The sequence below is a fragment of the Catelliglobosispora koreensis DSM 44566 genome (assembly GCF_000379685.1).
GTDB classification, from domain to species: Bacteria; Actinomycetota; Actinomycetes; order Mycobacteriales; family Micromonosporaceae; genus Catelliglobosispora; species Catelliglobosispora koreensis.
This window is the reverse complement of the sequence record NZ_KB903290.1, coordinates 277,175-387,111: the sequence shown is the minus strand read 5'-3', so window position 1 is coordinate 387,111 and position 109,937 is coordinate 277,175. Positions and strand designations below refer to the sequence as shown.

Genomic DNA, 109,937 nt, shown 5'->3' with positions numbered 1-109,937 from the left:
CACCAAGCCCGGGCCGTAGCGCTTGACGTTCCACCACAGCAGATCGTGGAAGCCGTCGGAATTCACGTCGCCGACGGCGATAGGCTGCCATTCCTGATGGCAATTCCGGTCACAGCCCACGCTTACGGTCATCGAACTGCTGCTCCACCCCGAGCCGTTGAACAATGAGATGACCGGCTTCCCCTCACCTGCCGGGCTGTACCACAGCACGTCTTGGTGACCGTCCTTATTGAAGTCGCGGATGCCGATGGCGCGGGTTTGGCATTCTGGCCCGCAGCCCGCTGTCCAGTGAAACCAGCCTTGCTGCTTGGCGTTCGTGTGCAGGTACAGGTCACCGGCGCTGTACATGGTCTGGCGGGTGAGCAGATCGTGCCCAGCGTTGCCGTCCATTTCGGCTACCCCGGCGAACTCGTCGAAGACGCTGCACCTGGTTTCATAGGTGCATTTCATCGCCCAGATCGTTTGCCCGGTAACGGTTTCGGTGCCGTTAAGGTTCCACTGCACCAAGGTTCCCTGGTCGCTGCCGGTGCCTCGGTAAAGCCACAGCAGGCCGGTGGCCGGCGCCGGGAAGACTCCGGGGCTCGCGTATGCGGCGTCGGGAATGATGAACGCCATCGTCATCACCACGGCGGCTGCCAACGATCTTCTTAAATGTCGCAACATTCGCTCATGATGGAAGAGCGCCGGAGCCGGGACATCCGCATAACTACTGACTCAAATGCTTAGCTGCGGTCGATGTGATCGCCCGGGCGCGGCAAAACGCCGCCTGACCTGCCGTTACTCGGCGTGTCGTCATCATTTTCGGTTACTGTCTCGGCATGAGAAATTGCCGCGCTTGGGCAGCGCTGGCAACCGGACTACTGATTTTCGCCGGTAGCGCCGCGCTGATGCTCGGCCCGATAACGGCCGCCGCGCAGGAACCGGCCGCGGCAACATCCTTAAGCTCAGCCACTTCATCGCCGCCCGTACATGCCTCACCGTCGGCCACGCCGCCCACGACCGGGATGAGTGTCGGCTGGACCACGTTGCGGACTGGACTTCTGGGCACCATCGCTGGCTTTGCCCTCCTGATGGCGGCCTTGATTTGGCGGACCAGGATACGTGAGCGCCGTACCCGCGCCGCCATGTCGCAGATGATGCTTTCCCCCTTTCACTCAAGCTCTGTGAAGCCATCATTTTCTGTCACTCCGTTGAGACCGGAGACGCCACCCGCAGACTCAACGCTGGGCACACTCCCACCAATCGAGGGTGGCTGGAAGGCGGTGAAGGCTGGCCTGATCAGCGCCGTTGCCGGATATGTTGTCTTCCTTGCCGCCAGGATGTTGAAGTCCCGCATGCGCACACTCCGTTCCCTTGCGTCAAAGCGATATCCACGTCAACAGCGATAGCTGGGCTGACCCAGATTTTCGTTGCGGCTACAGCCATCCGGATTTGCGGAAGACGCGATATAGGCCGATCGAGGCAATGAACATGATCGCAAGCACCGCCGGGTACCCATATTTGGTTTGCAGTTCAGGCATGAAGGCGAAGTTCATGCCGTAAATGCCGGCGATGGCGGTCTGCGTCGCGGCGATCGCTGCCCAGGAAGCGATTTTGCGCATGTCGTTGTTCTGATCGACGGTGATCTGTGCGAGCCGGGCTTGCATGATCGAGCCGATGAGGTCGTCGTAGGCGGCTATGCGCTCGACGACACGGATCAGGTGGTCGTTGACATCGCGTAGGTAGCGGCGGATCTCTTTGGGCACCAAGCCGCGTTCGTCGATCAGCGCGGCCAGCGGCCGTTGCAGCGGCGCGACCGCGCGCTTGAACTCCATCAGTTCCCGTTTGAGCTGATAGATGTGTGCGATACGGCTGCTTCTAGACTGCGGGGCGAACACATGGGCTTCGAGGGCGTCGAGATCGGTTTCGATCGCGTCTGACACGTCGAGGTAGGTGTCGACAAGCCGGTCACAGATGGCGTGAGCGACTGCCCACGGGCCCATCGCGAGCCGGTCTGGCTGGCCTTCCAGATCAGCGCGTATCGGGCCGAGAGCTCCGGGTGCGCCGCGGCGCAGGGTGATGACGAACCGCGGTCCGACGAAAATCATGATGGCGCCGGTTTCGACCACTTCGGAGGTTTCCGTGAGTTCCGGGTGTTCGACGTAGCGGGTGGTACGCAGCGTCAGGAAAGTGCTGTCGGCCGCGCGCTGAATCGTGGGCCTCGAATCGCGGGTTTGCGCGTGCTCGATGGCCAGGTCGTCGAGGCCGAACACGGCAGCGATTTCGGCGAACTCCTTGACGCTCGGCTCGTGTATGCCGAGCCAAACGAAAGCCTCGGCCTCGCTCGCCTTCGCCTGCTCGTAGGCGTCGCGGTAGTTCAGGCGCCCGCCCTTGCGCTTGCCGTCAAGGTAGACCGCGCAGTCGACCACGGCTGACCCCGCTGGTGTCTGAACCGGCTCGATGGCGTTGCCTTTGCCTTCACCTGCCAGGTTGCCGATCACTTTGAGTAGGGGCGCTGACCACGATCTGCGGGCTGGATACCTGCCGTCGCCGGATCCTTGCTGCTCATCTGTCACTGCCTGCTCCTCTTTGGCACAACGCCCAGCTCCGCATGCGGCCTGCCGCTAGTCCATGGGGTTGCCGGTGCCTGCCACCGGGCTAAGGGTGATCCACAAGATGATCGTGATGATCCACGCCGCCGCGAGCAGCGCCAAGAGCAGAGCCAGATGCCGCCGGCCCCACCTCAGCGCCACCCTTAGCGGGCTCGGTCTGTGACTGTCCATGCCGCCATCACACCACACAGGCTTGCTGCCGGGCGCAGCCAATCCCGGTAGGTATTTCTACTGAAGCCTTCGCCCGTGGCTTCTGCCTAATCTGCGTTGCGGACGGTTTCCCGCCGGATCGCCGAAAGCTGGGATGCGTTATGAACAAAATGCTTGGTACCGCGATAGCCGTTTGCCTGTTGCTGGCTGGATGCAGCAGTGGGGGCAAGAAAGACCCCGGATTCACCACACTTCCCGTCAGCGCGGCCGATCAGTCCAAAGTGGACCGGTTGCGGGCCTTGCCCATCACCGAATCCGCGGTAGCGGTGGTTTCCGAGGTGCTGCGTGCCGCTGGCGTCGGCGTGTACGCGGATGACGCACCCGCACCCGCCAAGGAACCGAAGACATCGTCTATCCCAAGGTGCTGCTGACCTTATTCCTCGCAGACGGTATCGGGTACCAGCCAACAGGTTTGAATAAAGCTTCGGCAGTGCGAAGCATGGACGGGCCGTGCACGGCTGTCGCTGACTTCATCTCCGACGGCATCAACGCGGTCGCGAGCGCGCTGAAAGTGGACACGTCCGGTGGCGGGTTTCTCGGCTTCCTGGCACGATCTGGAACGTGGCTGTCGATCTGGCCGCCGGTGTCGTGAAAGGAATTGTCAAGGCGTTCAAGGACTTCGCCTTCGGCCCGGTGATCGACGCGTTCGCCATTCTGGGCACGATCCAGCAAGTGACCGCATATCTGGTGCAGTGGCGGGCCGAACTCGCGCTGCTGCCGGAAGACACCCGGTTCGGGATCGGCAGTGAAGTGATCACCGGGCGGGCCGAGGTGCGGGTTACCGACAATCAGCTGCCGGTGCCCCCGGTGATCCGGGACTGTAGCCAGCATTTCGGCACTGATCTGTCCAAAATCGGTTCCGCCGAGGACGCGCCCGTGAAGTGGAAGGCCGAACCGTTTGGCCGCGCCGATCTGGCGACGCAAACCAAAGCCGACGCCAAGGTGACCAGCCGGCGCACGGCAACGCTGTACTACCGCACCGGCCAGGAGACCGAAGAACAAGTCAAAGGCCCGCAGAAGAACGGTTTCTACAAAGTCAGCGCCGAAGTACAACGCTACGACATCAATGAAGCCAGGCGCCTCATCGAGCGCATCACCGATGGCGCGCTGCCCGCTCCGGCTGCCACCGTGGTCAAAGCGTTGATCGGGGAAATCGTCGGCGCCGCCGAAGAACGGTTCAACGAGATCACGGCCGTGACCGTGCGGCCGAAGAATGTTCGCGTCATCTACCACGGCGATCCGCCAACACCGACCGTTGCCACGCCGGCACCTGGCCGACGGCTTCCAGCGGATCTCCATCCCGGGCGCGGACCACGCCTGGTACAAAGCCGACGATGATGGGCAGACCAAACAGGAAGCTGTCTACGCCGTCATCGGCGACCGGTTTATCGGTGGTGCGGCGGCGTTCGTCTACGAACGCCTAGACCTCGTCGTCAAGCTGGCCGCCGACCTCATCGCCCGCCCGGACCTCGACAACGTCATTGGCTAACTGGCGCGATAACATTCGGCCGCACTTATGCCCGCTGGCGAACACATCTGCCGGCATGAGTGCGGCTCAGCTCCTCGGCCTCCCACAGAACGGCGGGCACAGATACATACGGCTGGCTTAGCCTGTCTGGACAACCACACTGCTGGCTATCTGGTCGGGCCAGCCCCGCTTCCATGGGCCATTGTCGAATAGCGGTGACAGCGCGAACAGCAACCCGCCGACTCCGCATGTGCAGCTGCTGGCGATGGCTTGGATGTAGACCCGCAGTGCAGCACCGCCCCAGCTCAACGGTTGCCCATCGAGGCCAATGACCCGCAGTTTCATCACGCGTTTTGCCGACCGTATGCCCTGTCCTGCCGAGCATCACGAACTCGTACAGCATCGCGCTGAGCCACCAGAGCAGGCTCAAAAAAGTGAAGATGGATTCCCGCTGGCCGGTGACCCCGCACCGCCTGTCTGATCTAGAACGCTGGCGCAGCCGCCGATGACGCATGCGGGGACAAGAATGATTCCAGCGTCGATCAGGCGGGCGACAAGCCGTTTGCCGAGATCCGCCGGCACGGCCACCGCCGGAACATACATGGCTGGAGGGACGGTCATCGATGACGCACCTCAATCAAAGGGAGAGGGATTCTCAGGAAGGCGCGCCGCATTCGATCGATGCACAGCATGACCGCACCCAGTCATCCATGACTACATAATCGGCCGAACGCGGCCCGCTGGCGCCTGGCCGTTCGGTGTGGCCAGAGCCAACTAGCTGTCCGGCAAAGTCCAGGCAGCTGGTTACACCGTCCACTTTGGATGACATCCGCCAAGATAGGGAAAGCAGCCGCGTTCTCGAATGTTGCTAGCCGGATGAAGGCTTGCGGTGCTTGCTCGGCGACCACTTCTACCCGCTGGCGCGCAGTAACGAGCAACACTACGCGCGAGGGTCCTATCGCGCGTTTGGCGTCGTTTCTGCAACCATTGGCCAAGCCGTAGCCTGCGGCAGTGTTGTTGCGGGTCGAGGTAATCGTTAACCGATGACCTAGGATTCCTCAGGTGGGAGAACCGATCACGTTCAGCGAAGAGACCAAACTCTTGCTGCGGGAGGCAGGCTGGTTCCCCGGCCGCATACGCGACATCGCGGACTGGGAGGCCAAGCTCAGCGCAGACGGATTCCCGCCGTTACACCTTGCGGCGCAGCAGTTCCTCTCCGAATTCGGCGGCCTCGCGTTCAGGCACAGCGGCGGCGGAGTAACCCGCGCTCGGGAAGCCGTCAGGTTCTACCCGTTGGACTGCTGCGGCGAGGCAGACCGCTTCGTCGAATGGAGCCAGGAGCTCGGCAAGAGCTTCGCGCCCATCGGGGAACTTGGGACTGGCACCTGCTCATGGTCTTTCGTTGGCATCGACAAACATAGCGAGGTCTACTTGATCGTTGATGGAGTGGCCAGCTTTGGCCGCATGCCATTGGCTCTCGATCATCTCATCTTGGGTTACATGCCCGAAGATGTCGCTTAAGCCGCTGACTCTACGGGGCCGTAGCGTGGCCGGGACAAATTCCGGCGCCTGACTACATCAAGGTTGGCTCGCTGGCTCAACTTATTCAAGCGAACATATGTTTGATGCAGCAGTAATGTTCGAGTCAGTCCTTTACACTCACCGCGACGGCGCGTTAAGAGGAGCAGGTATGGGTTTGCGTACACGGGCCACCCTGGCTGTCGTCGCGGTGGCCGCAAGCCTCGGCGCCTGTGCCAGCAAACCGCAGCAACTGCCGGATATCGCTGCCGAAATGACGGCGAAGCAGCATGACATCCCTACCCACTATGTGGCCGGCAACGCCGAGCCAGGGGTCACGTTCGGCCCGTACGAAGGCAGAAGCATGGAGATGCACTTTGCCTGCCTGGGCGGCGGCAGGATGACTCTGGCGGGCGGCCAGAAGGGGCACGAAGGCCTTATTGCGATCAATTGCACCGGCGAGCGCACGGGCGGCCAATTCAATCTTGCCCGAAGCAAACATAACTTCGTAACGCCGACCTTTGAAGGAGCGGTCACTGCGTGGGTGGTTGTCGTGACGCAACCACCCGAGAAATAGTTAGGCAGCGGCGCCGGGCCGCAAGTGAGCCTGTGCCGAGTGACATCCACCAGCGTCGCTCATGGCAAGACGGTTCGCAGCCCCGGGACAGCAATGTCCTATGTGGACATGGTGAAGACATGACTCTTGCCTTGCGCCAGCGAACCTGAAAGCGCGGAGCTACAAGTGTCCCAGTTCGCTTCTGCCCATTGCCAATCCCCGTCTTTCCGCCCAGCGTTGCGAACCGGCGATGTCGTGGCGGTGGTTCTGGGTAAAGGTGTTTTTCTCGATCAGGGCACTGGCATCGCCATACAGGACGATGCCGTAGCCCAAGCCCGTGCGGCGATTGCCAGCGTTAGCTGAGTCCATCGTCTAAACACTGAAACTCCCTCACCAGATTCCCATGACGAGCCGGCCTCCAGTCAGGTTGAGATCGAACGGACCTGAGTCGTACCAGCCGGTGTTGCCGGTGTAGGACCAGCCGCTAAGCCATACGTGGTACCGGAAATCAGGCCCGTAGTCGTAGGCGGCGATAATGTCGTCGCGGCCGTCGTCGTTGGCGTCACCGACGGCCATTCGGTTGCCCACCATGGCTAGCGTGTAGCCGGAGGTGACTTCCCAGTCGGGGCTGGCGAGGGTGAACTGGCTGCCGCTCGCGCTCCAGCGGAACAGCCGGGCGTGACTGCCGCCGAAGTGGTAGAACATGGCGGGTTCGTCGTCGCCATCGCCGTCGAAGTCGCCGACGACCATGCGGTCCGCGACGTTGTCCAAAACAAAAGCTCCCGATTGGTACCAGCCGGACGGTCCACTGTAGGCAGTCGCGCCTTTCCATACGTGGTAACGGAAATAGCCACCGTAGTCATAGGCGGTGACGATATCGTCGCGGCCGTCACGGTCGACGTCGCCGGCCGCGATGCGTCCCGCGACCTTGGTGAGATCGTAGCCAGTGGGCGTCGTCCAGTCACCTGAGGTCGTCTTAGTGAACGCCTGCCCGTCGGACAGGAAACGGTGTATCCGCGCGCCCGCAGTACCGCCGATTGCTTCCAGTAGAGCGATATCGGCGCATCCGTTGCCATCGAAGTCGCCTGCCACCATGCGCGCCCCGACATCGGGTGTGGCTACAGTTGTTGTGGCCCAGGGTTGCGGGCCCGCGGTTGTGGCCGTGCCGTTCCACACGTCCATGCGTAGCCCAGCCCCGGTGGCGTACCCGGTGGCGAGGTCGTCGACACCATCGCAGGTGAAGTCGCCGGATACGAAACGATCGCCGACGCTTGCCAGGTCATAGTTACTGGCCTGCTCCCAACCCTGGCCGAGGACGAAGGCGGCCTCCGTCGACTCCCATCGGTACATCCGCGCGCTTCCCGTGCTGCCGTAGAGCATCGCCGGTGCTGCTGGCCGGCCGTACCACTGCGACATGATCAGGTGTGATCGGCCGTTCACGGTTTGCGTGGCGAACTTGCGGCCGGTGTTGGCCGCGGCGAAGAAGCCACCGGTCCACCCGGCGGGGGCGGTGTTGGCGAGGCTGACGGGGTTCAGTTTGAGGAACCGGCCGACCGCAGTGCCATACATGTTGCCGTCGAGTGGGTCAAAGGTGAGGTTGACGGCGCGGGGTGAGAAGTTGCGTATGCCTGCCCACGGGTAGGACACCAGTGTGGTGCTGTTGAGCAGTTGCCGGGTCGTGACGTTGTAGCGGAACGCTTTTCCGGCTGTGACGCCGACGATGACGTTGGGGTCGGTGCCGAAGGCGAGCCCGTTGACACCGCGTTCGCCTGCCAGCGGGACGGTCTGCCACAGCTTGGCACCGGTCGTGACGTTGAGGGCGAAAAGTGTTCCGTCGCTTGGTGTCGCCGCGGTGCAACAGTTCATTGAGCCGCCGTAGAGGATGCCATTGCGATAGGCCAGCGCACCGATCTCGCCCGCGCCGGCGATTCCGCTGAAGACTCGGTGTGTCCCGTCTGCCGGATCATACAACGTTACCGCCCCGGCACCGTCTACTTTGGAATTCTTTGGGCTAGTGCCGATCGCGACATAGCGGCCCGCTGAAATCACCGTCCACGGGCGTTCTTGGCCGTGGGTTCGCAGATCGAACAACTTTCGTGGGTTGCCCGAGCCAAACGGCAGCACCGGATCGTATTCATACAGCGCGCCATTGGGATACACACCCAGATACAGCTTCCTGCCGTGCGTCGCCATGCCCTCAACTTGGTGTGGCCACGCGTATTCGTGCCACCGCTCGGCGTCCGGGTCGTATCCAGCGAACCCGCCCGCGAAGTACCCACCTAAATAGGCCCAGCCGTCAGGTCCCATCGCGACAGAGCGTAAAGGAGTCAAAGTAGGCGTCAGCCCGACGGCGTCCCACAGATCATATGAGCCGGTTTGGGTTTCAAGGTCGTACCTAGCGATGGCCCCACTGGCCAAACCGGTGACAATCATCTGGTGCCCGGTCGCCGGGTTAGTGGCCCGAAGGATGCCCTTGGCCGCACCGAGCTGCCCATCAGCAGTGAACCCGGTTCGTGTTACCACACCTGTGACCGGCTGGTAGGCGACCAGCTCACCGGACATGACCATGTAGACGGTCCCATCAGTGTCCTGATCGGACACTGTCGCACCGGCATACCCGGGCAGTTCGCGAACCCATTGCTGGGTAACAAGGTTGTAGAGCCAGGCCTTGGCAGGTGAGGTTCCGCCCGCGAAATACACGTAGAGATAGTCGCCCGCGTCGTCGAGTTGATAGGTGTACATGTCGCTGGCCACACCGGGCGGCAACGGGATCAGCGTGTCGGCGCCGGTCGCTGGGTTATGGCGGTAGAACCGCGTCTGAGGCCCTAGGCCAACGTAGACCTGGCCACGTGCGTACTCAACGGACCGCACATACTCATACGGCAAGCCGTATCCGCCGTGATTGGTCCATCCCCCGTTGGGACGCCAGCTCGCCAGCAGCCCGGGCGTCTTGGCGGCGGCGAAACCTTGGAACGTCCCAATCCACAGGTTGCCCTGATCGTCGGTGTCCCCTTCCCACAGGAAACTGGTGTCGGCCGTTGGCGCACCGAGATCGGTGAAGCTGCGCGGGCTGGTGTACTTGAGCCGGTAGGCGTGGCCCTGCCCATACGTCATCGCATAGACGTAGGCGCCGTCCGGGCTCACGGCCACTCCCCAGCCACCGCCAGCGGTCGGCATCCGGTAGGAGTTGAGCATGCGCCCGTTGAACGGATCCACTTCGGCCAGATAGGCCGGATCGCCCTCGGTTGTGGTGCCGCTGACTACCAGCCACGTCCGGTACGAGCCGTCGGCCATCCTCGCGGTCTCACCGCCGGCGGTGGTCACTCCCTTGACCGGTGGACGGCCCAGGTCGATCGACTTTGGATAAGGACCCGCAGCCTGCGCAGGTTCAGCCGCAGGTGCGATTCCCGCGACCGTAGCAACTGCCAGAAGGAGAATTACGGCCAGCAGCGTGCTCGCCGACGGCCGCCGTAACGTCATGCAAGACATAAACGGCAGGCTATGGGTCCAACATACAGATGACCTACAATTTCCCACTACACCGCCCACACTCACGCAGAAGCCCCAGCCTGCCGTCGCTGAAGCTCACGTGTTGCTTGCGCAAATCACGCCCGCCGCACGGTGGATAGGTGAAGATGCATCCATGAGTAACCTCGCTGGACTGAACGAGATCAACTATCTGGCCGTTATCGTTGCCGCGATAGTGGCATTCGCGCTTGGAGCTGCCTGGTATGCGCCGCCGGTACTTGGCAAACGGTGGATGCAGCTGACCGGGCGAACCCCGGAAAACGCGAAGGGCGAGAACACCACGCTCGCCATGGGTTTGGCTTTCCTCGCGACACTGATTGGCGTCTTCGCGCTCGCCTTGTTTATTGGCAAGGACGCGGGAGTAGGCCATGGTGCACTCGCCGGCCTGGTAGCGGGGCTTGGGATCGCCTCGATGTCGGTGGTTATCAACGGCATCTTCGAGGCCAAATCGCCGCTGCTGATGGCCATCAACAGTGGGTACCAGACGTTACTGTTCACTGCCGCTGGCGCGATCCTGGGTGCCTGGAGTTGAGAACCGTTGCGTGAGCGGCCTGCTGTGCTCCGGTCAACTGGACGGGAAGTGCCGTCTCAGCACAGGACGGCAGCCTGACGGGACGGTGAAAACCAGCGCCCCCGGCGGCCTCAAAGCATGGGAACACGGCCGCACGAGATCAGCCCCGGGAACGCGATGCGTTTCGTCAGGCTACCGATAGGGCATCAACACTGGCGGCATAGATGGCATCACCGAACGAGAGTAGGGATCATGAAACTGGTTTGGGCAGCAGCGGGCTTCGCCGCAGGCTACGTGATGGGAACAAAGGCTGGCCGGCAACGGTATGAACAGCTACGGGAAGCAGCATCAGCCGTACTGAATCAGCCTGTTGTCGCACAGACCCGTGCACGCGTCGCCGAGCTAGCCGAACGTGGCCTGGAAACCGCCGCCGCGAAAGCCGGCATCCGGGTCGAGCACGTCGACAGCGACGACGCCAACGGCACCGTCGTCGCCGGGCCCAAAGCACGTCAAGCCGCCACCTTCTAAGACGCCACCGACAGCACGCCGCCAGGACATGGGGGCCGGGCGACTGATCACCCTGCGAGCCGATCGTGACCAGGAAGGCATCAATGACCGACATTGACATTCTGCGGGCCAACATTGCCCGCAGGCGGGCAGAACTGGCCGTGAGTCTCAGTGCGCTGGCGGCGAGGGCCGACGTTCCGTTGCGCCTGGCAGGCGGCGCGCAGCGCACTGTCGCTCAGGGAACAGATGCCGCTCGCCGTGCCGGCGCCCATTTCAGGCAACATCAAACCCTATGGGTCGCCGGCGCCGTCATCGGCCTGCTGGCCTTGGTGATAATCGCAAGGCGGCGGCGATGATAGCCAAACTCGCCTACAAACCGGTTGGCCTCATCGCGGGCGTGGCGTCGGGCCTGCTCGCCGGTGCGGTGTTCAAACAGGTTTGGCGTATCGCCGCCGGTGAAGCCGATGCTCCTAACGCGACCGACGAACACCGGGGCTGGTCAGAGGTTCTCATCGCGGCGGCGTTACAAGGCGCCATCTTCGCGATCGTGAAGGCCGCCGCCGACCGGGGCGGCGCTGCCGGGATCAAGCGGCTTACCGGCAAATGGCCCACCTGACAACCAGGGTCGTCGCGAGCGACATCGTGACAGTCCGAAAAGGACAATGACAGCGTGCTCCCCAGAAATCGCGGCGCGTGACCGACTGCCACCCACAGCGCTGGGCATGCCCAGCAATGCCGCCGCCCAGGAAATGTTTAGCGCGGCCCGGGTGGGGAACTCGGCAGATTGCACACATCTGGGGAGGCGAAAACATGGTCGCGCAGACCACGGCTGATGCCAACGACGGCGCATCAGGCCGAGTACACGTTGCTGCGTGCACGGTTGAGTGCGCGGCGAAGTGGTGCGGTGATGCGTTTGATGTTGTAGGAGAACAGAAAGTTGGGTTCCTCGGCCACGAACAGGCCTTTGACGTAGATGCGGCCAGGCTTGGCCGTTGTGGGGCGCTAACGAGAGCGTGCAGGGTGATGACGTCGGCATGGGGCGACTGCACGGTCACGGTGATGCCTCTGCGGTCAAAGACGGCTAGGGCATCTTTGAGGCCCATCCCGAATTGGCCGATGACTTCAGGGTGTTTTCGCTTTTCGGCGTTCTCGTTTTCGGTCAGATGCTGGTAGCGCAGACCGCGGCCAAAGTCGCGGATGTGCCACACGCCAGGGCTTACTTTGCCAATCATCGGGGTCCTGTGTGCCGGTCAGGATCTGCTCATCGAGCGCATTGGCGATGATCTCGCGGATCACGAAGGGCACGCTTCAGTGCTCAAGCACCTTGCCGATGTTGAGATCGAACTCGTGCTCGCCAGTCAGGCGCACGGTGCTGCCCATGCCCCGAGCGTGCCACTGTCGAACGCGCGCCGGCCGGGCTTCGTTTATGCCAGGCCTGATCCGGGCATTCCCATCTCGTTGTCATGACTTTGCCGCCAAGATATTGATCAGCACAAGGAGGGTTGTCATGGACGGAATCGTGCTTCTGAAAGAGGACCACAAAGCAGTCAAACGTCTGTTTCGCCAATTCGAGAAGACACACAAAGCTGCGTCACCGAAGCAGAAACGGGCCTTGGTGGACCAGATCCTTAAGGAACTGAACACACACGCCTACATCGAGGAGACGATCTTCTACCCCGCCGCCCGCGAAGGCGTTCCCGAGGCAGAAGACCACGTGCTCGAGTCCGTGGAGGAACACCACGTGGTGGCGTGGCTGTGCTCAGAACTGCAGCACCTGGACCCGGCTGATGAGACCTTCGACGCCAAAGTGACGGTGCTGATCGAAAATGTGGAACACCACGCCGATGAGGAAGAGCACGAGTGGTTCCCGAAGGTGCGTAAAGCCTTGGGCCGTAACCGTCTGGCCGAGCTCGGCGAGCAAATGGCCGCCGCGAAGGCTCACGCTCCGGCTGACCCATTGGCGCTGATGTCAGCAAAGGCCTAAACGTGCCTCGCTGGCTGAAAAACAACGCCCTGTCGATAGTCACGCTGGCGGCGTTCGGCATCTTCGCCGCCCTGCAGGCACTGACCGGATGGCAGGTACGCAACGACGACCTCGCCGCGGCAGGCCTGGCGGCCGATAGCTTCTGGCACTACCTGGGCACCGGTCACTTCACAGAAGCGCTGTTCGAAAACTGGGAATCAGAGTTCCTGCAAATGGGCGCCTACGTTCTCCTGACCGCCTTGCTTGTTCAGCGCGGATCACCAGAATCCAAGCCGCTGGACCAAGGAGACCGTGCCGAAGACGACCCAGCCAACGCTGGGGCCCAATCGCCGGCTTGGTCGCGAACCCACGGCATACAGCAATGGCTATACCGCAACAGCCTTTCGCTGGGGTTGTTCGGGTTCTTCTTGCTCAGCTTCACGGGCCACCTGATCGGGGGAACCGCCGAGTTCAATGAGCAGCAAGCCCTTGAGCAGGGAGCCGATCAGGTGAGCGTGTGGCAATTCCTCGGCACCGCTGACTTTTGGTTCCAGTCGATGCAAAACTGGCAGTCCGAATTCCTCGCGGTTGCCGCCCTTGTGTTGCTGAGCATCGTGTTACGCCAGCACGGCTCCCCACAGTCCAAGCCCGTGACTGCACCGCACGCCCAGACTGGCACCGAATAGCTAGCCCTGGCTGGTATTGCCGGGGCCGTCCAATGTGGCCAGTGCGCCGAAGGCGAGCACTGCCGCTACGGTTCGCACGGCGTGGGCGGTCTGCCAATGGTCTCGCACACTGGCCCAGTCCGCCGGTGGTGACTGCGTGGTCCAGGCGAGCTGGTCGGTGTTGATCGGCAGGTTGACGATGAGGGTGAGCGCGAAGATGAACAGTAGTAAGGCAAGTGCGGCCACGGTTCGCCACCGGGTGTTCGTTCGGAAGGTCCGGTAGGCCAGGAGCGCGGTGGCGATGAGTGCCGGCACAAGCGTGGCGATGGCGAGTTTGTCGAGGGAGTCGAGCTCGACCTGACGGACTTGGGTGTAGACGGTGCCGCCGAATCTTCGCAGCGACAGTTCGAGGATGAGGACGGCGACGAGGAATCCGGCGAACAGTCCTGCGAATAGGACGCTGGCGAAGCGCGCGACCTTGGTCATGACGATGCTCCTTAATGGGGAGAGCGTGGTGCCAGCACGGCGAAAATGCTGGCACCACACATCTCGGGCGTGCTCGGTTAGAAATGCTGGCCGGGTTGGTAGCCACCAGCTGGCATCTGGAGGACGACGTTGAGCCGGTTGAAGGCGTTGATGAGGGCGATCTGAGACACCAGAGCGATCAGCTGCTCATCGTCGTAATGCTTGGCGGCATTGGCCCAGACCTCATCGGAGACTCCGCCCGCGGCATCCGCGATACGGGTGCCCTGCTCGGCCAGCTCCAGTGCGGCGCGCTCGGCGTCGCTGAAAACCGTGGCTTCGCGCCACGCTGCGACGAGGTTGAGGCGCGCTGGGGTCTCGCCAGCGGCGGCCGCGTCCTTCGTGTGCATGTCGACGCAGTAGCCGCATCCGTTGATTTGACTGGCGCGAATCTTTACCAGCTCCTGCGTGGTGGCTGGCAGCGCCGAGTCGGCGGCCACTTTGGACGCCGACAAGATGTGCTTGATCATTTTGGTGGCGATGGGGCTGCCGAAGACGTTGAGACGGGCTTGCATGTTGTGCTCCTCACTTGATTGATAGAACGGGCATGTGCGGCATGCTGAGGGCGGTCCCCGGGACGCTGATGACGTCGTAAGGGGGTGACGGTGACGGGCTCTAAACCGCCGCGGGATACCTCCAGGACGGCGTACCAACAGGAGCCATCTCTTCCGGCGATTCATGACAAGCCTCTCTCCAGTAGACGCACTGCATGGATTCCACGATCGTCGCGGCGGTAGGTGCGAACAACGCAAAAGATCGAATCGCCGTTTAAGCCACCGGTTATCGTCGGACGTTATGCGCGTTCCCCCGCCTCCGACCGTTTTCAGGTAACGGCCGTAAACTTCCGGATTGCACAGAGACTGAAGGAGAGGGCCTGGTGGAGCTACGTGACATCGAGATCTTCGTGACGCTGTCCGAAGAACTCCATTTCGGGCGTACGGCAGAGCGCCTCCGGGTGTCACAGGCACGCGTCAGTCAGTCGATCAAACAGCAGGAGCGCCGCATTGGCGGGGCCCTGTTCGAGCGCACGAGCCGCAGCGTGCGGCTGACCCCGCTCGGGGAACGGCTCCGCGACCGGCTCAAAGCCGGTTATGGCGAGATCATGGCTGGCATTGATGAGGCCACTACGTCTGCTCGTGGGCAGGCTGGGGCGTTGACGATCGGCACCATGGCCACCCACTATCAGCAGATCGCTTCGGTGATCGACCTGTTCCGGCAGCGGCACCCGCAATGTGAGCTGCGCATGCGCGAGGTTTTGCCCACCGACCCCTTCGGTGCGCTACGCGCCGACCGCATCGATATCGCCGTGGTGTGGCTGCCTGTGCGTGAGCCTGATCTCACGGTCGGGCCGCAGCTCTACACCGAACCGCTGACGCTAGCCGTGGCCGCAGACCATCGCCTGGCCAGCCGGGATCACGTCACGATGGAGGATCTCGGCGAATACCTCGTGGTGCGGCCCGATGGCCCCATCCCGGACTATGTATGGGAAGCACACACCCCACTCATGACACCAGCCGGGCGGCCCATCCGGGCGGGAGCCAACGTGGCCACGCTCGAAGAGGCCTTCACCGTCATTGGGACAGGCAACGTCGTATCCCCCGTCGGCGCGCACGCGGCCGCCTCACGGCAGCGCAGTGACATCACCTTCGTCCCCATCACCGACGCACCGCTGTTGCGTTACGCACCGGTGTGGCGCACGGTCAACGAGACCTCACTGTTTCGGGCCTTCATCCAAGCCGCCAAAGACGCGCAAACAACCACCTAGCGCCTCAGGCAGCGGTTTGTGTGGCCGTGGCCTTGCCCCGCACCAGGATCAGCCCGGCCACCCCTATGAGGATGTAGACAATGTTGGCCGGAGCGGCCAGCGCGAGGAACACACTTTGCGATCCTGTCTCGGCGGCGGCGTCGATGCCACCGGTGGCAAGGAACAGGGCCGGGTCGTACAGGCCATGCAGCAGGATCGGCCACAGCAGGTTCCTGGTCGCCCGCAACGTCAGGTACATGCAAATGCCGAACCCGAACGTGAACAGCACCGTGGCGGCGACCGTCGCTACGTCATCCCGGACAGCAGGTTCGTCGTGTGCAGCAACGCGAAGTCGCTTAGTCAGCGGAGAAGGCGATCGCGAAGGCCTCGTCGAGGAGCTCGGCGAGATCCTGCTTGCCGTCGCTGGCCGACCAGGTGTCCAGCGCTGCGTCTAGAGCGGCAAAGGCCATTCCTATGAGGACGACGGGACGCAGATTGTTCTTGCCACCTAAGCGTTTCTGAAGTTGCGCGGCGAGCTTGTTCTTCCATTCGAGTTGCCGCTCAAGGTAACGCGCCGTCAAAGAGGGTGTGGTGAGAATCAGCCTGGTAAGACGAACAGATTTTTCCGGGTACGCCACACAGGCGTCAGTGAACACGGTTAGCGTCTGGCGCAACGCTTGGGTGGGCGTTTCGCTGGCGGGACGAGCGGCGAGAGCGGCTTGCATCTCCTCCCCCACGTGCCCGAGAAACTCGATGATGACGTCCTCTTTGGACTTGTAGTACCGAAAAAAGGTTCGGCGGGACACTCCGGCCGCCGCAGTGATCTCATCGATGGTCGTTTCTTCGAAGCCCCGAAAAGCGAGCAGCTTCAGCGCGGCTTCGGCTAGCTCGTCGCGGACGAGCTGGCGTTTGCGCTGGGCGAGGTTTCCGAAGGTCACGCCGTTCATCATAGCTGATTCGTCACACTGAGCCACTGTTGACACTCAGTGCCACACGCGGCATGCTGTGAAGTATGACTTGGACAGCGCAGAACATCCAGGACCAGGCCGGGCGCACGTTCCTGGTGACCGGCGCCAACAGCGGCCTCGGCTATGTCACCGCACTGGAGCTAGCACGCCACCATGCCAACGTGATCATGGTTGTCCGCAACCCGGAAAAGGGCAGAACAGCGCTCGCCGCGATCGCCGGTCAGGTGCCTGGCGCCAGCCTTCAGCTCAACATCGCCGATCTCACCGACCTCGACACGGTTCGCCAGCTCGCCGAAGAGCTCAAGCAAACCCGCATCGACGTTCTCGTCAACAACGCCGGAGTGATGATGCCGCCGCGCGTGCTGAGCAAGCAAGGACACGAAAGCCAGTTCGCCGGCAACCATCTCGGCCACTTCGCGCTCACGGGACTGTTGCTGCCGCAGATAACCGATCGTGTCGTGACCGTCAGCTCTGACCTGCACCGCCGCGGCCACATCCACTTCGACGATCTAACGGGAGCCAAAAAGTATTCACCGCTTGCCTTTTACGCGCAGTCAAAGTTCGCCAACGTCCTGTTCGGCCTCGAGCTCGCCCGCCGTTTGCGGTCAGCCGGCTCGGGCGTGCGCAGCCTCATCACGCACCCTGGATACGCTGCTACCAACCTGCAAACCACAGGGCCCACAGGCATCTTCAAGCTGCTAGGCCCGCTCAGTAACAAGCTTTTCGCTCAGCCCGTCGAAAAGGGCGTGTTGAGCCAGTTGTACGCGGCCACTGATCCATCGGTCCAAAGTGGACAGTACTTTGGCCCAGGGCGCGGTGGGCATCCCAAAATCGAGCAGCCCATCGCGACAGCGACTTCGCTTGAAACAGCCCGCCGCCTTTGGGAGTTGTCCGAGGACTTCACGGGCGTGACGTACACCTTTGGTGCGGCCATCGCGCGAGAACCCTAGGCAAGAGCTCGCCTAGGGGCGCTGAATAGAGCGCTCCTAGGCGGCACGACGAGAGGCGTTGACGGCACTGGCTATGATCGCCTCCCGTGACTTCCCCTGTTACTCAGAAGAGCCGCTTCGCTCCTTTATTCGGCCTGCTCGCCATCGCTGCCGTGATCGCCGTCATCTTCGGCGTAGCGTTCGTTGGAAGATACGTGCGTACCGCGGTAATCGAGTTCGCCTGTCAAGCAACGGCTTGCACCGCAACGGGAATGACCACCGCTGGATGGCTGATCGTTGCCTTGCCGATAGCCACGATCGCGGCCGGGGTGCTCGCGTTCAAGCGGATGAGCAAGCTGGTCAAGGCGGCATACTTTGTGCTCTCGGTGCCTATCGTGGTCACGTCGTGGACGTTTGTCCCCGGTCGCGGGTCGTCGTTTAGCAAGCTGTTCAAAGGACCTGGCTCCTACCAGATGTCCGACGGTCTCCTGTGGGGCCTGGCTGGGCTCGCCGGCTTTGTCGTGTGTGCGGTGCTGGTGTCGTTCCTGAAGCAGGAAAGCCTGGCCGGGCGCAAAACACACCTGCTGTGCGGGGCGTTCGCGACAACGATGCTGGCCGGTCTGGCTATCGGAATCGCGCAGGCGGCTCCCACGCCATATGGGGCTGCCGAAGCGTTCCCTGAAGAGACCTGGACAGCGTCTGGCGACACACTGCGGCGAGTGTCGGCTAGCGACAAGGCGGGCTGCGCGGGGGTACTTCCCGTGGGCGGGACGGGCTGCGTTCGTACCCTCCATGGGGTATTCACCACCGACGACAGCGATGCGGTCGTTGACTTCACGGCGGTGCTCTACACCACCGACGAGGATGCCCGGGCCGCACGTGATGCGATCGGGTCCGCTGCCGGGCGGGCAAGCGAGGCCGTCGTGGTTTCGGCCCCCAACAACTGGGTAGTGGTGGGCAAGGTGTCCCATGCGGACAACCGTGACATCGTCCAGGCCGAGCGGGGCTACCTGCTGTGGACACTCAAGCAGGTCACCTACCGGTTCCTCAGCGTCCAGCACGGGTTGGGGGTACGCCCCACACCGGCCGACGGCATCGGCCCTAAGACGCCTTAGCTACAACACCAGAGCAACTGGCGACGACGTTTAGGTTTCCTGTGCCGGGCGAGGTGGGTACAGAGATGGAATCGCACGTAGTCCAAGTCCCCATGGAGCTCGAATGTTGATTTTGGGTCTAGTTCTCCTGCTAGCCGGATGGCTGACGGGCATAGGCATCTTGACGACCATTGGCATAATCCTGCTCGTGGTCGGCGCAGTTCTCATGTTGCTCGGGGGTCTCAACCGGCCGGTTCTCGGCCGCCGATACTGGTATTAGCTGAGCGGTAAGCGCACGTGACCGCCCGCTGCTTGCGGGCGGTCACGTGCGTCTTTTCTACCTTCTGGCTTGTTTCGGGTTACGGTTCCACGCCGTGAAGCCAGCGCTTTCCGCCTCGGCTGGTGTGCGGAACCAGATCTCCGCCCGCGTCTCGCGATAAGACGGCGACTCGGTGGTGTGGTACAGCATCGAGTTCATGTTTCCCTTCACCAGGTATTCGCGTGATGGAGGGGAACCATCGGCATTGGGCCGTGCCGAGCCGGGATATGGACCCGGTTCCACGATGCGCATCGTTGAATCGTTCAGCGAGGCCTTCTCCGACGGCGGCGTCATCGAGCGCCCAGTGGCGGCCGCTCCAGCGACTGTGGCCCCCGCGGCCGCGGCTCCTGTTGCCTGCCTTGAGTCGAGATCCATGGCAGAAGTCCGGCCAGTGTCCACACCAGACCGTGGCGGCGCTGACGTATCAGTGGCCATAGGGCTCCTGGTGGGACGCTCGGTGAGGCTTGGTCCCTGAATCCGTTCCTCGGTCACCTCAACCTTTGGCCGTCTCGTCGCCCGCATGATGAGCCAGGTCATCAGTGAGCCGAGCAGGAACGACAGCAGACACCACAACCATACTTGCCTGAAAAGGTATCCCATTTTAGCCTCCCTATTGGACAGTGATCTCGACACGGCGGTTGAGCGCTTGGCCCTCTGCGGTGTTGTTGTCGGCGACCGGATCGCTGTCGCCAAGGCCCTGTGCGCTCAGCTGTCCCACGGGCACTCCGAGGTCCACCAGCTTTTGCATCACGGCCTGTGCTCGCTGTTCACTCAGCTCCTGGCCGGCGACGGGCGAGGAAACCGCGGCCACGTGCCCCTCGATGCGTACCGCCACGCCTGTCGCGGCAGCCAGCATCGGCGCGATTTCTTCTAGGGTCTGGTTTCCTTGCGCGGTAAGGGTCGCCGAGTCAGGCTCAAACGTCACTGGCCGCGCACGCAGTGCCGCGTCGATGTTCTGCTGCAGGGCCGCCTTGTCGACGGTGCCACCCGCTCCGGAGACGGTCAGCTGGTTGTCGACTGTCGCGCTTGGAGCGGCCTGCTTCACCATCTGCTCGGCGTTCGCCTTGTCCTGCTCGGTTGGCACCGTTCCCGTCAGTGTCACTGTCGAGCCGTTCCACTGGAGCTGGTGCTCGCCGGGCACGGCAGCCAGGATTCCGGCGACGGTGCCCATTTCCGCTGCGGTAGCAGGCAACTGGACACCTGACTGCACTGTCAGGTTGTCAACCACAGCACGGCCACCGGCTGTCGCGGTGGCGGCCTGCACGAGTTGTGCCTTTGCCGCTTCATCGGGCACGATTCCGTTGAGTACCAACGCGTTGTCACGCACCTCGGCGGCTAGCGAACCTGCCGTGGTGGGATTCGTCCCGCCACCGACCGGACCGCATGACGTGTCTCCAGCCGCCGCGACACGTACGTTGTTGATGCCGGAGACCGATTTGACCGCGGCCCGTGCCGCTTCCTCTTGTCCTGCTGCGATTCCGCACACAGTGGCGTCGGCACCGTTGAACGCGAGCCCGGCACCGCCAAACCCTGCGGCCGATAACGCGCCGCGGGCCTTGTCGCTCAAATCGTTCTCGATGCGTTCACGGCCACCGCCTGGATACAACCAGAGCCAGGCCAGCGCAAGCGGCACCAGAAGCGCCGCGAGGAGCCAGGGCAACAAGCCCCGGCCGTTGGTGTATGTCGTGGTTTTGGCCCGGCGGATGATCGTCTCACCGGGCCCTGGCGAATCTCGGAGAATGCTCGGCATGTGCCCCTCCCCCGTCTTTGTGGCAATACCGGTCCAGATATGGCCGACTATCGCCGATAATCCAGCTGACCGGGGTGGATTCGCCGGAACAGGGTGAGCATCGAGCGGGATGGGGCGATAATGCCCGGGCGGGGACCCAGACCAGCCCCGGTGGATTGATGTGAGACTGCTGGCGTGCGTTTGCCAGTCCTAGCGTCGCCGAAGTGATGAAGCTCCGCACACGGGACAGCGCGTGTCAGTTTTCTGGCGATGCCCACAAGCGGCACAAGGTCTGTTGTGACCGCACGCTGCTCCGCAATGTCCACAGAGGAAGCCATCATGGGCTCGAAATTGAGATCGGCAAGTGCCGCACTCGTGGCTGGCGGCAGGGATGGCGAGATGAACCTCGATAGGAGGCGGTAGCCACCTCAGCCTTGGCTCGGCTGGGAACAGCTCGCGGGCGGCCAGTTGCACTTTTACGGCTTCTTTCTCACGCCTCAGGGTGACGAGAGCGGCGATCAGATTGATCCACGCGTTCACATGGGCGGGATCCGATTGGATGGCCTCTTGGAGGAGAGGCAGCGCGCTTTCACCATCACCGAACCGAAATAGATAGACGTACGCGGTGTCGTTGAGTAGCCAGGCTGGCAGGTTCCCATATTTCGCCCTAGCTTCAGCTCGGGCTTCGCGAAACATCCGATCGTCTGGCCTTCCACCCCGTGACGCCCGCCGCAGTTCATTTGCCACACCGAACGCGATCTGTTTGTCAGCTTGGTTTCGGGCCAGCGCCAAGGCGTACTGATAGAAGTTGAGTGCCTCGAAGTGGCAGCCGAGGTCATCAAGGATGTCAGCGATCATCCCGGTCACCTTGAGGTCGAAACGGCCGCCCAAGATTCTCATCGCACACATGTAGTGCAGAGCGGTGGCCTTCCGCCCAAGGTCCCATAGCAGAAGGCACATGTCCCATTTGGTCTCGAGCAGTGGCGTGGTCATCTCAAGAACGTTCAGGGCGAACGTTGCGGCCTCCTTGGTCCGGCCCGCCAGCGCATAGGCATGAGCGAATACTTGCGTCCACTCATCGGTATCCGCGATGGCGGCGTTCGCCTGAAGCAAGCCAAATAGCTTTGCGCCGTCGCGAGCATCCAATAGCGGAGCTGCCTGCTCCATGAAGCAGACCAGCTGTTCTTCTTCCTCTTTGGACAGTGTCAGACCACGGTAGTCAAGCACCTGGTCCAAAGCTGAAAGGTCGCCGGGATCCTGCGAGATGTCGACGACTAGGATGCTCTTGCGCTCCATCTGCTCCAGGATGCTGATTGTCTTGCCTTGATGCAGATAGCCGCGCACGTCCTCCAAGCTCACCTGGAAACTGTTCTCCTCGGCGTCAGGCGCTGGCCACTCTTTGACCAAATCAATCTGCACCTGCCCGAACTCAGACAGCCACCCAGCGAGCTGGCTCTCTTCCCCGATCCACTCATGGTTGGCGGCGACTGCCAAACCTCTCGTAACCACTCGCAGAAAATAGTGGCAATCAACAATCTGCGCCACGAATCGCCCAATTTCAATCCCGTGCGGCCCGACGTCTGATACAGGCAGCTCGTCCTGATCCAAATGGACCCGAAAACCACGCTCGCGCAAGCGATCCGCGAGGCGCCGGACCCAGGCTTTCGCCTCTGGGCCTTCCCAGCGGTACGAAATGAAAATCCAAGGTGGGTAGCCACGCGACCGTGGGCGCCGGACCAGCTCCCGAATCCTGTCGTGCATCGCGGCGGCCCGAACCCTCGCATCGCCGAACGATGACACGACCTGATCGAGGCTCAATCCCCCTGCCGACAGACTTTCAAGCGAATCACTAGGTTCAAGCCCGGCCCGAAACCGGTGGAATCCAGTCACGCATCTAATTGTATGGCTCGAAGCCAGGGCCACAGCGCTGGGACGACGCAAGCCACGATCACCAAACCGTGGCGGTTCGCGAAACCGGTGCACTGAAAGGGTTCCGGCGACCTGCTCGGCGGGAAAGCCTGCGCGCCCGCACGCCGGCACTTGACTCTCAGCTTGAGGGCGTGGGCCGCTCGGGCAGCATATAGGCGAGCAGCAATTTAATCATGAGGACGGGGATGATCCACGCGAACGCGGCCGGGACAGCCAAGAACGCGATGACCACCGTCATGCCCAGGGTCGTCACAGCGAACGCGACTGGGCGGCGCAAGGCGGCCGGGGCGAACTCGATAGCCACGGTGGCGATTAGCACCGTCGTATAGGTCACGGCGGCAGCCACCCAGGAGAACCCTGGCACGACAAGGGCCAGCACGAACGGGTGGAGATGTAACGCGACGAAGGCAAAGTGGTGCACCCGGGTGCGCCCGGCCCTGTGGTACCAACGTTTCGCGGAGTCAGTCGCGTTGACCACTGCCCCACCAAAGAGGTCGAAGCAGACCACGGTGAGTACGGCCACCGCCAGCGCGGATAACCCAGCACGCCAGGCGATGGCCAGACCGAGCAGCCCACCGGCGGCGGCCGTGGTGAAACCAGCCACGATTTCGCCACGCGTCGCGCCCGGGGCGATGAGACGGTCGACGAGGGTCACTCTCGTACTCCGTTCAACGATATGGTCCGATCCTGTCGCCAGATGCTATCTCCTGGAGGAACTTCCGCGGCGAACCACAGACTGGTCCGTCGTTTGTGGACCCCCGGCAAGTGTGCTTACGGCGGGGATGACCGGCCGTTCGGACGGATCGATCAACCTCGGTACCTGTCAGCATCGATACGTGATGAAGAAGACGACTGGTTTCGCGTTGCACAGACTTGCTAACGCTCGCGCCATTTCAGTGGACGGTCAGTCATGACGTGGGACGACAAGTTCCGTGAGGCGGCCGACCGGGTTCGAGCACAAGAGGGCGCTGCCACGCACGCCCAGGAACACGCGGCGCAGCAGAAGGTCGCGATCCGGCGCGCCCAGGATCAGTTCATTGGGAAAGTCACCGCCGAGGTCATACAGCCGTTTCTACGAGCGGCCAACTCCCCCGCTGGGCAGGCCATGGCCTTCCTCGTCACGAGATCTGAGAAGAAGCTGTTCGGTGGGTACCGGGACGTTCTGGTCCATCGCAAGTGGACAATCATGATGTCGCACGGAGACCGGCCTTGGCACCCACGAGAGCCCTGGTTTCCCCACGCCGATGACCGAGTAACAGTGCTGTCCACGGGACCATGGTTCTACGAAATCGTCTCCAGGAATCCCGACATGGTGCCCGCGGGTATCGGCTCGCGATTCACTTGCCTGGGAATGGATCACAAGATGCAAAGCCTGGTGGAAGGCATGATGCCGCAGGCTGGTCTCGATTTGGATGCCCTCTACACCCGCATTGAGGGCAGCACCCTGGAATACATGGCCAAGAACGGCTTCCGCCCCCGCTGACGGTTGAGGTGTGAGCAAATGGTTTGGCAACCGCCCGGGCACATTCCCGGCTTTCATGCCCCAGGCACGACAACTCCGCTCGGCTGGCTCTTGGAGCAGCAGCGGCAGGCAACCGAGGCAAGTGTGCGAGCTGCCGCTGATGCGGCCGCGGCCCGCGCTGCCTGGCTGGAGACGGCCGCTCGCCAGTTCGAGGCGACCGGGGCGACCTGCGCTTCGGTCCCGTGCACGGCCCTCGGCGCTGGCCGTTGCCGTCATTGTCAGCGCGTATTCTGCCGTGCTCACAGAAGCACGAATCCGCCAGCGCACGACGAGTGCGGCGAGTGCCAGGAACGCTTCCGCCAGCAGGCCGCCGACGAGGCAAGGACCGCGAGGCTAGCCGCCGAAGCAGCCCGGCAAGCCGAGGAGGAGCGCGCGCGACGAGAGCAAGAAGAGCGCATCACGGAACACCAGCGGCAAACGAGGCTTGCGGGCAAACGCGCGTTGGCTCGCAACGCGATTCCGTTGGGAATCCTGTTCGTCGTGGCCGCGGTCGGCCAACCTGTGCCGCGGGCCACCGGCAATACACAAGGAACGATTCTCTTCGCGTACGCCCTTCTGGCCGCGGTCTTGCCGATCGCCTGCGGGATCCTGGCCGGGCGAGCAGTGACCCGGCTTATCGTCGTGCGCAAGCATCAAGCCCCGTGGAAAATCAACCTTGACGCTGCTTTCGACTGGCGTTCGATCTGGGCCGCGATCATCGTGATCGCTGCCACCGGCTATCTGACGTGGTCGCCAATCCTGTCCGCGTCGTAGGGCGCGAGCACGCCTGACAAATCCTCGCTGCGGGCTTGACCTTGACGCTGCGTCAACCCTGCATGCTGGCGCTCATGAGCATTCCACCAGCAACCAAGCAGACCCGAGGGCCCGCGATCCAGGTGCAGGGCCTGCAGAAGTCGTACAAACAGCTGCATGTGCTGCGCGGCGTGGATTTCGAAGTGGCCCGGGGCAGCATCTTTGCCCTGCTCGGCTCAAACGGGGCAGGCAAGACCACGATAGTGAAGATCCTGTCCACTTTGCTCAAGGCCGACACCGGCGCGGCCCAGGTGAACGGTTTCGACGTCGCGGCCCAGGCCGCAGATGTGCGCGAATCCATCAGTCTGACCGGGCAGTTCACGGCCGTCGACGAAATACTTACCGGCCGGGAGAATCTCGTCTTGGTCGCCAAGCTCAGGCATCTCAAGGATCCGCAAGCGATCGCCGATGATCTGTTGCGGCGGTTCTCGCTGACCGAGGCCGGAAACCGAAGGGCGGCAACGTATTCCGGCGGCATGCGGCGACGCCTGGATATCGCCATGAGCCTGATCGGCAATCCGCCAGTCATCTTCCTCGACGAGCCCACAGCTGGCCTGGACCCGCAGGCACGCATCGAGGTATGGCAAGCCGTCAAGAACCTCGCGCAGAGCGGCACGACGGTTCTGCTCACCACGCAGTATCTGGATGAGGCCGAACAACTTGCCGACCAGATCGCGATTCTTCACCAGGGCCGGATCATCGTCACCGGCACCCTGGCCGAACTCAAAGCTCTGCTGCCACCCGCAGAAGTCGAGTACGTCGAAAAGCAGCCCACGCTCGAAGACGTCTTCTTCGCCGTCGTCGGCCACAACCAGAAGTAGGGAACAACAATGGCCACACATTTCTTCACCGACACGACCGTCCTAACCGGTCGGACAATGCGCCACATCACCCGAAGCCTCGACACCATTCTCACCACCGCGATCACGCCGATCATCATGATGCTGATGTTCGTCTACGTGTTCGGCGGCGCGATCGACACCGGGAGCGTCCCCTATGTGAACTACATGCTTCCCGGCATTCTGCTCATCACCATCGCCTCGGGCATCGCCTACACCGCGTTCCGGCTCTTCATGGACATGCAAGGCGGGATCTTCGAACGTTTCCACTCGATGCCGATCGCACGGTCGTCGGTGCTGTGGGCGCACGTGCTGACCTCACTGGCCGCCAACCTGATCTCGCTCGTGCTCGTCTTCGGCGTGGCCCTGCTGATGGGCTTTCGTTCCGGCGCTTCATTTCTTGCCTGGCTTGCCGTCGCGGGCATCCTCTTCTTGGTCACGCTCGCTCTGACGTGGATCGCAGTCATCCCCGGTCTGACCGCCAAGAGTGTCGACGGGGCGAGTGCCTTCTCCTACCCGCTTCTTTTCCTGCCGTTCCTTAGCTCGGCGTTCGTACCCACGCAAACCATGCCGGGCCCGGTGCGCGCCTTCGCCGAAAACCAGCCAGTGACTTCCATCGTCAACACCATCCGTGCGCTGTTCCTACAGCAGCCGGTCGGCGCCGACATCTGGACCGCCCTTGCCTGGTGCCTCGGTATTCTCGCCGTCGCCTACATTTTCGCGAGCATCGCCTACCGCCGCAGAATCTCCTGAACGGCGCCGGCGCGCCGCGGGCGGGAAGGCAGGATGAGAAGCATGCTGACGATTAGTCAACTGGCCGCCTACACCGGTGTCACGGTGCGGGCCGTGCGGCACTATCACCACATGGGGCTGCTGCCTGAGCCGCAGCGAGATGCTTCGGGTTACCGTCGCTACGGCGCGAAGGCTGTGGTGTCACTGGTGAAAATCCGTACTCTTGCCGCCGCTGGTGTGCCGCTGTCTCAAGTCGCTCAGATGCTCGAAGCCGACGCGGCAGCGTTTTCCGAAGCGGTGCAAAGGATCGACAGCCAGCTGCGCGAGGAAATTGAACGGCTTGAAGACAGCCGCAAGCAGATCGCGCAGCTGGCTGCCGGGGACAATCTGGCGCTCCCGCCCGAGGTGGCGTCCTATCTCGACCGGCTTCGCCAGATCGGCGCGTCAGAACGCTTGGTGGAAGCCGAACGCGAAGGATGGATCCTGGCAGCGGCAAGCTGGCCCGGTCACATCGCCGAGATGATGCCCGGCAAAGTCGAGCAGCTCAACAACCCGCAACTTGTCCGGCTTTACCGGCTCGCCTCGCAACTCATCGACAGCAACGCAAACGACGACGACCCGCGCCTAGAGGAACTCGCCGACATCATGGCCAGCATGGCTGAGCAGGCAGACGCCAACGGTGAGATGAACATCGCCACCACAGCGCACGACGAACTCGCGTTCGACCTTCTGGACGCCCTCGCCATCGAGTCCGAACCGCGGATCCAGCGGCTGCAGAACCTGTTGCGCGAACGCGGCTGGGCCGGCTGGACCCGGCAGCGGCGCCTGGCATAACCCAGGCGATCACAGCCCCCGGCTGGCGTTGAGCCACTCCGCCTGATTCCACCTCAGCGGTACCGCGCCCACCGCCGGGAGCGTGAACCGGGGATCTTCGGCGTGGACGAGGCAGAAAACCTGCTCGCCACGGATGAGCGCATGGCGGAATTGACCGGCGATGATGTCGAGCAGGACGTGCGCTTCGCGCTTGAACTCCACCGCGAATGCCTGGTAGTCGGTGAATACCAGCACCAGCCCGGTCGCGTCAGGTGCGGACGCACAGCGCGATGAGTTTCGGGGTGCTGCTTCGTCTAAATGGTGAATCGGAGTGATGTTTCGCAGAGGATCCATGTTGCGTATCAAGGTAAACGGTGTCGAGTTGTGTGGAAACCTTCGGGGACAAGGCGGATCCACCGGTGCTGCTGATTGGCATCACCATGCTGAGCTGGCCCGGCGAGCTGTGCACGGCATTAGCGGGACGGTTCGTGGTGCGCTACGACCTGCGAGATGCCGGCGAGTCGACGTTCGCCGACCCGGACGCGCCCTCCTATGACCTGCGCGACCTGGTGTCCGATGCGTCGGAGCCCCGTCTCGCACAATATGCTTTGAGCGAGACGGCAACGTACCGGCGAGTCGTTCTTGAAGTTGGCACACACGTTCTATAACGTCGCGGACGTGAGGTCAAAGCAGCTACGGGAAGCAGGAATCTGCTACAGCGAGGATGGCACGGTCATCCTCAGCGCAGCACTCTACGAGGGGCCCCGCGGCACGTGGGAACTCGACATTCGCCAGGTCGATGGACCAGGGCAGGCGATCAGTCATCACGACAGCGAAGCCGCCGCGAGACACGCGATCGAAATCGCCTACGCGACAGGCCGTCAGCACGGACGCTGGCATGTCGAACACAGGCCAGCCGGTGTGGCCGGTTCGGACACGGGAGGGCGATCGCGATGACCGCCACCGCCATCGAGGAAGTGACCGTAGTTCACCTTTGGTGGAACGGCGTGGACCGCACTTCTCGCGACTGCGCCTATGTGAGCGCCGGAACCCTGCCTGACGGTCGCTGGCTGGTGCAGCACGACGGCTACCAGACCAAGTTCGAGTTCGACTACGCCGAAGATGCCGTAAGCGTTGCCAGGCACATGACCTTAGGCTGGGCAAGCGTTCCGGTCAGGTTTCGCCAGCCACTGTCCTAACACGACAGTGCTGGTCGGATCGCGGATAAACAGGGCAGCGGGGGACGGCGGAGCCGCGTAGGATCCCGTGCCGTGAAACGATCTCTGGTGTTCGCGGCCGCTGTCCTCATGTTGAGCCTGGCTGGATGCTCGGGCGATGACCCCTCCCAAGGGAAGGTAAGTCTCAGCGTCTACCTGAAGGCCGGGGTGACGGCCGAGCAGCGCAGCGCGGTCGAACAGCGGCTGCGCACCACGTCGTACCTCGAGGGCGTGACCTTCGAAAGTCGCGAGCAGGCCTACGCGAACTTCAAGGAGCGGTTCAAGGACGATCCGGCTATGTGGCAGCAGATCAAGCCCGAAGAAATGCCTGAGTCGTTCACCACCGTGGTGACTGACGGTTCCCTCGCCGAGGCCGTCGAGATCATGCTCGGCACGCTCGAAGGCGTTTCGAACGCGACCATCAACGGGGCGGCTTCCCAAGACCCCGAGGTGAAGACGATCGGGGTGATCTTACGCCTGTCCGAAAGCGTGACCAGCGAGCAGCGAGACGCCATCACCAATGCGGTACGCGCGCTGCCGCAAGCCGAGTCAATCAGAACCGAATCGCGAGACGACGCGTTTGAGCGGCTGAAGAAGAGCTGCGACGGCAAGGCAGACCTGACCGCCACGCTCGATCCGGCCAAGACACACGCCTCGGTCCGCTTCACCATGCGATTGGAGAAGAGCCCGGGATTTACCGGACTCCGCCAACTCGCCGGTGTCACGTCGATGCACCTGGTCCCGGTGTCCACGCTCTGACCAAATAGGTCTGGCAGACTCACACCGTGCCGCGCGAGTATCAGCCCCCTACATTGGACATCTTGCAGTGGGTGACAAGACACGTTCACCCACGTGCCCGGGCTACCGCGGTCACGCCCTTGTTCGGTGGAATCACCGCCGACATGGACCGCATCACCGTCGATTCCCCGGCAGGGCTCAAAGACGTGGTGCTGCGGCGATGGCGCGGCGAGGACTGGACCCACGGCCTGGTGACACGTGAAGCCGCCGGGCTCGCCGCCATCCGGGGACATGGGGTGCCCGCACCTGAGCTCATCGCGATGGACGAAGACGGGTCCGAAACCGGAGTACGTTGCATCCTCACGTCGGCGCTTGCCGGGCAACCGGACTTGGCTCCGGCGGATATGCGGTCCTGGCTAAGCCAGCTCGCGATCACGCAGGTGGCGATCCACGCCGTCCCCAGCCACCCGCAGGCCCATTTCAATGGCTGGTACGACGATCGCGCACCGCTGGACTGGCTGGCTGACCCCGGTTTGCGTAACGCCGCCCGCGAGGCCGCATCAGCGCCGCCTGTCACGGAGAGCGTCCTAGTCCATGGCGACTACCAGCACTTCAACGTGCTGTGGCGCGACGGCCGGCTTAGTGGCGTCGTGGACTGGCCCAACGCGGCCACCGGCAACAGGGGCAGCGATGTCGGCCACTGCAGGCTCAACCTGGCCGTGCTGTTCAATGCCGACACCGCTGCCGAGTATCTGGCGCTGTACGAACAATTTGCGCGCACGAGAATAGACCGCCACGCCGATCTGCGAGCGTTACTCCGCTTTGACCTTGAATGGCAACGCTTCATCCCCCGGCAGGTCGCCGGGCGCGCTCCCCTCGACCTGCCAGGGATGCCTGGCCGAGTCGCAGCCGCGGTCCGCGACGCCTTGGACGGGATCGGCTAGCCACAGCGACGCTTTCCCCTTTGACGGTGGCTTCAATGTGCCCGATGCTTCAAGCCATCCCGTACGCGCCGACGCATCCGATGAATTCGCTTCGGTTTTCGTGCCGACGCGCCGGTACGTGGCTCAGGCGACCGCGGGTGGCTGGCGTTCCGTGAGCTCGCTTCCCGGCGGTGTCAGCGAGGACTTCGGCGGCAAGTTCGAACAGAACCTACTCGGCAGCTGGCTAACCAACGACACGTATCCGGTACGGAGAACCGCATTCGACCTCATCGGGGTCATCGATACGGTTACCACCTTCGTCCCGGCGACCAGCTGACCCGCTCCGTGGGACCCCGCCTTCTCGGCGGGGTCCCACGCCCTCATCCGCTGGCGGTTAGGCCTTCGAATCCTTCTGCCGCAAGCTGTTCGCCGATGCTGCGCAGGGCGCCGCGCAGTCTCCATTTCGCTGTACCTTCGGGAATGTTCAGCGCCTTGGCGACTTCACGGTAGGTCAACCCCTGGTAGTAAGCCAAGAAGATCGCCTGCCGGTGAGGAATAGGTAATGCCGCGACCGCGTCGCGGACCTGCTTGTTGGCCATGGAAACCAGCACATCATCTTCAAAATCAGCCCACGGCACGTCCAGGTCCAGGTCGGTCAAGCTCCAATCCTTGTTGGTACGCCGCCTAGTCCAGTCGATCGCACGCCGGCGCGCGATCATACAAAGCCAGCCCCGCAACGGAGCACGCTTGGGGTCAAAGCGTTCTGGCCGCTGCCACAGCTCAACGAAGACGTCCTGCACGATATCCTCGGCGGCGCCCCGATCCTTCGTGATGTACAACGCCACACCAAATACGACCGGCGCGTACAGGTCGTAAACCTCGGCCAGCGCCTGCTCGTGACCGGCGACGAGGGCGTCGCGCAGGCGTATATCGTTGTCCTCATTGGGTCCCGGCACGTCAGTCACAACCCATCGTGGCGACGACGGCGAGGAAGTCGTTGGCGGCGCGGGAGTCTCCCTCGATCGCCACTTTCGCCGATGAGACGGGCAGTCTGCCCGCTGCCATCCGGCAGAAGGACTCCGCCGGCAGGGACACTTGCGCGACAACGGTCCTGTCCGAAGGATCCGCCGACAAGTCTGCCAGCCAGGTGCCACCGCCGTCGCCGGTCAGCATGACCTGCACTGCCTCGTGTTCATGGGCACGTCCTGCGGCGTCCATCGCGGCGGGAAGCAGCCGCAGTATGAAGCCGACGATGTCGGCCACTTGTTGCGCGCTCGGCGCCTGCGCTGGCAACTGCATGGCGGCACGGATGTCTTCAGCGTGGGTCCAGGTCTCAAAACCGCGCTGAATCAGCGCTTCACGCACCGGGCGCTGGAAGGCTGAGCTGCCCGCCAGGCCAACGCGCCTTTCCAGCAGCCGCACACCCTGACCGGCGGCGACGTCAATGATCGCGTGAGCCTGCGCACTCCAGCCCACCCGTACGTCCGAAGTAGACGGAAAGTTCGCACCCGCCACTGCCGCAACGGGTGCGTCGTTGTCGCGCAGGTGCGCGATCATGTCGCGTACCGAATGGTGCGGCCCTGCGGCGAGCAGCCATTGCGGCTGCGACAGCGCGCTGAGCAGCCTGTCTAGCTCGCCGACCTGTGCCCGGTAGGGCTCGAGGAGCCGCAGGATCTCCGCATCGTCAGCGCTCAGGCCTTGCGGCCTGGCACCAGAAGCGGCCGGCCGTGCGGCCAGTGCGGCAGACAGCACCCGTTCGCGTAGTGCCGGAGCCGGTGCCACGGCGGTGGCCACACCCACCCACTGCGCGGCCGCGCTCAACTCGGCGACCTTCGCCTCGCATGCCTGGCACCCGCGCACGTGTTCGGCGACCAACCGCGCCTCGTCGGGCGGGCATGCCTCAATCACATACGCACCAAGAAGATCGTCGGGGTGCCCGTCATCAGTCATGTCGATCCCCCACGCCATCGTGCCGTACCTCTTACAGCGACCATATCGACGAGCGTAGCTTCGCAACCAGCACTCCGCGACGGCAGGCCGTGGCAGCCGACAGGTAGGCACACACAGGCCGCACTGTCCACATGGCACGTTTCCCGTCTATGCGTCATGACGGCCGTGGGCCACATGCCCTGCCGTTTCACAACGTATTCGTACGACAGGCCAATCTGGATGGCACCCGCGCCCTACCTCACGTGGAGCGTGCCCTGCGGGCGAGTCCGGGATAGGTGAGCACGAGACCGTCCGCGTCCAGCTCCAGATCGGCGGTGAAACCGGTATCGAGTGCGGTGAACCGCACCGCTGACCCGCTGTCGTGCCTGCGCAAGTGCTCATAGCGCTGCGGCGCCGCATGCAGTGACAACTCCGGGACCGCCACCCACGCGACCATGACGTCACAAGTGCCCGGATCAGTGTGGAGGTTCGCACGGCGAACTGGCATAAGATTCGTCAACGGAGACAAGCCGAGATCGCAATCCAGCGCGCCCTCAAGTTCAGCTTCCAGCTCTCGCGGCGCACCTGGTGCCGGCAGCTGGCACTCCCCTTCGGCGAGGGCTTGCCACGTCCATGCGCCGGATTCGTCGCGGCGCAAGACTAGTTCCCGGTGCCAGCCATTACCTGTGGCCTTCACGGTGAGCTGGCCGTGAATGAATCCGGGCCGAACGTCGAGCGTGTAGAACACCTGGTATGGCTCAGGATCCATCCCGGCCTGAAACCCTGTGGCCACGAAGCCGTTGTCACCGCTGGGATCAATGCTCGCCGTCTCCCACCGGTCAGCGTCGGTTCCCAGCCACGAGATCAACTTGCTGCTTTCCACGGTCTATATCCTAGGCAAGGGCGGTGCGGGCTATGACGGTGGACCAGGTTTGGGTAGCGCAACGCTAGCATTCCGTTCGTCAAAGCGTTGCAACGCTACGGTCTTCGGGTTCGCCGGGCTGGCCCGCGTCGCCGCAGGCGGTTCCGCGCTCGGCCCCGACATCGTCTCGGCGCTCCTGGCCGCCCGGCGACCGGGGCTAGCCGACCTGTCAGCACGCGAGACCGAAGTCCTCGCGCTCGCCGCGCAGGGACACTCCAATATGGCCATTGCCGCGCGGCTCGTGGTCACCGAACGCACCATCGAGGCGCACATGCGCTCCATCTTCCAGCGCCTGCAACTGCCGGAATCGCCGGACAGCCACCGGCGCGTGCTTGCCGCGCTGGCATACCTTCGCGCGCAGTAGCCCACAAGATCCCTACGCGCAGCAAGGGATCACCGTGGGCTGTTCACACTTTGCCGATCGCGAGGGATACTCATGTTCCTCCATATTCATGGGGGTCGCCGACCTGGGCGTCCGACATGAGCCGACTCACGAAAGGTACGCGATGGAAGCTGCACGCAAGACCACGTTCGCCATGCGCCATGCGCTATGGTCCGTGGCCGTACTGACCACGTTCGGGGTCGTGCTGTCCGCGACAGCGGCCTTCGCCGATTCCCTGCCCAATCTGCCGCAAAACGCGGGAGGGTACGAGCAGACGTTCTCACCCGCGTACGACTACGACACCGATGGTTGCTACGCCGTGGCCGCCATCAGCCCTGCTGGCACCCTCAACCCGGGGCTGAAACCAACCGGCGCACTCAACGGCAACTGCCGGGACCAGTCCGATCTGGACAGATCGCAGACCTACGCCCGGTCCAAATGCAACAACGGCTGGTGCGCGATCGTTTACGCCAGCTATTTCGAGAAGGATCAGGCCCTGCCCGGCGTCAGCTGGGGCGGGCACCGGCACGACTGGGAGCACGTCATCTCGTGGGTCAACCAGGCCAGCAATCAGGCCGATTATGTGACCACGACGCAGCACAGCAGCCAGGTGACCTACCCGCGTTCGCAGGTGCGATTCGACGGAACCCATCCCAAGACCGTTTACCACAAGGACGGCGTGTCGACCCACTTCATCCGGCTGGCCAACACCAATGACGAACCGCCGGAAAACCACTACCACAACTGGCGCTATCCGCCCCTGGTGGACTGGAACGGATGGCCCAGCGTGGCACTTCGCGACCGGCTGATGGCTGCCGACTTCGGTTCGGCGACGATCAAAATCAAGGATGGCTCATTCGAGTCGTTGCTCGCCGCGGCTAAGCCCACCGGGATTCCCTTCAACCCCTGGGGCTGACCAACGCGACGGCCGAAGGACGCTGTTTGCCCCGGCGATCCTTCGGCCGTCCAAACTGGTCACTGACACAAGGTGTCAGGGAGTGCGCCTTAGCATGCCCCGGTGAAAATCGGACTGATGGTCTTGACGGCCAATGAACGCGAGAACAACCGCCCGCGCCCCTACGACTGGCGAAGATGGCGACAGCGGCCGATGGGGTGAGCAACGGCCGCCTGATTCTGGGTATCGGCGCGGGATGGAACGAGCCGGAGTATGAGGCGTTCGGGCTGCCCTTCGATCATCGAGTGGACAGGCTCACCGAAGCCCTGAAGATCCTCCGGCCGCTATTGTGTGAGCGGCACGTCGATTTCCACGGAAAGTACTACCAGGCAAGTGACTGCGACAACGCACCAGCCGGTCCGCGTCCGCAGGGACCGCCGTTGCTGGTCGGTGGTGAAGGTCCGCGCATGCTCAGGCTGACAGCGCAGTATGCCGATCTCTGGAATACCGGCTACATGGGACAACCTGAATCCGTGATAGAACCGATCGCCAGGATAGGAGCCGCGTGCCGCGAGGTCGGGCGCGACCCGGCGACACTTGGCATCACCGCACTCATCGGTGTTTGGTTTCCAGACCTGCAGGCAGAAAAACCCGGATTCTTTCCCAACCCCTTAGTGGGTACGCCGACCGAGATCGCAGAAGCGATACATGGCTATGCGGAGCTCGGCGTACAGCACATCATGTTTCAGTACGCGCCATACACCCCCGATGCCTACCATCGGCTGGCCGAGGCGCTGACCGTCTACCGCGCTAGGTAACCGGCAGTTCAAAGCTCTTGGTGGCCCTGCTTTCTGGGCCACATAGGAAAGATGGATGCCTATAGACACGGGTGAGAATCTTTCTTACTGTAGCCGTCACGACAGTCGGTCATTCGGCGATGCCACCGTCGCATACAAGCGGTTCCACGATTTTCCTGCGGTTCCGGTGACCAGCGGCATTGCCAGCCAACGAAGACTGTCGTGCCTCCGTCGCCGCGTCCGCCCGCTCTCAGGGAGAAGCGATGGGCAAACGGCACAGGCTGGCTATCGCCACGCTGGCATGGGCAATGGCGCTAGCGGCCATCCCTCAGACAGTTCATGCGGCACCCCCGCCACAGGAACCTGGTGTCACCCTTCGGGTCTATGACATTCAGGCACCGCTGAGCGAAATCTGCACGCTCAAGGCCGCGCAGACGCCCAATGTGGACAAGCTCATGCCCACCATCAACTGGTCGGCTGTCAGCGACTTCGGCATCGACAACTACTTTGTCGCTCACGTACTGGGCAATATCAATATCGCTGTCGCCGGCAGCTACACCTTCCGCCTCACCAGCGATGACGGATCCCGGCTGCTCATCGACAGCAACATGGTTATCAATCACGACGGGCTGCACGGCGCCACACCCAAGGAGGGCACGGTAACGCTCGGCACCGGCTACCACGCGCTCAAGATTGAGCATTTCGAACGCGAAGGCGGCCAGCAAATCACGCTGGAGTGGAAGACCCCCGGCTCGTCGGCCTTCGTTCTGGTGCCCAATTCCGTGCTGAGCACCGATGCCGGAGTGGTCCGCGTGACCGCTCCCGGACGCAAGGAATGTGAAGGCGCCCTTGACTCCCCCGGCGACGGGCTGCCACTGACCGGCGTACACCCCAGTTTCACGCTAACAAACCTGCGTCCCAGCGGTTTCGAGCCACAGGTGACCGGGTTTGACTGGTTCCCCGACGGGCGCCTAGCGGTCTCGACCTGGGGCGGTTCACTCAACGTCGCGGGCGAGGTCTGGATTCTGGGCAATGTCACCGGAAACACCAGTCCCACGCAGGTAACCCGGACGAGGTTCGCCAGCGGCCTTCAGGAGCCGATGGGGCTGAAGATCGTCGACGGCAAGATCTATGTCTCGGAAAAATCCCGGCTCACCGAGCTCAACGACACCAACAGCGACGGCGTCGCCGATAACCTGCGAACCGTTGCCACGTGGCCATTCGGGTCCAACTTCCACGAGTTCGCCTTTGGGCTGCTCTACAAGGACGGCTTCTTCTATCTCAACCTGTCGGTGTCCATCAACTACGGTGGCGCCACGACAGATCCGCAGCCCGCACCGAACCGCGGCACCACCATCAAAATCGACAAGAACACAGGCGCTATCTCGTACGTCGCGGGCGGCTTGCGCACACCGCACGGGATCGGCTGGGGCCCAGAAGACGGCCTGTTCGTCACGGACAACCAGGGCGGCTGGCTTCCGTCGTCAAAACTGGTGCACATCAAGCAAGGGCGCTTCTTCAACCACTACATGAACCCTGCCGGGCCATTCGATGGTGCACCGGTCGCCCAGCCGGTGCTGTGGATGCCGCAGAACGAGATCGCCAACTCCCCCAGCACCCCGGTTATGCTGACCTCCGGCGTCTACTCCGGACAGTTGCTCATCGGCGACGTTACCTACGGCGGCCTGCAGCGTGCCTACCTGGAAAAGGTCAACGGCGAGTACCAAGGGGCATTGTTCCGGCTGACGCAGGGTTTGGAAGCGGGAGTTTCCGAAGTCAGCCTCGGCCCCGACGGCGCCATCTACACCGGTGGCCTGCATGGCGGCGGCAACTGGGGCCAGAACGGCAAACTCGCTCACGGTCTGCAGAAGCTCACGCCGAACGCGACGAACACCTTCGACATCCTCGCAATGCGTGCCACCACAACGGGTTTCGAGCTGGAATACACCCAGCCGCTGTCGGCGGCCACCGCCGCTAACCTGGTCACCAGCTACAAGGTCAAGCAATGGCGGTATGTCCCGACCGTTAGTTACGGCGGGCCGAAGGTCGACGAGCAGACCCTCACTGTCAGCTCGGCAGCGCTTTCGGCCGACGGCAAGAAGGTGACACTGGTCATTAGTGGCTTGCAGACCGGGCGTGTCGTCCACATCCGCTCACCCCGGCCATTCACCTCGGCCAGCGGGCAATCCCTGTGGAGCACCGAAGCCTGGTACACCCTCAATGCCATTCCCGGTGTGGTCAACCCTCCAGCGGGCAACCTGTATGAGGCCGAAAGCGCACAGCTCAGCGGCGGCGCCGGGGTCAACACCGACCACATTGGCTACACCGGAAGCGGCTTCGTCGACCGGTACGCGGCTGTTGGCGCGGCGAGCACCTTCACCGTCAATGCCAGCTCGGCCGGCACCTATCAGGCCGCACTGCGTTACTCCAACGGCCCCAACCCCTTTGTGGGTACCAAAACAGTGAGCCTCTACGTCAACGGCACCAAGCTGCGGCAAATCAGCCTGGCCACCACACCGAACTGGGACACGTGGGCGGTTGCTTCCGAGGCCGTCACTCTTAACGCTGGCAGCAACACGATCGCCTACCGTTATGACACTGGCGACACTGGCCACATCAACCTGGATTCGATGACACTCAACGGCGGAGCCGGCCAGATCACCGGCATCGGCGGCAAGTGTCTCGACGTGTCCAACGGCGGCACCGCCAACGGCACCAAAATCCAGCTGTGGACCTGCAACGGCACCGAGTCGCAACGGTGGTCCCGTGTCGGGAACACCTTCCAGGCGCTCGGAAAGTGCCTTGATGTCGACAACGCTGGCACGGTCAATGGCACCAAAGTGCAGCTGTGGAACTGTAACGGCACCGGCGCACAGGTGTGGCAGCCACAGCCCAACGGGTCCATTCTGAACCCGCAATCGGGCAAAGTCCTTGACGCACAAGGTGTCAGTTCCGCTGACGGCACTCAGATCCACATCTGGGACTACGTCGGAGGTGCCAACCAGCACTGGAATATCACCGGGGGCAGCCTCACCCGGATCCAGCTGTTCGACGGCGGCGATCTGGCCCAATGGCAGACAACCGGTGGTGCGGCGGCAACGTGGCCGATGGCTGGCGGCTCCATGGAATCCTTGGGCGGCGATATCGTCACCCGGCAAAGCTTCGGCGACTTCAATCTGCACGTGGAATGGTATGAGCCAAGCTATCCACCTGACGTCACCGGCCAGCAACGCGGCAACAGCGGTATCTACCTGCAGAACCGCTACGAGCTGCAAGTCCTGGACTCCTATGGGGACACCACGCTAGCCGCCGACGAAGCCGGTGCCATCTACACCAAGAAAGCCCCGGATGTGAACGCCGCGACCGCACCCTTAACGTGGCAAACCTACGACATCACGTTTAGGGCCGCCCGATTCAACAGTTCCGGGGTCAAGACAGAAGACGCCCGCGTCACGGTTAGGTGGAACGGAGTGCTCGTGCACAACAACTTCGCCATCAACGGGCCAACCGGCGCCGGAGCGCCCGAAGCCGCCACCCCAGGGCCGATCCGGCTTCAGGACCACGGTGATCCCGGAGCCAACGTCCGCTTCCGCAACATCTGGATCGAACCGCTCTAGCAAAGGAAGCCGGCTCTTAACAGAATTGGCGGATCAATTTTGAAGTCTGTGTGAACTGACCTGCCGTAGACGCATGGGCATTCATTACGTTCCTTTCCACGGCCCGCCGGGCCGGGCAGTGGCTGACACCACTGCTGTTGGGAGGAGCTTTATGAGGCACAAACTCGCGGCGGCGACGCTCATCGCCGCCGCCCTGTCTGTCTCATCCGGCACGGCGGCGACCGCCGTGCCGGCCGAAGACGGATACATTGTCAACGCAGCCAGCCCGCATGCCGTCGACGGACGCTACATCGTGGTGCTCAAGGACCAAAGCGGTGCGGGGGTGCAGTCGGCCGGCGCCAAGGCGGCCGAACTAACCCAGGCACACGGCGGTTCCATCAGGCACTCCTATGCGGGGCTGTTCAACGGCTTTGCCGCACAGATGACAGCGGGCCAGGCCAAGGCGATGGCACGCAACTCGAAGGTTTCCTATGTGGAGCAGGTTCTTCGCATGTCCGTTCAGGACACGCAGAACAACCCGCCAAACTGGGGTGATGACCGTGTCGACCAGCGGGATCTGCCGCTGAACCAGACGTTCACCTACCCGTCGAACCCAGGTCAGGGTGTCACGGTGTATGTGCTCGACACCGGCATCAACGTCAGCCACCAAGATTTCACAGGCCGGGTCGGGTCTGGCTACGACTTCGTGGACAACGACTCCAACCCAGCTGACTGTCACGGCCACGGCACGCACGTGGCCGGCACCGCAGCGGGCACCACCTACGGCATCGCCAAGAAGGCCACCGTGGTGGCGTTGCGGGTGCTGAACTGCCAGGGCTCCGGCTACGACGATGACTTCATCGCCGCTATCAACTGGATCCGCAACAACGGAACCAAGCCGGCCGTGGCCAATTACAGCATCGGCTGCGGCAGCCCCTGCTCCAGCCAGGCGCTGGACTCCGCAGTTCAGGGCCTCGTCGACTGGGGTGTGCAGTTCGTGATGGCGGCCGGGAACTCCAACCAGGACGCGTGCGGATTCAGCCCGCAGAAGGTCTCGGCGGGGATCACGGTCGGCAACACCACCAGTTCCGATGCGAAGAATTCCGGCAGCAGCTGGGGCTCCTGCCTCGACCTCTTCGCCCCCGGGACCAGCATCGTGTCGGCCAGCCACTCCAGCAACAACGGAAGCGCCACCATGACCGGCACCTCGATGGCCTCGCCGCACGTCGCGGGCGCTGCGGCTGTCTACCTCGGCCAGAACTCCGGCGCCACGTCAGCGCAGGTGCGCAACGCCTTGGTAAACAACGGCACCACGGGCAAGGTCACCAACCCCGGATCGGGTTCGCCAAACGTGTTGCTGTACACGGGCTTCATGAACGGCACACCCACCGGGCCAGCGGTCACCAATCCAGGAAACCAGTCGACGGTCATCAACACCGCCGCCAGCTTGCAGATGCAGGCATCCGGCGGGACGACGCCCTACAGCTGGAGCGCCACAGGATTGCCTGCGGGTCTTTCCATCAGCTCCTCTTCAGGCCTGATTTCTGGTACGCCGACGGCTGCCGGAACGAGCAACGTCACGGTGACCGTGACCGACGCGTCGAACCAGAGCGGATCCACGTCCTTCACGTGGGCGGTCACGAGCAGTGGCGGCACCTGTTCTGGGCACGAGTTCACCACGACCGGCTCGCTATCGGCTGGCGCAGCGCAGATCCGGCCATCGTCGGGGTCGTACTACTCCTCGGTTTCGGGGGCGCACAAAGCTAACCTGTGTGGACCGTCTGGTGCTGACTTCGACCTGTATCTGCAACGGTGGAACGGTTTCTCGTGGGTGAACGTCGCGGTAAGCGACTCACCTAGCAACCACGAGGCCATCAACTATTCCGGGATCGCGGGCTACTACCGCTACCGCGTCTACGCCTATGGCGGTTCCGGGGCCTACACACTGGGCTACACCAACCCGTAAACCCTTTCCTTCCCCCGTGTGAAACGGAATGGCCCCCAGCTTGGTTTGGGGGTCATTCCCATTCCCAGCAGACGCCTACGACACCCGCCCGCGCATCGGTCACGATCGTGGTCGCCGAGGCGGTCGATCCAATCCACAGCTCCCGTTTTCCTTGCTGCGGCGCCGATTCCGACCGTTTTTCGTATCTGAAGCAGCGAGCCGGGAGCGCCCGCGAGCTGAACTGAACCTCAAGCACGTAAAGCGAAACGTCTGTGGGCATGTTGCGGTGGTAATCGACCGCGGGCACCGTGCTCGCCAAGCTGATGTGGTATTCCACGGCAGCCATGTCACCCACGTTCATGACGCGGTCGAAGATGAACTCGACGGCGGCCGCGCCCGTGGCCCGGTCGTTGCGCACCCGCCCGGTCCGGCAGCCCCGGATAGCGGTAAACACCGGCGGAGGCGCACTCACGTCATCCTGGCAGTAGATCACGGTACTGGATGTCACGTTGTCTTCCTTGACACGGAAGACTTGCCGCACGGTCATCGCTGATTCCTGACGGTCCGCCCCCACAAAGTAGATCTCGTGAAGCGACATCGTCTCAATGCGGCTGCGGCGCAGACTATCCAAATCCGACAGCAAACCGATGATGCTTTCCGGCCTGGCCCAAAGGTTGCTGATGCCCGTCTCAGCTGTCTCAAATGGCGTGCGCCGCCGGGCGCGCTGCGGTGAGACCAGCTGGGAGGACAGCGCTCCTTCAGGCAGCTCCAGGATGTGTTCCAGGGCCGACACCGCCCGTACCGAATCCGCTCCTTCGGGCCGGCGATGGCCCCGCCGCCAGTAGGAAAGCGTCGCTAGACTGACCATGACACCTTCGGCGCCCAGCCGGTCGTGCACCTCGTCCAACCGCAATCCACGTGCCTCGATCGCCAGATGCAAGGCGGCCGAAAACGGTCCTGTCCGTAACGCGCGCGCGAGGTCGCGGTGAAGCGCTGGCAACGGCCTCATGACGTTCGAGTATGAGCGCTACAGGCGGTTTCGTATATGCCGGGCAGCCAGTCAATTCGGCGGGCTCGGTAGGCCTGTTTCATTAGAATCGGTGGTTATGTTCACGCTTGAGCAGATCACTGAGATTCACGATCGCGTCGGCAACAGCGACACCCTGGGTGCGTACTTACGCGCCCTCCGGGACATCGGCGTCGAGACATATGACTCCTACATAACCGATGGGCACTCCGAGTACTTCGGCACAGATGGGCAAACCTTGGCCGGCCCTGCGTTTCACGAGACCTTCGCCATTGCCGAAACCTGCGACAGGCAACGGTTTCTGCAACTCATGAAACAGGTCGAACAAGGTGGCCTCGGCTATGTCGAGATGTCGAAAGCCTTGGCCGCCAACGGCGTCGAGAAGTGGAGCTTCGATACCGGGAACATGACGATCACATACCTCGACAGGGCTGGCAACGTGTTACTGCGCGAGACAGTCGATTAATCCAGCCACCTCGGAGCACGCGTTCGCGCTCCGAGGTGGCTTGCTTCGGTTAGCAGTTGGTCTCCGTGAAGGTGACGTAGGCATCGCGCGAGCCCCACTGCCACGTGGAGCCATCGCACTCTTCAAACTTTTGCCCCACCACGATGGTCTTCGCCGCGTTCTTGTACCACGTGGTGACGCAGTAGGCGTTGATCGTGCAAGCCCGTGCTTGCGCGGGGGCCGCTGGAAGCACGGCCACGATCGCCGCACCGGTAACGAGCGTCATCGTCGCAAAGATTCGTCGATACATGCCTATATCTTGCGCTATAGATTTACGCCCGTCATCATGCGCAGCTCAGGAAGACGCCACCGGCTTTCGCGTCCGTACACCGAAAATGACTAGATAAAGGATAAGCCCGAATTCCGCGATCGAGGTGGGCAGAGACGCTGCGTTACGGACGATAGCTGGAGCGTCGGGCAGCGTGAAAACGATGAGCGGGTCGGCAAGCCACGCGAACGAACCGACGATGAGCAGGATGCCAAGCGTTTTCGGGAACAACTCCGACCGGTAAGCCAGAAAGCCCATCGGCAGCAGCCACAGTCCAAAGAAGACACCGCCAAGGATATAGCCGTAGTGGTGCAGTTCGAGGAGCAGCAGCACCAGTGACTCGGCCCCGTCCGCACCCAGAGCGGTGACATATGACGCGTCTGTGGCCACGAGAAGCGCTCCGAAATGGAACGTCAGGTTCACCAGAATCGAGCCTGCCCCCACCGCGACAAATATCATGAGCGTGCTCGCGGCGCGCCCGTCGACATGATGCAGCAGGCGATACAAGACAAGGCCCAGGAACACAAACAGTGTCGCCATGCCAATGTCGGCGCTTAGCCCCAGCCGAAACAACGTCGTGTGACTGGCTATGTTGTCCGCGGTGGCAGCGGCATTGCCCGGGACATAAACCGTGGCACGGGCGTAGAGCTCAGCCCAGGTGCCAAGTCCGGCAAGCGCCAGGTACAGCAGCCCTGCGATTCTGGCGAGTGTTTTGGGATTGTTCATGGGTTCACGGTGCGCGACGGCGGTTCGGGGCGCCTCCGCATGTGGTCGGGGCGGCATCCACCCAGGGGTGGAGGCGGCCGGTCCGCAGGTGGACCCGGCGCATCCGATGGCTCCGTAGGCTGGGTTTATGCCAGCACCGCCACGAGTACACGAACTGTCAGAAGAGCAACTGCATCCGCCGCTGCGGACGTGGTCGCGCCTGTGGCGTTACCTTCTCGCGGCTTCGGCCGGGGTGGCGGCATGGATCGCGTCCGCCCTAGTGATGCTGTCGAGCCCCATGACGCCAGCACAGGAAGACGTTGTCGGTGCGGCTCTGTTTCTTGACTTTGGCCTTGGCGTGGCAGCGTTGGCGATGCTGCCATTGCGCCGGCGTTTTCCCTTGGCTGTGGCGTGCCTGACCGCCGTGGCGTCAGTCGCTTCCGCCACGGCGATGGGCCCGGCGACCGTGGCCCTCGTCTCGATGGCCACCTGGCGCAGACGGGCGTGGGTCGTTGCCGCCGCGGTCGTTTTCACCGCTGGAGCTGTCGTGTCTGAGGTGGCGTACCGGCCGCGTCTTTCACCGGCCGAGGACAGTGCGCTCGATATCGCGGGCGGTATCGTGCTGAGCGTGGCGTTCTTCGCCGCGGCAATCGCCACGGGGTACTACATCGCGGCCCGCCGTGAACTTGTCGCCACCCTGCGGGAACGGCTAGCAGCCGCCGAGCGGGAGCAAGCGCTAACGGCCCAAGTGGAACGCGACGCCGAGCGCAACCGCATCGCCCGGGAAATGCATGATGTTCTGGCGCATCGCATCTCCCTGGTGGCCATGCACTCTGGGGCGCTGGCCTACCGTGAAGACTTGGACCGCGCGCAGACGGCCGCGACCGCGCAAACGATCCAGGCCAACGCGCAGCTCGCCTTGACTGAGCTACGCCAGGTGCTTGGGGTCCTGCGTGCCGGTCATCCAGCTTTGGCGGTGCCGGAAGCACAGCCAACGCTGGCCGAATTGCCAGCCCTTATCGCCGATGCACGCGAAGCTGGCACGGACGTGCGGCTCGACGCCTCAGGCCTGCAGACACCTCCTGGAAAGCTGATGCCGCAAGCACTTTCGCTGACCGCGTTCCGGATCGTGCAGGAAGCACTGACAAACGCCCGTAAGCACGCCCCAGGCCAGTTGGTGACTGTCCGGCTTGCCGGTGTACCCGGCTCCGGTCTGGAGGTCGAAATCCGCAATCTCGTTGGTACCAAAGCAAACCCGGATTTCACGCCCGCGGGCGTCGGGCTCACCGGCTTGGCTGAGCGAGCCGACCTCGCGGGCGGGACCTTCGAGTGCGGGCAACGCGCTGACGGATACTTTGTTGTGCAAGCGAATCTGCCATGGAACGAGTGAACATGATACGAGTGGTCATTGTGGACGACGATCCGCTCGTGCTGGCCGGCCTGAGGATGATCCTTGGCGGCAGCAACGACATCACCATCGCCGGGGAAGCCACAGACGGGCACGCCGCGATCAGCACGATCGCGCGCGAGAAGCCTGACGTCGTCCTGCTCGATATCAGAATGCCGCGCATGGATGGGATTTCCGTCCTGCGCCGGCTACCCGAACGCGGGATCTCGGCACGTGTCATCGTGCTGACCACCTTCGACACCGACGAGCTCATCCTGACCGCGCTCAAGCAGGGCGCCGCGGGATACCTCCTCAAAGACACCTCACCGGGCGACATCGTCAACGCCGTGCGCCGCGTCGCCGCCGGTGAGCCAGCACTGTCCCCCACCGTGACGACCCAGCTGATCGCCGCCGCGACCAAGAGCACTGACGACTCCCGGCGGCGCGCCGCCCGCCACCTGATCGCCCGGCTAACCGACCGAGAACGCGACGTCGCTATCGCGGTCAGCCAAGGATTGACCAACCCCGAGATCGCTCAAACCCTCCACATGGGAATCGCCACTGTCAAAACACATGTCGGCAGCGTGTTCGCCAAACTCGAAGTCACCAACCGCGTTCAGGTGGCTCGCTACGTCCACGACGCCGGGATCAGCGCACCGTCCGGATGACGCAGACTAGCGGCGCTTTTTGAGCATCCAGCCGCACCGCCGCCCACGCTGTTGATATAGCCCACATCGATCGATGCGGCGTTACGTACTCTCAACCGCCAGGTGCCGTTCGCGGGCTCGGACGATAGATTGCGCGTGTACGTCGTGTTGATGTTGTCCGCGCTTCCGCCGCTGCGGTTGTGGAGGTTGTAACCGTGCCATCTGCGCGATCAATCTCGTACCGCGCAGGAGAACCCTCGCGCCTTCCCCGCAAACTTTCATGAACCCTTCACAGCTACTAAGACACATCGCAGTTCCGGCGCCTTCGGGCCCGGCCCCGGCCACATATCGACGGCCGACCGCTGGCCAGGCACAATGTGCTGGTGTTGAACCTCGGCCAACTGGAAACCAAAGTCATGGATGTCCTGTGGGACTCGCCGGGGGAACCATTGCGTGTCCGCGACATCATGGACCGGCTCGGCGACGTTGTCGCGCGCGCATACACGACCGTAATCACGGTCCTGGATAGCCTGCACCGCAAAGGCTGGGTTGTCCTGCACACCGAGGGCCGGGGCTACGTCTATCCGCCGGCCAAGAACCGGGAAGAAGCAGCCGCGGACGCCCTGCTTGAGGTCCTGGAATCAGCGGCCGACTCGGACGCCGTTTTGCCGCACTTCGCGCGGACGGCATCCGACGATGAGGCCGGCATTTTGCGGCGGGGGCTGCGCCGGCGCACCAACAAGCCAAGCTCATGATCGCCGCCGGGGCATTGTTGCTGGCCGTCGTCGTGCTCGGTTGGGCGGCGCCACTGCCGCTGGCCAGACTCAGACATATCAGCGCCCCCGGAGCTGAGCTGGCATGGTGGCTGAGCTTGGCGATTGCGACCGTGGTGTCAGCCGGTGCTGGCGCGGTGATGCTGCTAATGGGAGACCGTAGTCATATTGGGCAAGCATCATGGCAGGCCTGCTGGGCATTCCTTGGCCACCCGCACATACACCCCGCCGACGAGTTCACCGGAGCCACGGTGCTGGTCATCCTTTGCCTCGCGGCGGTACGCGCCACGGTTCTGGTTAAACAGCGGCTCCTCAGCCAGCAGCGCGTTCACCGGGCACACCTGACGGCCGCACGGGTCCGAGCCCTGTCGCAGACTGGTGGAGTGCTATGGCTGGAGCATGATTCGCCGTTCGCCTACAGCATCGCCGGACGCCCAGGTCTGGTCGTCGCGTCAACGGCGGTACGCGACCTTCCTGAAGCGCACCGCGACGCCGTCCTGCGCCACGAACATCACCATCTGGCGAGCCGTCACCATTGGCTCGTCATGGCCGCCGACGCATTGATGGCGGCACTGCCCCGGATTCCGCTGCTGCGCACGACGGCGGCCCAGACCCGGGTGCTAACCGAGCTGTCCGCAGACGACAGTGCCGCACGTGAATGCGGCACCGACGCGGTCGCTGCGGCGCTGCTGTCGATGCGCACGCCGGAACACGGGCGGGCGCGAAGGCTGCAAAACCGCCCGCCGCGCAAACCGCAACCGGCACGCATAATGCTGGCTGTGCTTGGGGGAAGCCTGGCACCGGCCGTCCTGGGCGGCACCATCCTGGGCGCGCTGATCTTCGCGGCCTGCTAGACCGGCTAAGCGGTAACGCCCTGCCGTTGGCGTGCTTGCTGTTTGCGCCACCCGCGGGCTGTCAGGCCACGAGGTTTGAACACCGCCAGCACCATTGCCAGGGCTAGCACGATCAGGGCGAGAACAGAGTGCAGGCCGGGCGAACCGCTACGCACGTCCGGCAGATCAGCGGCCGGATCGCTGGCCAAGACAGCAAGGCGCCGAAACGTCGGGAAGTAGGAAAGCAAGACACCCGTGGCCACCAGGTTGATCACCAGCTTGAAGATGACCCAGTAATGGCGCAGCAATCCCCACTTGGTGCCAAGGCTCTGGACGATCCCCGTCACGAGGCTGGCAATCGCCAGCGGGACAAGAACGAAGCGTGCCGCCGGTTGCATCACGAGGTAAACCCCACGAACCGTCGCGGCATCGGCACTGGTCATTCCGATGATGGAAAGCGCCAGGAACACCAAGATGGCACCCATCCATCCCGCCGATACGCAGACATGCAAGGTCAGCAATGACTTGCGCAGCGCCGGCCGCATCATCACCACCACGTCACCACAGAAACCACAAGCCCGCCTCCATGGTGGCGGCCAGGGCCGTGTCCGCCTTTGGCCAGCAGAAGCACCACCAGCACGAGCAGGAAAGCGGCAGCGGCCACCTTTACCCAGCGCGGCACTTGAGGCGGATTGAGAATAGGTGTTCTCATACCAAGCACTTTATCGAGACAGTTTGTATTGTGTCAAAGCATAATGTCATGCTAGAGGCGTTGCGTATGATGGACGAGTGCCGAAACTGTGGGACGAGACTGTTGACGCGCACCGCCATGCGGTACGCGAGGCGATCATCGCCGCGGCATGGGACCTGGCAGCCGAGCACGGGCTGACCGCCGTCACCATGTCCCAGATCGCCCAGCGCGCGGGTATTGGCCGGGCCACTCTCTACAAGTATTTCCCTGATACACAGACCATTCTGGTGGCATGGCACCAGCAGCACCTGGCCGCGCACCTGGCCCAGCTGACCGAGCTCAGCCAGCGGCCCGGCACACCAGCGCAGCGGCTGGAAGCGGTGCTCACCGGCTATGCGTTCATCTCGTTTCACCAGGCAGGTCACGCACCGGAACTGGTGTCCACTTTACACAAGGGCGACCACGTTGCTGCTGTGCAGCGTCAGCTCGCCGGGCTGGTAACAAAGCTGCTGACAGCGGTGTCTGCCGAAAGCGGCGGCCTGCGAAAGGATGTCCCGCAGGGTGAGCTGGCCGAATTCTGCCTGCACGCCTTGTCAGCGGCGAGATCGCTTAAGTCTCAGGCGGCTGTGCACCGGCTCGTAGGCGTTACCGTTTCGGCACTGCGGCCACAGCCGTAGCCGTTGTTGCTGCCGTGCTGCGGGGAACCGGAATCGGTGGCGCCGCAAGTACATGAGGCGCGAGAACTTTGGCGGGCGTGCCGCAGCAACAGCCACGGCATACCACCACCCTTGGCAGCGCTGTCATGGCCTGACCGCCCGGAAACCTTTAAGACGCAGGCCATTGAAGACAGCGAACACCGACGGCACGGCGCAGCGTAGCGACGGTTTCGGCCTTCTTGCGAGCGCTTCCTTCACGCCCAGAACGGTACTACTACCCCCTGGGGGTAGCGAACGCTCATGAGAATGGCTTAATACCAACATCCGTTGCCACCACCCTTCGCAGCGAACGCCGCTAGATACGACTGCGCATAGTAGAAAGCTGCCCGCGCACTTACACTGCTCAGCGAGGGCGGTAGCCAGACGCATGACCGTTCCCTCGAGGGGTAAGGAGATCGCTGGCCGCACCCTGGTGCGGGCAGCGATCCACCACTGGCCGCCTAGATCTGTGGGTGACGGTGCATTTGCTGTCCAGACGCATGAGGCCAGCGCCGGCTGAGGGACGGCAGCGAAGAGCCCGGCTGCGAAACTGGCCGGTTGCATGTTGTGCTCAACGGACAGGCACGGCCATGGTCACCACCGTCGCGGGCCTGGGTTGGCTACAGCGCCGGTGTCCTCACCACTCCACACCGTCTCGGGTGGATCGGCCAGCCGTCTTCGCGGTGGCGAGGGCACCCGGCGCCGTGGTGCCTCACGGCTTAGCGTCAGCGCCGTTAGCGCCGTGGTGATCGGGACAGCGGCGATCAGTCCGAGCGTGCCAACGATGCTGCGCACGATTTCCTGCGTGAGCCATTCGCTGGTGAGCATTTCCGGCAATGACGCACCCCCGGCGACGATGAGCAGCAACACCGGCAATGACGCGCCGGCATAGGCCAGCACGATGGTGTTGATGACAGACGTGATGTGGGCCCGCCCCACTCGCTCGGCCGCCTTGTACAAGCGGGCGAAACCCATGTCCGGATTGGCGTGCGCCAGCTCGGTGACGGTGGTGGCCTGGGTGACCGTAACGTCATCGAGAACCCCGAGAGCACCGATCAAGATACCTGCCAGCAAAAGCCCAAGCATGTTAACGCCCGGATACTGCATGGACAGGAAAGAGTCCTCCTCGCTGCCAATTCCGGTGAGCTTGAGCATGCTGGTGCTCAGCAGGGCGAGCAGGCCAGCCAGCATGAGACTGGCGAGCGTGCCCAGCACTGCCATGGAGGTGGGCAGATTGATGCCGTGAGTGAGGAACAAGACGACAAGCATGATGGCCGAGGCACCAACAATCGCCACGAGCAGCGGCGGTGAGCCGTCCAAAATGGCCGGCACCACAAACATCAGCAGTACCGCGAAGGTAAAGGCGAGCCCGCCCAGCGCGCGAACTCCGCGCCATCGCCCGAAACCGACTACCGCCAGAAGGAATGCCAGGAATACCGCGATCAGTGCGCTGCTGCGTTCATGACTCATGATCTGGTACACGGATGCCTGCGGGTCGGCGGAGTCACCCGTGACCATCAGCACGACTGAATCCCCAGGAACAACATGGGGAGCGCCCTGCCCGGACGGTAGCTCCGCCTGAACCTGCCGCCCTGTCCCAGGACCGTCAGTCACCTTCAGCGTAACCGTTCCACAGCGGCGCTCCGGGACCTTGGTCCCCGGCTCCTGATCGCCCACCGGCGGGCAGACCGTCTCATGCACCGCAAGCACTGTTGCCTCAACGGCGGGAGCACCAGTCCATGGCTCCACGCTGTCGGCTTTGCCTGGCCACAGCACGATCAAGCCGATCAGGGTGGCAAGCGCGGCGGGAATCAGGACACCGGCGGTGAACCGAATCGTGCGCCTGCTGGCGCGACGGTGCTCGCTGGGGTGCGCGTGCGAGTGTGTGTGCGACACCATGTGCTCCAGAGATGGTGGGCGGAAGCTCCCGCAGACAGTAGCGGCTGAGGCACCACACATGGAAGCCATACCCCCAGGCGGTACGATCAAAGGCGCACGCCCGCCAGGAGGTGACCAGTATGCGAGTACGGCAAGATTTGCCTGTGCTTTTCCTGCTGCTCATGGTCACTGCTGGGCTGTTCACTATGCACACCACAGGCCACGCGGGCCTGGCTGGCGCAACCAGCGTCCACGTAACCTTCGGGCATCACCAGCAACTATCTGGCGCCGTAGCTTCACACCTAACGCCGCTCCTGCCCCGAGCTGATGCCCTGACGACGCCGCCAGCTGAGCACACGCCCGGAACGCTAATGGCGATATGTGTCGCGATCCTGTCCAGTGCCCTGACCGCCGTAGTCGCCCTTTTCATGCTGCACCGCCGGAGCGCGTCTACGACGCGGCCGCATTGGCAGGCGGCACCCCGTCCCGGGATCGGCCGTGGCCCACCCCTATCGCGCATTGGCCTGCTTATAGCCGACCTTTCGGTGGCACGGACGTGAGGAAGCGGGCTACCGCTGACTCCCATTCCAAATGCCACACTCGCAAGGAAGGCACATCATGAACCGCATCATCCGCACCTTGGCGGTCACCTCTGTGGCGGCAGGGCTAACTTTGCTGGCCGCATGCGGCGCCAACACCATGCCCGGCATGGACCACGGCAACACCACCAGTCCCGCCGTTTCCGTTCCGGCCGGCGCGGCATTCAATGCCGCCGACGTGCAGTTCGCCCAGATGATGATCCCGCATCACCAGCAGGCAGTAGAGATGGCAGACCTGGCCACGACGCGTGCCTCCGATCCAGAGATCAAACAGCTCGCTGCCACGATCAAAGGCGCGCAGCAACCAGAAATCGACACCATGACCGGCTGGCTCACCAGCTGGAAGCAGCCGACCGCCCAGCCAGGCGGGCACAACATGCCTGGCATGGGGAACATGCCCGGGATGATGTCCGAACAGGACATGACCAAGCTCAAATCCTTGTCGGGTAACGAATTTGACCGAGAATTCGCCCGCATGATGATCGCCCACCATAACGGTGCGATTCAGATGGCCCGGGATGAGGAGAAAAACGGCAGTAACCCGGATGCCAAGCGCCTCGCCACCATGATTGAGCAGGCACAGACCACCGAGGTTGCCCAGCTGCAGAAGATCCTCGACCGGCTGTAGCCAGCCATGCGTCTGCGTCAGCATGCCAGCTGGCGCAGACGTCTCGCTTCAGTACACCGGTTGCCGGCCACCGCGACGGAAGGTTAAGGGCATGACGAAGGTCGCCGAGATCGCCCTGCAGTTCTGCTTTTGCGGCACCGAGCTGGCGAGTGTGGAACGTCTGCTGGGCAGCCAGGCTGGGGTGATGGCCGTAGCGATCGACCGGACCCGGTCGGTCGCTCACGTGGAATACGACCCGGCCACGACTAACCACGCCAGCCTGGAGTCCGCGCTGCGGGCCAACGGCTACGGCTGCGACTGCGGGGACTGCCCCGCGTCATGCTGCCAGCCGGGGCACCCCGCCGCCGGAGCACCCGACGAGCAGTCGGCCCATACCGCCCACGCCTCGCACCTGAGCGCTCATGACACTGATCACGGCGCCCAGAGTCCCGGGCTGAGGACGATGAGCCACAGCATGAGCGTTAACAGTGGAAAGCGCACCCACGACGGCACGGCGGAAGGCATTGTCCACAAAGGGCACCATGCTGCCCCTCCGGCCGCACACGATATGCGCCACGGGCACCAAACATCTGGCGGGCATGACGGGCATGAAGGCGGACCGAACGACGAGCATGCGGGGCATGGGGCCGACATGGTCAATGCCATGCTGCGCAAGTTCGTCATCTCGGCGATCCTGACCCTGCCGATCGTCATCTTCTCCCCCATCGGCGGGGCGATCGGTCTGCCAAGCGAGCCCCCGTTCGGCATACCGATGTCGTGGTTCGGGTTAGTGCTGGCGACCCCAGTCGTGCTTTGGGGCGGCTGGCCATTCCTCTCTTCGGCATGGCGGTCGCTTAAGCACGGCGAGGTCACGATGATGACGCTGATCGCGGTCGGCATCCTCGTGGCCTACGGCTACTCAGTGGCGGCTACGTTCCTTGGCGGGCACGAGGTCTTCTTCGAAGCAGCCGCGATGCTGACAACTCTGAGCCTGATTGGACATTGGCTGGAGATGCGCTCGCGGTTCGCCACCGGGCAAGCGGTGGAGGCGCTGCTTAAGCTCGCGCCTCAGACAGCTATCGTCAAACGCGACGGTCACGACAGCGAGCTGCCACTGGAGCAGGTGGTGACCGGAGATGTCGTCGTGGTCAAGCCGGGCGCCAGGATACCTGTTGATGGCCAAGTCATCGAAGGTTCGTCCTATGTGGACGAATCGATGATCACGGGCGAGCCGCTGCCGGTCGCTAAGGCACCGGGCGCCACCGTCGTCGGCGGAACCCTGAACACCACTGGGGCATTTAATTTCACGGCCACCGCAGTGGGTGCCGATACCGCACTGGCACGGATCGTGCAGATGGTCCGCAATGCCCAGGCATCGAAGGCGCCCGCGCAGCGGCTGGCCGACACCGCAGGTAAGTACCTCGTCTTCGTGGCACTCGGCGCGGGCCTACTGACTTTCCTCGCGTGGCTTGCGTTTGGATCACACGGCGTCGGTTTCGCCGTCACAGCAGCAGTTTCAGCCATTGTTATCGCGTGCCCGGACGCGCTCGCTCTGGCGACACCTACGGCGATCACGGTCGGGGTTGGACAGGGCGCCCGCGGTGGCGTGCTGTTCAAAAACGCCACCGCCCTTGAGCAGACCGCCGGAATCGACACGGTCGTATTCGACAAAACCGGAACCCTGACCGAGGGCAAGCCGGTACTGACCGACGTCGTACCAGCCGGAACCGCAAATGCCGACGAGGTTTTGCGCCTGGCAGCATCGGCCGACATTCCGTCACAGCATCCCCTCGCCACAGCCATCACAGCCGAAGCTAGGAAACGCGGCCTATCGCTCAGCGAACCGGAGCAGTTCGACTCCGTCCCCGGGCACGGAGTGAAGGCCACGGTAGACGGCCAGCTGGTGCTAATTGGGAACCTGAAGCTAATGGCGAAGGAGGACGTAGACGCCTCGTTGCTGATGGCGAAAGCCGCAGAGCTCGCCGCCCAGGGAAAAACAGCGATGTATGTCGCCGCAGGCGGCAGCGCGATCGGGCTCGTCGCCGTCGCGGACAAGGCCCGCGACGCCGCGGCTCAAGCCATCGCCGCGCTACACCGGGCGGGCGTCAAAACGGTCATGCTCACCGGAGACCAGAAGCGGACTGCCGACGCGGTCGCCCGCCAGCTCGGCATCGATACCATCATCGCCGAGGTGCTGCCCGAAGACAAAGCCAGCCATATCAAGGAAATGCAGAACGCCGGCGCAAAGGTCGCCATGGTCGGTGACGGAGTCAATGACGCCCCAGCCCTCGCCCAGGCCGATGTCGGCATCGCGATCGGCGCAGGCACCGACGTCGCCGTCGAAACCGCGGATGTTGTGTTGGTGCGCGACAATCCGGCCGATGCCGGTTACGCGCTCGTCATCGCACGGGCAGTGCGGCGCAAAATCAAGCAGAACCTTTTCTGGGCCGCCATCTATAACCTGCTAGCCATCCCAGTGGCGGCCGGTGTGCTCTACCCGAGCCTGGGTCTGCTGCTGCGGCCAGAGTGGGCCGCGCTGCTGATGAGTGCCTCCACGATCATCGTCACCTTCAACGCCCTGCTGCTACGCAGACTCAGCCCAGCGCGCACGGCGGCATGACCGCAACGCCGCACGGTCACCGCACCCGTTCGCGGGTCGAAAGCACCAGACAAGCGCGGCCGTCATCACACCCATGAGTCCGATGACGGCTCCGTGTTCGCGCTTCCACGGATACCCCGTCGGGGTAGGGTCTAAAGACCCGGCAAAACGGGACCCGCGCCCATACCCGCCGCAGGTAGCCGCGCGCACGCTCAAGGTGAAATGTTCCAAGAAGGAGCCGGCGATGAAACGGCCGCGGTGGGGGTCATATTCGATCGCCCTGATGCTGTCGGCTGACCCTGCTGGCAGCAAGACACTGGACCGGCCCCCGGTCCGCGAAAGCAGCGATGCGGCGGGTGCCGCTGCTCGGCAAGCATTCCCGTCGGTCCATTCCGGACGGTGAGTCAGGCGAAACGCATAGGAGATGGTTGTCATGATGCCCGGATATGGCGGCGGCATGGGAGGCTGGGGCTGGATCTTCATGTCGCTGAGCACGCTAGTGTTCTTTGCCCTAATCGCCGGAGTGGTCTGGCTGGTGATTCGCGCGACCGGAAGTAGCCGGCCGGCGGCCGGCGGCGATATAGCGCGCCAGATTCTGGCCGAGCGTTACGCCCGCGGCGAGATTGACGAGCAGGAGTATCAGCAGCGGCTGCGGACTCTTGGTGGCTAGCATTGGCCCGAGGGTCCTGGCCCTTCCTGGCGCAAGGTGATGCGCCACTTCCGTTGCGTCTCTTCCCTTGCGGCGTTGGAAGGTGCCGTTTGCACCGTCGCCAAATTGCTTCAGCAACATCCGCGGTTGCCCCGACCGGTCACGAGACATTCCTGTCGTGCTACTGCCACTCCGAAGGGCATCCGATCCTGCCGCCGCTGGTGCGTGACAGTAAGCGTGGCTGCCGCGCCATCACCGGCTGGACCGCAGGCCACTTAGTGATTCGCCGCCAGCCGCCCTATGCTGTCGACTGCCGCACGTCTGGTGTGCTGGACCCGCCTTTATGGACCTTTCCCGGCCACCAGAAACGGTCGCCAAGGACGATCGCTAAAGCGGGAACGAGCAGAGTGCGCACAATGAGCGTGTCAAGCAAGACACCGATGCCGACAATGATGCCGATCTCGGTAAGCGTCACCAGCGGCAGCACTCCAAGAACCGCGAACACCGCGGCGAGCAGAATCCCGGCGCTGGTAATAACGCCTCCGGTAACAGACAGGGCGACGAGCATGCCCTTGCGGGTGCCCAACGTTAGGGCTTCCTCCCGGGCTCGAGTCGCCAGGAAGATGTTGTAGTCAACGCCCAAGGCGACGAGGAAGAGGAACGAAAGTAGCGGCACATTGGTGTCCAGCGCGGCGTAGCCAAGAACTTGAGTGAACAAGAAGTTGGCCGCGCCGAGGGCCGCGAAGAAAGTCGCCACAACGGTAATCACGAGTATCGCCGGTGCCAGCAAGGACCGCAGCAAGAACACGAGGATCACGAAGACCACTATCAAGATGAGCGGAACGACTGTCTTCAAAGAGTCGATAGCGGCCTGCCGGGTGTCTAGATTGATGGCCACCGTGCCGCCGACGAGCGCGCCCGCCCCTTCGACCTGAGCCAGACGCATCCGCAGATCTTTAATGGTCTGATAGCTTTCTGCACTGTCCGGTTCGGACGTCAGCACGACATCAAAGGTGGCGACTTCACTGCTACGCTCGCCTGGCCGCACGGATGCCACGCCGGGTGTGGCGGTGACCGCGGCCACGACACCCTCATCCTGGCCAGGTTTCGCGGTGACGACCACCGGATCTGCCGACCCAGCCGGGAAATGCTGGGCAATGGTTTGCAGCGCGTCAATCGATTCAGCCTGGACTCTGAACTGCTCGGTCCGGCTTAGTCCCAGGCGCGCATCGACGATGCCCAGACTCATGACCGCGAGCAGGATGGTGGCGCCAAGGGCGACCACGCGCGGGCGCGAGTCGACGATCCGCCCGATCCTCGACCAGAAACCGGAACGCGACGGATCCGGATCTCCCACCTTGGGCACGAACGGCCAAAACAGCTTGCGGCCAAACAGCGACAACGCAGCTGGAAGCAGCGTGAGGGCGAAGATCGCCGCGATGGTCACACCGATGGCTCCCGCCATACCTAGGCCTTTGTTTCCTTCCAACTGGGCGAAGATCAGAGTCAGTAGACTCAGCGCCACGGTCAGGCCGCTGGCTGCGATGGCAGGCCCGGCACCACGAATGCTGCGGCGCATCGCCTCATGCCGGTCGACATTGCTGCGCAGCTCTTCGCGATAGCGTGCGATTAGCAGCAGTGCGTAATCCGTTCCGGCGCCGAAGACCAGCACATCGACTATGCCGATGGTCGATGGGTCCAGCGGCAATCCCGCTGTGCGGGAGAGCAGCGCCAGCAACGCGTTGGTGACCACATCGGCCAGGCCGACAACGGCCAGGGGCACTAGCCACAGGAACGGGCTGCGGTAGGTCACCAATAGCAGGACCGCGACCACCACCACCGTCGTGATGAGGAGGCTGACATTGGCGCCGTCAAAGGACTTCGCGATATCCGCGGTGAAACCAGCGCCTCCGGTCACCTGCGCGGTTAGCCCATCGCGCTGGCCCTGGCGCAGCTGTTCGCGAATCTGCTGAACCGCCTCGGCGGTCTGGGTGGCAGAGTCCTGTGCGCTCAGCGGCACGGCTAGGAGCGCCGCGGCGCCATCCGCCGCGAAGACCGGCGGGCTGACATCGCCCCCCAGTGCTAGCCGCGTGAGCTTTGCCGCATCAGCGTTGATGACGTCGCGGTCGGCGTCGGTGAGCCTGCCATCGTCCCGGGAGTAGATGATCAGCGCCGGATTCCGCTGGCCGCTTGGTAACTGCCGCTGCAGGGCGGCGACCTGTGCTGACTGAGAGGCGGCAGGAAGCGCGGATGCCGGATCATTACTCGACGCTGCCTCCCCACCTGACGTGATGATGGCGGCAGACACGGCTATGCCGCCTAGCAGCACCACCCACGCCCCGGTTTTGCCGCTGATGAAGGTGGAGATAGCGCCGACTAACCCTGATATCGCTCGTCTAGCTGATTTCACGTTTGAAGAATATCTCGTTGGTCGAGATACTTGTCAAGCGAGGGCCTATATTGAGGTACCGAGAGGAGCGCTGCTTGATGTCGAAAATGTTCCGGCGCCGTGAGACTTCCCATGGCCAGCTCGCCGACGACATAGTGAGCTTGCTGCGCCAATATCAGTCTCACGCCCAGCACATTGGCCATGCCTTCGCCGGCCAAAATCAGCTCGGTGCCGCGGACTTGCACGCATTGCTCGCCGTGATGGAGGCCGAACGAGCAGGAGCGCCGCTGACCGCTGGGCGCCTGGCGGAAGAGCTGAACTTCTCCACCAGCTCCGTCACCGCTCTCGTCGACCGCCTCGAAACCACGGGTCACATCTACCGTCAGCGCGACACCGATGACCGCCGCAAGGTTTACTTGCGTTACGCCGACGCGGGCGCCGAAGTGGCGATGCGCTTCTTCGCGCCGCTTGGACGGCGCAGCGATGCCGTCATGGACCGCTTCAGCGACAGCGAGCTGTCCACAGTCAAACGATTCCTTGAGGAAATGACCCAGGCAATGCGCGAGCATCGCGACGACGTCCGCGGCAAGGTTTGATGACGCGCGGTTCCTCTGCCCGGCAGTTCACCAAGGCAATAACCGCTATGGCGATGTCGTGTTCCCGGTCGCCTCGCGGTATAGCCTCCAGGCGAAGTACACCGCCGGCACACTAGCGATCGCTGTCAGGACACCGGTGGACTCGTAGAAGAGGGCTGTCGCCGGCGGCGACCACAGCGAATACACCGTTGGGACGACGGGCTCATCCCCTCCTGGCAAGAAGGTCAAGTTGACAATGCCGATGGCTTTGAGGACATGGTCGAGAAATCCGTCGATGACACCGAACCACACCACGGCGAGGGCTGTTACGGCGAGATAGCCGTAGAGCGCCAGGCGCTTGCCACGAGACGCGTACAGCGCCAGTGACGCGATGGGCAAGGCCACGACGATGAGGGCTGGGATCAAGGTAGGCAGCCCGAGCCGGAAGACGTGGTGCACACCGGTCGCCGCGGTGACGGCAGTGGTGCTGATGAGCGACGCGCGGTACAACATGGCTACTCCATTCCTGGATACTGTGTCTACTAAAGAACGCTATGGCCAGTAAGGTTGCCGGGGCCAGAGGCAGTCTCCGGCCGGATATCCCATACGGGACACAGAGCGCAAAGCTGTTCAGGAAAGGGATGTGCCATGGACACCAGAACTGACCGCCGAGTGCGCCGGACGCGACAGGCGCTCATCAGTGCTCTGCTGACGCTAATGGCGAACAAGTCCTATGAGGACATCACCGTTCAGGAGATCATTGACCGCGCCGATGTCGGCCGGTCCACTTTCTACACTCATTTTCCGGTGAAAGACGCCCTGCTCGAGGCGACTCTGGCCCAACTGCGCGCGATCACCGAAGCGGCAAAACCCGGTCTGGGCTTCGGCCTGCCGCTCCTGCTGCATATCGCCGAACATCGCGACCTGGCCGCGGCGCTGTTTGGGCCGGCCACTCGCGGCAAAGTGGTCCGCCAGATCGAATCTGCCGTCGCCGGTGCCATCGCCGACGAGGTGAGCGCAAGGAAAGCCGGCGGACCGCTACCGCCGGAGGCTTACACACGCTTTGTCACCGCGGCATATCTGGCTTTGGTGCAGTGGTGGCTAGAGGCGGGTCAGCCCGTGCCCGCGGCGGAATTCGATAACGCTGTCCGGAGGCTAGTTGGCGCCGCATTGCGGTGATCGTCAGCGCCCCATAAACCCTTATCCTGCAGCGCTTTAGGGCGCCCACACCTAGCGGTGCGGGCGCCTTTCGCGTCGGGGCCGCCAGCTGTGGCCACGGTCACGTGAACACACCTGGCACAAACCCCCAGGGGGTATGTTAGCTTTCCTTTGCTTGATACCCCCCTAGGGTATCAAGAGGGGACTAGTGATGAACCGCCGATGTTGGCAGACGGGCCACCGCAGCCGCCAAAGGTGACGCCTGCACGGCCTCCGCCGTAATGCTTTGCCCGTCTTCGGCCGGGCTAACCCGGTACCCAGATAAGGGGTTTGAAAAATGTCTTTGTCTTCTAGGCGGTCGTGGGCTCTTGCTCTCATCGCCGCCGCACAGTTCATGGTCATTATGGATACATCGATCATCGGGGTGGCATTGCCCCAGATGCAGGAGAGTCTCGGTTTCTCGCAAGAAAACCTGTCCTGGGTGTTCAACGCCTATGTTGTCGCGTTTGGAGGGTTGCTGCTCCTGGGCGGCCGGCTTTCCGACCTGTTCGGGGCACGCACGGTGTTCGCTTCTGGCTGGGCGATCCTGCTGGCTGGCTCGGTGCTGGCCGCAGCGGCGGGCAATGTGGCCACAGAGCTCGCCGGACGCGCGGTGCAAGGTGCTGGCGCCGCACTTATCGCCCCATCGGCGCTGACCTTACTGATGATGCTGTTCGGCAATGACCCCAAGGAGCTGACTAAAGCCCTTGCCCTGTATGGCGCGGCAGCTCCCGCGGGCGGCACGGCCGGCGTGTTCCTCGGCGGGGTTATCACCGAGTATGTGAGCTGGCCCTGGGTCTTCTACCTCAATGTCCCGGTGGCCTTGCTCGCACTGGCAGGCACGTTCGCCCTTATGCCACAAGGCAACGGTGGCACACGTGGCTCCGTCGACTGGCTCGGTGCGTTGCTGGCGACCGCAGGGCTCGGCGGGGCAGTGTATGCCGTCGTGCGGGCGCCGGAAGCCGGCTGGGCTTCAGCACAGACCTGGGCGGTACTCGCGGCTGCGGGGGTCTTGCTCGCGGCGTTCGTGGCGCTGCAAGCCCTCCGGCGGGAACCTTTGATGCGGCTTGGTATTTTCCGCGCCCCGAACCTGGCCGCGGCGAACCTGGCACAGCTTCTGCTTGGCGCGGCGTGGATTCCGATGTGGTTTTTCCTGAATCTGTACCTGCAGCAGGTCCTCGGTTACAGCGCCTTCCCCTCGGGTGCCGCGTTGCTTCCGATGACAGTGCTCATCATGGCCGGGATGATCGTGCTGTCACCCCGGGCGGCGAGAAGCTTCGGGCCGAAGGCCATGACCGTTGCTGGGCTTGGCATTCTGGCTGCCGGGACGGCAGGGCTGGCGTTTATCCGCCCGCAAGGAACCTTCTGGCTGGACGTCCTGCCCGCTTCGCTCATCGCCGCTTTGGGGATGGCGCTGGCGTTCATTCCCTCGCTGGGCACCGCGATTTCAGCCGCCCCTGCGCAGGAAGGTGGTCTGGCAAGTGGGATCGTCAACACCAGCTACCAGATCGGGTCGGCGCTCGGGCTGGCGGCGATGACCGCCGTGGCCACCTCGAACGGGGCAGGTGAGCTCGGCAATGCGACCGTGCTGACCGGTGGCTTCTCGGCAGCGCTTGCTGGGGCCGCCATCATCGCTCTGGCTGGGGCAGCGCTCGCCGCGGTTACCCTGCGCGGCAAGCAAGGCACCTCACCGACTGAGGCCCGCTAACAGTAAGTAAACAGTGGACTGCCCCGCTTGTGGCGGGGCAGTCCACTGTAATGCGGCGAGGAACCGGTCGATCCGGGCTAGGCCCAGAAGACGTGAGTTACGGTGCGGTTGCCGTTTCCGAAGTCGCGAACAAAGGTGTTTGCGCCCTTGCCGTATTTGCCGGAGACCAGCTTGCCCCAGGTCGCGCGGTCATCGGTGGCAAGACTGCCCGGACCGTCCACGGACGCGGTGGTGTTAAACGAGTCCAGGTGCGTATAGATGGTGTTCAGCTGAGCGTAGTCATGCGAGTTAGGGTGCTCATTGGACGGCGGGCCAGCCGGGTTGCGGGTGTAGTCCATACAGGAACCAAGATTCGGGTTCGTCTGGTTCTCGTCTTGGTGCCCTAGCCCGAAACCGTGCCCAACCTCCTGGCACATCACGAGCCGCCGGTAAGCGGGGGTGTTGTACGTAGCCTGGTTGAAATACGTGTCGTTCATCTTCGCGTACGCGCGGGAGATGTGATTGCCCGTGGTGATTGAAATGGACGCCAGGCCGAGCCAGCCATTGGCACCATAGGTGTAGTTGCACACCTCGATGTGCCCATTGGTGGGCGTGCACGCGTTGCGGTCACCGAATGACCCCGTCAGCACAACGGTGTTGAGCTTGGCTGAGGCGGTCCAGTCGGTAGAAGCCGTGCGCAGGTAGGAATCCCAGGCCGCGGTGACGTTGTCGTCAAGCTCGACGGTGAAGGGGTTCGCGGTGCGTGCCCAATGGTAGTTGGACCACGCGTGGCTTGCTTGTGCAGGGGAGGCGGTGAGCGACGCTGCGATCATGACAGCGGCGCCGGCCAAGGCGAGAAGCCGTGGACGCATCGGAAGTTCTCCTTACGCCTGAGGTTCAGGGGGTTGGGAGAAGACTTCCATCAACAGTGATCTACTTCAATAAAGCAATGTAACGATATAGTTACAACTACTATGCAGGATCGTAGTTACGATTCATTCAGCATGAACCCTTGAATGGCAAGCATTCTCGCTCAGAGTCCAATGACAGCCAGAGGCAATGCTCCGGCCGCGATCACGGCCGTGGCTTATTCGTGCGCCGGCGCAACCCGCGCCGCAAGATGTCGGCCTCATCGTCGGATGCCGTCCGCGCGAAATGCAGCAGCACGGCGTCCGCGTCCGCCACCGACCCCAGGACCTCGCGTAGCGCGTCGGCTACGGCTTCCTCCCGGTTCTTCGCCGGCAAGTAGACGTAGCCGCGACCCTCGGTATGCCGTATGACCCAGCCTTTGCGGTGCAGATTGTCTAAGACCGTCATAACCGTCGTGTAGGCCCTCGACGTGTCGTCGTCTATCCGGTCCATGACGTCGCGGACCCGTAGCGGTTGGGCTGGAGTGTCCCACAAGACATCCATGACCTTGGTTTCCAGCTGGCCGAGGTTCAACACCCCGACATTGTGCCTGACCAGCTCCAGACCCGTCGATACGACTTTGCATTAACGCAGGAGCCCAAGGGATTGGGCGGGGCGTGCCGTTCCGGCACGAGAGATGGAAGCCTTCCTGGCACCCCCGCCCCGTCTCGAGGCGCACTGGAGGCTCATTGTTTGGCTCCAGTGGAGGCTCGCAGGTCCCTTAGCAGGCCAGCCTGGCTGGTGAGCACCTCGGTAAGAATCCGGCGCGCTACGGCGAGGAGTTCGGCGACCTGCGGACTGACCAGGGAGTAGAACACCGTCGAGCCTTCTTTTCGGGTGACGACGAGGTTCATCTTGCGCAGCACTGCCAGCTGCTGCGACAGATGGGCGGGCTCGATGCCAACTTCGGGCAGCATCTCCGAAACCGAATGCTCCCGTTCGGCAAGCAACTCCAGGACCCGAATGCGGGCCGGGTGCGCCAGCGTCTTGAAGAACTCGGCCTTGACCTGGTACAGCGGTGCGCTCATGAATGTGCCCCTTTCGCAGCGTTTCACGCTACGGCAGGCGTGCACGCGTCTATGACGGCACCTGCGCCAGCTCGCTAGCGCCAATACCGCCTCCCCCGTGCGCTGTCTAGGCCCGCGAGGCCGGGGAAACACCACAGGGCAAGAATGCCGCCCCGGACCTCATGACTTGCTAAAGTTAGCAAATTGTAAAGCAACATGGAAGGCGCCACGCGGCGGGAAAGGCATAAGGACATGACTGCGGCAACGACGCCCGGACTGGTGAACACCCCGACCACTCATCCCCGCCTGCTGGCATGGGTGCGTGAAGTCGCGGAACTAGCCACCCCGGACGACATCTACTGGTGCGACGGCTCCGACGCCGAATGGCAGCGCCTCACTTCACAGCTCGTGCAGGCCGGAACACTGGTCAAGCTCAACGAGGACAAGAAACCGAACTCCTTTTGGGCCCGCACCGACCCCTCCGATGTCGCTCGCGTTGAGGAAAGAACCTTCATCTGCTCTGAAAACGAACATGACGCCGGCCCTGTCAACAACTGGATGGCCCCAGCGGCCATGAAAAGGCTGATGGCAGACCTGTACCGCGGCTGCATGGCCGGGCGAACCATGTACGTGATCCCGTTTTGCATGGGACCGCTAGATGCTGAAGACCCCAAGTTCGGCGTCGAGATCACCGACAGCGCCTACGTCGCCGCCAGCATGAAGATCATGACCCGGATGGGAACCCCCGTCCTGGACGTCATGGGCGAGACCGCCGAGTTCGTGCCCGCCCTGCACTCGGTAGGTGCACCCTTGGCCCCTGGCCAGGCCGATGTGATGTGGCCATGTAACGACACCAAATACATCGCTCACTTCCCCGAAACCCGCGAAATCTGGTCCTTCGGCTCCGGCTACGGAGGCAACTCGTTGCTGGGCAAGAAGTGCTACAGCTTGCGCATCGCCAGCGTGATGGCCCGAGACGAGGGCTGGCTGGCTGAACACATGCTCATCCTCAAACTCACCAGCCCACAGCAGAAAGTCCACTACATCGCCGCCGCTTTCCCCAGCGCCTGCGGCAAAACCAATCTCGCCATGCTCGAACCCACCGTCGCCGGATGGAAGGTGGAAACGCTCGGTGATGACATCGCCTGGATGCGCCCAGGCGAGGATGGGCGTCTTTACGCGGTCAACCCCGAATACGGATTCTTCGGTGTCGCCCCCGGCACCGGCTACTCGACCAACCCCAACGCCATGCGCACCTTGGAAAAGGGCAACACGCTGTTCACCAACGTCGCCCTTACCGACGACGGAGACGTGTGGTGGGAAGGCATGGGCACCCCGCCCGCCCACCTGACTGACTGGCATGGCAGCGAGTGGACAGCCGAATCCACACAGCCGTCGAGCCATCCGAATTCGCGGTTCTGCACGCCGATCAAGCAGTGCCCGATCCTGGCACCAGAATACGACGACCCACGCGGAGTGCCGATCTCGGCGATCCTATTTGGAGGCCGGCGCAAGACCACGATTCCGCTAGTGACTCAGTCACGCGACTGGAATCACGGGGTGTTCATGGGCGCCACCCTCTCGTCGGAAACCACCGCCGCCGCCGTCGGGCAAACCGGTGTGGTCAGGCGCGATCCGATGGCGATGTTGCCGTTCATCGGCTACCACGCCGCTGATTACCTGAACCACTGGCTGCACCTCGGCGAGACCGCCAAAGATGACACCTTGCTGCCGAAAATCTTCCAGGTCAACTGGTTCCGCCGCAGCCAGGACGGCAGATTCCTGTGGCCCGGCTACGGTGAGAACAGCCGCGTTCTGAAATGGGTCATCGAACGTCTCGAAGGCACCGCCGACGCCGTCGACACCCCCATCGGGCTTGTGCCCTACCCTGCCGCGATCGACACCGAAGGCCTCGATATCAGTGACGGCGACCTTGCCGCCGCATTGCGTGTCGACGCAGCCGAGTGGGCCGCCGAGATACCGCACATCCAGCAATGGTTCAGCACCTTGGGCGGCAAGCTGTCGGGCCATCTATGGGCCGAACTCGGCACCCTCAAAGACCACGTTTCCTAGCCACCCTTCCCCACAAGGTTGCGGCCCGCCCGGACGTCACACTCCCGGGCGGGCCACACCACCAAGGCAAGGCAGCACCACGAATGTCACATTGGAACGAGCACACTCAGGAGACAACGCTGTGACAGTCACACGCATTGAGATGGCCAACCACATCGAAGCCGCATTCGCCTCAGGCCCCGCCACCCGCGACGCCCTGCTGGCTTACGCGGCCTCCAGCCACGCCCGCCCCGAAGTCATCGCTCTCATCCAGGGCCTTCCCGACAAGACATATCCCGGGCTGCGCAACGTATGGCACGACCTCGGCCACCTCCCCGTCGGCGGCTAACCGGCCAGATCCTCCTTTTTGGACCTTCCATGCTCACCGGCCCGCGTCAGCAACCTGAGTAGCTCGTGGAGGCTCCACCCACTGTCACCGTGTGGTCGTCAGCCGCCTGACGGGACTCATCATTGGCCGAAACCAGGAACGCGGTAATCACGTACGTGCCCGGCTGATCCAGCGTGACGACCCGTTTGGCTTCTCCCTGCGCGGGAGCACCCTTGTTGAGGGTGACGAAGCCACGCCCGATCACTACACCCTCGCGCGTGATCTCATAGTTAACGATGGCCTCGAACGCGATCGCGGCGATGTGAAGGGTTGTCTGATGTCCAACCGCGTCGCCATGCTGAGGGCTGATCAGCCAAACCGGATGAAGAACATCGGTGGCCAAAGCACGTCGCTGCGGCCCGCGGATGCTCAGATGGCCCCACAGTTCCCCCGCCGGCTGACCGTCGAGCAAAAGGAGAACCGCGTCTACGCCTGGGACGGCACTAACGGTCCATACCAGTTGCTGCCAAGCGATCGCTGAGGCTTCCGCGCCAAGGCTGGCCGATGCCGCACCACCCAGGTCGACCGAAGCGACCGTGCCGGCGACCGTGACAGCACGCACGCGGGCACCGGCTGGCCACAGATTGCGGTAGTCCGGATCGCACGGCTGACCCGATAGCATTTCGTTGACTGCGGCACGCACGTGCTCCGCGGTGCTACTTGTCGCGGGCGCCTGGTGGAACTCCCTGACCAGTCGCGGTCCTTTGCCAGCCGGGGTGTAGGCGTAGTACACCGCAAGGCTTTGCCTTCCCGGTGCGGGTGCCGGCGTGGCCGCGGACGCAGAGGGTGCAGGCGGTGTTGTCGTCGCCGGCGGGTCAGCCGGCGGCCGGGACACACATCCGGCGGCGAGCAACATTGAAGTCGCCACAGCCAGTGAGAGCGAATAGGTGAAGGGTCGCATGGCTTAAGCATCGCCGCGAAACGCGGTCTGGCCACGGGCAAAGATGCCTTACAAGGCGGGGCTTAGGCCCTGTCGCACGCGCCCGCGATTGTCTTCAGGCCCGGTAGCCCAATAGCGTCATCATGCCAGCTTCAGCGTGATAGGCGTTGTGACAGTGGATCATCCATTGGCCTGGGTTGACGGCATCGAAAAATGTTGTCAGCCTCCGCCCGGGCAAGACGATGGCGGTGTCCTTACGCGGCCCGCCTGGGTCGCCGAGGGCGAAAGTGTGCCCGTGCAGGTGCACCGGATGCCACATCATGGTGGTGTTTAGGTAATTGACGCGCACGCGCTCACCAGAACTAATGACATGCGCTGCCTTGTCGTGGGCGAAGACCTTGTTGTCGAAACGCCAGTCGTAGTTCATCATCCCGCCGGTCAGCGTCAAGGTGATCGTCTGCTGCGGTGTGCGTTCTGGCAGGGAGACCGGCGGCGCGGCGCGCAGCTGCCCGTAGCCCACGACGCGCCGGCTCAGCTCTGCGGGCCTCGCCGCCGCTGGGGGCGCACTTCCGGCACCGGTGCGGACAAGGGCGCGCCCGGTGGCGTTCTTGCCTTCGGCCAAGGCGACAAGCGGGAAGACCCCGTCAGCGAGAGTCACCAGAACGTCGTAACGCTCGCCCATGCCGATCAACAGCGCATCGGTGTTGGTGGCATTCACTGCGAACCCGTCAGTGTGCGTGACCGTTAAGGCATGCCCGCTCAGGGCGACCCGGAAGGCGGTATCCGATCCAGCGTTGATGAACCGGATGCGTAGCCGCTGCCCAGGTTTGCCGGTGAACACGTCTGGGTCAGCCGGAAGCCTGCCGTTGATCAGGTAGTGCGGATAGACGACATCGCCGGCGTTACCGCCGAGCAGCGGGCTGCTTGCCCCGCCCATCATGTGCCCGCCCGCGTGCCCTGCCTGACGCAGTTGGGCCAGCTGTGCGTCGGGGGTGTTACCGCCGACGCCGTCAAGCCAGTCATCGAGCACGACAATCCACTCCGCGTCATAGCTCCACGGCTCGTGAGGATCGTCGACAATCAGTGGCGCGTATAGTCCCCGGTCTTGTTGCACCCCGGTGTGCGGGTGAAACCAGAAGGTTCCCGGATCCGGCGCGGTGAACTGATAGGTGAATGTCTCACCGGCGGCGATGGGTTCCTGCGTGACATGCGGTACGCCGTCGGCGTCATTGCGCAAAGCCAATCCGTGCCAGTGGATGCTGGTGTCGGCCGGCAACTGGTTGGACAACCTGGCTTTGATCTGTTCTCCGGCGGTCACGCGTATCGGGGTGCCCGGAAATGCGCCGCCGTAGGACCAGGTGGATACCACCGTCCCACCCAGATCCACATCGGACACTTGGGCGGTCAGCGCGAAAGTGCGGATGGTACCGGGATTTCGCGCCGCCTCGGCGGCTGCTACCTGCGGACCGGACGGAGCCACGACGTCAGGTGCGGGCTGGCTGGTGCATCCCTCGAGCGTGGCGAATCCGGTCAAGCCGAGCCCGGCGGCGCTGATTCCGCCCCGCAGGAGCGTCCGTCTCGAGATCATTAGAACCGGCCTCCTTTGAGTAATTGCCTTAATCATTGAGTCAGGCTTGGAAAAGCAGCAGATTCAAGCGGCCCGACCCCGCAGGACTACTGACCTAGGCCAAAAGCCCCACCACTGATGCTGGCCCCAGGCTCGTCGGGGAGCCTGGGGCCGATGTGGCGCGGACCGGAGTCAGGCGCTGATCCGTTCACGCTCGGGCTGTTCGACCGGAGCGAAGGCCACATTCTTCGGCGTGAGGTAGGCGTGGGCGAACCCGGCCAAAGCCATCAGGAGCATCAGCACCGCTGCCGCGTAGGCGACCAGTGCGGCCTGGGCTGCCTTGGCACCGAACTCGCTGAACCCGTAGCTGGTCAGCAGCAGGCCGCGCAGGGTCTCGCCCTTGAAAACGGTCTCACGCTGGGCGGTGGCGTCGGTGAGCTGCTTCTGTAGGCCGGCAACGGCTTCAGGGTTGTTTTTCTGCGCGTCAGCAATCTTGGCCCGCAGGTCAGTCTGCACATCGCCAAGCTGAGCGTACGTCTTGCCACCAGCGATTCCCTTGAGGTGCAAGCCAATGAAGCCAGCGTAGGCTTCGGCCTGCTTGCCAGTGGTCAGGGGCTGCCCGGCGTATTCGACGATCCCTGGCAGGGCGCGCTCTTCGGCAGTCAGGGCCGCTTCGGCCTTGAAGGTGATGTTCTGCTGCGAAAGCTGGTCGTGGACGTAGTTGTTGGCGAAGTTCGCGTTCGACGTCAACACGAGCCCTGCGGCGAACAGGAGTGCCGCGATGGCGACGCCGCCGAGGGAGAACAGGATGTCGAGGGTTCTGCGCTTCATGGTGTGCTCCTCTTAAGTGGTTTCTGTCTGTCTGCTATGGACAAGACTGCGGCAGCCACGCTCGGCGCAGCAGGTGAGCAAGCCCCCTCTGCGCGGGACTTAGGTCATGTCCGTTGCGGGCCGTTCGGGCTTTAGGCCCTAAGACTCTGTAGAAGCCGGGTCAGCAGTGCTGCAATAGGCGACATGGACGCATATGAAATCGTGGTTGGTGTCGATGGGTCGGCTGGCAGCAGGCGCGGGCTTGAATGGGCTGTGCTTGAGGCGGCCACCCGTGGCGGTGTCGTCAAGGCGATCACCGCCTGGCATCCGGTGGAAAATGGGGTGAGCACGCCTGCCGAACTACAGCGCAACGCGCAAGAATTGGTCGAGGCCGAAGCGGCAGCGCACGCGCGCGAAGGCGTGACTATCACCGCTGAGGCGGTCGAGGGCCGCCCCGCACAGGTCCTCGCCAAAGCCGCATGTGACGCCAACCTGCTTGTGATCGGCTCCCATGGGGCGAGCCGTGCGTGGCACCAGCTCGTCGGCTCGACCGCCGAGGAGATCATCAGGCTCGCCCAATGCCCGGTGGTTGTCGTGCCGGTCCCGCACGACCAGCGCACCTAATAAGTGACAAGGCCGCGTTCGCGGAAGATCTCGCGGGCCAGCTCCACTTGCGATCCTGTCGGTGGCACGACCTCAGCCAAGGGAAAGGGCAGGCCGAGGTTCGCGTATTTGTGCGCGCCGAGCCGGTGGAAGGCAAGAACTTCAACCCTTTCGACGGTACGCAGTGAGCCCACGAAATCCGCGAGACGGTTTATGTTCGACGGTTCGTCAGTCAGGCCGGGCACGAGCACGAAACGAATCCACATAGGTGTGCCGCGCTCGGCCAGCCGGCGCGCGAACCGCAGTGTCGGTGCGATATGCCCGGTCTGGGTCACCTGCTGGTAAGTGGCTTGGTCGAACGACTTGATGTCCAGCAACACCAGATCGGTGGCGTCAAGGAGTTCCTCATTGGCTTTCTCACCAAGGAAACCGCTGGTGTCCAGCGCGGTGTGCAGACCGCGAGTGTGGCATGCCTGCAGCAATGACTGGGTGAAGACGTGCTGCTGCAACGGTTCTCCGCCCGAGATCGTCACTCCCCCACCGGCGACGGCGATGAACCGTTCGTAGCGCTGGATCTCGGCCATCACGGAGCTGACCGACATCGGCCGCCCGTTACGCTGTTGCCAGGTGTCGGGGCTGTGGCAGTAAAGGCAGCGCAGCGGGCAGCCGGCAAGGAACACAACGAATCGCGAGCCTGGCCCGTCCACCCCGATGGACATGTCATAGGAGTGGACGGCGCCGATGCTCATAGCGCACCGTGGAACGTTCGCGAGATGACGTCTCTTTGTTGTTCCGGAGTGAGGCGCACGAAGTTGACCGCATAGCCGGACACCCGGATCGTCAATTGCGGGTACTTTTCTGGATTGGCCATAGCGTCTTGCAGCGTCGCCCGGTCGAGCACGTTGACGTTCATGTGGAACCCGCCCGCGTCGGTGTATCCGTCGAGCACGCCGACGAGGTTGCTTATCTGTTCGAACCTGTTGTGCCCCAGACCATCGGGTGTCACGGTAACGGTCAGCGAGATCCCGTCACGGGCGCTGGCGTAAGGCAGCTTCGCCACCGACAGGGCCGCCGAGATCAGGCCATGCCTATCACGTCCATTCATCGGGTTGGCGCCTGGCGCGAAGGGCTGTCCGCCGCGCCGGCCGTCTGGGGTGTTGCCGGTATGCTTGCCGTAGACCACATTCGACGTGATCGTCAGGACCGACAACGTCGGCTCCGCACCACGGTAGGCTGGCTGCCGGGCAATTTTGTCCATGAACGACTCGACAAGCCACACCGCTATCTCATCGGCACGAGGATCATTGTTGCCAAACGCCGGGTATTCGCCTTCGATCTCGTAGTCGATGACAAGGCCGCTGCGGTCGCGCACGGGCCGCACAGCGGCGTGTTTGATCGCCGACAGACTGTCGGCAGCCACCGACAGCCCGGCGATCCCAGTGGCGAGGAAGCGGTGCACCGGATAGTCGTGTAGAGCCATTTCGATGCGCTCGTAGGCGTACTTATCGTGCATCTGGTGGATGACGTTGAGCGCGTCCACATAGGTCGCTGCCAGCCAGTCCAGCGTCCGGTCATAGGCTGCCCGCACCGTTTCGTAGTCGAGCACCTCACCGCGAAGTGCGGGCGTCGCCGGTGCGATCTGCTCTCCGGAGATCTCGTCGCGCCCACCATTGATGGCATAGAGCAGCGCTTTGGCAAGGTTCGCCCGGGCGCCGAAGAATTGCATGTCCTTACCGACACGCATTGCCGACACACAACACGCGATCGCTGTGTCGTCGCTGAACACGGGCCGGATGAGGTCATCGTTTTCGTACTGGATCGCGCTCGTGTCGAGGGAGACCTGGGCGCAGAATCGTTTGAAGCCTTCCGGAAGCCGGGGCGACCACAAGACGGTCAGGTTGGGTTCTGGCGCTGGGCCAAGGTTGTAGAGCGTTTGCAGATAACGGAAACTGGTTCGCGATGCGAGTGTTCCCCCGTCGGAGCCCATGCCGGCCAAGGCTTCGGTGACCCAGGTCGGGTCTCCCGAGAACAACTGGTCGTATTCCGGTGTCCGCAGGAAACGTATGATGCGCAGCTTAATGACAAAGTCGTCGATGAGTTCCTGCGCGGCGGTTTCGGTGAGCGTCCCCTCTTCTAGGTCCCGCTCCAGGTAGATGTCGAGGAACGTCGCTGTCCTCCCGAGCGACATCGCCGCGCCATTTTGCTCTTTGGCGGCAGCGAGGTAGGCGAAATACAGCCACTGGATCGCTTCTCTGGCCGTGGTGGCAGGCCCTGAGATGTCGTAGTCGTAGGAGGCCGCCATTTGCTTGAGTTCCTGCAGAGCGCGCGACTGCTCGGCGAGCTCTTCACGGTCGCGCACCACTTGTTCGGTGGAGCGCTGCCGGTCAAGCCCCTCTTTGATTTCCTGGCGCTCGGCGATGAGACGGTCCACTCCATACAGGGCCACACGACGGTAGTCGCCGATGATGCGCCCGCGGCCATAGGCGTCGGGCAGCCCGGTGATGATGTGTGACCGGCGCGCTTTCAACGCATCTTGCGGGTAAGCGTCGAAGACCGCGTCGTTGTGGGTCTTGCGGTAGCTGGTGAAGATGCGGTTCACCAGCGGGTCAGGCTGGTACCCATAGGCTTTCAGCCCAGCTTCGACCATCCGCAGCCCGCCGGCCGGCATGATGGACCGTTTCAGCGGGGCATCGGTTTGCAGCCCAACGATCAGCTCGTTCTCCCGGTCGATATAGCCGGGCGCGAAGGCGGTGATCGCTGCCGGTGTCGCTACGTCGGCATCATAGATTCCGCGCAGGCGTTCTTCATTGAACAGTGAGCGCAACTTCTCCCACAGCGCCAGCGTGCGCTCGGTCGGCCCCGATAGGAAATCCGGCCCGCCGGAATAGGGACGGTAGTTCTCCTGGATGAATGAGCTGACATCGATGTGGTGTTGCCACCTTCCGGCGTAAAAGCCCCGCCACGCGGCGGCGGGCGCGTGCTGCGCGATCGTCATGTCTTCACCCTTTCGCGGTGGCGGCAAATCGCGCAGGGGCCAAAGACCCGCGCCAGTGGGCCGTAGTCCTCGTGCTCCGGGACGCCTTGAGGGCGCAGGCTCGAATCAACGAGAAGGGAGACAGTCATGACCTACCGTGTGGCCATCAATGGCTTTGGCCGCATCGGCCGCAACTACCTGCGTGCCGCGATGAAGCAGCAGATCCTCGGCGAGTCGATCGCTGTCGTGGCGATCAATGACTTGTGGGATCCGGCCACCTTGGCCTACCTGCTAGAGCACGACTCGGCCTTCGGGACGCTTGGCCATGAGGTGCGGGTCAAGGATGACTCGCTCATTGTCGGTGGGCACCACATCGCTGTGTCGTCTGAACGCGATCCCGCTAGCCTGCCCTGGGCCGAGCATGGCGTCGATCTGGTCATCGAGTCGACTGGCAAGCTGCGCAGCCGTCAAGCCGCGGCCGCGCACCTTGACGCTGGCGCTCAGCGGGTGCTGATATCGGCGCCGGGCAAGGAAGTTGACGCGACATTCGTGGTCGGTGTCAACGACAGCTCTTACGATCCGGACACGCACAAGATCGTGTCGGCGGCCTCGTGCACCACTAACTGCGCCGCACCGATGGCGCAGGTTTTGGACAACGCGTTCGGTGTCCAGCAGGGCTACCTGACGACCGTGCACGCCTACACCAACGATCAGTCCCTTGTGGACTCGCCGCACAAGGATCTGCGCCGCGCAAGGTCTGCCGCCGTGAATATCATCCCCACCAGCACTGGCGCCGCCAAGGCGATAGGCGTGGTCATCCCGGGTCTGCAGGGAAAGTTCGACGGTGTGGCACTACGCGTGCCGGTCGAGGACGGGTCCATCACGGATATGACGTGCCATCTTGCTGTTCCTGCGACAGTGCAGCAGGTCAACGACGCGTTTCTGGCGGCCTCAGACGGCCCGCTCAAGGGCATCCTGCGCTACACGCGGCAGCCGATGGTTTCCCGTGATGTCATCGGCGATCCGGCGTCGTGTGTCTTTGACGCGAGCCTCACCCAGGCGAACGGGTACCTGGTGAAGATCTTTGGTTGGTACGACAACGAATGGGGCTACACGAGCCGCCTGCTAGACCTAACGCAAATGTTCGCCGCGAACCGATGAGGCTGCCATGTCCACCGCTACGCAAGATTGGACCGTGAGTGAGTCGGTGCGCATCGGTGGCCGGCTGCTCGAACCCGGGACACGGCTGAAGATTGCCGGGGAACGCGGGACGTTTAGATTCATACGCTACGTGACACGGCCCGACGGGCACTGCTGGCTTGATGTCATCGGTGGTCTTCCCGGGGCGGCGAAGTTCCGGTCGTTTCGCCCCGAGCGTGTCATCACAGCCTTAGAAAGCCAGGAGGGGTCATGAACGACGTGGAGCGCAAGTACAAGCGTGCGGGGGCAGGGCCAGGATGTGGCGGTGGCGCCGTCTACGGCTTGGGCTTCATTGGCGCGTTGGTGTTCTACCTTCAGCAGGCCGAAGGGTTCTGGCAGGGCGTGCTTGGCATTCTCAAGGCACTCGTGTGGCCTGCCTTCGCCGTCTACGAATTGCTGAAGTTCCTTATTACCGGCTAACTATTGTGGCCCAGGCGATTCGCCTGGACCACAACCTCATCTGTTTAGCTGTCGACAAACTCATCCTGACGGCCGCGCACTACCCGTCACCATGCCTCGACAAGTGGCGTACCCGGCTCCCGGCGCCGCCAAGCACGGGCGAGGCGGGCTAAGCGCACCGGCCCGGCGATACCCCACACAGTGGTGATCTTGCCGTAGGCGATATCGAACGACACGCTTCCGATCACCTGGCCGCCGAGGACGAAGACGATGGCCGGGGCGCCATTGAGGACGGCGTAGTGGATAGCAGGCGTGCCGCCGGCAAATCGCCGTTTCGCGGCTGAAGGCTTGAACCCAGCGTGTACGACAGAGGCGATGCGCTGTGCTGTGTCGTAGCGCAGCAAGGTCCTGGCTAGCCCGGCACCGTCGGAAACCGCGATCGCGTCGTCGGTGAGCATTGCCACCAGCCGTTCGGTGCGGCCCGACGAGGCAGCGGCGAGGAATTCCTCGACGATCCGGCGTGCGGACGCTGGATCAGCCTCACCGCCGCGATCGCGACCGGCTGTGATCCTGCCCCGGGCTCGGTGTAGGTGTTGCTGACTGGCCGACTCTGTGATGCCGAGGATCTCGGCAATCTCAGCGTGACTGTAGGAGAACGCTTCACGCAAAACGTAAACGGCCCGCTCAACCGGCGCGAGGCGTTCCATAAGGGTGAGCACGGCGAGGGATACCGATTCCCGCTGCTCGAAGGTGTCGGCCGGGCCCAGCATCGAATCGCCGGCTAGGAGCGGTTCGGGTAACCAGGCACCGGCGGCACGCTCGCGGCGGGCTTGTGCGGAGCCGAGCCGGTCAAGGCACACGTTGGTGACGACTCTGGTCAGCCACGCTTCCGGCGCTTTGATCCAATTCCGGTCGGCGGCCTGCCAGTGCAGGTAAGCATCCTGCACAGCGTCTTCGGCATCGGCGGCCGAACCCAGCAGACGGTAGGCCAGTGAGGCCAGCCGGTCGCGGCTGGCCTCGAACCGGCTGGTGTCGAAGCGATCAGAGGCGTCACTTTCCACACCGCCACCTTAGGTGTGCGCAGCCGGTTTGCTGACAGGCAGATTGGGCGCGGCCAGCCGGTGCTTTCGCTTAGGCAGACCGAATGTCGGGTGCGAGTTGGTCCACAGCGACATATTGAGAATCGCCGCCTTGATTCGCGCGGCTTTCCGGCCGCCCACATAGGCTGCTTTTGCCTGTCCTCGTGCGTCGACCAGCTGCAGGATTCCATCCCGCCGGCCAAGGCTGATGTGGTTTCCTACGTACCCCAGCTCAGCCTGGGCGATATCGCCGCCGGTCAAGCGTCCGACGACCGTCCTTATGACCTGCTGCCCGGTGTAGCCGGCTGATGCGCAGGACATCGGCAGGGCCAGGCCGTTATCGCCGATGGCATAGGCACTGTCGCCGGCGGCGTAGACATTGGGATGCGATGTGGAGCGCATGGTGCGATCCACCACGATCCGGCCCGCATCAGTAACCTCCAGCCCGCTAGAAGCGGCAAGGGGGCTAACCGCAAAGCCGGCCGTCCAAACCGTGGCATCCGATTCCACGACGGTGCCGTCTGCACACAGCACACGAGCCGCTTCGACTCCTTCGACGAAGGTGTGCTCGAGGACGATGATCCCCAGCCGGTCACAGGCCTGGCGTAGGTGACGACGGGCCCCTTCGGACAGCCGGGCTCCCAGCTCGCCGCGGGCGGCCAAAGTCACACGCAGGCCAGGCCTCGATTCAGCGATCTCGGTCGCGGTCTCAATGCCCGTCAACCCTTCACCGACGACCACGACACTCCCACTCTCGCCGCGCTCGTCCAGGTGGTCCAGCCGCTGACGCAGGCGCATCGCCGATGGCCTGCTGGCGATATCGAAGGCATGCTCAGTTACACCTGGGATGCCACGGTCATCGCCGTTGCTGCCCAATGCGTAGACAAGTGTGTCGTAGCCGAGCTCCGCCCCACCATCAGCATCGGCCACAGCAACGACCTCACGTTCAGGGTCAACGGCCATCACACGAGCCACACGCAGCTCAATGTTGGTGCCTGCAAACATGTCGGCAAGCATCGGAGCCTTAATCCGCTGGCCAGCGGCGACTTGGTGCAGACGCAGCCTTTGCACAAAGTCCGGCACCGCGTTAACAACGGTGACCTGGGTATCCAATGGGGACAGCCGGCGAGCCAGGTTTCCGGCCACAAAACACCCGGCATAACCAGCACCGAGCACCAGAATTCGATGTTTCACATCTCGCTCCCATCTGTTTGCCTGTCCTTCGCAGACTTGAGCGAAATAGCGCCATGATTCCTGACAGGAAAGACGTGTGGCCTAAGGCACAGCCCGGAGGCGCCGGGAAACCTGGCCATCACCTGACCGCTGTGGCCCAGGCGGTTCGCCTGGACCACAGCCTTCTCAGCCGTTAGTTGATGGCCAGGCCTGTTGCGGCATCAAAGAAGTACGCCTCATCCAGGTTGAGGTACAGGGTGACCTGCTGTCCTGGCGTCACCGTCGCCTCGGGATCGATTTTGGCCGTCCACATCGCGGTCAGCTCGGTGTCTACTCCGGATGCCGCCGCCGACCCCGTGGTGTCGGGCAAGGCGAATGGTGGCAGGAACAAGATGTTCTTCTCGTCGCCCAGGGATTCAACGGTGATCGCTTCGATGTCGATGCCGAAGGGCTGCTCATCGCGTACCCCCGACAATGACAATGACCCAGGACGCAGCCCGGCGATAATGTCACCAGCCGGATAGCCGCGCAGCCGGTGGTTTTCTGGAAGCGCCCAGTAGTGATCCCCGAGCCGCAGCTTGCCGTCTTCTAGAGCGCCGCGGGCCAGGTTCATTGCTGGAGAACCGATAAAGCCGGCCACGAACACGTTCGCCGGGTAGCGATAGAGCTCCTCCGGGGTGCCGACTTGCTGCAGCTTCCCGGCATTGAGCACGGCGATCCGGTCGCCCAGAGTCATCGCCTCGACCTGGTCGTGCGTGACGTAGATGGTTGTGGTGCGCTCCTGCTGGTGCAGGCGCATCAATTCGCCGCGCATCGCCACCCGAAGTTTGGCATCGAGGTTGGACAAAGGCTCGTCCATCAGCATCACCTTCGGCTGGCGCACCATCGCCCGGCCCATCGCGACACGCTGGCGCTGGCCGCCAGACAGCGCCGACGGTTTGCGCTCCAGCAGCGGCTCGAGCGCCAGAGTACGTGCTATGCCATGGATTTGCTGGGACGCTTCGCCCTTGGGCACATGGGCGATCTGCAGGCTGAATCCGAGGTTTTGTTTGACCGTCATGTGGGGGTACAGGGCGTAGTTCTGGAAAACCATCGCGATGTCGCGCTCTTTGGGCGCAAGATTATTGACGAGCTTGTCGTCGATCTGGATGGTTCCCGCGGTCGGGTCATCGAGCCCGGCCACAAGGCGCAGCAAGGTGGATTTGCCACAGCCTGAAGGTCCAACGAGGACGATGAACTCGCCATCGTCAATGGTGAGGTCCACCTGGTCGAGGCCGATTGCCCCGCCAGTGAAGACCTTGCTCAATCCGGTGAGGACAACTTTGGCCATAGCGTCAGCATCGGCGCTTTGCCGCCCATACGTTAGGGCCCCGGGATCTGCCGCACCGGGTCTTTGGTCCCTGCCCGTTCTGGCCGGGCAGGTGGAGGCTGGAAACGACACCTATTGAGGAGGTTCGCTATGCAATCCGGCTATCCTGTTCAGTTCACTGTGGAATACCCAGAACGCGATCTGAACCGGCTCACGACGTTCTTCCGTTTGTTCGCCGCCATACCGATTTTGATCGTGCTGGCGGCGGTCGCTGGTGGCACTTGGCGCAACGATAGTGGGCAGGACATCACGATAACGATCGCCGGTGCGGGTGGGCTGCTGTTTCTGGCGCCCCTGCTGCTGATCGTTTTCCGGCAGAAGTACCCGCGGTGGTGGTTCGACTGGAATTTGGAACTGCAGCGGTTCAGCAACCGGGTTCTGGTTTACCTCGCGCTCATGGACGACCGCTATCCGTCCACAGACGAGGCTCAGGCGGTGCGGCTGGACTACCGGTATCCAGACGTGCCAAGGGAACTCAACCGCTGGCTTCCGCTGGTGAAGTGGCTTCTGGCGATCCCGCACTACTTTGTGCTGTTCTTCCTTGGAGTCGCGGCGACTATCACCGTCATCGTCTCGTGGTTCGCGATCCTGTTCACCGGGCGGTACCCGCGGTCGCTTTTCGACTTCGCCGAAGGCGTCATCCGCTGGCACAACAGGGTGATCGCCTACGCCTTCACCTTGGTAACAGACGACTACCCGCCGTTTCGGCTCAGCGCTTAGCTAGCAAAGGCTGTCCCCGGCAGAGCCACGTCTGCCGGGGACAATCGCAGAATCGATTACTTGACCGCGGCTTTGACGTCACCCGCGATACGCCGCAACGTATTCGACAAAGCCTCGGCGACCAGGCGGCCAGCTTCCTTCACATCGGCACGCACCGCTTCATCATTGATGGCTTTGCTTGCCGCGTCGAAAGTTTCCTCCAGACTGCGCCCGATCTTTTCCAGCGCGTCTTTGGCGCCTGTATCCCCTGCCTGCTCGCGGTGCAGCTTCAGCTTGAGGCCTAGCGCTTCGAGACGATCCCGAAGCTCGTTCCAGGTTTCCTTCTGCTCGTTCACTTGTCTTCCTCCGTTCCCGCCAGATGGCGAACCAGTCCAATCACTTGCAGCGGAATAGCGATCACTGTCCCCACGATCGCCACGATAAGAACGAGGCGAGCGATCTGTCCCCAGTCGCCGGGCCAGCCCGAGAAATCGAAGGGAAACACCTTCCAGATCTGGATAAGCGCGGCGAGTCCCAGGGCCGATGTCGCCAAGTCCCCGAGATCGAGCAGCCACAGCGGGTCGTAGGCGCTGTAGAGCACATTGACGGCCAGTCCGAAGGCTAGTAACAGATTTACCCAGCCAATGATCTCAGATGTGCTGGGCGTGAGGACATCGACTGACCGCCATCCGGGCGTCACATTGATCGCCACCAACATCGCCGTGTTAAGCGCGGCCAATATGACGTAACCGGCTTTCCTGCCAGTCTTTCTGGCAGTCGATACGGTAGCTGTCATAACTCCACCGTGCCTCGCCCCGCTTTGCTAGCGCAGAGGCCGGTTACCCGTGCGGCAGGGCCTAAAGACTCTGCCGTCCCCCGATACCCAGGCATACGCTGCGGCCTATGGACAAGCCTATCGTCGTTGGCTACGGCCGCTCACCCGAATCCGACTCGGCACTGCGGTGGGCTGTGGCCGCAGCGGAGCTTCACCGCACGCCGCTGGAGGTCTTGCATGTTCTTGAGTGGCCAGTCACCACACAGCCCGGAGACGTCGACTGGATTACACCCCAACAGCGCCTGGAGATCAAGTCCGATCTGGAGGCCGCGGTCGCACAAGCGGCAGGCACCGCCTTACCAGTAACGGTTGTGGACGGACCCATCGCCGCGGTTCTGTGTCAGCGCTCCGCCCAATCCCGCCTCGTCGTGATGGGCACCCACGACAGTGGCTTGTTTCCCGGCTCGCTGCTCGGCTCCAGGGCGCTAACAGTCGCGGTGCACGCCGCTTGCCCTGTCGTCGTCGTGCGAGGCGAACAGAGCGGGAACAAGCTGCCCATCGTCGTTGGGATTGACGGCTCACCGCAAGCACAACGCGCCGCGCAATTCGCTTTTAGCGAGGCGCATGCTCGCCAGTGCGACGTCATCGCCATCCGCGCTTGGCATCCTCAGCCCGATCCCACCGAAGAACTACAGACCGCCGAACGACACGAACTGCGCGAAGCGCTGCGGGACGCTCACAGCGCTTTCCCGGACGTGGCCTATAGCCTTCGCGCCGTCGCGGGCAAGCCGGCCAAGGTCCTCGTTGAGGCGTCGGGTCAGGCACAGCTCGTTGTCACCGGGTCGCGTGGCATGGATACCTTCGAAGGCCTTGTCCTCGGCTCGGTGGGATTGCGGCTGCTACACCACGCCCACTGCCCGGTCGCGATAGTGCGGTAATCACGGATGTGGCTCTCGGTCGCCGTAGCGCTCGCCGTCGGGCTCATGGTCGGCTCCGAACGTGAACGCAGCGGGCACGGCCCGATGACCGGTGGTGTAAGGACGTTCGCACTGGCATCGGCAGCAGGATGCATCGCCGCGTTCGCCGGACCCGGACCGTTCGCCGCGGCGATCGGCGCGACGGCGTTGGTGGCGACAGCGGGCTATCTGCGCCGGGCCGACCCCGAAGATGGTGCCACAACAGAGATCGCGCTGATTCTGACCACGGTGATCGGTGGTGCCGCCGCCCGCTGGCCCGCCCTCGCCGCTGCGTTAGGTGTCGCCACGGCCGTGCTTCTCGTGTCCAAACAACGGCTGCACCGGTTCGTGCGCCAGAGCATCACCGACACCGAGGTCGCCGATGCGCTCAAGTTCTTCGTGGTCGCACTCATTGTCCTGCCGCTCATCCCTCATAGCAGCATCGGGCCGTACGGTGCGATAGATCCGCGTCGCGTTTGGACTCTTGTCGTCGCGGTCACTGGACTGAGCTGGCTGGGTTATCTCGCTATTCGCGTGCTCGGCGCCCGGCACGGCCTCGTGCTCGCCGGCCTGGCAGGCGGGTTCGTGTCCGGATCAGTCACCACCGCGGCGATGGCGAGACAGGCCAAAGTACCTTCAGCGAGTCGAGCCGCGCTCGCCGGAGCCCTGATGGCCAGTGTCGCCACACTCGTGCAGCTCATCATGGTCACCGCCGTCGCCGACGCACGGGTCACCGCCACTTTATGGCCAGCCGCCGCGGCCGGTGCGGTTATCCTGCTCGCCGAGGCAGTGTGGCTGGCGTGGAGGTCGCCGCACGTTTCGCCGTCTGAGTTGCCGGTTCGCCGTCCGTTCGCGTTCATTCCAGCCATCGTGCTTGCCGCCACCCTTTCGGCCTTTCTGGTGATATCCCGCTTCGCCGAGGACGTCTTCGGCGCGGCCGCGACGCAGGCCACTGTCGCCGCCGCTGGGCTGGCCGACGCGCACGCGGGAGCGTTAACCGCGGCAACACTCTCCGCTGGTGCTGTTATCACCGTTCCGGCGGCCGCCATCGCAGCCCTGTACGCGGTGGCCGTCAACACGGTGGTCAAGCTTGTTCTGGCCTGGATCGCGGGCGGACCACGGGTTGCCGTGTCGTTCGCGCTGCTCATGGCCGCGCCGGTGGCTGCTGTGGCTGTTGTCGCGGTTGTGACGCTCGGGACTTAAGTCCTGTCGGTGAAAGGGACATGTTCTCTGCACATGAGGTCATCTTCAGCGCGACGATCTGGGTATGACTGTGACTGCCAGCGCGCCCACAACGGAGTATCTCAGCGAGGAGCAATTCCGTGCCGTTGATATGTGGTGGCGAGCGGCCAACTACCTGACCGTCGGGCAGATCTACTTGCTGGCCAACCCGCTGCTGCGCGAAAGCCTGGCCAAAGCACACATGAAGCCGCGGCTGCTCGGGCACTGGGGCACGAGTCCTGGCCTGAATTTGCTGTGGGCTCACCTGAACCGGGCCATTATCGCCCGCGATCTGAGCACGATCTTCATCACTGGGCCGGGCCATGGCGGGCCGGCGATCGTAGCCAACACGTGGCTTGAAGGCACTTACAGTGAGACCTACCCTAGCGTCAGCCGCGATGCCCCCGGCATGGAGCGGCTGTTTCGCCAGTTCTCGTTCCCCGGTGGCATTCCCAGCCACGTGGCCCCGGAGGTACCCGGCTCCATTCACGAGGGCGGCGAACTCGGCTATTCCCTGATGCACGCCTACGGCGCGGCTTTCGACAACCCGGATCTGCTCGTGGCGTGTGTGGTCGGTGATGGTGAAGCCGAAACAGGACCGCTATCTGCCAGCTGGCTGTCCAATGTGTTCCTGAGCCCCATCACCGATGGTGCCGTGCTGCCGATTCTGCACCTCAACGGCTACAAGATCGCTAACCCGACTGTACTTTCCCGCATCCCAGACGAAGATCTCCTATCGCTTATGCACGGCTACGGGTATCAGCCGATCGAGGTGTCTAGCGAAGACCCGAACCGGGTGCATCACGAACTGGCTCGGGCTCTCGACGAAGCCCTCGACGAGATCGCCCGCATCCAGGCCTACGCACGCAGCACCGGCGACGGGTCCCGGCCGCGCTGGCCAATGATCATCCTGCGTACGCCGAAAGGCTGGACCGGGCCAGGCGAGGGAACCGTCAACGCACACCAGGTTCCCCCGCTCGACGGGCCGCGGCAGCTGGAACAGTGGATGCGCTCGTATCATCCCGAAGACCTGTTCCAGGGCGACGGCGCACCGATGCCAGCACTGGATGTCCTGATACCGCAAGGTGAGCGCAGGATGAGCGCCAACCCGCGAACCAACGGCGGAACAGTGCTCACCGATCTTGTCCTGCCTGACATCACCGCTTACGGCGTACCCGTTGGGCAGGCTGAAGCCACCCGGGTAGCCGGCGCCTGGCTGCGCGACGTCATGAAGGCCAATCCCGATCGGTTCCGGCTCTTCGCACCGGATGAGGCGAACTCCAACCGGCTCGGCGCTGTCTTCGAGGCCACCGACCGGGTGTTCACCGCTGAAATCACCCACACCGACAAAAGCCTTGCCACACAAGGACGCGTCGTGGAAGTGCTGTCGGAACACTTGTGCCAGGGCTACCTCGAAGGCTATCTGCTCACCGGCCGGCACGGGCTGCTCACCAGCTACGAGGCTTTCATCCATGTCGTCGATTCGATGGTTAACCAGCACGCCAAGTGGCTCAAGGTAACCAACGGTATCGCGTGGCGGCGTCCCATCGCCTCCCTGACCTACCTGCTTTCCAGCCATGTGTGGCGACAGGATCACAACGGATTCTCCCACCAGGATCCGGGATTCATCGATCACGTCGTGAACAAGAAAGCCGAAGTCGTCCGGGTATACCTGCCGCCCGATGCCAACACACTGCTGTCTACATTGGACCATTGCCTGGCCAGCCGCCAGTACATCAACGTCGTGGTAGCCGGAAAACAGCTGGCGCCGAACTGGCTCGACATGCAGGAGGCCAGACTTCACTGCCGCCGTGGCCTTGGGATCTGGCAGTGGGCCAGCAACGACAATGATGGCGAACCAGATGTCGTCCTGGCCTGCGCGGGTGATGTCCCCACGCTGGAAGTGCTTGCCGCGGTTAGCCTTCTGCGTGAGCATCTGCCCGAATTGAAAGTCCGCGTCGTCAACGTCGTCAACCTGATGCGGCTCCAGCCACCCAGCGAACACCCGCATGGCTTAAGCGACACCGAATTCGACGCCATCTTCACCACCAGCAAGCCGATCGTGTTCGCCTATCACGGCTACCCGTGGCTGATCCACCGCCTGTCCTACCGGCGCACCAATCACGACAACCTGCACGTGCGCGGATACAAGGAGGAGGGCACCACGACAACTCCGTTCGACATGGTGATGCTCAACGATTTGGACCGCTTCCACCTCGTCATGGATGTCATCGACCGTGTCCCCGGGCTCGCCGTCAAGGCCGCCGCGCTGCGCCAGGACATGGCCGATGCCCGGCAGCGCTGCCGCGATTACACCCGCGCCCATGGTGAAGACGCCCCGGAAATCCGGGACTGGGTATGGAAACGCTAGTAAGACCAGCGCCAGCCGGGCTGACCTCCGCAGAGGCCGCCGCCCGGCTGGCCGCCGATGGCCCAAACACCGTGGCCCGCACCAAACCCCGGCGACTCACCGCCCGCATCGGCGCTCAGCTCACCGATCCGCTGGTGATGTTGCTGCTGGCTGCCGCCGTCGTCACGCTGGTGCTGCGAGACTGGACCGATACCGCGGTTATCGCCCTCGTTATCGTGCTCAACACCGCTATCGGTGTGGCCCAACAGGTCCGGGCCGACCGGGCTATCGCGGCCCTGGATGACTACACGGCCCCTACGGCACGGGTCGTCCGCGACGGTGCCGACCAGACCATCGCCGCGGCAGATGTCGTGCGTGGCGACCTGATTCGCGTGGAGGCGGGCGACATTGTCCCGGCCGATCTGCTCATCGAGGACGCTTTCCGCTGCCAGGCTGATGAAGCCGCGCTTACCGGCGAATCGGTGCCAGTGTTCCGGTCAGCTGGCGAGGAGCTGTTTTCTGGCACGGTCATCGTCACCGGCCGGGCTACGGGTGTCGCGGTGCGCACGGGGGCCACGAGCGCCCTGGGCCGCATCGCACATCTGGTCGCCAGCGCGAAAAGCGGCCCAACACCGTTGCAGCGGCGCCTAGCCCGGCTCGGCCGTGTGCTGGGTGCGGCCGTTGTCGCCTTGTGCCTGCTCGTTTTTGGCATCGGCGTCGCGGCGGGCCAGCCAGTATTGACGATGGCGCTGGTAGCGGTCAGCCTCGTCGTGGCGGCCGTGCCGGAGTCACTCCCCGCTGTCGTGACACTCGCTCTCGCGCTCGGTGCACGGCGGATGGCCCGCCACAAGGCCATTCCGCGAAACCTGCACGCCGTTGAAACGATGGGATCGGTGACCGTTCTGGCCTCCGATAAGACAGGAACCCTGACCGAAGGCCGCATGTCGGTGCGGCAAGCTGTCGCCGCCGGTGACGGTGTTCACGACGCCGATGGCATTGGCTATACGCCGACCGGCACGATCGACCCCGAGGCGACGCCCGAGCTGCTTGCCTTGGCGCGCGCCGCCGTGTTGTGCTCCGACGCCAACATCGTGCAGGCCGCCGACAGTCCCGATTGGATAGCCATAGGCGATCCGATGGAGGCTGCCCTGGTGGTGTTCGCCGCCCGCTGCGGCCTTGACCCGCAACACATTCGCCTATCCGCACCGCGTATCGCCGAGCATCCTTTCGACCAGGCCACCCGCCAAATGACAACTATCTCGCGGGTACGCGATGAGTACTACACGGTGTGCAAAGGCGCCCCTGAGACCGTTCTCGTGCCTCCCGTCATCGACGACACCGATCCGCACCTGCAGGCCGCCCGCAACGCCGCGCAAACCCTTGCCGCACAAGGCATGCGGGTGATCGCGGTTGCGGCCGGCACGTCGATTCAGCCAGGCAATCCCAGCGCGCCGCAAGGCCTGCGGATCCAAGGCGTCATAGGTGTCGCCGATCCGCTGCGAACGGCTGCGGCGAAGACAGCGGCCTCCTTTGAACGGGCGGGCATCCGGCTGCTGCTCATCACCGGCGACCATCCCGCGACCGCCTCGGTCATCGCCGCACAGGTCGGCATCTGGCATCCGGGTGAGCCGATAGGTACCGGTGACCGGCCAGAGCTAGCCCACGAGGTGCACGTCTTCGCGCGCACGCAACCGGAGCAAAAGCTTGGCATCATCGCTGCGCTGCAAGACCGCGGCCACGTGGTGGCCATGACCGGTGACGGTGTCAATGACGCCCCAGCGTTGCGCCAGGCCGACATCGGCGTGGCCATGGGCAGCGGCACCGAGGTCGCCCGGCAGGCCGCCGATCTGGTGCTGCTCGACGACAATCTCGGCACCGTCACCGCCGCGGTCGGCGAGGGCCGCCGTGTCTACGACAACATCCGCCGTTTCCTGCGCTACGGGCTTTCTGGAGGCCTCGCCGAGATCCTGGTGATGTTGCTCGGGCCAGCCCTCGGTATGGCGGTTCCGCTGCTGCCCGGCCAGATTCTGTGGGTCAACCTGCTCACCCACGGCGTGACCGGGGTCGCGATCGGCGCCGAGCCTGCCGAACCCGATGTGCTGCACCGTCCGCCGCGCCCTCCTGGCGAGCAAGTGCTCGGCGCCGGCCTGTGGCGCGGTGTTCTCCTGCTGGGCACGTTGCTGACGGCCGTGACGCTGGGCACCGGCGTGTTCGCGATGCGGGCGGACTGGCCGTGGCAGAGCATGGTGTTCGTGACGCTCGGCCTGACCCAGCTGGGTTTGGCCATGGCTGTGCGTGTGCGCGGTTCCGGGTTGCGCAACCCCGGGCTGCTGGCTGCCGTCGCTTTCTCGGCGGCAGCCCAGATCGCTGCCGTCCTCATTGGACCGTTGCGTGACCTTCTTGGCACCGAGCCGCTGTCGTGGGCTCAACTTGGTTTCTGCGCCGTCGCGGCGCTCCTGCCAGCAGCCGGTTTGTGGCTGTGGAAGCACTGGAGGGGATGAAGATGACAATCGTCGTTGGTGTGGATGGTTCAGATCAGAGTCTGGATGCCGTCCGCGTAGCCGCAGCGGAGGCGCAGTGGCGTGACCGTCCACTTCGGATCGTGCATGCCTTTGTGTGGCCAATGTTGCATGTCGCGGCCGGGGCGCCGGTGGGCGGGCCTCCGGACGCCGGTCTTCGGCACGCGGCCGAGGCGGTGCTCAAGGATGCGGCGGCCATCGCCGCCGAGGCCCAGCCGGGCATTGAGATCAGCACAGACCTGATTCCCGGGGCGCCAGTTGCGGTGTTGCTGCAAGCGGCTAGCGATGCCGAACTCGTTGTTCTGGGCGACCGGGGGCTCGGCGGATTTTCCGGTTTACTTGTCGGATCCGTCGCCGTTCAGCTCGCCGCGCACGCCGCTGCGCCAGTCCTTATCGTCAAAGGATTCCTGCGCCCGGACGGGCCGGTGGTCGTTGGCGTGGACGGCTCGCAGCGATCAGTGCACGCCATCGAATGTGCCTTCGAAGAAGCCGCCAACCGCCACGCCGAACTCGTCGCCGTGCACTGCTGGACCGATCCGGTGTCCACCGAGCCCGGCGACATGCTTCCCCTCGTCTACGACATAGAGGCAACGGAAGACGATGAGGAGCGGGTCATGGCGGAGTCCTTGGCCGGGTACCGCGAGCGTTATCCGACCGTCAACGCACGAACCGAAGTGCTGCGCCGTCACGCCAGCAAAGCCCTCATCGAGCGCACTAAGGACGCACAGCTGATCGTCGTCGGCTCACGGGGACGCGGTGGCTTCAGCGGCCTGCTCCTCGGTTCGGTCAGCCAGCAGGTGCTGCACCACTCTCACTGCCCCGTTCTGATTGCCAGGAAGAAGGATTAGACCCGTGCACCTCACCTCGAACGGCATCGCTCTGGATCTGCCTCCGGCGGCGATGCGTGAATCCACCGCTGATGACCCGGGCCTACGGGCCCGGTTCCTGCGCGACGGCTACGTCCTGCTCCGTGGCCTGCTCGACCGGGATACCGTTTTGCGCCTGCGTAGCCATTACTTCGAGATGTTCGATCCGTCCTATCTCGCCGACGGCACCCGGCCTGAGGACGGAGTTTGGTCGGGCCGGGAACTGTACGGCTTGCCCGCACATGGTGTGCCCGGTCATCCGGCGCACCTGATGGTGCGCAGCCGGGAGTTCGAGCGGTTCACCCGTGAGAGCCGGCTAATCGATGTGGCACAACGGCTCCTTGACGCCGACGAGGTCATGCGCCTGCCACGGCAAATCGTGCGCCACTTTCACAAGGGACCAAGGGCATCGCGGGCACACACCGACTTCGACTATTTGGACCGCGGCTCCGATCACGTGGTCACGATGTGGATTCCGCTCGGCGATTGCCCAGCGGCCACGGGTGGCCTGGCCTATCTTGAAGGCTCACACCGGCTGGCAAAGGAGCGTCTTGACGTTCTCAAACTCATCTGCACGGACCGCCCGGGCGATCCCCGCCCGATTAGCCATGACCTGAATTGGACCCAGCGCCAACTCGGCGGGCATTGGCTCACAGCCGACTACCGGGCCGGAGATGTCGCTGTGCACTCACCTCATCTTGTCCACGCGACACTAGACAACACCACCGAGGCGATGCGGCTGTCGGCAGATGTTCGTTACCTGCCTATCACCGTTGAGCCTGATCCGAGATGGCTGGACCGCTGGTCCGGCGACGACGGGAATTAAAGCCTTGTCCGCAAAGGACTTTGGGCCCTGCTGCCGCGGCAGCCCGGCACCGAGGATCTAGCTATGACAACCCAGCAGCTACAGATTGAGATCTCCGCTCACGGCGCGATCCCGGCTCGCGCCAAGGAGTATGCCCGGCACAAGCTAGAAGCCCTCATGCGGCTTGCCCCGCAACCGGTGCTGGCTGCCCGGGTCAGGCTCATCCGTACCACTCACCGGTCAACCGGCGAACATGTGATCGTGGAAGCGGTTATGGACGTCAACGGCCGCCAGATACGGGCACAGGTCGCCGCCCAAGGCAGCCAGGAGGCCATCGATCTGGTTCAGGACCGGCTTCGCCGCAAGCTCAGCCAGCTTGGCCGTCACCCGTCGTGGCACGGGGCGCGTGAGCGGGCGCACCGGCCCGGTTACGCGGTGCGTCCCCCCGCAGAACGGGAAGTCTTGCAGCACAAGACTTATGGACCTACCTACGGCACCGCGCAAGAAGCGGCTTTCGACATGGAACTGATGGACTACGACTTCCAGCTGTTCACCGACGTGGATTCCGGCGACGACAGCCTTGTCTACCGCACGGGTTCTGAGGCATTCGGTGTGGCGCGGGCTGCCCAGCAGCCAGTCCTGCCGTTGCGTGCCGCTATCGGCACTCTGGACGCGACGGATCTGCCGTATCTGTTCTATGTGGACGCTGATTCCAAACGCGGAAACGTGCTCTACCGCCGTCACGACGGCAACTATGGCCTCATCAAGCCAGCCTGAGCGTGAGCTGGCGGCGAATGGCATAGATCACAGATCGATCGCTTGCTTATGCAATTGAAGAGGTTTTCAATTGCGAATGTTGCTGATAACCGGAGGCTCAAGGTGACGATCCCGCTGTATGAGCGCAAGGCAGAGTTCTTCCGCCTGCTTGGCCATCCTGTGCGCATCAGGGTGCTGGAACTGCTTGGAGACGGGCCAATGCCGGTGCGCGGACTGCTTACCGCCATCGACATTGAGGCGTCGAGCCTCTCTCAGCAACTGGCAGTCCTGCGCCACGCCGGAATCGTCACCTCCTACCGAGACGGCACGGCTGTCATGTATGCCCTGGCCGGCCCCGGCATGGCCGACGTCATGCGGGCGGCCCGCCACGTGCTCACCGAACAGATCGCCGGACAGGCGGGCCTGCTAGGCGCCCTGCGCGACGAAGACGCTCAGCCACTGCTCAAGTGAACGCCGGTTCGTGGGCCGCGCCAGGCTGGGCACGGATGCACAATCTGCTTCCTGGCTCAGCCGACCTGGCCTCGATGCGCCGGGCCCCAGGCCGTGACCTGCTCGCTGGCCTGACAGTGGCGGTTGTGGCTCTCCCGCTGGCGCTGGGCTTCGGGATCGCCTCGGGCCTGGGGGCCGCCGCCGGACTGGCGACAGCGATCGTGGCCGGAGTGCTGGCAGCCGTGTTTGGCGGCTCCAATCTGCAAGTCTCCGGGCCGACCGGCGCGATGACGGTCGTTTTGGTGCCGATCGTGCACCGCTTCGGCCCAGCTGGTGTCCTGACCGTCGGGTTGCTGGCCGGCGCCGTACTGGTAACCCTGGCAATCGCCCGGGCCGGCCGGTTCGTCAGGTACGTGCCGGCCCCGGTGGTCGAGGGATTTACCGTCGGTATCGCCGCGGTGATCTTTCTGCAGCAGCTTCCGGCGGCACTGGGCGTTCCGGCCGCCGCGGGAGAGAAAGTCGCGGTCGTCGCGTGGCAGGCGGTCGCGGCATTCGCCCGTGCGCCGCACTGGCCCGATGTGGCGATCGCGGCCGGCGTCGCGGCGATAATGCTCATCGGCGCCCGGATCCGTCCAGGGGTCCCGTTCTCCCTGCTGGCTGTCGCACTGGCGACGGTCCTGACGCAACTGTCGGCTTGGGACGTCGCGGCTATCGGCGCCCTGCCGGCCACCCTTCCCGCTCCCAGTCTTGGGTTCCTGGACCTGGCGGCGATACCTGTCCTGGCGTCATCGGCGCTGGCCGTCGCCGCGCTGGCCGCGCTGGAAAGCCTGCTGTCGGCCACTGTCGCCGACGCGATGAGCGTGGGGCAACGCCACGACCCAGACCGGGAGCTGTTCGGCCAAGGCATCGCCAACATCGTCGCGCCATTGTTTGGCGGTGTGCCGGCGACCGCGGCGATCGCCCGGACCGCAGTCAACGTCCGCTCCGGAGCGAACTCCCGTCTAGCGGCCATCTCCCATGCGCTGATTCTGGCACTCATCATGCTGACAGCCGCGCCGCTCGTCGCCCGCATCCCTCTGGCGGCACTGGCCGGAGTGTTGCTGGCGACCGCGATCCGCATGGTCGAGGTCAGCTCTCTGCTCGCACTGGCGAGGTCGACAAGAACCGACGCGCTCCTGATGGCCCTTACAGCGGCTGCGACGCTCGCGCTCGATCTCGTTGCAGCCGTCGGTATTGGACTCATCGTGGCCTGCCTGCTGGCTATCCGCAAAATCGCCAGAGCCTCACGGCTAGACCAGGTGCCGATCGACCTGTCCGATCATCACGCCGAGGAAAGCGCTCTGCTTCGTGAACACATCGTGGCGTACCGGTTCGACGGCCCACTTTTCTTCGGCGCCGCTCACCGCTTTCTTCTGGAACTGTCCGAAGTAGCCGACGTCCGTGTGATCATCCTGCGGATGTCGCGGGTCTCCACGATCGACGGAACCGGGGCGACCGTGCTGCGCGACGCGATCGAACGCCTGCAGAAACGAGGAATAACCGTCTTCCTGTCGGGAATCCCGGCCAGCCACTACAAAGCCTTAGAGGCCATTGGGATTCTCAACCGCATGACCGAGCAAGGGCTCGTGTTCGCCACCACCCCCGAGGCGATCGCCGCCGCACGCGCACACCTGCAGCACACCGGGATCCTCCCGGCACGGCCGCCCGCCACACGGCACGGATGAGTCTCACCGTGAAACGCAGCCACCGAACCGCCTGGCATATCTACCTGTTCATCACAGCCGATCTCCTGCCCTTGGCGCGCAACGTACCAAGGCGTGACCCCCATTTGGCCGCTCAGTTCGCCGCGCTCAACGCGAACCTGCGCGAAAATGCTCCACTTTGGAACGTCCAGGGACCGCGCTTGCTTCTGATCGCACGCAAGGCGTGGCTGTTGCATCAGGGCGGCGATGCCACCGGCGCGCAGGCACTCCTGCGGATCGCGGCACGATGGCTGTTCGATCTGTCACGCGCCAACACGCCACACCGCAGACGCCAGCATGAGGGCGGCATGGCTAGTGAATGAACGCGGCGGTCACGCCTGCCGTAGCGTAAAGCGCTACAAGGGGGTGCACGACGTGATCAAACCGCTGTATCAGGCCAAGGCGGAGTTCTTCAAGACGCTGGCACATCCGGCCCGCATCCGGGTCCTCGAGCTGCTCTCCGAACGAGAGCATTCAGTCTCGGAAATGCTGCCAGAGGTGGGGATCGAAGCCGCACACCTTTCGCAGCAGCTTTCCGTGCTGCGCAAAATGAGTCTCGTCGTCACCCGCAAAGAAGGTTCGACGGTTTTCTATTCACTGGTTAGCCCGCAAGTCGCCGAGCTGCTGGCTGTCGCCCGCCGGATCCTGACTGAGGTGCTCACCAGTCAGGCCGGGTTGCTCGAAGACTTGCGGGCTGGCCTGCCGTCTAACCCGGCAGAGTAACCGATGATTCGCCGGTGACCTGCTGGATGTCGCCGACCGCCGCGACGCTCAACCGATGGCCAAGGTCCGACAGCGCACGGGCGACCGCCAGCTCGTCGCCGATCTCTGGCACGTCGTAGTCGTGCGGGTTTACCTTCGCCCGTCCAATGCCGACGAGCCGGTCACCCAATTCTGTGCGCAGGCGCGCCTCCGCATAGGTACGGCCGTCCTGCTCGCCGATGAAGATCTCAACATTCCATCGCTTGGCCGCGATCATTGCAGGTCACCTCGATCGATAGGGGTTGGCGGCTCCACCCTTGCTTCGGAACCGGGAAATACAAGCGCCTCATGGCCGTTGTCGAGCCAGCGCACGGTGTACGGCGGCGTTCCGTCGTCGTGAGGCACTGACAGGATCACGCCGATTCGCCGGTGGTCACCCACGTGGATGCCCTCCAGAACGAGCCGGTCTCCAGGTTTGGCATGCATCGTCGTACCCCCGCTTAGTGTTCGGTTGGGTGAATGACGGCCACCGGTCCGGCAGCGTGATGGATGAGCGTGCGCGACACCGATCCCAGCAGCAGCCCGGCGAAGCCCCCGCGCCCACGGCATCCCACCACGGTCAGGCTGGCTTTCGCCGATTCCTCAACTAGGCTGTGTTCAGGGTTGAGGCTGTGCAACAGCAGTGCCTCGCCCTGCAGCTCTGGGTGAGCTTCGAGGAGAAGCTCCAGTCCGTCCTTGACAAGGTCGTGTGCCTGCCGCTCGGCCGTGATCTTCGGGTCTTCCACCGGCTCCGGCCCAAAACCCCACGGCTTTTCCCAGTAGACGTTGGCGACCACAAGCCGCACACCGCGGGAAATCGCTTCGTGGGCCGCGAAATCCAGAGCGGCGGCCGCCGCGTCAGAACCGTCATATCCGACCAGGACCGGCCCGTCCGGTGCCGGAGCTGGCCGCACGACGATGATAGGGCCATGCCCGTGCGTGGCGACCTGAGCGGAAACGGATCCCACCATCAGCTCGGCGAAACCTCCGAGGCCACGCGAACCGACCACGGTAGCAAGCGCGTCCTGCGACTCCGAGATCAGCACCTGTGCGGCAAAGCCATCACGCAGCTGCGCTTCGATACTGAGGCCCGGGTAAGCGGTTCTTAGCTCAGCTGCCATGTTGGCCAAGGCAGCCTTCGCCGCGTCGCGGACCTGGGCGTCGATCGTGGCGTAACTTGCCGCGACCATCAGCGGGCCGTAGCCGTGGAAAAAGCTCTCGTACACGTGGATAAGCGTCAGCGATGTCTCCCTCCGCACCGCGAGCGAAGCAGCATAGTGCGCTGCGGCCAGGCTGCCCGGTGACGTGTCCACGCCAGCAACAATCGGTCGTTTCATACCTTCAGGATTTGTTATGCCCGAGGCAGCGGGTAGGGCCATTGGACCTGTGCGAACCTGCCGCCCGGCCCTGCGGCTGTGGCGAGCCCGGGCCGTAGCGTCAGGTCAGCCACATAAGGAGGTGTGCGATGAAACGCTGGACCGTAAGCGACGTCATGACCCGTGAGGTCGTCTGGGTTCCGGAACAAGCTACGTATCACGAAATCGTGGGAAAGATGGCAGCCCATGCCGTCAGCGCCCTGCCTGTGCTCGACGCCAAGCGCCGCGTGGTCGGCGTGGTGTCAGAGGCTGACCTGTTGCGCAAGATTGAACTCGGCATGGACGAACGGATATTTCTGCGGCCCTCGCGCCGAGCGGCCAAAGCCAAGTCGAGCGCCGACCGGGCAGCTGAGCTCATGACCTCCCCGGCGGTCACGGTCAGCCCAGCGTCGACCCTCGCCCAGGCGGCGAAAATCCTTGCCGCGCAACAAGTCAAGCGGCTTCCCGTGGTCGATAGCGAGGGCCGGCTGCAAGGCATCGTCTCGCGTGCCGATCTGCTCAAGGCCTACTTGCGCTCCGATGACGACATCCGGATGGACATCGTCAACGGAGTGTTCAAGGAAACCATGTGGATCGACCCCAAGGATTTCGCCATATCTGTTCATGAAGGAAAGGTCCGGCTCGCGGGCGAAACCGACAGGAAGTCGGCGGCCCAGCTGCTGGCTTACTTCACCGGAATCGTCCCGGGGGTGGTTGAGGTCGAAAGCGAACTCACGTGGGGGTTTGACGACACCCGCGACAGCACCGGCTACTTCCGCTCACATCCATTCGACGCCGAGGTCACGCGTCCGTGATCACCTCGCTGGGCAGCCGCCGTGGCGTCCACGGCGGCTCGCCCACGGGCGGGTAGCCAACCCTGACAGCGATCTGCGGGAAACCGCCAGCAGGCAGCAACCGCCGCAATTGCTCTCGCGTGGTAGCCGCTTCGGTGACGTCACTAATCGGCGCGCTGCCCAGCCCGCGAGCCGTCGCGGCAAGCAACAGCGCAGACAAGCTCATGCCAGCAGTAAGCCACGCATGCACGGTATCGGTTGCGGTGTAAAGGATTGCGTACAGCGCACCCCAGTCATTGTCTGGACCCGTAGTGAGTCCAGCACCACCCAACGGGGCGAACTCCCGCACCGGAACCCGGCGCGGCACCGCTTTCGGAACGGTCTCCAGCGGAATACCGTCGCCGCTCCATGGTGGCCGGTGCGTCCAGTCGGCGAGTTCGGCCCGGTAGTCCGGATTAGACAGTTGCAGCGCTCCGGCACGCACTGCCGCCAAGGCAAGCACGTCAACGTGATCCCAGCGAACAACGTGGAGCAAGGCGCCCTGCCGTTCGCATACCGAGGTAAGAATCGCCACCAAGTCTTGATCTATCGGCGCCCTGAGAAACGGCCGCCGGTCGGTGCGCCGCTTGCGGATCGCGTCGCGCGAGGCGGCATCGCCAGCTGTTTGCCGCTCACCCGTGATCCGCACAACGGCAAGCAAATCGGGTTCGGCGGCGGCTGGCATGAACTCAACTTCATAGGGTGTACCAGAAAGCGCTGTCACCGCATGGTGCAGCGCCACCCCGCAACTCAACGTCAGCAACCGCCTATCGGGGTCAACGACGGGCAACTGGCGCGTCCGGTCGGCTCGCAACTCCAGCGTGTCAGCGCGGACCGTCCACTGCCAAGGCTGTGTGTTGAAAATGGACGGCGCATAGATAGCGAGCTCCGCGGCTTCTCTCAAACGGGTGTCGCCCATGTGCGCGAACTCCACTCACGCGACGTTGATCTGCTGGCCGGCTGTATCGCGTACCGCCGGGTTTTGGTAGTTCGCGGGAATAACCACGACCGGGCAGGTCGCCTGGCGAATGCAATCCTCGCTGACCGAGCCCAGGAGCTGATGGATATGCCGGCTGCTGCCATGACTGCCCAAGACCAGAACATCGGCGGTGCGGCCGGCTTCGGTCAGAACCGCTGCGGCATCGCCCTCAATCGCCTCACAGGCGACGGAGACGCCGGTGCGCAGGTATGAGGGAAGCGACGCCACCTCTCGTGCCAGCAGCTGTTCTGCCCGCCTGGTTTCCCGCACTGCCGTGTCCTTGTCACGCAACTCGGGGTATTGCCAGCGCCAGGCGTTGATGGCTTGCACCGTGCCGCCGCGCGCATGTGCCTCACGGACGGCCCACAACAGGGCTTGCCGCGCGTTGTCGGAACCGTCAACACCGACGGCGATCACGTAGTTTCTGGTGTTCATAGATCTAGTTCAGCGCCGCGGCGTGTTGCGGCACAGGGCCGAAAGTCCCGGCCACTACGTGCCGCCTGGCCCTGCTGATGTTCAGCTAGATTGCGCACTCTTTGAGCAACAGCGGAAGGGAGCTGCCCATGTCCCGGGTAATTGTCGGTGTCGGTGATAGCGCACACGGTTTACACGCGATGGTCTGGGCGATCGCGGAGGCGAGGCGCCTCGGCGCGGAGCTTCACGCGGTCCGAACCTGGCGCGATCGCGCTTCGGCGTCCTCCCCCGTCTTCGGCCTTTACCGGCCCATGCTTCAAGCGGCAGCCGCGTGCCAGCTGCATGACGCCTTCGACGGCGCGGCAGGCGGGCTGCCCGCCGGGCTGCACGTAGCCCTCGTGGTCGAGGAAGGCTCGGCGGCCCAGGTCCTGGCCAGCTACGCCAGCCGCGACGGCGATCTGCTTGTAGTCGGGCAAAGCCGCCGCCGCTGGCGGGTGTTGCCAGGCGGCACGGTCAAAGGGTGTCTGCGCAACGCACAGTGCCCCGTCGTGGTCGTTCCGGCCTCGCAGCTGGCCAGGCCGATGAAGCGGCTCATGCGCGGGCTGCGCCGCGATATTAGTGAACTTGAGAGCGTCTCGTGAGCGCACCCGGCTGATAATGGACCCACTATGACACGGCACCCGCTCCTCATCCGGATGGCGATCATCAGCGGATGCGTGCTCCTCATCGCGGGCGCGCTTTACGTGCTCGGTTTCGCCGCGGCGAAGATGGCCTCACTTCTGATCGCGCTAGTGGCCGCGTTCTTAATCGCAGCATTGCTCGAGCCCGTCTCGCATGGGCTGCAGCGGCTCAAGCTGCCCCGCTGGCTGGCCTCGCTCCTATCCGTCCTCGTCCTCATCGCTGCCGTCATTGCCCCCATCGCTCTACTTTGGAGCTTGGCTGCCTCGCAGTTCGGCGATCTGGCCGCACGTCTCCGCGATGGGCTCGACCGGTTGCGGTCCACCGGCAGCAACGTATTGCCTATCTCTGAAACGCAAATCGATCAGGCCATCGCCGACGTGCAGCAACGTTTCCAAGGGGGAACGAACGCCATCGCCAGCGCCCTGACCGTGGCCGAAGTGCTCGCCGCCATTGTGCTCGCGCTGTTTGTCGCGTTCTTTTTGCTCAAAGATGGCCCAGCCATGTGGAAATGGACCCTGCAACGTATCCCAGCAGCGTCAAAGCACATAGTCGATACTGCGGCGCAAGCAAGCTGGGAGACGCTCACCCGCTACATTCGCGGCATCCTGATCGTGGCTCTCATCGATGCCATCGGCATCGGCGTGGCGTTGCAAATCATCGGTATTCCACTGGCGCTTCCCTTGGCGCTGCTGGTCCTAGTCGGTGGCTTCGTTCCCTACGTGGGATCGATTCTGAGCGGAAGCGTCGCCGTCCTGGTTGCTTTGGCTGCCAATGGTCCGGTCGACGCGCTGCTGACTCTCGCCGCGGTGATCCTGGTGCAGCAGATAGAGGGCAATTTCCTGGAACCGTTCATTGTCGGCCGGTGGGTGCGGCTGCATCCCGTCGTAGTGGTGGTCGCGGTCTTCGCTGGCGGCCTCATCGCCGGCCTGGCAGGAGCGGTGATCGCCGTGCCGCTGGTGGCGGTGGCGTACCGGGTGACAGAAGTGCTCCGCGAGAGCCAGCCTCCGGCTCAGCCGCTCGCGGAGGATTCCTAGCCGCCGTTTCTGGCGGGGATGACGACAACGGGACAAGCGGCGCCACGGATGCAGTCCTCCGTGACCGATCCAAGCACTTGCTGCAACCGGTGGCTGTGCCCGTGGCTGCCGAGCACCAGTAGGTCGGCAGCGCCCGCGGCTTTGATCAACACATCGGAAGGGCGGCCTTCAAGGACATACCTTTCGATCGCGGCGCCGGAGTTCGATGCTACGGAAGCCAATTCCACACTGAGCACTCGTGCGGCTTCATCTGCCTCATTACCGCCGATCGTGTCACTACCCGGCGCCGTATCCCAGCGCCAGGCGATCACAGCGTGCAGCGCAATGCCGCGCCGCTGTGCCTCGGCGGCGGCCCACTGCAAGGCCCGCCGCCCACCGGCCGATCCGTCCACGCCGGCAACCAGGTAACGCTGACTCATGCCCGGGCCTCCTTGTGCGTCAGTGAGTGTGCGATCTCCTCGGCCCAGGAACTAATCGCGGTCCAGTCCCGGAAGTCGCCCTGTGGCGCCCGCAGAGCTGACATGATCGCGCGTTCGGGGAAGGAAAGCTTTGAGCGATCCAGATTTCCACCAAAGATCATGTGTTGCCTCGCCCCGGATTCGGCGATCATCGTGGTCACGTCAACCGGCGCCTCGGCTGGTGCTAGTGGGTCACCCACTGGCCCGCTGGAAAACAGCCACACCCGGCCCGCCTTCAACGCTTCGCTCCGATCGTGCACGAACTGCTTGACATGCTTCATCCAATGCCCTGCGTAAACCGCGCTGCCGACGACATAAGCGTCGAAGGGGTCATCCGGAATTGACTTCGCGGCATCGGCGAGCATCACCCGCAAGCCATGCTGGCGCAGCACACCAGCGATCGAGTAACTGATGTCGGCGGTAGAGCCATGTTTCGATTCCCACACCACAAGCACCTTCGCGGGCATTCCCGTCGCTTCACGATATTCGTCCATGGTGTTAGTCCACGCCAGCCGCGGTGGCCGCAGTAGGTGCTCAGGACCGCCTTTGGCAGGTCCTAAGTCCCTAGTGCTTTAGCCGGCGGCGGCGGACCGTTTAAGCAGGACAACCATAAGGAGCCTGCCATGCGTGCGATCTATGTAGCCAACGATCCATCCGCACACCTGCGCTTGGCACGACGCAAAGTCGGCGACGTCATGAGCAGGCCGCCGGTAACCGTCTCTGGGGATGCGCTTCTTGAAGAAGCACTGACCCGCATGATCCGCACGGGATTACGTCACCTAGTGGTGGTAGACGACGACGGTTGCTGCCTGGGCATGTTGTCGGACCGCTCCATCGCTGCCGCGTGGGCAGGTGACTACTCGGCGCTTTCCCAGCGCACGGTACGCACAGCACTTGAACCCGCACCCGCGCTCGTTAAGGTGACCGAAGCTGTGGTGGACGCGGCTCGCTGTATGCGTTCCTTCGGCGTCGACGCCGTCGCGGTGGTTGACGCCGAAGCCAAGCCCGTTGGTGTGATCACCGGAAGTGATTTCATCGCCTTGCTTGCCCGCTAGGGCCGTTAGGAGAGCCGGGCCTGTGCGGCCCGGCTTCCTTGTTGGTTGGGAGTGGTCAGTTCTTCTTGATGCTCTTGTGCTGCCCATTCGTGACAGCGATCGGAACGGAGCGCTCGTGCTGGCCGCGCTCGGCGACCTTCATCGTGATCTCCAGGATTCCATTGGCGTACGACGCCTTGATGGTCTCCTCTTTGGTGCCTGCCGGCAGGGTGACACTGCGGTGGAACGTGCCGTAGCGGAATTCGCTACGTCCGTCCTCTTTGGACTCAGTTTCACTTAGCCGCACAACGGCGAGCCGGAGCACACCGTTCTCAGTGGTGATCGCGATGTCCTTTTCCGGGTCAACCCCGGGGATTTCCGCGCGCACGGTGTACTGGCCGTCTTCGAGCCTTTCTTCGATCCGGATCACCGGCTCCAGGAACGGGAACCACGACAAGTCAGCCAGATCGTGCAGCCCGAAGGGCACACGTTTGGTGGTTTGCAACATGATGTTTCACCTCCTTTCGCTATTCGCTATAGGCCTGTGGTGGCGGTGACGATGGTGTCGTCCACGTCCCAGGCGAGCTTGCCGTCCACTTTGGTCACCCCGGGAACGGTCTTGGTGATGTGCACGACAAGCTCCGCGCTGGATTTGCGCTCAACGCGCCCGTTGAGGGTGACCACGCCGTCGGCGACGTCAACCTGAATGCCGATCGGGTCAAGCCAGAGAATGCGCCGCAGCACCCCGTCGACGATGTCGTCGCGGATGTCGGTGTCGGAACGCAGGTAGACCTTCAGCAGGTCCGCGCGCGAAACGATGCCGGTAAGACGGCCCAGATAGTCGACGACGGGCAGGCGTTTGACGTTGTGCTGGGCCATTTCCTGGGCCGCGCGCACGACAGGCACGTCAGTTTGGATCGTGATGGCTGGGGTGCTCATCAGGTCGTGCGCGGTGGCGGCGTGTGCCTTGGCGCGGCTGACCTTCTTGGTCCCCCACTCGAATGTCTTTGGCTCGGTGTTCTCGCCGGTGAACTCGACTTTGCGCAGGAGGTCTGCTTCGGACACGACCCCGACCACTTTGCCCACGCTGTCGACCACTGGCACCGCGCTGACGTGGTGGATCGCTAGCCTGTTAACGATTTCCTGGTACGGGGTGTCCTCCCCAACGGAGATGGCGCCGGTGGTCATGACATCGGCGACAGTCCAGCGTTTCATGATGTCTGCCTTTCTAGGAGAACGGCGCGCCCTGCTTCGAGCCGGGCGACCGGAATACGGAATGGTGAGCACGACACGTAATCGAAGCCCGTGGTGGCGAAGAAGTGGATCGAATCGGGGTCGCCGCCGTGTTCGCCGCACACGCCGATGCTCAGATCCGGTTTGGTGTCACGGGCATCGGCGACTGCCATCTCGATGAGCTTGCCGACTCCCGCCCGGTCCAACGTTTCAAATGGTGAGACGTCGAAGATGCCAAGTTGCAGGTATCGCGGGAAGAACTCGGCTTCGGCGTCGTCGCGTGATAGCCCCCAAGTGGTTTGCGTCAAATCGTTGGTGCCAAAGGAGAAGAAGTCAGCGTGCCGGGCGATTTCGCCTGCGGTGGCGACCGCGCGCGGGAGCTCGATCATCGTGCCGATGGGCAGTGAAGTCTCACCGCCAATCAGCTGCCGCGCCTGTTGCAGCTCAGCAGCGGAGGCGATCAGCGGAATCATGATCTCCGGTCGTGGGTTGAGTCCTTGTTCGCGGCAAAGCATTTCGGCCTGCGCGATCGCCCGCGCCTGCATGATGTAAAGCTCGGGGATGACCAGTCCGAGCCGCACGCCCCGCAGACCGAGCATCGGGTTCTGCTCGTGCATGCGGCGGGCCGCGGCCAGCAGCTTCGTCTCATGCTCGGTTGCTTCGCCCGCGGCTGATTTGGCGACAAGGTCCTCCAGCGACGGCAGGAACTCGTGCAGGGGTGGGTCAAGCAAACGCACGATGACGGGCAGCCCGTCCATGGCGCTGAAGATGCCGATGAAATCGTTGCGTTGCAGCACGAGCAGCTCATCGAGGGCCCGTTCACGTGACTGAGCCGATTCGGCGAGAATGATGCGCTCGATCAGCTCGCGCCGCTCACCCAGGAACATGTGTTCCGTGCGGCAAAGGCCAATTCCCTCCGCCCCGAACCGGCGAGCACGCTGTGCGTCTTCGGGCGTGTCCGCGTTGGCAAGCACCCCCAGCCGGCGCAGGCCATCGGCATGACGCAAAAGCCGGTCCACCGCGGACAACAGAGGGCTGTCCTGCGCGTCTATGCTTCCCTCAAGATAGCTGACGATCACTGGTGGGGTCACCGGGATCTGGCCCAGGTAGACAGCGCCGGTGGTGCCGTCAATGGACACGTAGTCACCTTCACGAATGACTCTGGTCCCAATGGTCATGGTGCGGCTATCGGCATCGACAGCGATCTCCTCCGCACCGCAAACGCACGTCTTGCCCAGCCCCCGGGCGACGACGGCGGCGTGGCTGGTCTTGCCGCCACGGCTGGTCAGAATTCCTTGTGCCGCCAGCATTCCGGGAAGGTCATCCGGATTGGTCTCACGCCGCACGAGGATGACCGGACCCGGTGTCACCGCCGCGCGGTGCGCGTCGAAGACCACACGGCCCACTGCCGCGCCGGGTGAGGCGCCAGCGCCAGTGGCGATGGGTTCAGTTAGCCGCTGGGGATCGAAGGCGGGGAACATGAGCCGGATCAACTGTCCACCGGTCACTCTGGACAGCGCCTCATCGAGGCTGATGAGCCCTTCCGTGGCGAGCTGTGAGGCGATGATGAAGGCCGCTTCCGCGGTGCGTTTGCCGACACGGGTTTGCAGCATCCACAACTTGCCCTGCTCGATCGTGAACTCGATGTCGCACAGGTCGCGGTAATGGCGCTCCAAGGTGTCCATATAGGACATCAGCTGGGCGTAGTTTTGCGGATCGAGGCGCTTGAGCTCCTGCAACGGCAGCGTGTTGCGAATTCCCGCCACGACATCTTCCCCTTGCGCGTTGGGCAGGTAGTCGCCGTAGACGCCCTTCTCCCCGTTGGCCGGGTCGCGGGTGAACGCGACACCGGTGCCGGAGTCCGCGCCGAGGTTTCCGAACACCATCGCCATGACGTTGACTGCGGTGCCAAGGTCATCTGGGATGTGCTCTTGCCTGCGGTAGACCACGGCGCGTTCGGCTGACCACGAACGGAACACAGCCCAGATCGCCTCGGTCAGCTGGACCATCGGGTCTTGCGGGAAGTCCTCACCGGTGTGCTCACTAAAGATCTGGCGAAATTTGAGCGCCTGTTCCTGTGGATCGGCATCGGGGTCGATGGACGGGAAAGCGGTGATGCCACGCACGGTCTTGCCGAACATGACGATCAGCCGGCGGTAGCAGTCCCACGCGAAGCGATGGCCGCCCTGCTCCGACAAGCCCGCTATCGTCTCGTCGTTGAGTCCAATATTGAGGATCGTTTCCATCATGCCGGGCATCGAGAACTTCGACCCGGACCGGACCGACAGCAGCAGAGGGTGCCGTGGATCGCCAAGCTGCTTGCCTGAGGAGATCTCCAAAGCACTGAGCTGTGCCGCGATCTGCTCTCGCAAACCCGCTGGCTCAGCCGCGTTCGCGAAGAAGTAACGGCAGGCTTCGGTGGAGATGATGAAACCAGGCGGGACGGGAAGCCCCAAGTTGGTCATCTCGCAGAGGTTGGCTCCTTTGCCGCCAAGGAGTTCTTTCATGTCCTTGTTGCCTTCGGCGAAGGCATAAACATAGGTCTTCACAGTGATCTCCTCCAGCGATTCAGGTACGCAGCGTCCGGGCGGTGGCGCTGGGTTCGGGCCCAGCTGGGGCGAGCCGCAACTTGATGTCAACGGCACACACCCCGTTGGGGAACACCAGCAACGGATTCAAGTCGAGCTCAGCGACCTCAGGAAGGTCTTCGGCGAGCCGTCCCAGCCGCAACAGCACGTTTTCCAATGACGTGATGTCACTTGCCGACGAGCCGCGATAGCCGGTGAGAAGCCGCGCGGCACGCAACCGCTGCCACATAGCGGTGGCGTCGCGGTCAGTAACGGGAACGAGCTGAAACGTTCGGTCCGCGAGCAACTCGGTGTAGATGCCGCCGAGCCCGGTCATCACCAGCGACCCAAACAACTGGTCGTGCACAACCCCTGCGGTCATTTCCACCCCGCCGCCGCGCATCCGCTGAACCAGCACGGCAGGCGAATCCTGCTGCAGAGCGGCCGCGATCGCCTGATAGGCCGAAGCCACCGCTGCCGCGTCGCGCAGGTTGAGGCGCACTCCACCGGTCTCCGTCTTGTGCACGAGGTCTGGATCGGCGGCCTTGAGCACGACGGGATACCCCAAGCGGGTCGCGGCGGCCACCGCATCGTCGAGTCCCGTGACCATCCGCGTGGGCAGCACCGGAATGCCGTAACAGCCCAGGATGCCCGCAGCCGTATCCCATGGCTGCCAGCCTGGTTCCGCCTGCTCCACGAGGAATCTGGCCTGTGCGGTGTCGACATCGGCCAGCACCGGAACCGTGCCCAAGGGCTCTTGCCGCCATTGTGCGTAGCGCGCGGCGTGGCCCAGCGCACGTGTCGCTTGCTCGGGCAGGTCATAGACCGGAATGCGGCGCTTGCCAAGGTATGGTGGCGCTTCGGGGACGCCGACCAGAACCGCGGCCATCGGCAATTCCGGAAATTCGTCGGCGGCGCAACCGATTTCGGCCATCGCGGCTTGCGGATCGTTGGAACGGGTCGCACCGAAGATGGCGACGATCGCGTCGACCTCCCCGTCGGCGGCGATGCGCCGCAACGCGTCACCCAGGGCCACCGGTGTGGCGCCCGCCCCGAGATCTAGCGGATTTCCCGGGCCCGCGATCCGCGGAACCTTCAGGCCGCTGGCTTCGGCAGCATCGGCGGCCAGGACGTTGAGGCCGCCCGCGTTACCCACCAAGGCGACGCGGTTTCCGCCAGGCAGCGGCTGGTCAACCAGAATCCTTGCCACGTCTAGCAATTCGCCCAGGCCATCTGCGCGGATCACTCCGGCTTGGGCGAACAGAGAATCCACCGCGACCTCGGATGAGGCGGCCGCCGCCGTGTGCGAGGCGCCGGCTCGCTGGCCGCCATCGGAGCGGCCGCCTTTGACCGCCAGCACCGGTTTGCGGCGGGCGACGGCGCGAGCGACCCGGGCGAACTTGCGCGGGTTGCCAAACGATTCCAGATAAAGCGCGACTGCTTGAGTCGCCGGATCGTCGAACCAGTACGACAACAGATCGTTACCACTGACATCAGCTTTGTTACCGAGAGACACAAACGTGGACACTCCGAGCCCGGTGCGCCGCGCATGGTCAAGCAACGCGATACCGACCGCCCCTGATTGAGCGGCGACAGCGAGTCCGTTGGCCTCGGTTGGCAGGTCCGCGGCAAACGTAGCGGCCAGGCGCACCTGGGGGTCGCTGTTGAGGATGCCCAGGCAGTTGGGGCCGATCAGCCGCATCCCGTGTCTGCGGGCCGCGCGCAGCACCTCTTGCTGCATTTCGGCGCCGGACGCGCCCACCTCACCGAACCCGGCGGTCAAAATCACGGCCGCCCGTGCTCCAGCCGCGCCAGCGTCGTCGAGGACCGAGGCCACCAATTCGGCCGGCACGGCCACGACGACCAGGTCGACGCCGTCTGGGATGGCCGAAACCGAAGGGTAGCAAGGCACTCCGGCAATCTGCGTCGCGTGTGGATTGACGGCGTACACATGGCCGGTGAATCCGTGCGAGGTGAGGTTGGTCAGCACCTCATGCCCGATCCCGCCTGAGGCACGGCCCGCCCCGGCGACCGCTACCGACCGCGGAGCGAACAGCGGCTGCAGCGAATGCCGCTCAGCGAGCCGTTCGCGGGCGTCCTGCGCGGCAAGTGTCGCCTCATCGAGTTTAGTGGGGATTCGCACAGTGGTCTGGCCGTCCATCGTCGCCGGTGGCGTTTGCGCCGCCAGCCCCGCCGCGATCTGAAGCATCGGCCCATTGGCGCGCAGAACATCGCCGACAAGCTCGGCGATGTTCTGCGTATGAGCGAATTCAGCCAGCTGCTCCAGCATCAGCGTCCCGACACCACGGCCCTGCCATTCGTCTGCCACCACAACGGCGAAGTCCGCTTTGGACGGGTCGCTGAGGCGCTCATAGGAGGCCACGCCCACGAGCTGGCCCCGGTCGTCGGCGACGACACCGTAGTGATCAGGCCCGGGCTGACGCGTCAGCCGGCTCACTTCGTCGTCTACCGGCGCCTTGCCGTAGGAGAAGAACCGCATATACCGGCTCCGGTCCCCCATGTCCTGGTACAGATAGGCCAGCGCCTCCGCGTCACCTGGTTCGATGGGCCGTATGGTAATGATGTGACCATCAGCGGTTAGCATGTCGGGCATAGCTAGATCTCCTTAGATCAGAACGCGTTCGGCATGCCGCGGCACGACCGCGCACCAGCCGAGTTCGGAATGAATGCGGTGGGACAGGGTTTCACTGGCCGCCTGCTCGCCATGCACGACATAGCAGGTCTGCGGCTCTCGCGGCGCGGTACGCAGCCAGGCCATTAGCCCATCAGCGTCGGCGTGGGCCGAGAACTCGTTGAAGCCAACGACTTCAGCCCGCACTGGGACGTAGCCGCCGAACATCTTCAGTGCCTGTGCCCCGTCCAGAAGCGCGCGGCCGCGGGTACCCGGAACCTGGTATCCGGGAAGCAAGATGAGGTGCCGCGGATTTGGCGCCATGTGCTCCAGGTGATGCACAACGCGCCCGCCTGTGGCCATTCCGGAAGCTGAGATGATGATGCAAGGCTGGTGGGGTTCGTTGAGACGCTTGGACTCCTGCGGACTGTGAACCAGGTGCAGCTGGCCCGGGTCAAAAGGATCGAACGCCATCTCGTGGACGCGACTGCGAATGTCACGGTCACCGCTGCGCAGCGCCTCGCGGTACACCTCCAAAGCGGCCAGCGCCATGGGACTGTCGACATATACCGGGACTTGCGGAAGCTCTCCGGTGTGCATGAGCTCTCGCAGCACCATCAGCAGCACCGGAGTGCGGTCAATAGCGAAGGCTGGAATGAGCACACTTCCGCCGCGGTCGAACGTGCGGCGCATCGGCGCGGCGATATCGGCGGCGTTGCGGGGACCGTGGACCTCATCGCCGTAGGTCGACTCGATGATCACGGCATCGGCACTCGGCATCGGATCCGGCGGATTCAGCAGAGGATGACTGTCGCGGCCCAAGTCGCCAGAGAACACGGCGGTCCGCCCGCTGGCGTGAACCTCCACTGTGGACGATCCAAGAATGTGGCCTGCCCGGTGCAGCCGCAGGCCTAGATCGGCCGTGACGTGAGCGAAAGTCCCGGGCTTGACCGGCTGGAACAAGGCGATGGCCTTCTCAGCGTCGGTGGTGTCAAAAAGTGGCAGGGGCGGCTTGTGTTTGCTGTAGCCGCGCTTGGCCGCGTATTCAGCGTCCTCTTCTTGCAGATGGGCCGCGTCGCGTAACACGATGGCGGCGACCTTGGCCGTCCACGGCGAGCAGTAGATAGGCCCTGAGTAACCGTGGCGCACCAGTCGTGGCAGCCACCCGCAGTGATCCAGGTGCGCGTGTGAGAGGACGACGGCGTCGAGGTCACGGGGATGGCCAGGGAAGCCCTCCCAATTGCGGCGCCGCAGTTCGCGGCTGCCCTGATACATGCCGCAGTCCACTAGCAGCTTTCCGCTGGCGGTGCCAAGAAGAAACTTGCTGCCGGTGACCGTCCCGGCGGCACCCAGGAACTGAAGGGAGGCTCGCTCTCGCATGCTCTAAGTGCACTGCGCGGGCGCCGTATGGGTTAGATGCGCACGGCCCGAAACGTTTAGGTCTAAAGACCCGGGACGGAGCACCGCGCCAGCTTTAGGGTCATAGCATGAGTGAGCGATCTGCTTCCGCTGTGCTAGCTGAGGCCGCGGCAGCGGCTGGATACGCGCCGTCGGTGCACAACACGCAGCCGTGGTATTGGCGAGTCGCTGGTGGCGCGCTGTACCTGTTCGCCGACCGGCGCCGTCAGCTGCAAAACACTGACCCTGACGGCCGGTTGCTCATGATCAGTTGCGGCGCGGCCTTGCATCACGCCCGGGTTTCTCTTGCCGCGCAGGGGTGGACGGCCAGCGTGCGCCGCATGTCTGACCCGGCGGACGGCGACCTTCTCGCGACCGTGACGCTCGCTGATCACGTTGGCGTGACAGCATCGGCGATGCGTGACTTCCAGGCGTTGCGCCTCAGGCACACTGACCGCAGACCGGTCAGCGCTTACGGCGTACCCCCTATCGCTCTTGAAGAGATTCAGCGCGCGGCCGGCGGTGAAGGTGTCGACCTGCACGTTCTCAAACCTGATCAAGTTTCTGAGCTGGCCTCCGCTTCGGCGCGGGCGGATCATATCGAGCTCATGGATCCCGAGCAGCGCCAAGAGCTGGCCTATTGGGTCGGTGGCGAGCGGGCCGAAGGCACCGGCGTCCCGGATTCGGCCATTCCCCACGCTCCACTGCAGACGGTGGTTCCCGGCCGGGACTTCGTGCGCGCGGGAACGCTGGAAGCAGGCCCGGGTCATGACAAAGAAGCGTCCTACGCCGTCCTATTTGGATCTGGCGACAGTCCTGCCGACTGGCTCAGAGCCGGCGAGGCGATGTCGGCCACCTGGCTGACGGCACAGCAACTTGGCCTGTCGGTGCTGCCGTTCAGCGCGGTGATCGAGGTGCCGGCGACCCGGGAAACCTTGCACCGAACCATCCTGGAGGGCATCGGCTATCCCTACCTGGTGCTACGGATTGGCCTGCCTGACCCAGACCATGCCGGCGCCCCGCATACCCCTCGCTTGCCAGCAGAGCAGACCGTCGAGATCGCCGACTAAAGCAGCGCTGTCACCAGCAGCATATAGATCGAAAGTGATGTCAGGTCCTGGATGATGGTCGCCACGGGTCCAGAGCCGAACGCCGGATCTTTGCCCGCACGCTGCAGCACCCACGGCAAGAACATCCCCACCAACGTCGCGGCCGTGCTGGCAGCCAGCACGGCCAGCGCGACAACTACCGCCAGCGCTGGTTCTCGCCATCCCACGGCCACCACCGCATACATCGCAGCCGCCAGTACCGCGCCCACCAAAGCGCCTGTCAGCGCCTCCCGGGCGGCGACAGCCTTGATGCCAACACCGACAGACAACCCGCGCACGGCGAGGGTCTGCGTCTGGTTTCCCACGGCCGCTCCAAGGTAGATGATGCCGGGCAGGAAGAACGCGACCGCCACCTGGGCGCTGAGCCGCTCTTCAAAGGCGGCCAGAACGCCCGCTGACGCCAGCACCCCAACAAGCCCGACACCTAACCAGGGCAGCCGGTGCAACAGCCGTCTTGGCACGCTCTCGACGCTGGCTTCGCGGGCGGCTGCTCCAGAGCGGACGTAGCCACCAATGCGGGCCATGTCCTCGTCATGCTCCTCCAGCAGCACCCGCAGCAGCTGTTTGGCCGAAATCAGGCCGATGAACCTTCCGTCATCATCGACCACGGCCAGACCTGGTTCCGCGTGCTGTACAGCCTTCCAGGCGGCATGCTCCTGATCCGTGCCCGGGGCGATGACCGGCGGATCAGAATCCATGATCTGCGACAGCGGTGTCCTGGGATCGGCTGACAGTAGCCGCTCGATCGTTACTAGCCCCGCCAGGCGGCCGTCCTCACACACCGCCACCACCGAGGCACTATCGAAGTCCTGGCCCACCAGCCCAGCAAGCGCGTCCGCGGCGCTCTGGCTGGGCGAGGCGACAGGGACATTGCGGCTCGCGTGCCACGCGGCGGTGCCAAGTAACGGCTGGTCATCGATCGTCATCATGTCCTCCGCGGGAACGGTATCGCATCTCTAGTGAGGCTCCGTAGACTTCTGTGCGTGGCCGAATCGCAACAATGGGCATCGCTCGGGCTGACCCCGCTTTCCCGGGTCCGCCTCGACGAACTGCTGCAGGAACTGCTAGAACGAGTCACCGAGGTCATGGCCAGCCGCGAACGGCTGCGCAGCCTGCTCGACGCTGTCGTCGGCATCGGCAGCGACCTCGAGCTGCGGGCCACATTGGAACGCATCGTTGTCGCCGCCTGCCACCTCGCCGGCGCTAAATACGGCGCGCTCGGTGTCGTCGGTGGCGACCGAAAACTGGTCGAATTCATCACCCACGGCATCGACCCGCGCACCCACGCCGCCATCGGCGACCTGCCCACGGGAAAAGGCGTCCTCGGCCTGCTCATCGCCGACCCCCGGCCGGTTCGGCTCCCCGATATCACACGGCACCCGCAATCCGCTGGTTTTCCACCCAACCACCCGCCCATGCACAGTTTCCTCGGCGTGCCCGTCCGCATCCGCGACCAGATCTTCGGAAACCTCTATCTGGCCGAGAAACAAGGCGCCGCCGAGTTCACCGACGACGATGAAGAGATCGTTTCGGCGCTCGCCACCGCCGCTGGTGCCGCGATCGAAAACGCACGCCTCTACGAGCTGGCAAAACGGCGCGAGCAATGGCTGGCCGCGACCGCCGAAATCATCAACTCTTTGTCCGGGCAAGTCCATCTGGATGAAGCTTTGACGCTCGTCGCGCGGCGGGCACGCGAGGTCGCCGAGGCGGCATTCGTCGCTGTCCTGCTTCATGACGAGATCGCCGGCGAGCTGACCATCGAGGTAGTCGACACCACCCTGGACATCGCCAGCATGACCGGACGGCGTTTCGCTATCGAAGGCACGTCGTTTGAACCCGTCCTAAACAGCGGTGACCCCGTGTCCCTGGAGCACGTCGGCAAAGCGGCCGCCTGGCCCGTCGAACTGCCTGCCATGCGGGCCGTCGCCGCCCCCTTCGCCGCCGCGCAAGGTGTCCTTGTCGTTGCCTATGAAGGCGAAGCACGCGCAGACGACGAACTGTTGCTCCTCAACGCCTTCGCCGCGCAAGCCGGCCTGGCCATTGAGCGCGCCCGCGCCCGCGAGGACCGCGAACAGCTGCTAGTGATTTCCGATCGCGAGCGGATCGCCCGCGACCTTCACGACGTGGTTATCCAGCGCCTGTTCGCCACCGGCCTGCAACTGCAAACCGTCGCTGGCATGTCACCGCGCCCCGAGATCGGCAGCCGGATCAATGCCGCCGTCGACGAACTCGACAGCACCATCCGCGACATCCGTGGCGCCATCTTCCAGCTGCGCGCACCAGCCGGGCAAACACTCCGGTCTGAGCTACGCGACCTGGTACGCGCGAACGCGGAAGCACTGGGCTTCCGGCCAGACCTGGTCCTCGACGGGCCGCTTGATAGCGCTGTTCCTGACGCGATCCGCGGCGACGTTGTCGCCGTGGTGCGCGAGGCACTGTCCAATGTGGTGCGTCACGCTGCCGCGCAGCGGGCCGAAGTAAAAGTAAGCGTCTCCAACGGAATAGTGACAGTGTCGGTGAGCGACAACGGCCAAGGCGGGGCGGTGGCAAACAGTGGCCTGCGCAACCTGAGGGAACGGGCTGAAGCATGCGGGGGCGGTCTCGAGTTGGCCAGCGACAGAAACGGCACTCAGTTGCGGTGGACCGCCGTCATTGATGGTCCTTCAGCTTGACCGCGAGAATAGCGGCCTGGGTGCGCCGTTCCAGCCCGAGTTTCGCCAGCAGGCTTGACACGTAATTCTTCACCGTCTTCTCGGCCAGGAACATTTGCGCCGCTATCTGCCGGTTGGTCAGCCCATCGGCCACGAGCGCCAGAATCTTGCGCTCCTGCTCGGTAAGCCCCTTGAGCTGGTCGGGCATGTGCTGCGGGTTGCGAATGCGCTCCAGCACCCGCTGCGTCACGACCGGGTCTAAAAGCGACTGTCCCGCGGCGACCCGCCGAACGCCGTCGACTAAATCCGTGCCCTTGATCTGCTTGAGCAGATAGCCAGCCGCTCCAGCCATGATCGCGGCGAAGAGGGCTTCATCGTCCTCAAACGACGTCAGGATCAGCCCGTTGATGCTCGGATCGACCGACCTGATCTCACGGCACGCGTCAATTCCAGAACCGTCGGGCAGCCGCGCGTCCAAGACCGCCACCTGAGGACGCAGCGCCGGAGCGCGGTGCACCGCGTCAGCGACGGTGCCGGCCTCCCCGACAACCTCGATGTCGCCCTCGGCTTCCAGCAGCTCACGCAGCCCACGCCGCACGACTTCATGGTCATCTAGCAGAAACACTCTGATCACTTGCCTAGTTTGCATGCCCGTCCTATACCTAGGAAGGGACTTAAGACCCTGATGTAGTCGGGTCCGCTGCCCCTGACGCGAGTCGGGCTTGCGAGCGCACGGTAGGAGCATGCCCACAACTACTGATCCGA

127 protein-coding genes and 1 pseudogene (2 of these 128 running past the window's edge) are annotated in these 109,937 nt (G+C 63.7%); 72 read left to right on the top strand and 56 right to left on the bottom strand.

The window, feature by feature from the left end; translation table 11 throughout:
• The 5 genes from A3E1_RS45325 to A3E1_RS47480 form a co-directional block, all read right to left on the bottom strand.
• A protein-coding gene (locus A3E1_RS45325; RefSeq protein ID WP_083929723.1) for an FG-GAP repeat domain-containing protein crosses the window boundary here: on the bottom strand, positions 1-663 show its 5' portion. The gene continues 309 nt to the left of window position 1, outside the view; only the first 663 of its 972 coding nucleotides appear in the window; its start codon is at positions 661-663; the stop codon falls past the left edge of the window.
• A 142-nt stretch (positions 664-805) separates the two neighbouring features.
• Entirely contained in the window at positions 806-1,126 is a 321-nt protein-coding gene (locus A3E1_RS0132065; RefSeq protein ID WP_020524918.1) for a hypothetical protein, read from the bottom strand.
• Positions 1,127-1,150: 24 nt separating this feature from the next.
• Positions 1,151-1,336 (bottom strand): hypothetical protein, encoded by a 186-nt coding sequence (locus A3E1_RS0132060; RefSeq protein ID WP_020524917.1) that lies wholly within the window; start codon positions 1,334-1,336, stop codon positions 1,151-1,153.
• A gap of 79 nt (positions 1,337-1,415) precedes the next feature.
• The gene (locus tag A3E1_RS0132055; protein WP_020524916.1) at positions 1,416-2,555 is read right to left on the bottom strand and encodes a magnesium and cobalt transport protein CorA; all 1,140 of its coding nucleotides are present in this window, start codon (positions 2,553-2,555) and stop codon (positions 1,416-1,418) included.
• A gap of 48 nt (positions 2,556-2,603) precedes the next feature.
• Positions 2,604-2,762: a hypothetical protein gene (locus A3E1_RS47480; protein ID WP_157631860.1), complete on the bottom strand. Its 159-nt coding sequence runs from the start codon at positions 2,760-2,762 to the stop codon at positions 2,604-2,606.
• 140 nt (positions 2,763-2,902) lie between these two features.
• Between A3E1_RS47480 and A3E1_RS0132045 the strand changes: the two genes are divergently transcribed.
• Genes A3E1_RS0132045 through A3E1_RS0132030 form a run of 4 tightly spaced genes read left to right on the top strand, consistent with a single transcriptional unit; the run spans position 2,903 to position 4,290 of the window.
• On the top strand, positions 2,903-3,172 hold the full coding sequence (locus A3E1_RS0132045; RefSeq protein WP_020524914.1) for a hypothetical protein: 270 nt from the start codon (positions 2,903-2,905) through the stop codon (positions 3,170-3,172).
• Between the two features lie 59 nt (positions 3,173-3,231).
• Positions 3,232-3,393, top strand: coding sequence for a hypothetical protein (locus tag A3E1_RS0132040; RefSeq protein WP_157631859.1), 162 nt, complete (start codon positions 3,232-3,234; stop codon positions 3,391-3,393).
• Complete coding sequence (locus tag A3E1_RS0132035) at positions 3,363-4,139, top strand: hypothetical protein (RefSeq protein ID WP_020524912.1); 777 nt, start codon at positions 3,363-3,365, stop codon at positions 4,137-4,139. Before A3E1_RS0132040 ends, A3E1_RS0132035 begins: the two co-directional genes overlap by 31 nt.
• Complete coding sequence (locus A3E1_RS0132030) at positions 4,057-4,290, top strand: hypothetical protein (protein ID WP_020524911.1); 234 nt, start codon at positions 4,057-4,059, stop codon at positions 4,288-4,290. The genes A3E1_RS0132035 and A3E1_RS0132030 overlap by 83 nt, the downstream gene beginning before the upstream one ends.
• Before the next feature lie 117 nt (positions 4,291-4,407).
• Here A3E1_RS0132030 and A3E1_RS0132025 read toward each other — a convergent pair whose 3' ends face one another.
• Entirely contained in the window at positions 4,408-4,617 is a 210-nt protein-coding gene (locus A3E1_RS0132025; RefSeq protein WP_157631858.1) for an RDD family protein, read from the bottom strand.
• A gap of 714 nt (positions 4,618-5,331) precedes the next feature.
• Between A3E1_RS0132025 and A3E1_RS0132015 the strand changes: the two genes are divergently transcribed.
• Positions 5,332-5,790 carry an SUKH-3 domain-containing protein gene (locus A3E1_RS0132015; RefSeq protein WP_020524908.1) on the top strand — a complete coding sequence of 153 codons (459 nt, stop codon included), beginning with the start codon at positions 5,332-5,334 and terminating at the stop codon, positions 5,788-5,790.
• A 169-nt stretch (positions 5,791-5,959) separates the two neighbouring features.
• Complete coding sequence (locus A3E1_RS0132010) at positions 5,960-6,364, top strand: hypothetical protein (RefSeq protein ID WP_020524907.1); 405 nt, start codon at positions 5,960-5,962, stop codon at positions 6,362-6,364.
• 159 nt (positions 6,365-6,523) lie between these two features.
• Here A3E1_RS0132010 and A3E1_RS0132005 read toward each other — a convergent pair whose 3' ends face one another.
• Positions 6,524-6,712, bottom strand: a complete 189-nt coding sequence (locus tag A3E1_RS0132005; protein ID WP_020524906.1) for a hypothetical protein — start codon at positions 6,710-6,712, stop codon at positions 6,524-6,526.
• A 21-nt stretch (positions 6,713-6,733) separates the two neighbouring features.
• On the bottom strand, positions 6,734-9,832 hold the full coding sequence (locus A3E1_RS45320; protein ID WP_169454472.1) for a PQQ-like beta-propeller repeat protein: 3,099 nt from the start codon (positions 9,830-9,832) through the stop codon (positions 6,734-6,736).
• Between the two features lie 154 nt (positions 9,833-9,986).
• Here A3E1_RS45320 and A3E1_RS0131995 point away from each other — a divergent pair, with 154 nt between their 5' ends.
• From A3E1_RS0131995 to A3E1_RS0131960, 7 genes are all read left to right on the top strand, one after another.
• Positions 9,987-10,403, top strand: a complete 417-nt coding sequence (locus A3E1_RS0131995; protein WP_020524904.1) for a DUF1761 domain-containing protein — start codon at positions 9,987-9,989, stop codon at positions 10,401-10,403.
• 231 nt (positions 10,404-10,634) lie between these two features.
• On the top strand, positions 10,635-10,910 hold the full coding sequence (locus tag A3E1_RS43165; RefSeq protein WP_020524903.1) for a hypothetical protein: 276 nt from the start codon (positions 10,635-10,637) through the stop codon (positions 10,908-10,910).
• 83 nt (positions 10,911-10,993) lie between these two features.
• Entirely contained in the window at positions 10,994-11,245 is a 252-nt protein-coding gene (locus tag A3E1_RS0131985) for a hypothetical protein (RefSeq protein ID WP_020524902.1), read from the top strand.
• On the top strand, positions 11,242-11,505 hold the full coding sequence (locus tag A3E1_RS0131980; RefSeq protein WP_020524901.1) for a DUF4235 domain-containing protein: 264 nt from the start codon (positions 11,242-11,244) through the stop codon (positions 11,503-11,505). The genes A3E1_RS0131985 and A3E1_RS0131980 overlap by 4 nt, the downstream gene beginning before the upstream one ends.
• Before the next feature lie 605 nt (positions 11,506-12,110).
• A complete protein-coding gene (locus A3E1_RS0131970; protein WP_040392291.1) occupies positions 12,111-12,356 on the top strand; it encodes a hypothetical protein in 246 nt (81 codons plus the stop codon).
• A gap of 40 nt (positions 12,357-12,396) precedes the next feature.
• Complete coding sequence (locus A3E1_RS0131965; protein ID WP_020524898.1) at positions 12,397-12,873, top strand: hemerythrin domain-containing protein; 477 nt, start codon at positions 12,397-12,399, stop codon at positions 12,871-12,873.
• Between the two features lie 2 nt (positions 12,874-12,875).
• The gene (locus tag A3E1_RS0131960; protein WP_020524897.1) at positions 12,876-13,538 is read left to right on the top strand and encodes a DUF6766 family protein; all 663 of its coding nucleotides are present in this window, start codon (positions 12,876-12,878) and stop codon (positions 13,536-13,538) included.
• Here A3E1_RS0131960 and A3E1_RS43160 read toward each other — a convergent pair whose 3' ends face one another.
• Positions 13,539-14,003, bottom strand: a complete 465-nt coding sequence (locus A3E1_RS43160; protein ID WP_020524896.1) for an anthrone oxygenase family protein — start codon at positions 14,001-14,003, stop codon at positions 13,539-13,541.
• A 77-nt stretch (positions 14,004-14,080) separates the two neighbouring features.
• On the bottom strand, positions 14,081-14,554 hold the full coding sequence (locus A3E1_RS0131950; protein ID WP_020524895.1) for a carboxymuconolactone decarboxylase family protein: 474 nt from the start codon (positions 14,552-14,554) through the stop codon (positions 14,081-14,083).
• 362 nt (positions 14,555-14,916) lie between these two features.
• Between A3E1_RS0131950 and A3E1_RS0131945 the strand changes: the two genes are divergently transcribed.
• Positions 14,917-15,804, top strand: a complete 888-nt coding sequence (locus tag A3E1_RS0131945) for a LysR family transcriptional regulator (RefSeq protein ID WP_020524894.1) — start codon at positions 14,917-14,919, stop codon at positions 15,802-15,804.
• Between the two features lie 4 nt (positions 15,805-15,808).
• On the opposite strand, the gene A3E1_RS0131940 is transcribed toward A3E1_RS0131945, so the two are convergent.
• Together A3E1_RS0131940 and A3E1_RS0131935 are read right to left on the bottom strand one after the other, a co-directional pair.
• On the bottom strand, positions 15,809-16,072 hold the full coding sequence (locus A3E1_RS0131940) for a hypothetical protein (protein WP_020524893.1): 264 nt from the start codon (positions 16,070-16,072) through the stop codon (positions 15,809-15,811).
• A gap of 67 nt (positions 16,073-16,139) precedes the next feature.
• Entirely contained in the window at positions 16,140-16,730 is a 591-nt protein-coding gene (locus tag A3E1_RS0131935; protein ID WP_157631857.1) for a TetR family transcriptional regulator, read from the bottom strand.
• Positions 16,731-16,795: 65 nt separating this feature from the next.
• Between A3E1_RS0131935 and A3E1_RS0131930 the strand changes: the two genes are divergently transcribed.
• From A3E1_RS0131930 to A3E1_RS47805, 3 genes are all read left to right on the top strand, one after another.
• Positions 16,796-17,701, top strand: coding sequence for an oxidoreductase (locus A3E1_RS0131930; RefSeq protein ID WP_020524891.1), 906 nt, complete (start codon positions 16,796-16,798; stop codon positions 17,699-17,701).
• A gap of 86 nt (positions 17,702-17,787) precedes the next feature.
• Positions 17,788-18,795 carry a hypothetical protein gene (locus A3E1_RS0131925; protein ID WP_020524890.1) on the top strand — a complete coding sequence of 336 codons (1,008 nt, stop codon included), beginning with the start codon at positions 17,788-17,790 and terminating at the stop codon, positions 18,793-18,795.
• 103 nt (positions 18,796-18,898) lie between these two features.
• The gene (locus tag A3E1_RS47805; protein WP_020524889.1) at positions 18,899-19,054 is read left to right on the top strand and encodes a hypothetical protein; all 156 of its coding nucleotides are present in this window, start codon (positions 18,899-18,901) and stop codon (positions 19,052-19,054) included.
• 57 nt (positions 19,055-19,111) lie between these two features.
• Here A3E1_RS47805 and A3E1_RS45315 read toward each other — a convergent pair whose 3' ends face one another.
• The 4 genes from A3E1_RS45315 to A3E1_RS0131900 all read right to left on the bottom strand — a co-directional run bounded on the left by A3E1_RS45315 (position 19,112) and on the right by A3E1_RS0131900 (position 23,406).
• Positions 19,112-19,693, bottom strand: a complete 582-nt coding sequence (locus tag A3E1_RS45315) for a sunset domain-containing protein (protein ID WP_051105208.1) — start codon at positions 19,691-19,693, stop codon at positions 19,112-19,114.
• 10 nt (positions 19,694-19,703) lie between these two features.
• Positions 19,704-20,843, bottom strand: coding sequence for an OmpA family protein (locus A3E1_RS45310; protein WP_020524887.1), 1,140 nt, complete (start codon positions 20,841-20,843; stop codon positions 19,704-19,706).
• Between the two features lie 189 nt (positions 20,844-21,032).
• Entirely contained in the window at positions 21,033-22,712 is a 1,680-nt protein-coding gene (locus tag A3E1_RS0131905; protein WP_157631856.1) for a TIR domain-containing protein, read from the bottom strand.
• Positions 22,713-22,869: 157 nt separating this feature from the next.
• The gene (locus A3E1_RS0131900) at positions 22,870-23,406 is read right to left on the bottom strand and encodes a hypothetical protein (protein ID WP_020524885.1); all 537 of its coding nucleotides are present in this window, start codon (positions 23,404-23,406) and stop codon (positions 22,870-22,872) included.
• A gap of 255 nt (positions 23,407-23,661) precedes the next feature.
• On the opposite strand from A3E1_RS0131900, the gene A3E1_RS0131895 reads away from it, so the two are divergent.
• The 5 genes from A3E1_RS0131895 to A3E1_RS0131875 all read left to right on the top strand — a co-directional run bounded on the left by A3E1_RS0131895 (position 23,662) and on the right by A3E1_RS0131875 (position 27,470).
• On the top strand, positions 23,662-24,234 hold the full coding sequence (locus A3E1_RS0131895; RefSeq protein WP_020524884.1) for a hypothetical protein: 573 nt from the start codon (positions 23,662-23,664) through the stop codon (positions 24,232-24,234).
• A gap of 18 nt (positions 24,235-24,252) precedes the next feature.
• A complete protein-coding gene (locus tag A3E1_RS0131890; RefSeq protein WP_020524883.1) occupies positions 24,253-25,026 on the top strand; it encodes an AN1-type zinc finger protein in 774 nt (257 codons plus the stop codon).
• A gap of 74 nt (positions 25,027-25,100) precedes the next feature.
• Positions 25,101-25,886 (top strand): ABC transporter ATP-binding protein, encoded by a 786-nt coding sequence (locus A3E1_RS0131885; RefSeq protein WP_040392464.1) that lies wholly within the window; start codon positions 25,101-25,103, stop codon positions 25,884-25,886.
• A gap of 9 nt (positions 25,887-25,895) precedes the next feature.
• Positions 25,896-26,657, top strand: coding sequence for an ABC transporter permease (locus tag A3E1_RS0131880; protein ID WP_020524881.1), 762 nt, complete (start codon positions 25,896-25,898; stop codon positions 26,655-26,657).
• A 42-nt stretch (positions 26,658-26,699) separates the two neighbouring features.
• Positions 26,700-27,470 carry a MerR family transcriptional regulator gene (locus tag A3E1_RS0131875; RefSeq protein WP_020524880.1) on the top strand — a complete coding sequence of 257 codons (771 nt, stop codon included), beginning with the start codon at positions 26,700-26,702 and terminating at the stop codon, positions 27,468-27,470.
• A gap of 9 nt (positions 27,471-27,479) precedes the next feature.
• Here A3E1_RS0131875 and A3E1_RS43145 read toward each other — a convergent pair whose 3' ends face one another.
• The gene (locus A3E1_RS43145; RefSeq protein ID WP_051105207.1) at positions 27,480-27,803 is read right to left on the bottom strand and encodes a hypothetical protein; all 324 of its coding nucleotides are present in this window, start codon (positions 27,801-27,803) and stop codon (positions 27,480-27,482) included.
• A 32-nt stretch (positions 27,804-27,835) separates the two neighbouring features.
• Between A3E1_RS43145 and A3E1_RS0131865 the strand changes: the two genes are divergently transcribed.
• The 6 genes from A3E1_RS0131865 to A3E1_RS0131840 all read left to right on the top strand — a co-directional run bounded on the left by A3E1_RS0131865 (position 27,836) and on the right by A3E1_RS0131840 (position 30,664).
• Positions 27,836-28,117 carry a hypothetical protein gene (locus A3E1_RS0131865; RefSeq protein ID WP_020524878.1) on the top strand — a complete coding sequence of 94 codons (282 nt, stop codon included), beginning with the start codon at positions 27,836-27,838 and terminating at the stop codon, positions 28,115-28,117.
• A 10-nt stretch (positions 28,118-28,127) separates the two neighbouring features.
• The gene (locus A3E1_RS0131860; RefSeq protein WP_020524877.1) at positions 28,128-28,406 is read left to right on the top strand and encodes a hypothetical protein; all 279 of its coding nucleotides are present in this window, start codon (positions 28,128-28,130) and stop codon (positions 28,404-28,406) included.
• On the top strand, positions 28,403-28,648 hold the full coding sequence (locus tag A3E1_RS0131855; RefSeq protein ID WP_020524876.1) for a hypothetical protein: 246 nt from the start codon (positions 28,403-28,405) through the stop codon (positions 28,646-28,648). Before A3E1_RS0131860 ends, A3E1_RS0131855 begins: the two co-directional genes overlap by 4 nt.
• A gap of 72 nt (positions 28,649-28,720) precedes the next feature.
• Complete coding sequence (locus tag A3E1_RS0131850) at positions 28,721-29,425, top strand: permease-like cell division protein FtsX (RefSeq protein WP_157631855.1); 705 nt, start codon at positions 28,721-28,723, stop codon at positions 29,423-29,425.
• A 71-nt stretch (positions 29,426-29,496) separates the two neighbouring features.
• A complete protein-coding gene (locus A3E1_RS0131845) occupies positions 29,497-30,348 on the top strand; it encodes a phosphotransferase family protein (protein WP_157631854.1) in 852 nt (283 codons plus the stop codon).
• Positions 30,349-30,385: 37 nt separating this feature from the next.
• The gene (locus tag A3E1_RS0131840) at positions 30,386-30,664 is read left to right on the top strand and encodes a hypothetical protein (RefSeq protein WP_020524873.1); all 279 of its coding nucleotides are present in this window, start codon (positions 30,386-30,388) and stop codon (positions 30,662-30,664) included.
• Positions 30,665-30,707: 43 nt separating this feature from the next.
• On the opposite strand, the gene A3E1_RS43140 is transcribed toward A3E1_RS0131840, so the two are convergent.
• The 3 genes from A3E1_RS43140 to A3E1_RS0131825 form a co-directional block, all read right to left on the bottom strand.
• The gene (locus A3E1_RS43140; RefSeq protein ID WP_020524872.1) at positions 30,708-31,292 is read right to left on the bottom strand and encodes an RNA polymerase sigma factor; all 585 of its coding nucleotides are present in this window, start codon (positions 31,290-31,292) and stop codon (positions 30,708-30,710) included.
• Entirely contained in the window at positions 31,285-32,277 is a 993-nt protein-coding gene (locus A3E1_RS47475) for a maleylpyruvate isomerase family mycothiol-dependent enzyme (protein ID WP_157631853.1), read from the bottom strand. The genes A3E1_RS43140 and A3E1_RS47475 overlap by 8 nt, the downstream gene beginning before the upstream one ends.
• 238 nt (positions 32,278-32,515) lie before the next feature.
• Positions 32,516-33,139, bottom strand: coding sequence for a putative glycolipid-binding domain-containing protein (locus A3E1_RS0131825; protein WP_051105205.1), 624 nt, complete (start codon positions 33,137-33,139; stop codon positions 32,516-32,518).
• A 49-nt stretch (positions 33,140-33,188) separates the two neighbouring features.
• On the opposite strand from A3E1_RS0131825, the gene A3E1_RS43135 reads away from it, so the two are divergent.
• From A3E1_RS43135 to A3E1_RS43125, 5 genes are all read left to right on the top strand, one after another.
• On the top strand, positions 33,189-33,542 hold the full coding sequence (locus A3E1_RS43135; RefSeq protein WP_051105204.1) for a helix-turn-helix transcriptional regulator: 354 nt from the start codon (positions 33,189-33,191) through the stop codon (positions 33,540-33,542).
• 142 nt (positions 33,543-33,684) lie between these two features.
• The gene (locus A3E1_RS0131815) at positions 33,685-34,476 is read left to right on the top strand and encodes an NPP1 family protein (protein WP_020524868.1); all 792 of its coding nucleotides are present in this window, start codon (positions 33,685-33,687) and stop codon (positions 34,474-34,476) included.
• A 167-nt stretch (positions 34,477-34,643) separates the two neighbouring features.
• A complete protein-coding gene (locus A3E1_RS43130; RefSeq protein ID WP_281167414.1) occupies positions 34,644-35,273 on the top strand; it encodes an LLM class flavin-dependent oxidoreductase in 630 nt (209 codons plus the stop codon).
• A gap of 242 nt (positions 35,274-35,515) precedes the next feature.
• The gene (locus A3E1_RS0131805; RefSeq protein ID WP_020524866.1) at positions 35,516-38,869 is read left to right on the top strand and encodes a family 16 glycoside hydrolase; all 3,354 of its coding nucleotides are present in this window, start codon (positions 35,516-35,518) and stop codon (positions 38,867-38,869) included.
• Between the two features lie 151 nt (positions 38,870-39,020).
• Entirely contained in the window at positions 39,021-40,814 is a 1,794-nt protein-coding gene (locus tag A3E1_RS43125) for a S8 family peptidase (protein ID WP_020524865.1), read from the top strand.
• Positions 40,815-40,866: 52 nt separating this feature from the next.
• Here A3E1_RS43125 and A3E1_RS0131795 read toward each other — a convergent pair whose 3' ends face one another.
• On the bottom strand, positions 40,867-41,802 hold the full coding sequence (locus A3E1_RS0131795) for a hypothetical protein (protein ID WP_020524864.1): 936 nt from the start codon (positions 41,800-41,802) through the stop codon (positions 40,867-40,869).
• A 97-nt stretch (positions 41,803-41,899) separates the two neighbouring features.
• Between A3E1_RS0131795 and A3E1_RS0131790 the strand changes: the two genes are divergently transcribed.
• A complete protein-coding gene (locus A3E1_RS0131790) occupies positions 41,900-42,286 on the top strand; it encodes a DUF1398 family protein (protein WP_020524863.1) in 387 nt (128 codons plus the stop codon).
• A gap of 49 nt (positions 42,287-42,335) precedes the next feature.
• Here the strand turns inward: A3E1_RS0131790 and A3E1_RS0131785 are convergent, their stop codons facing one another.
• Both A3E1_RS0131785 and A3E1_RS0131780 read right to left on the bottom strand, forming a co-directional pair.
• A complete protein-coding gene (locus A3E1_RS0131785; protein ID WP_026209031.1) occupies positions 42,336-42,575 on the bottom strand; it encodes a DUF6289 family protein in 240 nt (79 codons plus the stop codon).
• A gap of 45 nt (positions 42,576-42,620) precedes the next feature.
• A complete protein-coding gene (locus A3E1_RS0131780) occupies positions 42,621-43,319 on the bottom strand; it encodes a DUF4386 domain-containing protein (protein ID WP_020524861.1) in 699 nt (232 codons plus the stop codon).
• Positions 43,320-43,446: 127 nt separating this feature from the next.
• Here A3E1_RS0131780 and A3E1_RS0131775 point away from each other — a divergent pair, with 127 nt between their 5' ends.
• Positions 43,447-44,688 carry a sensor histidine kinase gene (locus A3E1_RS0131775; RefSeq protein ID WP_020524860.1) on the top strand — a complete coding sequence of 414 codons (1,242 nt, stop codon included), beginning with the start codon at positions 43,447-43,449 and terminating at the stop codon, positions 44,686-44,688.
• A gap of 2 nt (positions 44,689-44,690) precedes the next feature.
• On the top strand, positions 44,691-45,353 hold the full coding sequence (locus A3E1_RS0131770; protein ID WP_083929718.1) for a response regulator: 663 nt from the start codon (positions 44,691-44,693) through the stop codon (positions 45,351-45,353).
• Here A3E1_RS0131770 and A3E1_RS46470 read toward each other — a convergent pair.
• Positions 45,314-45,544, bottom strand: a pseudogene (locus A3E1_RS46470) (proprotein convertase P-domain-containing protein); the annotation flags it as partial. The gene A3E1_RS0131770 and the pseudogene A3E1_RS46470 sit on opposite strands and share 40 nt — an antisense overlap.
• 171 nt (positions 45,545-45,715) lie before the next feature.
• On the opposite strand from A3E1_RS46470, the gene A3E1_RS0131765 reads away from it, so the two are divergent.
• Together A3E1_RS0131765 and A3E1_RS45305 are read left to right on the top strand one after the other, a co-directional pair.
• Positions 45,716-46,087 (top strand): BlaI/MecI/CopY family transcriptional regulator, encoded by a 372-nt coding sequence (locus A3E1_RS0131765; RefSeq protein WP_026209030.1) that lies wholly within the window; start codon positions 45,716-45,718, stop codon positions 46,085-46,087.
• The gene (locus A3E1_RS45305) at positions 46,084-46,959 is read left to right on the top strand and encodes a M56 family metallopeptidase (RefSeq protein ID WP_020524857.1); all 876 of its coding nucleotides are present in this window, start codon (positions 46,084-46,086) and stop codon (positions 46,957-46,959) included. Before A3E1_RS0131765 ends, A3E1_RS45305 begins: the two co-directional genes overlap by 4 nt.
• Positions 46,960-46,964: 5 nt before the next feature.
• Here A3E1_RS45305 and A3E1_RS0131755 read toward each other — a convergent pair whose 3' ends face one another.
• Both A3E1_RS0131755 and A3E1_RS47470 read right to left on the bottom strand, forming a co-directional pair.
• Positions 46,965-47,486 carry a DUF2269 domain-containing protein gene (locus A3E1_RS0131755; protein WP_407637401.1) on the bottom strand — a complete coding sequence of 174 codons (522 nt, stop codon included), beginning with the start codon at positions 47,484-47,486 and terminating at the stop codon, positions 46,965-46,967.
• Positions 47,486-47,650, bottom strand: coding sequence for a hypothetical protein (locus A3E1_RS47470; protein ID WP_157631851.1), 165 nt, complete (start codon positions 47,648-47,650; stop codon positions 47,486-47,488). The genes A3E1_RS0131755 and A3E1_RS47470 overlap by 1 nt, the downstream gene beginning before the upstream one ends.
• 77 nt (positions 47,651-47,727) lie before the next feature.
• Here A3E1_RS47470 and A3E1_RS0131745 point away from each other — a divergent pair, with 77 nt between their 5' ends.
• On the top strand, positions 47,728-48,306 hold the full coding sequence (locus tag A3E1_RS0131745) for a TetR/AcrR family transcriptional regulator (RefSeq protein WP_020524854.1): 579 nt from the start codon (positions 47,728-47,730) through the stop codon (positions 48,304-48,306).
• 612 nt (positions 48,307-48,918) lie between these two features.
• On the opposite strand, the gene A3E1_RS0131740 is transcribed toward A3E1_RS0131745, so the two are convergent.
• The gene (locus A3E1_RS0131740; RefSeq protein ID WP_020524853.1) at positions 48,919-50,223 is read right to left on the bottom strand and encodes a YibE/F family protein; all 1,305 of its coding nucleotides are present in this window, start codon (positions 50,221-50,223) and stop codon (positions 48,919-48,921) included.
• A 119-nt stretch (positions 50,224-50,342) separates the two neighbouring features.
• Between A3E1_RS0131740 and A3E1_RS0131735 the strand changes: the two genes are divergently transcribed.
• From A3E1_RS0131735 to A3E1_RS0131720, 5 genes are all read left to right on the top strand, one after another.
• Positions 50,343-50,762 carry a hypothetical protein gene (locus tag A3E1_RS0131735; protein ID WP_157631849.1) on the top strand — a complete coding sequence of 140 codons (420 nt, stop codon included), beginning with the start codon at positions 50,343-50,345 and terminating at the stop codon, positions 50,760-50,762.
• 58 nt (positions 50,763-50,820) lie between these two features.
• Positions 50,821-51,429, top strand: coding sequence for a DUF305 domain-containing protein (locus A3E1_RS0131730; protein ID WP_020524851.1), 609 nt, complete (start codon positions 50,821-50,823; stop codon positions 51,427-51,429).
• A 91-nt stretch (positions 51,430-51,520) separates the two neighbouring features.
• Entirely contained in the window at positions 51,521-54,028 is a 2,508-nt protein-coding gene (locus A3E1_RS43115; RefSeq protein WP_020524850.1) for a heavy metal translocating P-type ATPase, read from the top strand.
• 223 nt (positions 54,029-54,251) lie between these two features.
• The gene (locus A3E1_RS47465) at positions 54,252-54,410 is read left to right on the top strand and encodes a hypothetical protein (protein ID WP_157631848.1); all 159 of its coding nucleotides are present in this window, start codon (positions 54,252-54,254) and stop codon (positions 54,408-54,410) included.
• A gap of 30 nt (positions 54,411-54,440) precedes the next feature.
• Complete coding sequence (locus A3E1_RS0131720; protein WP_026209029.1) at positions 54,441-54,677, top strand: SHOCT domain-containing protein; 237 nt, start codon at positions 54,441-54,443, stop codon at positions 54,675-54,677.
• Between the two features lie 277 nt (positions 54,678-54,954).
• Here the strand turns inward: A3E1_RS0131720 and A3E1_RS43110 are convergent, their stop codons facing one another.
• Positions 54,955-57,066: an MMPL family transporter gene (locus A3E1_RS43110; protein ID WP_245571488.1), complete on the bottom strand. Its 2,112-nt coding sequence runs from the start codon at positions 57,064-57,066 to the stop codon at positions 54,955-54,957.
• Between the two features lie 86 nt (positions 57,067-57,152).
• Here A3E1_RS43110 and A3E1_RS0131710 point away from each other — a divergent pair, with 86 nt between their 5' ends.
• A complete protein-coding gene (locus A3E1_RS0131710; protein ID WP_026209028.1) occupies positions 57,153-57,641 on the top strand; it encodes a MarR family winged helix-turn-helix transcriptional regulator in 489 nt (162 codons plus the stop codon).
• A 45-nt stretch (positions 57,642-57,686) separates the two neighbouring features.
• Here the strand turns inward: A3E1_RS0131710 and A3E1_RS0131705 are convergent, their stop codons facing one another.
• Complete coding sequence (locus tag A3E1_RS0131705) at positions 57,687-58,133, bottom strand: hypothetical protein (RefSeq protein ID WP_020524846.1); 447 nt, start codon at positions 58,131-58,133, stop codon at positions 57,687-57,689.
• A 135-nt stretch (positions 58,134-58,268) separates the two neighbouring features.
• On the opposite strand from A3E1_RS0131705, the gene A3E1_RS45300 reads away from it, so the two are divergent.
• The gene (locus A3E1_RS45300) at positions 58,269-58,799 is read left to right on the top strand and encodes a TetR/AcrR family transcriptional regulator (RefSeq protein ID WP_020524845.1); all 531 of its coding nucleotides are present in this window, start codon (positions 58,269-58,271) and stop codon (positions 58,797-58,799) included.
• A gap of 316 nt (positions 58,800-59,115) precedes the next feature.
• A complete protein-coding gene (locus A3E1_RS0131695) occupies positions 59,116-60,525 on the top strand; it encodes an MFS transporter (RefSeq protein WP_026209027.1) in 1,410 nt (469 codons plus the stop codon).
• 77 nt (positions 60,526-60,602) lie between these two features.
• Here A3E1_RS0131695 and A3E1_RS43100 read toward each other — a convergent pair whose 3' ends face one another.
• The 3 genes from A3E1_RS43100 to A3E1_RS0131680 all read right to left on the bottom strand — a co-directional run bounded on the left by A3E1_RS43100 (position 60,603) and on the right by A3E1_RS0131680 (position 62,441).
• Positions 60,603-61,376 (bottom strand): zinc metalloprotease, encoded by a 774-nt coding sequence (locus tag A3E1_RS43100; protein ID WP_020524843.1) that lies wholly within the window; start codon positions 61,374-61,376, stop codon positions 60,603-60,605.
• A gap of 202 nt (positions 61,377-61,578) precedes the next feature.
• Positions 61,579-61,950: a BlaI/MecI/CopY family transcriptional regulator gene (locus A3E1_RS0131685; protein WP_020524842.1), complete on the bottom strand. Its 372-nt coding sequence runs from the start codon at positions 61,948-61,950 to the stop codon at positions 61,579-61,581.
• A 149-nt stretch (positions 61,951-62,099) separates the two neighbouring features.
• Positions 62,100-62,441 (bottom strand): ArsR/SmtB family transcription factor, encoded by a 342-nt coding sequence (locus tag A3E1_RS0131680; protein ID WP_020524841.1) that lies wholly within the window; start codon positions 62,439-62,441, stop codon positions 62,100-62,102.
• A gap of 231 nt (positions 62,442-62,672) precedes the next feature.
• Between A3E1_RS0131680 and A3E1_RS0131675 the strand changes: the two genes are divergently transcribed.
• Entirely contained in the window at positions 62,673-64,493 is a 1,821-nt protein-coding gene (locus A3E1_RS0131675; protein ID WP_020524840.1) for a phosphoenolpyruvate carboxykinase (GTP), read from the top strand.
• 121 nt (positions 64,494-64,614) lie between these two features.
• Positions 64,615-64,821, top strand: coding sequence for a DUF2795 domain-containing protein (locus tag A3E1_RS0131670; protein WP_020524839.1), 207 nt, complete (start codon positions 64,615-64,617; stop codon positions 64,819-64,821).
• 46 nt (positions 64,822-64,867) lie between these two features.
• Here the strand turns inward: A3E1_RS0131670 and A3E1_RS0131665 are convergent, their stop codons facing one another.
• The 3 genes from A3E1_RS0131665 to A3E1_RS0131650 form a co-directional block, all read right to left on the bottom strand.
• On the bottom strand, positions 64,868-65,761 hold the full coding sequence (locus A3E1_RS0131665; protein ID WP_083929717.1) for a GerMN domain-containing protein: 894 nt from the start codon (positions 65,759-65,761) through the stop codon (positions 64,868-64,870).
• Positions 65,762-65,855: 94 nt separating this feature from the next.
• Positions 65,856-67,328: a multicopper oxidase family protein gene (locus tag A3E1_RS0131655; protein WP_020524836.1), complete on the bottom strand. Its 1,473-nt coding sequence runs from the start codon at positions 67,326-67,328 to the stop codon at positions 65,856-65,858.
• A 171-nt stretch (positions 67,329-67,499) separates the two neighbouring features.
• A complete protein-coding gene (locus A3E1_RS0131650; RefSeq protein WP_020524835.1) occupies positions 67,500-68,138 on the bottom strand; it encodes a hypothetical protein in 639 nt (212 codons plus the stop codon).
• Between the two features lie 183 nt (positions 68,139-68,321).
• On the opposite strand from A3E1_RS0131650, the gene A3E1_RS0131645 reads away from it, so the two are divergent.
• Positions 68,322-68,741 (top strand): universal stress protein, encoded by a 420-nt coding sequence (locus A3E1_RS0131645; protein ID WP_020524834.1) that lies wholly within the window; start codon positions 68,322-68,324, stop codon positions 68,739-68,741.
• Here A3E1_RS0131645 and pflA read toward each other — a convergent pair.
• On the bottom strand, positions 68,738-69,469 hold the full coding sequence (pflA, locus tag A3E1_RS0131640; protein WP_020524833.1) for a pyruvate formate-lyase-activating protein: 732 nt from the start codon (positions 69,467-69,469) through the stop codon (positions 68,738-68,740). The two genes, A3E1_RS0131645 and pflA, sit on opposite strands and share 4 nt — an antisense overlap.
• Positions 69,466-71,715 (bottom strand): formate C-acetyltransferase, encoded by a 2,250-nt coding sequence (gene pflB / locus A3E1_RS0131635; protein WP_020524832.1) that lies wholly within the window; start codon positions 71,713-71,715, stop codon positions 69,466-69,468. The genes pflA and pflB overlap by 4 nt, the downstream gene beginning before the upstream one ends.
• A gap of 126 nt (positions 71,716-71,841) precedes the next feature.
• Here pflB and gap point away from each other — a divergent pair, with 126 nt between their 5' ends.
• The 3 genes from gap to A3E1_RS0131620 are packed head-to-tail and all read left to right on the top strand — an operon-like array spanning position 71,842 to position 73,314.
• Entirely contained in the window at positions 71,842-72,855 is a 1,014-nt protein-coding gene (gene gap / locus A3E1_RS0131630; RefSeq protein WP_020524831.1) for a type I glyceraldehyde-3-phosphate dehydrogenase, read from the top strand.
• 7 nt (positions 72,856-72,862) lie between these two features.
• A complete protein-coding gene (locus A3E1_RS0131625) occupies positions 72,863-73,108 on the top strand; it encodes a DUF7246 family protein (RefSeq protein ID WP_020524830.1) in 246 nt (81 codons plus the stop codon).
• Entirely contained in the window at positions 73,105-73,314 is a 210-nt protein-coding gene (locus A3E1_RS0131620) for a hypothetical protein (RefSeq protein ID WP_020524829.1), read from the top strand. The genes A3E1_RS0131625 and A3E1_RS0131620 overlap by 4 nt, the downstream gene beginning before the upstream one ends.
• An 86-nt stretch (positions 73,315-73,400) precedes the next feature.
• Here A3E1_RS0131620 and A3E1_RS0131615 read toward each other — a convergent pair whose 3' ends face one another.
• From A3E1_RS0131615 to A3E1_RS0131605, 3 genes are all read right to left on the bottom strand, one after another.
• Positions 73,401-74,354 carry a sigma-70 family RNA polymerase sigma factor gene (locus A3E1_RS0131615; protein ID WP_020524828.1) on the bottom strand — a complete coding sequence of 318 codons (954 nt, stop codon included), beginning with the start codon at positions 74,352-74,354 and terminating at the stop codon, positions 73,401-73,403.
• Positions 74,355-74,363: 9 nt separating this feature from the next.
• Complete coding sequence (locus tag A3E1_RS0131610; protein WP_020524827.1) at positions 74,364-75,566, bottom strand: NAD(P)/FAD-dependent oxidoreductase; 1,203 nt, start codon at positions 75,564-75,566, stop codon at positions 74,364-74,366.
• Between the two features lie 172 nt (positions 75,567-75,738).
• Positions 75,739-76,875 (bottom strand): ABC transporter ATP-binding protein, encoded by a 1,137-nt coding sequence (locus tag A3E1_RS0131605; RefSeq protein ID WP_020524825.1) that lies wholly within the window; start codon positions 76,873-76,875, stop codon positions 75,739-75,741.
• Positions 76,876-77,004: 129 nt separating this feature from the next.
• Between A3E1_RS0131605 and A3E1_RS0131600 the strand changes: the two genes are divergently transcribed.
• Positions 77,005-77,634 carry a DUF4389 domain-containing protein gene (locus tag A3E1_RS0131600; protein ID WP_020524824.1) on the top strand — a complete coding sequence of 210 codons (630 nt, stop codon included), beginning with the start codon at positions 77,005-77,007 and terminating at the stop codon, positions 77,632-77,634.
• A 56-nt stretch (positions 77,635-77,690) separates the two neighbouring features.
• On the opposite strand, the gene A3E1_RS0131595 is transcribed toward A3E1_RS0131600, so the two are convergent.
• The gene (locus tag A3E1_RS0131595) at positions 77,691-77,969 is read right to left on the bottom strand and encodes a hypothetical protein (protein WP_020524823.1); all 279 of its coding nucleotides are present in this window, start codon (positions 77,967-77,969) and stop codon (positions 77,691-77,693) included.
• Positions 77,966-78,409, bottom strand: coding sequence for a hypothetical protein (locus A3E1_RS0131590; RefSeq protein WP_020524822.1), 444 nt, complete (start codon positions 78,407-78,409; stop codon positions 77,966-77,968). Before A3E1_RS0131590 ends, A3E1_RS0131595 begins: the two co-directional genes overlap by 4 nt.
• A gap of 107 nt (positions 78,410-78,516) precedes the next feature.
• Here A3E1_RS0131590 and A3E1_RS0131585 point away from each other — a divergent pair, with 107 nt between their 5' ends.
• The 11 genes from A3E1_RS0131585 (at position 78,517) to A3E1_RS0131535 (ending at position 90,776) form a co-directional block, all read left to right on the top strand.
• The gene (locus A3E1_RS0131585) at positions 78,517-79,326 is read left to right on the top strand and encodes a universal stress protein (protein WP_020524821.1); all 810 of its coding nucleotides are present in this window, start codon (positions 78,517-78,519) and stop codon (positions 79,324-79,326) included.
• Positions 79,327-79,332: 6 nt separating this feature from the next.
• Positions 79,333-80,547, top strand: a complete 1,215-nt coding sequence (locus tag A3E1_RS0131580; RefSeq protein ID WP_020524820.1) for an MgtC/SapB family protein — start codon at positions 79,333-79,335, stop codon at positions 80,545-80,547.
• Between the two features lie 64 nt (positions 80,548-80,611).
• Complete coding sequence (locus tag A3E1_RS0131575; protein ID WP_020524819.1) at positions 80,612-82,936, top strand: phosphoketolase family protein; 2,325 nt, start codon at positions 80,612-80,614, stop codon at positions 82,934-82,936.
• Complete coding sequence (locus A3E1_RS0131570) at positions 82,924-85,416, top strand: cation-translocating P-type ATPase (RefSeq protein ID WP_020524818.1); 2,493 nt, start codon at positions 82,924-82,926, stop codon at positions 85,414-85,416. Before A3E1_RS0131575 ends, A3E1_RS0131570 begins: the two co-directional genes overlap by 13 nt.
• Complete coding sequence (locus tag A3E1_RS0131565) at positions 85,413-86,282, top strand: universal stress protein (RefSeq protein ID WP_020524817.1); 870 nt, start codon at positions 85,413-85,415, stop codon at positions 86,280-86,282. Before A3E1_RS0131570 ends, A3E1_RS0131565 begins: the two co-directional genes overlap by 4 nt.
• 4 nt (positions 86,283-86,286) lie before the next feature.
• On the top strand, positions 86,287-87,126 hold the full coding sequence (locus tag A3E1_RS0131560) for a phytanoyl-CoA dioxygenase family protein (RefSeq protein ID WP_020524816.1): 840 nt from the start codon (positions 86,287-86,289) through the stop codon (positions 87,124-87,126).
• Between the two features lie 63 nt (positions 87,127-87,189).
• Positions 87,190-87,882, top strand: coding sequence for a ribosome hibernation promotion factor (locus A3E1_RS0131555; protein ID WP_020524815.1), 693 nt, complete (start codon positions 87,190-87,192; stop codon positions 87,880-87,882).
• A 102-nt stretch (positions 87,883-87,984) separates the two neighbouring features.
• Complete coding sequence (locus A3E1_RS0131550) at positions 87,985-88,332, top strand: ArsR/SmtB family transcription factor (protein ID WP_020524814.1); 348 nt, start codon at positions 87,985-87,987, stop codon at positions 88,330-88,332.
• Positions 88,333-88,367: 35 nt separating this feature from the next.
• On the top strand, positions 88,368-90,035 hold the full coding sequence (locus A3E1_RS0131545) for a SulP family inorganic anion transporter (protein ID WP_026209020.1): 1,668 nt from the start codon (positions 88,368-88,370) through the stop codon (positions 90,033-90,035).
• Between the two features lie 8 nt (positions 90,036-90,043).
• The gene (locus A3E1_RS0131540; protein WP_040392280.1) at positions 90,044-90,376 is read left to right on the top strand and encodes a hypothetical protein; all 333 of its coding nucleotides are present in this window, start codon (positions 90,044-90,046) and stop codon (positions 90,374-90,376) included.
• Between the two features lie 43 nt (positions 90,377-90,419).
• Positions 90,420-90,776 carry an ArsR/SmtB family transcription factor gene (locus A3E1_RS0131535; RefSeq protein ID WP_020524811.1) on the top strand — a complete coding sequence of 119 codons (357 nt, stop codon included), beginning with the start codon at positions 90,420-90,422 and terminating at the stop codon, positions 90,774-90,776.
• Here the strand turns inward: A3E1_RS0131535 and A3E1_RS0131530 are convergent.
• The 3 genes from A3E1_RS0131530 to A3E1_RS0131520 are packed head-to-tail and all read right to left on the bottom strand — an operon-like array spanning position 90,760 to position 92,131.
• Positions 90,760-91,032 (bottom strand): DUF1876 domain-containing protein, encoded by a 273-nt coding sequence (locus tag A3E1_RS0131530; protein ID WP_020524810.1) that lies wholly within the window; start codon positions 91,030-91,032, stop codon positions 90,760-90,762. The genes A3E1_RS0131535 and A3E1_RS0131530 overlap by 17 nt on opposite strands.
• The gene (locus tag A3E1_RS0131525) at positions 91,029-91,241 is read right to left on the bottom strand and encodes a DUF1918 domain-containing protein (protein ID WP_020524809.1); all 213 of its coding nucleotides are present in this window, start codon (positions 91,239-91,241) and stop codon (positions 91,029-91,031) included. The genes A3E1_RS0131530 and A3E1_RS0131525 overlap by 4 nt, the downstream gene beginning before the upstream one ends.
• Before the next feature lie 14 nt (positions 91,242-91,255).
• Positions 91,256-92,131, bottom strand: coding sequence for a universal stress protein (locus A3E1_RS0131520; protein WP_020524808.1), 876 nt, complete (start codon positions 92,129-92,131; stop codon positions 91,256-91,258).
• A 128-nt stretch (positions 92,132-92,259) separates the two neighbouring features.
• Between A3E1_RS0131520 and A3E1_RS43095 the strand changes: the two genes are divergently transcribed.
• Positions 92,260-92,964 carry a CBS domain-containing protein gene (locus tag A3E1_RS43095; protein ID WP_020524807.1) on the top strand — a complete coding sequence of 235 codons (705 nt, stop codon included), beginning with the start codon at positions 92,260-92,262 and terminating at the stop codon, positions 92,962-92,964.
• Here A3E1_RS43095 and A3E1_RS0131510 read toward each other — a convergent pair.
• Positions 92,951-93,916, bottom strand: a complete 966-nt coding sequence (locus A3E1_RS0131510) for an Acg family FMN-binding oxidoreductase (protein ID WP_020524806.1) — start codon at positions 93,914-93,916, stop codon at positions 92,951-92,953. The genes A3E1_RS43095 and A3E1_RS0131510 overlap by 14 nt on opposite strands.
• Positions 93,917-94,396, bottom strand: a complete 480-nt coding sequence (locus A3E1_RS43090; RefSeq protein ID WP_020524805.1) for a universal stress protein — start codon at positions 94,394-94,396, stop codon at positions 93,917-93,919.
• Positions 94,397-94,524: 128 nt separating this feature from the next.
• Between A3E1_RS43090 and A3E1_RS45295 the strand changes: the two genes are divergently transcribed.
• Both A3E1_RS45295 and A3E1_RS0131495 read left to right on the top strand, forming a co-directional pair.
• Positions 94,525-95,016 carry a universal stress protein gene (locus A3E1_RS45295; RefSeq protein WP_020524804.1) on the top strand — a complete coding sequence of 164 codons (492 nt, stop codon included), beginning with the start codon at positions 94,525-94,527 and terminating at the stop codon, positions 95,014-95,016.
• Positions 95,017-95,043: 27 nt separating this feature from the next.
• Positions 95,044-96,090 carry an AI-2E family transporter gene (locus tag A3E1_RS0131495; protein WP_020524803.1) on the top strand — a complete coding sequence of 349 codons (1,047 nt, stop codon included), beginning with the start codon at positions 95,044-95,046 and terminating at the stop codon, positions 96,088-96,090.
• Here the strand turns inward: A3E1_RS0131495 and A3E1_RS43080 are convergent.
• Positions 96,087-96,509, bottom strand: a complete 423-nt coding sequence (locus tag A3E1_RS43080; protein ID WP_020524802.1) for a universal stress protein — start codon at positions 96,507-96,509, stop codon at positions 96,087-96,089. The genes A3E1_RS0131495 and A3E1_RS43080 overlap by 4 nt on opposite strands.
• Complete coding sequence (locus A3E1_RS0131485; protein ID WP_020524801.1) at positions 96,506-97,042, bottom strand: flavodoxin domain-containing protein; 537 nt, start codon at positions 97,040-97,042, stop codon at positions 96,506-96,508. Before A3E1_RS0131485 ends, A3E1_RS43080 begins: the two co-directional genes overlap by 4 nt.
• 129 nt (positions 97,043-97,171) lie before the next feature.
• Here A3E1_RS0131485 and A3E1_RS0131480 point away from each other — a divergent pair, with 129 nt between their 5' ends.
• The gene (locus tag A3E1_RS0131480; protein WP_020524800.1) at positions 97,172-97,603 is read left to right on the top strand and encodes a CBS domain-containing protein; all 432 of its coding nucleotides are present in this window, start codon (positions 97,172-97,174) and stop codon (positions 97,601-97,603) included.
• Positions 97,604-97,658: 55 nt separating this feature from the next.
• Here the strand turns inward: A3E1_RS0131480 and A3E1_RS43075 are convergent, their stop codons facing one another.
• Genes A3E1_RS43075 through A3E1_RS0131455 form a run of 5 tightly spaced genes read right to left on the bottom strand, consistent with a single transcriptional unit; the run spans position 97,659 to position 105,394 of the window.
• Positions 97,659-98,090, bottom strand: a complete 432-nt coding sequence (locus A3E1_RS43075; RefSeq protein ID WP_020524799.1) for an Hsp20/alpha crystallin family protein — start codon at positions 98,088-98,090, stop codon at positions 97,659-97,661.
• Positions 98,091-98,116: 26 nt separating this feature from the next.
• Positions 98,117-98,797: a CBS domain-containing protein gene (locus tag A3E1_RS0131470; RefSeq protein WP_020524798.1), complete on the bottom strand. Its 681-nt coding sequence runs from the start codon at positions 98,795-98,797 to the stop codon at positions 98,117-98,119.
• The gene (ppdK, locus tag A3E1_RS0131465) at positions 98,794-101,364 is read right to left on the bottom strand and encodes a pyruvate, phosphate dikinase (protein WP_020524797.1); all 2,571 of its coding nucleotides are present in this window, start codon (positions 101,362-101,364) and stop codon (positions 98,794-98,796) included. Before ppdK ends, A3E1_RS0131470 begins: the two co-directional genes overlap by 4 nt.
• Positions 101,365-101,383: 19 nt before the next feature.
• Positions 101,384-103,996, bottom strand: coding sequence for a bifunctional acetate--CoA ligase family protein/GNAT family N-acetyltransferase (locus A3E1_RS0131460; protein WP_020524796.1), 2,613 nt, complete (start codon positions 103,994-103,996; stop codon positions 101,384-101,386).
• A 12-nt stretch (positions 103,997-104,008) separates the two neighbouring features.
• Entirely contained in the window at positions 104,009-105,394 is a 1,386-nt protein-coding gene (locus A3E1_RS0131455) for an MBL fold metallo-hydrolase RNA specificity domain-containing protein (protein WP_020524795.1), read from the bottom strand.
• Between the two features lie 107 nt (positions 105,395-105,501).
• On the opposite strand from A3E1_RS0131455, the gene A3E1_RS0131450 reads away from it, so the two are divergent.
• Positions 105,502-106,482, top strand: coding sequence for an Acg family FMN-binding oxidoreductase (locus A3E1_RS0131450; protein WP_020524794.1), 981 nt, complete (start codon positions 105,502-105,504; stop codon positions 106,480-106,482).
• Here A3E1_RS0131450 and A3E1_RS0131445 read toward each other — a convergent pair.
• Entirely contained in the window at positions 106,479-107,447 is a 969-nt protein-coding gene (locus A3E1_RS0131445; RefSeq protein ID WP_245571487.1) for a magnesium transporter, read from the bottom strand. The genes A3E1_RS0131450 and A3E1_RS0131445 overlap by 4 nt on opposite strands.
• A gap of 90 nt (positions 107,448-107,537) precedes the next feature.
• On the opposite strand from A3E1_RS0131445, the gene A3E1_RS0131440 reads away from it, so the two are divergent.
• Complete coding sequence (locus tag A3E1_RS0131440; RefSeq protein WP_245571502.1) at positions 107,538-109,193, top strand: GAF domain-containing sensor histidine kinase; 1,656 nt, start codon at positions 107,538-107,540, stop codon at positions 109,191-109,193.
• Here the strand turns inward: A3E1_RS0131440 and A3E1_RS0131435 are convergent.
• Positions 109,171-109,806, bottom strand: a complete 636-nt coding sequence (locus A3E1_RS0131435; protein WP_020524791.1) for a response regulator — start codon at positions 109,804-109,806, stop codon at positions 109,171-109,173. The genes A3E1_RS0131440 and A3E1_RS0131435 overlap by 23 nt on opposite strands.
• Before the next feature lie 109 nt (positions 109,807-109,915).
• Between A3E1_RS0131435 and A3E1_RS0131430 the strand changes: the two genes are divergently transcribed.
• A protein-coding gene (locus A3E1_RS0131430; protein WP_040392273.1) for an Acg family FMN-binding oxidoreductase crosses the window boundary here: on the top strand, positions 109,916-109,937 show its 5' end (the start). It continues 941 nt past the right edge of the window; the window shows 22 of its 963 coding nt (coding positions 1-22); the start codon lies at positions 109,916-109,918; its stop codon lies off the right edge, out of view.

Bases quoted from the DNA above. Each gene is read 5' to 3' on its own strand.
- A3E1_RS0132065 (WP_020524918.1), bottom strand. From the start codon at position 1,126: ATGGCGGCGCGGGTACGGCGCTCACGTATCCTGGTCCGCCAAATCAAG.
- A3E1_RS0132060 (WP_020524917.1), bottom strand. From the start codon at position 1,336: ATGCGGGACTTCAACATCCTGGCGGCAAGGAAGACAACATATCCGGCA.
- A3E1_RS47480 (WP_157631860.1), bottom strand. From the start codon at position 2,762: ATGGACAGTCACAGACCGAGCCCGCTAAGGGTGGCGCTGAGGTGGGGC.
- A3E1_RS0132045 (WP_020524914.1), top strand. From the start codon at position 2,903: ATGAACAAAATGCTTGGTACCGCGATAGCCGTTTGCCTGTTGCTGGCT.
- A3E1_RS0132010 (WP_020524907.1), top strand. From the start codon at position 5,960: ATGGGTTTGCGTACACGGGCCACCCTGGCTGTCGTCGCGGTGGCCGCA.
- A3E1_RS0132005 (WP_020524906.1), bottom strand. From the start codon at position 6,712: ATGGACTCAGCTAACGCTGGCAATCGCCGCACGGGCTTGGGCTACGGC.
- A3E1_RS45320 (WP_169454472.1), bottom strand. From the start codon at position 9,832: ATGTCTTGCATGACGTTACGGCGGCCGTCGGCGAGCACGCTGCTGGCC.
- A3E1_RS0131995 (WP_020524904.1), top strand. From the start codon at position 9,987: ATGAGTAACCTCGCTGGACTGAACGAGATCAACTATCTGGCCGTTATC.
- A3E1_RS43165 (WP_020524903.1), top strand. From the start codon at position 10,635: ATGAAACTGGTTTGGGCAGCAGCGGGCTTCGCCGCAGGCTACGTGATG.
- A3E1_RS0131985 (WP_020524902.1), top strand. From the start codon at position 10,994: ATGACCGACATTGACATTCTGCGGGCCAACATTGCCCGCAGGCGGGCA.
- A3E1_RS0131980 (WP_020524901.1), top strand. From the start codon at position 11,242: ATGATAGCCAAACTCGCCTACAAACCGGTTGGCCTCATCGCGGGCGTG.
- A3E1_RS0131965 (WP_020524898.1), top strand. From the start codon at position 12,397: ATGGACGGAATCGTGCTTCTGAAAGAGGACCACAAAGCAGTCAAACGT.
- A3E1_RS43160 (WP_020524896.1), bottom strand. From the start codon at position 14,003: ATGACCAAGGTCGCGCGCTTCGCCAGCGTCCTATTCGCAGGACTGTTC.
- A3E1_RS0131950 (WP_020524895.1), bottom strand. From the start codon at position 14,554: ATGCAAGCCCGTCTCAACGTCTTCGGCAGCCCCATCGCCACCAAAATG.
- A3E1_RS0131935 (WP_157631857.1), bottom strand. From the start codon at position 16,730: ATGAACGGCGTGACCTTCGGAAACCTCGCCCAGCGCAAACGCCAGCTC.
- A3E1_RS0131930 (WP_020524891.1), top strand. From the start codon at position 16,796: ATGACTTGGACAGCGCAGAACATCCAGGACCAGGCCGGGCGCACGTTC.
- A3E1_RS47805 (WP_020524889.1), top strand. From the start codon at position 18,899: ATGTTGATTTTGGGTCTAGTTCTCCTGCTAGCCGGATGGCTGACGGGC.
- A3E1_RS45315 (WP_051105208.1), bottom strand. From the start codon at position 19,693: ATGGGATACCTTTTCAGGCAAGTATGGTTGTGGTGTCTGCTGTCGTTC.
- A3E1_RS45310 (WP_020524887.1), bottom strand. From the start codon at position 20,843: ATGCCGAGCATTCTCCGAGATTCGCCAGGGCCCGGTGAGACGATCATC.
- A3E1_RS0131895 (WP_020524884.1), top strand. From the start codon at position 23,662: ATGACGTGGGACGACAAGTTCCGTGAGGCGGCCGACCGGGTTCGAGCA.
- A3E1_RS0131890 (WP_020524883.1), top strand. From the start codon at position 24,253: ATGGTTTGGCAACCGCCCGGGCACATTCCCGGCTTTCATGCCCCAGGC.
- A3E1_RS0131885 (WP_040392464.1), top strand. From the start codon at position 25,101: ATGAGCATTCCACCAGCAACCAAGCAGACCCGAGGGCCCGCGATCCAG.
- A3E1_RS0131880 (WP_020524881.1), top strand. From the start codon at position 25,896: ATGGCCACACATTTCTTCACCGACACGACCGTCCTAACCGGTCGGACA.
- A3E1_RS0131875 (WP_020524880.1), top strand. From the start codon at position 26,700: ATGCTGACGATTAGTCAACTGGCCGCCTACACCGGTGTCACGGTGCGG.
- A3E1_RS43145 (WP_051105207.1), bottom strand. From the start codon at position 27,803: ATGGATCCTCTGCGAAACATCACTCCGATTCACCATTTAGACGAAGCA.
- A3E1_RS0131855 (WP_020524876.1), top strand. From the start codon at position 28,403: ATGACCGCCACCGCCATCGAGGAAGTGACCGTAGTTCACCTTTGGTGG.
- A3E1_RS47475 (WP_157631853.1), bottom strand. From the start codon at position 32,277: ATGACTGATGACGGGCACCCCGACGATCTTCTTGGTGCGTATGTGATT.
- A3E1_RS0131815 (WP_020524868.1), top strand. From the start codon at position 33,685: ATGGAAGCTGCACGCAAGACCACGTTCGCCATGCGCCATGCGCTATGG.
- A3E1_RS0131805 (WP_020524866.1), top strand. From the start codon at position 35,516: ATGGGCAAACGGCACAGGCTGGCTATCGCCACGCTGGCATGGGCAATG.
- A3E1_RS43125 (WP_020524865.1), top strand. From the start codon at position 39,021: ATGAGGCACAAACTCGCGGCGGCGACGCTCATCGCCGCCGCCCTGTCT.
- A3E1_RS0131795 (WP_020524864.1), bottom strand. From the start codon at position 41,802: ATGAGGCCGTTGCCAGCGCTTCACCGCGACCTCGCGCGCGCGTTACGG.
- A3E1_RS0131790 (WP_020524863.1), top strand. From the start codon at position 41,900: ATGTTCACGCTTGAGCAGATCACTGAGATTCACGATCGCGTCGGCAAC.
- A3E1_RS0131785 (WP_026209031.1), bottom strand. From the start codon at position 42,575: ATGTATCGACGAATCTTTGCGACGATGACGCTCGTTACCGGTGCGGCG.
- A3E1_RS0131780 (WP_020524861.1), bottom strand. From the start codon at position 43,319: ATGAACAATCCCAAAACACTCGCCAGAATCGCAGGGCTGCTGTACCTG.
- A3E1_RS0131775 (WP_020524860.1), top strand. From the start codon at position 43,447: ATGCCAGCACCGCCACGAGTACACGAACTGTCAGAAGAGCAACTGCAT.
- A3E1_RS0131770 (WP_083929718.1), top strand. From the start codon at position 44,691: ATGATACGAGTGGTCATTGTGGACGACGATCCGCTCGTGCTGGCCGGC.
- A3E1_RS45305 (WP_020524857.1), top strand. From the start codon at position 46,084: ATGATCGCCGCCGGGGCATTGTTGCTGGCCGTCGTCGTGCTCGGTTGG.
- A3E1_RS0131755 (WP_407637401.1), bottom strand. From the start codon at position 47,486: ATGATGCGGCCGGCGCTGCGCAAGTCATTGCTGACCTTGCATGTCTGC.
- A3E1_RS47470 (WP_157631851.1), bottom strand. From the start codon at position 47,650: ATGAGAACACCTATTCTCAATCCGCCTCAAGTGCCGCGCTGGGTAAAG.
- A3E1_RS0131740 (WP_020524853.1), bottom strand. From the start codon at position 50,223: ATGGTGTCGCACACACACTCGCACGCGCACCCCAGCGAGCACCGTCGC.
- A3E1_RS0131735 (WP_157631849.1), top strand. From the start codon at position 50,343: ATGCGAGTACGGCAAGATTTGCCTGTGCTTTTCCTGCTGCTCATGGTC.
- A3E1_RS0131730 (WP_020524851.1), top strand. From the start codon at position 50,821: ATGAACCGCATCATCCGCACCTTGGCGGTCACCTCTGTGGCGGCAGGG.
- A3E1_RS43115 (WP_020524850.1), top strand. From the start codon at position 51,521: ATGACGAAGGTCGCCGAGATCGCCCTGCAGTTCTGCTTTTGCGGCACC.
- A3E1_RS47465 (WP_157631848.1), top strand. From the start codon at position 54,252: ATGAAACGGCCGCGGTGGGGGTCATATTCGATCGCCCTGATGCTGTCG.
- A3E1_RS0131720 (WP_026209029.1), top strand. From the start codon at position 54,441: ATGATGCCCGGATATGGCGGCGGCATGGGAGGCTGGGGCTGGATCTTC.
- A3E1_RS0131710 (WP_026209028.1), top strand. From the start codon at position 57,153: ATGTTCCGGCGCCGTGAGACTTCCCATGGCCAGCTCGCCGACGACATA.
- A3E1_RS0131705 (WP_020524846.1), bottom strand. From the start codon at position 58,133: ATGTTGTACCGCGCGTCGCTCATCAGCACCACTGCCGTCACCGCGGCG.
- A3E1_RS45300 (WP_020524845.1), top strand. From the start codon at position 58,269: ATGGACACCAGAACTGACCGCCGAGTGCGCCGGACGCGACAGGCGCTC.
- A3E1_RS0131695 (WP_026209027.1), top strand. From the start codon at position 59,116: ATGTCTTTGTCTTCTAGGCGGTCGTGGGCTCTTGCTCTCATCGCCGCC.
- A3E1_RS43100 (WP_020524843.1), bottom strand. From the start codon at position 61,376: ATGCGTCCACGGCTTCTCGCCTTGGCCGGCGCCGCTGTCATGATCGCA.
- A3E1_RS0131680 (WP_020524841.1), bottom strand. From the start codon at position 62,441: ATGAGCGCACCGCTGTACCAGGTCAAGGCCGAGTTCTTCAAGACGCTG.
- A3E1_RS0131675 (WP_020524840.1), top strand. From the start codon at position 62,673: ATGACTGCGGCAACGACGCCCGGACTGGTGAACACCCCGACCACTCAT.
- A3E1_RS0131665 (WP_083929717.1), bottom strand. From the start codon at position 65,761: ATGCGACCCTTCACCTATTCGCTCTCACTGGCTGTGGCGACTTCAATG.
- A3E1_RS0131655 (WP_020524836.1), bottom strand. From the start codon at position 67,328: ATGATCTCGAGACGGACGCTCCTGCGGGGCGGAATCAGCGCCGCCGGG.
- A3E1_RS0131650 (WP_020524835.1), bottom strand. From the start codon at position 68,138: ATGAAGCGCAGAACCCTCGACATCCTGTTCTCCCTCGGCGGCGTCGCC.
- A3E1_RS0131645 (WP_020524834.1), top strand. From the start codon at position 68,322: ATGGACGCATATGAAATCGTGGTTGGTGTCGATGGGTCGGCTGGCAGC.
- pflA (WP_020524833.1), bottom strand. From the start codon at position 69,469: ATGAGCATCGGCGCCGTCCACTCCTATGACATGTCCATCGGGGTGGAC.
- pflB (WP_020524832.1), bottom strand. From the start codon at position 71,715: ATGACGATCGCGCAGCACGCGCCCGCCGCCGCGTGGCGGGGCTTTTAC.
- gap (WP_020524831.1), top strand. From the start codon at position 71,842: ATGACCTACCGTGTGGCCATCAATGGCTTTGGCCGCATCGGCCGCAAC.
- A3E1_RS0131625 (WP_020524830.1), top strand. From the start codon at position 72,863: ATGTCCACCGCTACGCAAGATTGGACCGTGAGTGAGTCGGTGCGCATC.
- A3E1_RS0131620 (WP_020524829.1), top strand. From the start codon at position 73,105: ATGAACGACGTGGAGCGCAAGTACAAGCGTGCGGGGGCAGGGCCAGGA.
- A3E1_RS0131605 (WP_020524825.1), bottom strand. From the start codon at position 76,875: ATGGCCAAAGTTGTCCTCACCGGATTGAGCAAGGTCTTCACTGGCGGG.
- A3E1_RS0131600 (WP_020524824.1), top strand. From the start codon at position 77,005: ATGCAATCCGGCTATCCTGTTCAGTTCACTGTGGAATACCCAGAACGC.
- A3E1_RS0131590 (WP_020524822.1), bottom strand. From the start codon at position 78,409: ATGACAGCTACCGTATCGACTGCCAGAAAGACTGGCAGGAAAGCCGGT.
- A3E1_RS0131585 (WP_020524821.1), top strand. From the start codon at position 78,517: ATGGACAAGCCTATCGTCGTTGGCTACGGCCGCTCACCCGAATCCGAC.
- A3E1_RS0131580 (WP_020524820.1), top strand. From the start codon at position 79,333: ATGTGGCTCTCGGTCGCCGTAGCGCTCGCCGTCGGGCTCATGGTCGGC.
- A3E1_RS0131575 (WP_020524819.1), top strand. From the start codon at position 80,612: ATGACTGTGACTGCCAGCGCGCCCACAACGGAGTATCTCAGCGAGGAG.
- A3E1_RS0131570 (WP_020524818.1), top strand. From the start codon at position 82,924: ATGGAAACGCTAGTAAGACCAGCGCCAGCCGGGCTGACCTCCGCAGAG.
- A3E1_RS0131565 (WP_020524817.1), top strand. From the start codon at position 85,413: ATGAAGATGACAATCGTCGTTGGTGTGGATGGTTCAGATCAGAGTCTG.
- A3E1_RS0131555 (WP_020524815.1), top strand. From the start codon at position 87,190: ATGACAACCCAGCAGCTACAGATTGAGATCTCCGCTCACGGCGCGATC.
- A3E1_RS0131545 (WP_026209020.1), top strand. From the start codon at position 88,368: ATGCACAATCTGCTTCCTGGCTCAGCCGACCTGGCCTCGATGCGCCGG.
- A3E1_RS0131530 (WP_020524810.1), bottom strand. From the start codon at position 91,032: ATGATCGCGGCCAAGCGATGGAATGTTGAGATCTTCATCGGCGAGCAG.
- A3E1_RS0131525 (WP_020524809.1), bottom strand. From the start codon at position 91,241: ATGCATGCCAAACCTGGAGACCGGCTCGTTCTGGAGGGCATCCACGTG.
- A3E1_RS0131520 (WP_020524808.1), bottom strand. From the start codon at position 92,131: ATGAAACGACCGATTGTTGCTGGCGTGGACACGTCACCGGGCAGCCTG.
- A3E1_RS43095 (WP_020524807.1), top strand. From the start codon at position 92,260: ATGAAACGCTGGACCGTAAGCGACGTCATGACCCGTGAGGTCGTCTGG.
- A3E1_RS43090 (WP_020524805.1), bottom strand. From the start codon at position 94,396: ATGAACACCAGAAACTACGTGATCGCCGTCGGTGTTGACGGTTCCGAC.
- A3E1_RS45295 (WP_020524804.1), top strand. From the start codon at position 94,525: ATGTCCCGGGTAATTGTCGGTGTCGGTGATAGCGCACACGGTTTACAC.
- A3E1_RS0131495 (WP_020524803.1), top strand. From the start codon at position 95,044: ATGACACGGCACCCGCTCCTCATCCGGATGGCGATCATCAGCGGATGC.
- A3E1_RS43080 (WP_020524802.1), bottom strand. From the start codon at position 96,509: ATGAGTCAGCGTTACCTGGTTGCCGGCGTGGACGGATCGGCCGGTGGG.
- A3E1_RS0131485 (WP_020524801.1), bottom strand. From the start codon at position 97,042: ATGGACGAATATCGTGAAGCGACGGGAATGCCCGCGAAGGTGCTTGTG.
- A3E1_RS0131480 (WP_020524800.1), top strand. From the start codon at position 97,172: ATGCGTGCGATCTATGTAGCCAACGATCCATCCGCACACCTGCGCTTG.
- A3E1_RS43075 (WP_020524799.1), bottom strand. From the start codon at position 98,090: ATGTTGCAAACCACCAAACGTGTGCCCTTCGGGCTGCACGATCTGGCT.
- A3E1_RS0131470 (WP_020524798.1), bottom strand. From the start codon at position 98,797: ATGAAACGCTGGACTGTCGCCGATGTCATGACCACCGGCGCCATCTCC.
- A3E1_RS0131460 (WP_020524796.1), bottom strand. From the start codon at position 103,996: ATGCCCGACATGCTAACCGCTGATGGTCACATCATTACCATACGGCCC.
- A3E1_RS0131455 (WP_020524795.1), bottom strand. From the start codon at position 105,394: ATGCGAGAGCGAGCCTCCCTTCAGTTCCTGGGTGCCGCCGGGACGGTC.
- A3E1_RS0131450 (WP_020524794.1), top strand. From the start codon at position 105,502: ATGAGTGAGCGATCTGCTTCCGCTGTGCTAGCTGAGGCCGCGGCAGCG.
- A3E1_RS0131445 (WP_245571487.1), bottom strand. From the start codon at position 107,447: ATGACGATCGATGACCAGCCGTTACTTGGCACCGCCGCGTGGCACGCG.